Below are 115,343 nucleotides of genomic sequence, written 5' to 3' on the forward strand. Positions count from 1 at the left end.
AAGTATGAATTTGCCTTACGCGGAGGAGCAACTGCGGTGAAGCAGCCCCCAGAAAGATGGTTTCAGGCGTAGACGCAAAGTGGCTTACCGTAAGGGTAAGGGAACTGTTGTAGCTCGAAGGGCTTCCCACAGGGTACCCGGAGGGTGGACGGTGAGTGCAGCCGCGTGCGGGGGTCTCCCCCCAACCCCAACGCCAGTCGCCACCCTCCGGGAAGCCGCTCTCCGAGCGTCTACAAGTCGGGAAACCCGCCCACGGCGCTGGCTCCTCCGTGGGGGGCCAAAGCCCCCCGTTGAGCGGACTGCCGTAGGGCGAAGCCCTTCTCGCAGAGTACCCGAAGGGGTTTCCCAGCATAAAGGAGCCAGCACGTTGTAGCGATCGGCGTCAAATGGCGTCCGCTCCAGTCGCAGAGAGTAAGAGTTTTAAATGCTTGATTTTTAAATTTCACACCTCAATTCAGCAACGCCCATTTTTGAAATATACGTAGGGAATGCAAAAAGCGAGGACATAGCGTTACAAATAGAAGTCAGAGCAAAAGAAACCGCCACTATGAGTTCTCGCTTTATTACCGTTATGTTAGCAAAGCGTAACTCACCAAAGCCTTAAGGTACGTTATTCTATCCCAACACAAACTCTTACTAAATGACCATTGACTGATGACGAATGACGACCTTAACTAGTTAACTTTATTTGTACCAACCTACTTATTTACCCTTACTAACAAAGCTGCTCAATTGATTGCGAGCATTTTAAAGAGACTTTATATCAATTGAAAATAAAGCGATGCGTCTTTTTGACTTAATTCTGAGGTAAGGTCTTTTGACCATATAGTTTGACCATATAGTCTTAATAAGCTTGTTAACGCCCTTTATCTAGGATAACAAACAATTAGCTTCTAACAACCCTGGCTTTCGGTAGATATCTCGTCCTTGCTTTTGATAGATATTTTATAGACACACAAACAGGTATTATGTATAAGTGGAGCTTTTTTTACCAAAAAACCAAAAATATTGTACTTTTTTATTTCAAATACCTTCAACGCATATGAAAATAATAATTATAGATTATAGGTTTTAGATGTTTTATTTTAAAATTAAAATTAACGATTGAACTAACAATTTTTTTGTACGAGAGTTGAAATTGAGTTCTAAAGATAGATTTACAACATCTAAACCCAATTGATATCATTTCTAAGCAAAAAAGAATATCTTTTTTCTGTACTGAATCAAAATAAAAGCCTGGTTGAAAAATAAACCTGCTTGTTTAGGAGTGAACGTTCATGCGTAGTTTATTTAGTTTGTCATTGACAAGTACTGCCTTACTAGCTTTTGGAGCCAGTGCTACTCCAGTACTAATTTCTGCTCCAAGTTTGGCCCAAGTTCCCGCTCAAACTCCAGAGGAAGTTCCTGCTCCAGCTCCAGAGCAAGCTCCCGCACCAGCCCCAGAGCAAGCTCCCGCACCCGCAGCTATTAACTTTCCTGATGTGCAGGCAGATTACTGGGCGCTGCCATTTATTCAGGGTTTAGCTGCCAGAAATATAATTGCTGGTTTTCCTGATGGTACCTTTAGACCAGAGCAAGCTGTAACTAGGGCTGAGTTTGCAGCCATGATTCAAAAAGCTTTTAATCAAAGCTTGGTTCGGCAGCTACCCGCAGGTGGGTTTAGAGATGTTCCTGCTGGTTTTTGGGCTGCTTCTGCAATTCAAGAAGCCTATGAATCGGGCTTTATGGCAGGTTATCCCAATAACTTGTTTTTGCCAAATCAGCAAATTCCCAAAGTTCAGGCGATCGCTGCTTTAGCTAACGGACTAAATTTAACTCCCACCGACTCTCCACAAAATATTCTTGCTAGCAACTATACAGATGCCGGGCAGATCCCAGGCTACGCTATTAATCAAGTAGCAGCGGCAACTCAAGCAAATCTTGTCGTCAATTATCCCGATATCAGAACACTCAGCCCAGATAGAGCTCTCACCCGCGCAGAAGCGGCAGCACATTTGTACCAAGCTTTAGTCAGACTAGGACAAGTGCCAGCCCTACCTACCAACGTCGCAGCTGCTAACTATATTGTGGGTGGCCCTGGTAGTACACAACAAGCCACAACCGATATTCTTTCCTTGGCTGAGTCTAGCAATAACTTTACAACCTTGCTTTCTTTAGTCAGAGCCGCAGGTTTAGAAGAGACTCTCAAACAACAAGGCCCTTATACCCTTTTTGCTCCAACCGATCAAGCATTTGCAGCCTTGCCTCCAGAAACTCTGCAAAGATTGCAGCAGCCCGAAAACAAAGAAACACTGCTCAGAGTTTTGAGATACCACGTTGTTCCCAATCAGGTAGCTCCAAACGAAATTACCTCTGGTGAACTGCAAACCCTAGAGGAAAGAACTGTCAACGTTAAAGTCGATCCTGCCAGCAATCAAGTTGCAGTAAACGATGCAACAGTTCAAGCAAGCGTACAAGCAAGCAATGGCGTTGTTTACGCAGTTGACAGAGTACTCGTACCACCCAATGTTTCCCTAGCACCAGAAGATGATGAAGATGCTCGTCCTCGTGGCAGAAATTATGTCGCGGTTGGTGGCAACATTGGTTTTGGTGGTAATACGGCTCTTGGTAGCGGCAACTTTGCGGTAACCAGCAAATTTAGTGTATTCAACAACTTTTCTATTCGTCCAGGTGCAATTATCGGCGACGATACTGTCTTTTTAGTTCCCATCACTTACGACTTTGCCTTCCGAGGAGTAGACAATCCCGTTGGTGCTGGAAGTTTTCCTGTGTCTCCTTACATAGGTGCAGGTGTGTCAATTGGAACAGGTGATGATACTGATGTGGGTTTCCTACTCACTGGTGGCTTAGATTATCCTCTTAGCCGTCAATTTACAATCAACGCTGCTGTTAATGCCAGTTTTGTGGATGACACAGATGTAGGTCTTTTGCTAGGAATTGGCTATAACTTCTAATAGGGTACTGGGGATCGGGGACTAGGTACTAAGTACTGGGAAAAAGGGGATAGGGTATCGGGAAGAAGAGGACAAGGTGACACCCAGAAGGAGTGAGGGTATGAAAGAGGGAAGGTACGAGGGTATTTACTCTTATTCTCTCGCTCCCACGCTCCCTCGCTCCCTCACTCTCCCCTGTTGCTCCTGTGCTCCCCTGCTTTTTGTCCTCTTTCTAGTCCCTAGCCCCTAGCCCCTAGTCCCTATTCCTAACGCTTATTTGCGAGCTGGCAGGAGATTTTTATTAGCTAGATATTCGTAAATATCTTTGGGCTTAAGTTTGCACAAATCCTTTGCTAAGTCTTGAATTTGTAAATTTTTAGGTAGTAAAGGAGCAACTACTTCTCGCAGAACTCCTAAAATATGCGGTTCTGCTATCAATAGCAATCTCTGGATACGCTTACTCTTATTGATGTTCACAATTTCATTAGCGATCGCCCCAGCAAAGCGTCGTTCAAACTCATTTATATGCTCTTGACGCCCATCATCATAGGCGTGGGCTTGGCTACCTTGTCCTTGATTGCGTCCAGTTTTGACACTTGCCCAGAGTTCTTTACCCTGTAATTCTTTAACTGGATTGAATAAACTTTTATGTTCAACTAAATTGGGGCCAGATTCATATTCCGGTAATTCCGGCTGTTCTAAAGTCAAAAATCTTGCTCTGGTTCCATTGATGACAGCAACCAATACTTGATTCATGTATTTACCCCCTTATTGTTGGTGGGGAATTAACAGTCAATACAAGAATTAAGGATGAAAGGTTTTATCTTTGTACCTCATCCTGCATTACAGAAAGCTGCCCATAGACGCATAGCAGTTTCACATCAAGGTAGGGTGTCTACGCACTTTATACTTGCATTGACGGTTTTAACTCTACCTTATTAATAGCAGAAAAAGGTGAGAAAGATCTTAAGAGTAGAGATTCTGGGATTTAGATGCGTAGGTATCCTCGATAATTTGTGTTAGATCGTAAATCTGGCTATCTCCTAAATGTTGCTTGCACCAACAACGTTCTATAGATGCCGGAAAAACTAATTAGCGTAGATCAACTACAAGCATAATAGTTAGATATTTGTATTAATTAGCACTAAATATTTAAGGCACTTGTTTTTAGAAGCCAGCTATAAATTCAATAAAGATATGAGAATACTTAGTAGTAAAGCATCCGAATACACATTACTGCATTATTATGGTTTGTTAATCTCATACATATGAAAATTTAGCTTTTACAGAAGTTAAAAATTTGATAGAAATTAATACAAATTGTGTAAACAATTTTATCTTTAATTAATTTATATATATAGCATTGTTATTATAAGAAATTATACCATTTTTAAATAAAATCTATTTTCATATGAAAAATTCAAGTAATTCATGTCGTCCAATAACTCTTAACAAAAAAAATATAGATAGTATTGATTCTCTCTTATCATTCTATAAATTCAAGCAATGCATAGGAAATACTCCAGGCTATTTTGTAGTCAGTAATGCACCAAAAAATTTAGAGGATAGTAATAAAGAAATCTTAGAATTTAACCAGCAGACAAAAAAATTGCAGATAATTGGTTCAGAATTAGGCTTAAAAACAATTGCAGATGATATTCAAGAAAAAAATAAAGGAATTAGTAGTGAGGTAGAGCTTGTAATTGCTATTCATGGTTACAACACTACTGGCTCTGGTGTAATGAATTGGTATGAAAAAATTGTGGACTTTGCTAATGAAAATAAAATTGGTCAAAGTTCTGTCTTTTTAGGCTATCGCTGGCCGTCAGAAAGTTTCGCTCATAATTGGATTGATAACCTAAGGAATGCGCTCAGTGCTATGCCACTAGTGCTTTTATTAGTTTTAAGTACTGGTTTATTTGGTCTAGTCGGTATAGTTATTTCTTTCTTAATAAAATTTTCCTTTGAACCCCTTGTAATTTTTTTAGTTACTGTCTTAGCTACTGCTTTATTTTCACTTCCTTTGGCTTTAATTTTATTAAGAATATTAGTTTATCTTCGAGATTCTTATCGAGCCACTAACTTTGGTATTCCAGACTTAGTAGAACTCATCCGACAACTTGACGATCAGCTGCTTGCTAAAGCCGTAGAAAGATTTATGGCTGACTCTGAAAATATTAAGACTATTGAAGGAATACAAGATATAATCAAATATTTTCAAACGCGATTTCAGAACGGAGTGGATAAAAATAAGTGTGAGGATACTATCACACAGATTTTGAAGGATCATCTGAAAAGGGAAAATTATTGGACAGGTGGAACAATATACATTCCTAAATTACTTCTGGATATTGGAGTGAATAGTAAAAAAGTTGAAAAAGAAGCTTCAAACATACCAAAAGAAATTACTGAAAAATTAGAATCCATTTCCCTGGAAGTACAAGAAGGATTTAAGAGAATTTCAAATAATAGGGACGAATTTGGCTGGCTTGTAAATGAAGATAAGCGAATTAGACTAACGTTTCTTTGTCATAGTATGGGGGCGTTTGTAACTACAGGAGTAGTTAGAATTTTATCGGATGTGTTTGACTCAAGTTCAATTGGTTCCTTAGACCAAATTCAACCAAAAAATTTACCCACATCCAAGATTGGTCATGTTTTTCGATTGGGTCGTCTAATTCTAGTTTCACCTGATATTCCTCAGTGGGCAATTACATCGAACCGAGCTAATTTTTTGCGCTCATCTCTACGTCGCTTTGAAGAAGCTTATCTCTTCAGTAACGAAGGAGATATGGCTTTACTGGTTGCTTCAACTTCGGCTAACTATTCTATGCTGCCAACAAGAACTGGACAGAGGTCATTTAGACTTGGCAATCTTGCAATCAAGAGACAATATGATTACGGCATTATAAATCTTGAAAAATTGAAGAGATGTAATAACGGTGATTGTTTAGAAGACCTTCTCAATTATCTTGAAATTGGTGGTTTTTGCTTAACAGAAATTCGCGAGCGTACTCCCAGTAATTCTAAACATCAACAACCACTGGCTGACTTATTTACCTACTTTGATTGTACGGATTATACAGATTTTAAATTATTATTGAATAATAAAGAAGGCATAGAAAAGTTAACTTCAAAGAAAAACAAAATACTTAGCTATTCACTAAACTATCCATCCTATCTATTCGGTGGTCTCCTCAAATTTATAACACAATTTCGGCTTGTGCTAGATGGTCTGATTTGTCAACGTATTGATACACATGGGGGCTATTTCTCTGGAGTATTTTGTCGAAATGTTATTTATCAACTCGCTTTCGGAGGCTTTAAAGACTTACTTAAAACTTCCTTTCTTGAGGAGCAATTAAGGTCATTAAGTCATGAGAAGCGGTGTACTTTTAAGAAGTTAAATAATTCATTAAATCCTGAGAAAGATATTGATTTGCTTAATGAGATATTTAAAGATAAGCAAATTCGAGTAGTTCTTTCACCAGAAAGGTATTTAGTGGATGTGAAAGATTCTAATCACAATCAGATCAGAAAAAAGGTTTTGTCTGAATCAAAGTATTGAAATAATTTGCTTTGCTGCATTAATTCCCGAAATAGCAGCACCTTCCATAAAACCTTGCCACTCGTAAAAAGAGTTAGCGTGTTCCCCTGCGAAGTAGATGTTATCAATTGGCTTCCCCTCATTACCAGCGATGGTAGTAAAGTAGCCTGGTTGGTTGCTGGTGTAACTTCCCTTAGTTAATGGGTTGAGAAGCCAGTTTTCCAAATAAGCTAGAAAGCGATCGCCATTAGTTTGTACTGTCGATTTATATGCGCCAGGAAAAACTTGTACTAGATTATTAAGAAAATTATTGGTCTCTTGTTGAAGATTTTTAGGGTTGAGTTGGGCACCTAAGTTTCCACCTGTGTAATCTGTTAAAACAGCCGAGTTATCGGTTGCCTTTGCGGGGTTAGTTTCCCAAGTGCCTTGGAGAAAAGGTAGGTTAGCGTAGGAAGAACCATTACTGCCAACAGTAGCCCAAGGACGACTGTTGAAGCCAACCATCAATTTCGAGTTGGTTCCGTAAACTAAGTTGTCGATCGCATTGAGTTTCCACTGGGGCAGTTGCAGTTTCTTTAAATCAACTTCACGCAAAACTGAAAAAGGGATAGCAAAGACAACAGCATCAAATTTCTGGCTAGTGCCTCGATTGAAAATCAGTTCAATTTTGCCTGCACTATCCTTGCTGGCTGCTATAAGCTTCTTTCCGTACTCAATCTGCTCTTGCAGGCGGGTTTGTAAGGCTGTAGTAATCTGCTGATTGCCGCCCACAACGTGATAGCGTTCATCACTAAATACACCAAAAGGACGAAATTTCGATCGCCTGTCTGCGTGGATGAAAAACAGGAAGCTCAAGCAGCTTTGTTGCTCAATTTCTACACCATATTCGCCAATATAAGCAGCGGCGATCGCATTTTTAATCAAATTTCCGGCTCCGCGATTGTTCAAGTAATCTTGGAGATTGGTATAGTCAAGTATGCGATCGCTAGCAGTGAAAGCATCTGCTGTGGGTTGCCCTAGCGTGCGTAAGTCATCACGCATTGCATCAACAAATTGCCGAAATTCATCAACTACTGCTGCTTCTGGATAACGTTGATTGTCAAAGTAGTAAAAGACTTCTCCGGGTGCTTTTGACAAATCTTCTAACTCCAGCTTAAACTCTTGCACATATCCCAACATGGTTTTGTGCAAATTATCTATAAATTCTCCTCCTCTTTCAGCAACTTGTCCGGGAAAGACATCACCCAAAGAGTAACAACGTCCCCCGGTGCGGTTACTAGCTTCGTAGAGAATAGCCTTAATTCCTCGGCGTTGAAGTTCGTAACCACAAGCAAGCCCCGCCAATCCAGCCCCGACTATAGCTATCTTTGCATCTTTAGATGGTGGTGCAGCCAGCGCACTACTACAGCTAGAACCAATACCAATTGTTCCACTTGCTAAAGCAACCTTCCCCATACTTGCAAGAAACTCTCGCCGCCTTATTCTTTGGGCTGACATCATATCTTCAAAGGCACAAATGCGTTCAATACCTTCACTAGTACAAATGTGATGTTTTTGACAATATTTGGCTATCTGAACTGTCAGCGCCAGTTTTCTAAAAAGTTCTGAACGACTCATAAATTAGTATAATTTTGGTTGAATCTATAGCAAGTTTTGCTTTTTGCTTACAGTATAGTATTAGTATATATAATTACTAAATTAGCAATTGTACTTAATTGCAGTGATTTTTAATAAAACTTAAATGGGTGGGCATCGTTTAATTTGACACTAGCCCACGTAGGCGAGCTTTGCCTGTGTAGTAGCGAATTATGTCGAAAAATATGTAAATTTATATACATCGTATTCAAGATTGAAATAATGTAAACATCTGGAAATTAACAACATGAACTTGTAGATTAGTGTATTCTGGCAAATCTAAAATTTAATCAAAGAGCTCAGTCGCTTTTATGAATCTCGATTCTCTCCTTGAGGTTATTAACAGCAAGCTAGTTGAAAGCCAAAACCGCCCGCTCAATGCCACTGAAGTACTAGTTCTGCAAGGTATCTGGCAGTATCAAACCTATAACCAAATTGCCCAAAAAGAAGGTTATAGCCCTGGCTACTTCACCAATGTTGTTGCTCCGGAGTTATGGCAACGTCTTTCTAAGCTGATTGGCAAGCGCGTAACTAAAAAAAACTGTCGAGCATTACTAGAGTCTTATGCTGCACAAAGCACATCAGAAAAAAATGTCTTGTTTCCTGCCGATCGCCAACAGATGTCGCCAAGTTATCCAAGTGGTTCAGTTCCACTCAACTCGCCTTTTTACATTAAGCACTCCACCATTGAGGCTCAAGCGTATGCAGAAATTAGAAAACCAGGAGCCTTGGTGCGGATTAAAGCTCCTAGAGAAAGGGGCAAAACGTCACTGCTGCTGAGGATGCTTGACTATGCAAACTCACAAGGTTACCACACCGTAAGCTTAAATTTGGAGCAAATTGATTGCACAATTTTGAGCGATTTAAATCGATTTTTACGTTGGTTATGTGCAAACGTTTCCCATCAGTTGCAGTTACAGCCTAAACTCAACGATTATTGGGATGATGATATTGGCAGCAAAGTCAGCTGTACCCTCTACTTTCGCAGTTATTTACTGGAGCAACTTAACTCTCCTGTGGTGTTAGCGTTGGATGAAGTAAACAAAATTTTTGAGCATCCGCAGGTAGCGAAAGATTTTTTCCCCATGTTGCGTTCGTGGTACGAAGAAGCTAAAAGAATACCCCTGTGGCAAAAGCTACGCTTAATTGTAGTGCATTCAACAGAAGTTTATGTTCCTCTCCACCTAAACCAGTCTCCTTTTAATGTAGGGCTACCGATTCAGTTAACCAAATTCAGTTTAGATCAGGTGCAGCAGTTAGCCCAATGCTATGGACTTGAGTGGAATGCTCAAGAAGCCGATCAGCTCATGGCTCTAGTTGGGGGACATCCAGCACTCATACATACAGCGCTCTATCACCTTAGTCATGGGGATGTAAGTATGGCACAACTGCTGCAATTTGCACCTACATCTACTGGAATTTATTCCCATCACTTACAGCGCCATTGGGCAGTTTTGGAACAACAACCAGAATTAGCAAGAGCTTTTTATGCAGTTATCAATGCTGCGGAACCCTTACAAATAGAACCTATTCTCGGTTACAAATTATCCAGTATGGGGCTAATTGAGTTATATGGTAACAAAGCAAAACTTAGTTGCCAGCTATATCGACAGTATTTTGAAAAGCAACAATCCAATTTCAGGTGTGCTTAGGGCATATCTACAATGTGGAGCTAAAATTTAAATCGCTTTAGTAGTAGGTGAGCTTGCTGCTATAAGTAAATTTAATATTTTTTAGTTAGGGGAAATATTTAATAAACTCAATCGCGCTTAACTAATAGCAAAATCCTCTATAGTCAGATCGTAACCACTGTATTCATCTAAATAGCGGAGAATGGAAATGCTAAATTCATCGTGGGATGATTGATTTTTGAGTAAAAGGTTTGCCATTCCACAAGGGCCACGCAAGTGTGCAGCTGCGAGAATGCCAGAAAGGGTAATAGTAATTGTTTTTAACTTACCTCCATCATTAAAAGTCTTTGCCTGTCCCAGGTAACTTTCCAGCGATTTTCCTTGTTTTTTCAGCGTCTTGTCAATCAGCTTCCAGTTTAGAGTAAAAGCTTCACGAATCGCGAGTTCTTGAACGTCGGGAGAATGCAGAAATTTTGCTTTGCTATCAATGCCCTGCTTTCCTGTCCACTTATCTTGCCAGTAATTCTTCTCAGCTCCATGTCCGTAATAAATATTGGTTTTGTAGTAGCCTAACTCAATCAATATAGGTTCTCCAAACTGATACTTGCCGATAAAACCCAATATATTTTCAACCTGATATTGCTTGGGTTCTCCCATTGGCAGCCCTGATTGAAATGCCCCAAGAGCTTCTAGCAGATCTAAAAAATTGCCTTTGCTTTGATGACTTTTCAAGAGTTCAGGGAAGATTTTTTGACTTTCCTGCACACGTTTAGTCTCTTCTGAAACTCGGTTGCTATCTCGATTCATAATCTCAATCAAATAGTTGCGATCGCTTGATTTTTTACTCTTACAATGTCATCCAACATACTTCTCGCTCTGATGCTTTTTCAATTACCTCTATGGCTAACAATGATATTTACACTTCTTTGATGGCGATGTTTACACTTAATGAGCGATCGGCTATTACATATTTACATTGCAAATTTGAGAGCTAGTAGACAATAAGTAGATGACAGTTGGTACTAATATAACTACTATTCCAGCTATTGTTTTAGAGAAATCTCATCTAAATTCTCATCTAAATTTTCAGTTGAATACATTTTGAGCAAGCACCCTACAAATTTTCACATCTTGAATAGGATTGCTATAGCAACTCTCATTAAACACCGTGAGACTTATGTGAGATTGATATGAGATTTGTATGAGATTTATGAGTTAACGGGTGCTGAAATTAATTTTAAGATTTAGATGTCTGCTCAAACGCTTCAGAAGGGTATTTTGACGGAGTGGCAGTGTCATTATTTGCCCTATCTTGCCTCAAATGTCAAATATTTTTCTAATTGCTTGGTCGAGCTGCAATAAAAGTTGACAGTTTTTCCATATTTAAGGAGGAATCTATGGTTCAGGAATCTCCTAAAGTCCCGCAGTCGATCATGGATGCAAATCGAGATGAACTACCTGACCTGACAATGCAGATTGTGGAAGGAAATCTACCTCACGATCTACAAGGTTATGTTTTTCTTGTTGCACCAGCTGGTACTGTCGATTCTCAAGGTCTTCCCTACAAAAACGGAAACACCTGCTTGAATGGTGACGGCATGATTTATCGACTTGACTTCAATCAAACTGGTGAAGTGAGATTGAAGCGACGACTTGCCAAACCACCAGACTATGCAGCTGACGAGAACACTCAAAACATACCTATGCCCTTGTTGCGAGAGTTGTTGCGATTCCGCAACCACGGACTGATTAGATTTTCTGTGTTACTTGGCTCGCGCAATGAGCTAAATACAGGCTTCTTGCCAATGAAATTTCTTGGGGAATCAAACGAGCGTTTACTAATTACCTATGATGCAGGGCGTCCCTACGAAATTGATACACAAACCCTGGATTTAGTGACTCCAGTTGGAAAAATGGATGAATGGGAAGCAGCAATTGACTGGCCCAACTATCCCTTTAAGCCAATTTTAAGTACTGCCCATCCCGTCTTTGACACTTACAAACACCAGATGTTTACAGTCAATTACGCCAGATCAGTACTTAAATATTTAGGAGATGTTATTACGAAGTTAAATGAGGAAAAAGAAAAAGAGCAAGAGCTAGAAAAAAATAAACGGTTATCAGTAATTTGTGAATTGCTGGAGAAAGTATTGAACCGTAATTCATGGAATGATGATTTTGTCTATTTGATGCGCTGGGATGGTGCAGGCTCCTTGGAACGATGGCAGCTGATCGATGACACCGATGGCTCGCCAGTTACAATTAGGCAAAGTATGCATCAAATTGGGGTAACAGAAGATTATGTCGTGCTGATGGATACAGCCTTTGGCACTGGAATTGAGCAAATCATTAATAACATTCCAGATTTTCCTTTATTAGACGAAAGAAAATTAAGAGAATTATTGCGTGTTAAGCCGTCGCCAGACTCCACTATATACATTATCCGCCGCGACGATCTAAAAGAGGGCGAAGAAAAGGTTGTGGCACGCAAGTTAGATATCCCGCGCGAAGCAGCTCACTTCTTGGTCGATTATGAAAATCCTGGTAACAAAATTACACTTCATGCCGCTCATATCTGTGCTTGGGATGTTGCCGAATGGCTGCGTAAAAGCGATTATTCTCCCTACGATAGTAAACCTGTTTCGCCTGATTTGAGTGGAACCCAACAGAGTCCGATGGATATCAGCCGCATGGGACGTTATGTCATAGATGTTAATAACTTAAGTATTGAAGAAAAAGTAGTTATTCACCATCCTGTTTGTACTTGGGGAGCCGGCTTATTCACTTATCTTGACAGACTACCATCGTCGGGTATGACTCCAAAGAAACTAGAAAATATTTACTGGGTATCTTTTGGACTTTGGCAACAACTGACAACTGAATTTATGCACGATCAATACAAGGACTATCCTTATAGAGAAGTGCCTCTAGACGAAGTTCTGCAACTTGCTAAAGAGGGCAAACCGTCATGCTTATTTCGATTAAACACTGCATCAAACGAATCAATGAAAATCGATGAAGATGATTATTACCAATTCCCTGCAGATCACATCGCACTTTCGCCCCAGTTTATTCCTCGCAGTGTCGGTGAAGAAAGTTCAACTAACGGTTATATCATGTGTACCGTTTTTACTCCAGAGCGTGACGAAATTTGGATTTTTGATGCAGAAAATCTAAATGTGAACAAACCCTTATGTAAGCTGTATCATCCTAAGCTGAACTTTGGGCTATCATTGCATACAGCATGGTTGCAGAAAGTCGGCCCTGCTCAGGGTAAATATCGGGTTGCAGTTGAGGAAGATTATCCACGCTGGAGATTAGACCAGTTGCTTGAGTTTGTAGACAGCTTGTCCTCTCTTTCAGCCTCTTTTACAACAAGAGGTGGTTCCCCTCTTTCAGCCTCTTTTAGAACAGCAGGTGGTAAAGATCTCAAAACAGAGGTTAAGGAGGAAATTCAAAATTTATTTGATCAACAGATTTATCAATAGTTTGACTTGCACGCCTATGCAAGCCCGGAGGCAGCAGCCTACTACCCTCGTTACCAGGTTCAACCTGGTAACGAGAACAAGAGCCTCTGGCTCTTAATCACAACGTACCCTACAAGGGGTGATATATCAGTTTTCTTTTTCTGTACGTCTACTGCTTAGAAAAATAATTATGTTCGTGCTACCAGGATACGACGTAAAAGAAACTATTTACGAAAAATTAAAAACAACTATTTATCGGGGTATAGACGAGCAAGGAAAACTTCCAGTTTTAATTAAAATCATCAAAACAGAATATCCCAACCTTGAAGAAATTACTGGCTTGAAACAAGAGTATCAAATTACTCACAATTTAAATTGTCAAGGAGTTTTGAAATCTTATAAGCTGGAAAAATATCAAAATAACTTAGCTCTGATTTTAGAAGACTTTGACGGTCAGCTTCTGTCTGAGTTACTCAAAACAAATCAACTGTCGCTCACTGAGTTTCTGACTATTGCAATTTCTCTCACTCAAACCTTAGTTCAACTTCATAGCTTTTCAATTATTCATAAAGATATAAAACCTGACAATATTCTTATAAATCTGCAAACAAAGCAGGTAAAGCTGACTGGTTTTAATAGTGCTATTACCCTACGCAAAGAGCAACAAACAATTAATATTCCTAACTTAATAGCAGGCTCGCTAACTTATATCTCACCGGAACAAACCGGGAGAATGAATCGTTCCCTTGACTACCGTACTGACTTTTACAGTTTAGGCGTTACTTTTTATGAAATGCTGACTGGAATGGTTCCTTTTTCTACCTCCGATCCAATGGAGTTAGTTTACTGCCACCTAGCAAAACAACCAGTAGCACCCTCAGAAAAAAGGAAAATTCCCTCAGCAGTTTCACAGATTGTGATGAAACTTTTAGCCAAAAATGCTGACGACAGATACCAAAATGCTGCTGGACTAAAGTTTGACCTAGAAAACTGCCTAATTCAACTACAAACTACGGGAAAAATTGACACCTTTCCACTAGCTAGACGCGATCGCGGCAGTCAACTTTTCATGCCGCAAAAACTTTATGGACGTGAAAAAGAAGTGCAGTTGCTGTTGGATACTTTTGCCAGAGTAGCTCAAGGGGCAACTGAGATTGTGCTGGTTTCTGGTTACTCAGGTATTGGCAAAACTTCTATTGTTCATGAGGTAAACAAACCGATTGTAGAAGCGCGGGGATATTTTATTGCTGGTAAATTTGACCAGTTTAAGCGCAATATTCCCTACGACGCTTTAATTCAGGCTTTTCGAGAATTGATTCGTCAGCTGCTAACCGAAAGTGAAGCACAAATTGCTGCTTGGAAAGAGAAGCTTTTAGATGCTTTAGCAGCCAACGGACAGATTATTATTGATGTGATTCCAGAAGTGGAACTAATTATCGGAGCGCAACCAGAGGTAGCACAACTAGGACTATCTGAGTCCCAAAATAGGTTTAATCGAGTATTTCAGCAGTTTATTAATGCGTTTTGCCAACCAGAACATCCGCTCGTAATTTTCCTCGATGATTTACAGTGGGCAGATGCGGCATCTCTAAAATTAATTCAACTGTTGAGTGCTGATGATAACAGCCAATATTTGTTTGTGATTGGAGCATATCGAGATAACGAAGTCGATATTACTCACCCACTAGTTCAGGCGATCGAGAAAATTAAGACAAATGGGACAGCGATCGCTAATTTAAATATTACACCTTTATCTTACATTCATGTAACTCAATTAATAGAAGATATCTTAGGGGAAAATTCTCAAACGGAGCAGGTGAAGCAGTTATCAGAGTTAATTTTTAATAAAACCCAAGGCAATCCCTTTTTTATCACCCAGTTCATCCAAACACTATACGCTGAACAATTACTAACTTACCGAGTAGATTTAGATTGCTGGCATTGGGACATAGAGCAGATCCAAGCCATTGGTATACTTGATTGCAATATTGTTGAACTGATCGCTAGAAATATTCGCCAACTACCACCAGAAACTCAGAAAGTTTTAAAACTTGCTGCTTGCATTGGTAGCTATTTTAATTTAAAAGTACTGGCAATTGTGAATGAAGAATCGGGCTTATCTACAGCTAGAACACTTTGGTCAGCTCTTCAAGCTGGTTTGATTTTACCTAAATCCGATACATATAAAATTCCTCTTGTTTTTTCTGAGGTGGAAGCACTAGAATTGCCATTACATGATGTCCAAGTTGACTACAAATTTTTGCATGACCGAGTGCAACAAGCTGCTTATTCTCTGATTCCCGCAGCTGAACAAAAATCAACTCATTATAAAATTGGTCAATTATTACTAAATAATATGCCTCTCCAAGAGCAAAATGATAATATTTTTGCTCTTGTCAATCAGTTAAATTTCGGTGTCGAGCTACTTACTACTCCAGCGCAAAAAGATGAATTGGCTAAGTTAAATCTTATTGCTGGGCGGAAAGCGAAGGCAGCTATGGCATACGAAGCTGCTGTAAATTACTTGAATATAGGTTTAAACCTTTTAGGAACAAATAGTTGGAAATATCAATATAATTTGACTTATTGTCTCTATTTAGAAACCTCAGAAGCGCAATATCTTAACACTAATTTAGAACAGGCGGCAACATTATGTGATGTTGCTTTTAAACACATAGAAACAGTACTGGAAAAAGTCAAAATATACAAGATAAAAATTAAGCTGGCACTCGCTCAAAGTCAGATTGAACTAGCAATAGAGACAGGATTGCACGTTTTGGAAATGCTGGGAGTGACTTTAGTGCGATCGCTACCACAAGAACTAGATATTAGGGAGATAGCTCAATTACCGAGCATGAGCGATCCCTATAAGCTTGCAGCCATGGAAATTTTAATGCTTATACACGCACCTGCTTGTTTTGGAGAAAGCGGGTTAGCGCTACCTATAATATATACAATGGTGGAACTCTCCAGACAATATGGAAATTCGCCGCCATCTATTTATGCCTACGCTGTTTATGGCAACATTAGGATTTGGCTAGTACCAAATATAGATTTTGCGTATCAACTTGGTCAATTATCTCAGCTATTATTAGAGCAGTTGAATGCTAGAGAGTTTCAATCTAAATCATTAATCTCAATTTCCATTAACATCGCTCATTGGAAGAAGCACACAAGAGAAACTATAGAACCCTTGCTTCGAGCAATTCAAGACGGGTTAGAAGTTGGCGATATAGAATTTGCTTGCCATGCTGCTAATTTCTACTGCGCTCACTTATTCTTCAACGGCGATAACTTAGAATACGTGCAAGACAAGCAGAAACAATATATTAAGTTTATCCAAAAATTTAGGCAGGAACATCAGCTTTACTTAGCAAAGATTGATGGGCAGTTAGTAGATAACTTAAGAGAGCGTTCTCCAGATAAATTAGTTTTAACTGGCGAGTATTTGAATGAGGAAGAAACCATAGCATATTTACAAAAACACAATAACTTAATCTCCTTGTTCAACATCTACTTTGCTAAATGTATACTTTGTTATTTATTTAAAGATTATGAAAAATCTCTAGAGTTTGCCAAAATAGGAGCAAAGTATTCAGGATATGTCCAGAGTGAAATTATTTTTGTTCAACATAATTTTTACTATTCTCTGGCGCTATTAGCTCATTATTTCTCTACAGGTTGTCAGGTAGATTTAGGCAGTATAAACGAGAAACACCAGTACTTAAGCCAGGTATTGCAGAATCAAGAAAAAATGCAATATTGGGCGCAACATTGCCCGATGAATTATCAGCACAAGTACGAGTTGGTGGAGGCAGAGAAAGCTCGTGTTTTGGGACAACCTCTGGTAGCGATGGAGTATTACGATCGCGCAATTGGTGGAGCTAGACAACAAGGCTATATTCAAGAAGAAGCGCTTGCTTACGAGCTAGCAGCAGAATTCTATCTGTCTTTAGGAAGAAAAGAAATTGCCCAAACCTACATGGCGAAAGCTCACTATTGCTATGTTCGTTGGGGAGCAACATCTAAAGTCAAAGATTTAGAGTCAAGATATCCCCAATTCATTTTTAAGGAATTTACATCAGAAACAAGCAATGTTGGCGCTTTAGACTTGGCTACTACAATCAAAGCTTCGCAAGCATTGGCTAGTGAAATCGTTACCGAAAAGCTCCTCAACAAGCTAATGAAAATTGTGATGGAGAATGCTGGTGCTCAAGCCAGTTGTTTGATTTTAGAAAGAAATGGCGAACTGGTAGTAGAAGCTAGAGGATCTGTAGAAAAAGATGAATTTATTGTCTGTCGGTCGTTGCCAGTTAAAATTGGTGATTGTCTACCCTTATCTTTAATCAATTATGTCAAAAGAACAAAAGAATATATCGTTTTAGATGATTCAACCCATGAGGGAAGATTTATTAACGATTCTTATATTCAAAGATATAAACCCAAATCTATATTGTGCATCCCTATAATTCACCAAGGGCAGCTAATCGGGGTGCTGTATTTGGAAAATAATCTCACTAATAATGCTTTTACCTCCGAGAGATTGGAAATTTTAAGAATTCTTTCCTCTCAGGCAGCAATCTCCCTCAAAAATGCTCAACTTTACGAAGAAATGACAGCCTTAAATCTAAACTTGAAGCAAGAAATTGGGAAACGCCAACAAGCAGAAGAGGCACTGCGTGAAAGTGAAAGAAGACTAGCTCAATTTCTGGAAGCTGTCCCCGTGGGTATATTTGTTGTTGATGCTAATGGCAAACCCTACTATACCAATCAAACCGCACAAGAGATACTTGGCAAAGGTATCGTCACCGAAGCTACAACTGAGCAATTGAACGAGATATATCAAGTCTACGTGAGTGGAACTGAGGAGTTGTACCCTACCGAACAGCAACCTGTTGTCAGAGCATTGAGAGGCGATTGCATCACCATCGATAATATGGAGGTTCGCCAAGCAGATCAAATTGTGCCTCTAGAGGTATCAGCTACCCCTATTTTTGATGAAAAGAACCAAATTGTCTATGCCATAGCTGCTTTTACCGACATCAGCCAACGCAAACGGGCAGAAGCCGAGCGGATTCAGTTTACTCAAGAGCTTGCCCTCAAAAATGTTGCCTTGGAAAAAGCGACAAAAGCATTAGCCGAGTCTAACTCTTCTTTAGAACAAAAAGTTAAGGAGCGCACTCAAGAACTATTACAAACGCTAGAAATTCTCAAAGTCACCCAAGCCAAACTGGTATTTGAAAATGCTCTGTTACAAAGTGCAGCACAGCCCTCAACCTACGATTATCAAGTTGGGGGTAGTTTGCCTATGGATGCTCTGACTTATGTAGTACGCTCTGCCGATCGCCAACTCTACAAGGCATTAAAACGTGGAGAGTTTTGTTACATTCTCAATGCCCGGCAGATGGGCAAGTCAAGCCTGATGGTACGCATGATGCACCATCTTCAGCAAGAGGGGTTTAGCTGTGCCGCGATCGATATGACTCGCCTCGGTAGTGAAAATATTACTGCTGTTCAATGGTACAAGGGTTTAGCGGTGGAGTTATGGCAGAGTTTTAACTTGCAAGGATTGGTAAATCTAAAAGCTTGGTGGAATGAGCACAAAGATTTATCGCCAATTCAGTGCTTGAGTCATTTTATAGAAGATATCCTGCTGGGGCAAGTTGAGAGTGAAAAGATTTTTATTTTTGTCGATGAAATTGATAGCATCTTGGGTTTAAATTTCCCCGTTAATGACTTTTTTGCTTTGATTCGCTTCTGCTATAACCAGCGCAGTATTAATCCAAAGTATCAGCGTTTAACTTTTGCTTTGTTTGGGGTAGCCACACCTTCAGATTTAATTACTGATTATAAGAGAACGCCCTTTAATATTGGTCAAGCCATTCACCTAGAGGGCTTTAAAGAACATGAAGCTCAACCATTGCTGCAAGGATTGGTAGAAAAAGCTAGCAATCCTCAAGTAGTGCTTAAAGAAATATTAGCTTGGACAAATGGTCAACCTTTTCTCACTCAAAAACTTTGCCAGCTCATCCGCAATTCTTCGTCTCCTATTCCAACAAAAGGTGAAGCAGAATGGATTGAGAACTTGGTGCAGACTCAGGTAATAGACAATTGGGAATCTCAAGACGAGCCAGAACATTTGCGAACTATTCGCGATCGCATTCTCAAGAGCGAACAACAACCCGCTCGATTATTAGAAATCTACAGACAAATTTTGCAACAAGGAGAAGTTCCCGCAGTTGATACTCCACAAGCAAGGGAGTTGCTTTTATCAGGGCTGGTGGTTAAGCAACAAGGTTCTCTAAAAGTTCACAACCGAATTTATCAATTGATTTTTGACAGCATTTGGATGGAGCAGCACGTTTGAACTAAATAGTTATTCTTTTACAGGTTCTTGTTCAGTAGCTATTTCTGCTCTTTGCCTTTGCAGTTTGTATTCCACTTCAAGTTCTTTGCCCAGAAAATAATTGAGGAAAGTTCGGATCACAGCAATCAGTGCCAACTTGGCTAATTCTTCTAAGGTTGGAGCGATTGTAGTTGCTAGAACGTCAGCCCCAAGCTGGAATTCTAGAGCTAGAGCTAACCAAATGCCGAAGCGGAGCCTAAGGAGATTATAGGGAAAGGGGCGATTATGGTGACGATTACTGAGAGCGATCGCTAGTTGTATTGTTTTGAGTAATCCCACCACCACACAAATTACGGAAATGGTTTCTAAACAAAACTGAGCTAGCGTTGCAAAGTTGTCCAAGTTTCTTTCAAAATGTTTAAACCATTCCATTCATAATTTCCTCGTTTCTATCAATCCATTGCCATCTATCCTTTTGTCACTCACTGTTTTTGCAAGATATACGATTAAAAACACTTAGTCTTTAAATATAGAATCAAAGCATAAAAACTAAGTAAGAAATTTGTAAGACATTTACTATCTGCGGCGACGACGATGCAAAATCCAACCTTCTGTTCTCAGTAAGGTTTATTTAACTACTTTGTAAATGCACCCTAAATCTATACCCAAATATACTTTATTAGTCTGTAAATTTTATCACGCTTTATATCTGCCTCTTTTCCCAAAGGATTCCTCCAAAGCAGAAGCTTGCTCAACTTGTTTTTCTATTCTTAAATTCCACTCTCTTTGTTGTCGCTGTAATAATGGCAATTTGACTGTAAATGTTGCCCCTTTACCTTCTCCTAGACTGTGTGCAGATATGGAACCACCGTGTAATTCCGTAAAATAGCGAGCAAGAGCTAGCCCTAATCCCAAGCCTTCAAATTCACGAGTTGTGCTGCTATTTTCTTGCCGGAAGTATTCAAATACATGGGGTAGAAATTTAGGAGTAATGCCTTTTCCCGTATCTTTAACTTGGATCTGCGCCATTGCACCTATTGTGTCAAACATGACTTCTACTTTTCCCCCACTTGGCGTGAACTTCACTGCATTGGAGAGTAAATGCCAAAACACTTGCTGCAAATAATTAGTATCTGCTGAAACTACACCTGCATTTGAGTCAAACTGTGTTGTAATAGTAACATTTTTGGCTTGTGCCGTCGCTCGGATGCTTTCGATTGCTGTATTAATTACAGTGACTACATTAACTGGAGCAAGTTTTAGTCTCATGTTGCCACGCAAGGTATGTGAGACATTTAACAAGTCTTCAATGATTTGCGCTTGTAACACAGCATTGCGTTCAATAGTGTCTAGGGCACGAGCAGTGGTTTTCTCATCAAACTTGCGTGATTTGAGAAGTTGTGCCCAGCCAATTATGGGGTTTAGGGGTGAGCGCAACTCATGAGAAACGATAGTGAGAAATTCTTCCTTCACACGAATTGCGGCTTCAGCTTGGGCACGGGCTGTTTGTTTTTGCTGTAATAGTTGCTCGCGCTCTTGTTGTGCATCCTTGCACTCGCTAATATCTAGAAAAACGCAAATTCCTCCTCTGGTTTGACCATTTTTATGAAATAGAGGTGCTGCGTAGCAAAGTAAAGTGATTAATGTTCCATCCTCATGCACCAAATTAAGTTCTACGTCTTTAACTTTCACACCTTGGGTAATGGCATATTGCAAAGGCTGTTCGTGAGTGAGTACTTCTCGATTTTGATGATATAGCTTGTATGGGAAAGCTTGTAGACCTTGGCTTGAGATTTTACAACCATCAGCATCAAAAGCTAACTTAAACAACTTTGCAGCAGTCGAGTTGAAATGAATGTAATTACAATTTGGATCTTCAGCGATCGCTATACCAACGGGAATAAAATCAAATAATGTTTTTAACTCGTTAACTTGTTGCTCAAGTGCTTCTGCTATGTCATTAAAAGCGCGAGCAATTAAACCTAGTTCGCTGGTTTGATTGGTTAATTCACTACAGGTACTAAGGTTACCGTTTTTGAGTTGTTGTGCTGAATGTATAAGAGAATTTAATTGTCGTAAAAAGAATATATCCCCTCCTACCCAAGCAGCAATTAAACCTAAGACAGTAACAATTCCCAGCGCTGTAAGGTTCCAAGTTAAACGCTCATTGACTTGAGAATAGACAACTGACTGGGGAAAACCGATGCCAACGTAAGCATTTGTCTGTGGTAATACATCATTGATTGCTGCTAACGCGAAGATACGTGGAACACCGTCAAGGCTAATTATCTCAGTGCCTTTCCCCTCAGCTTGAATCAACCTGTCAAAAATTTCCTTAGGCAAGGTTTTTCCTACCCATTTTTCAGGTTCCGGATAGCGAACTAACAGCGTACCTTGGCGATCAAATACACTAAGCACTGAATTTTCAGGTAACTTAACTTGTCTAGCTAGCTGGTTTAACCAAGCTAAATTTGTAGCTGCGATCGCAACAAGTTGAACTTTACCTGTTTTGTCGAGAATAGGATAAGCATAGTTAATAGTCCCTTTTTTGCTAACTCGATCAATTTGGTACTCACTGACTGCAAACTTACGAGTTTTTAAGGCACTTTGGAAACTACTCTCTTTGACTATGTTGATAGATTTGCGAGCAGAATCGGAACTACAAATAGTCTTTCCTTGAGGATTTAGCACACTCAAACTGTCATAGGCAGGATATATTTTCAGCAAGTTTGTTAGCAGGCGATCGCACTCTGCTGTATTACCCTCACGTATTTCTGGAAGTTGGGATAATAGAATCAGCAGTTGTTTTGTTCCTTCACTGACTTGTGTGTGATTGCTAGCAACTAAGTGCACAAGCTGTACTGCCTGTTTTTGCATCTCTGCTATTGCCGAACGTTGTTGTTCTAAAGTCGTGTAAACAATCAATCCCACAGCGGGGAATAAGGATAACAAAACCAGCAGCAACAAACGGGCGCGAAAACCAGAGATGAAATTAAGCTTGCTAGTCTTCAGCCACTTCAACTTGATTTGTTTGTTTAGCATTCTAGCTTTTTGAGAATACTTCTGTATTCACATCTGCATTCACAGAGTTCCATATCACAGTAGTACCTTACGAGAACCAATTGGAATCTACTTTTGGATAGGTTTATTTTAGTAAGTGTGTAGCTTATCAAACTGGCACATCAGCTAGGTAGATGTGGCAAGGCTATTAACAGAAGCTTTTTATGTTTCAACTGGATAAAAGCTTGCTTGTTAGTGTTATTGTGCCAGTCATCATGCGATCGCATTTCTTCGGCAAGATTAATTTAACATTTGCGCTTGCGGTTTTTACGGGGAATGCTGGTATTTGAAAAAAACCCTACAACTTAGAAGGGTGTGGCTATACAAACAATGGCTGCCTGTGCAGCCTAGAAAATTTTCAGCCCACGCTGGTGGGCTTTGTACGTGTAACTCCAGACTTCCAGCCTGCGGGCGAATTTGGAGTTAAAAGCAGTTTCAGCGATCGCACTTGCAAACTAAACTTTCATTACCAACATCAACCCATCCATAGAGAACACTAACCCATTTGTGACAAACGCGTTAACGTTTCTTATTAACGTTAACCCATCCATAGAGAACATTAACCCATTCGTGACAAACGCGTTAACGTTTCTTATTAACGTTAACCCATTCATAGAGAACATTAACCCATTTGCGACAAACGCGTTAACGTTCCTTATTAACGTTAACCCATTCATAGAGAACATTAACCCATTTGCGACAAACGCGTTAACGTTCCTTCGTTAATTTACTACGTCAGGACTTACGCAAAATACCTCTCTAACTTTTATTCCTCCGTGCCCTCTGTGCCTGGAGTGGTTTTATTCTTCCGTGACTGGTGCGTAAGTTCTATAAGTATAAATAGACAATTTAAGCATAATCACTTGACTTTATCAAAAATTTTCTTCTAAAAAATATAAATATTTGTGATTTATTCTGAGCCAAAAAACAGCTTCTTTGAGGCAAGCTAACACCATAACACCTTATAGGAGTGCATTTATGCCTCGTCTCAAACGTGCATCCCGCATTTTAGAAAAAGCTCAACTAAGAGCCTCTGGACTCAAAGCCATTGATCCAAACATAGATTTTGGCGATACTAACAACTTGCAAAACCTGACACAACAAATTGAGCAGTTACGCACCAAGATTGATACTTATAACACCGCTCTATCTGTAATTGATGCTTCTAGAACTGATATTGAACAGTTAGAAAAAAGCTTGAGTACCCTGTGTGAAAAGTTGCTGTTAGCAGTTGCCGTAAAATACGGTAAAGACAGCCAAGAATATGTGATGGCGGGTGGTGTTCGCAAAAGCGATCGCATCCGCAAAAGTACAATCACCCGCTTAAAAACGGTTGCGGAGGAAGTATCTGCTACTGCGTAGGTGAGAGGGGGGAAGAGGATGGAAAGAGAGGGAGAGTGGGAGAAGAATTCGTCTCCTTCCATCCCCCCGTTCTCTTTTGTAACGCTAACGTATCAATAGCCACCACTTTGCCTTAAGTTTTGGTATTTTCAAAGAGGCAAAGGGAGGCAGCCCTATGCAGAGGTATCCTTCGTGAAGGGGACTGCCGTGGAGAAGAGAAATCAATATGAATCAAAACCAATTTCCAGAAGATTTTTGCTGGGGCGTTGCTACTGCTTCTTATCAAATCGAAGGAGCGATCGCCGAGGGAGGGCGTAAACCTAGCGTTTGGGACACTTTTAGCGCGACACCCGGACGAGTTGTAAATGGTGATACTGGTGAGTTTGCTTGCGATCATTACCATCAGTACGAAAATGACGTACAGTTAATGGTTAAACTAGGTATTAAACACTACCGTTTTAGCATCGCTTGGCCCCGTGTAATTCCGGATGGTCGCGGCAAGGTAAATGAAGAGGGTATTGATTTTTACAAACGCTTAGTAGATTGTCTTCTGGAAGCAGGCATTACACCCCACGCTACCTTGTTTCATTGGGATAGCCCCCAAGCCCTAGAAGATTTGTATGGCTCTTGGCAAAGTCGACAAATGGCTTTTGATTTTGCTGATTATGTGAGTGCGGTTGTGAGTCGGTTGGGCGATCGCATTACTCACTGGATGACAATCAACGAAATCCTGTGCTTTACCCACATGGGCTATGGAGTAGAAGCCGATCCTCCTCACGCTCCAGGCAAACGTGTCAACACTCAAAAGGAAGTTTGGCAGACTTCTCACCACGCCTTACTTGCCCATGGTTTAGGTTGCCAAGCCATCCGTGCGGCTTCACCTACCCCTTGCCACGTGGCTTTGGTAGATAATTTTGGCGTTACAGTGCCAATAAACGAGTCTATCGCCCATATTGCGGCGGCAAAAAAAGCCCTCCATACCTGTTTTCAAAATGGAGGTATTATTTTTCCCGTTCTCACAGGTAGCTACAGTTCAGCCATGCTTGAAGAATTAGGAAAAGATGCCCCTGAAATCAAGCCTGGCGACTTGGAAATTATTCACCAGCCCCTTGATGCTCTTGGTTTAAATATTTACACAGGTACTTACGTTCGTGCTGTTGACAATGAAAGAGGATACGAACTACTTGATTTGCCCAAAGGCTATCCACGTATGCATATGCCCTGGCTCAACATCTTACCTGAGAGTATTTACTGGGGTATCCGTCATGTCAGCGAAACTTTAGGACAAAAAGACTTACCTGTATTTATTACTGAAAATGGCTGTGCAGCAGAAGATGAAGTGAATGCAAAAGGTGAAGTTATTGATACCGATCGCATTATGTATTTACGACAATATTTGAAGTCAGCTAGCCGAGCAATTAGTGAAGGGTATCCTTTGAAAGGGTATTTTGTTTGGACTTTGATGGATAACTTTGAGTGGGCGTGGGGCTACTCCCGGCGTTTTGGAATTATATATACAGACTACAGCACGCAAAACCGTATCCCCAAAGCTAGTTTTGATTGGTATGCAGAGTGTATCCGCCAGCGCAGAGTTGTTTGAAGTGGGGATCGGAGATTAGTGATTGGGAACTGGATAGTAGGTGTTCCCCCATACCTAGCACCCAATACCTAATCCTTTGGAAGTGAGGGGTAGAAAAATTTGAAAAGTAGAACCTTGCCCAACTGCACTTTTGACGCGAATTTCACCACCATGAGATTGGATGATTTGTTGAGTAATCGCTAACCCTAAACCAAATCCCCCAGTTTTGCGAGAACGTTTCTTATCCACCCGATAAAACCGCTCAAAAATGTATGGCAAATCAGTTTCGGGAATACCGATGCCATTATCTGTAACTTGAATTACTGCCCAGCGTGACTGAGTATATAGCTGCAACTGAACTTGACCACTATTAGGAGTATACTTGCAAGCGTTGCTAAGTATATTCACGACAGCTTGATGTAGTAATAATTTATCACCAAGCACATTTACACTATTGGCAGGCAACTTGAAAATTAAGTTAATATGTTGTGCCTCCGTTTGTGTGACATATTCATCAATTACTTGCTTAAGTAAGCTAGTGAGATCGACTTCTTGCAAAGATTCAGTGGGTAATCGCCCTTGATAACGGGCAAGAAACAGCAGATTATTTACCAAAGAACTCATTGACTTGGCAATATCAAAAATCTTTTGGAAACGCTGACGCTGTGCTTCAGGATCGCTAGATTTAGACAGTAAGCCGTACTGGGAATTGCTAATAATAGCTGACAGAGGCGATCGCAATTCATGAGAAGCATCAGCTGTAAATCGCTGTAGGTGATCGTAACTATGACGAATTGGTTGCATCGCCATACCTCCCAACCACCAACCAGTCACAGCAATAACACTTAAGGTAATTGGTACTGAGATTGCTAGTATTAGACGGAAGCTAGCCAAGGCATTTTCAGTAGAATCCATTGGCATCGCCACCTGCAAATAACCAATTAACAAATTATCTTGGTAAACAGGTAATGTGACTTGACGCAACCATATTCGCTGATTGTTAGTCTTGATAGTATCAAATCCGCCCGGCACTAAAAGGCGATCGTCACTAGGAGTTACACCAAAAAATTGCACCAGTTGCTTTTGAGCATCATACCAACGCGCATACATCAGTTGGCTATCTGGCAGTGGTTGTACCTTACTCCCCAACAGCGGTACGTGTTCCAAGTCTACCTGTTGCTCACCTTTGTACAGTTCTGACTTCACATTCGCCGCCATCACGCTGGTTTTTTTATAGAGTAATCGATCCAGTTCCTCCAACTGATCTATGACTTCTAGGTAGTAAACTACCGCCGCAAATACAATTAAGATACTCCCCATTGCCAGAGTAAACCAACTTGCAAGATTACGGCGGCTGCGATTAAACATAAGTTAGTTATTAGTCAATAGTTATTTGTCATTTGTCATTTGTTAATGGTTAGTAGGGGAGGCAGCGCGCCCTTGGAGGTTAAGCGGAGCTAACGGAAACGTCTCCGGCTCCACGCCACATGCTTTATGCCGGGAAACCCGTCCACCGCAGTGGCTCCGCTCCGTTGTAGCGACTGCCGTGTGGGGTTTTGTTGATCATCTTGCCATTCAAACAGATAATTTATCTTCTAAACCCGCCCGTACAGTAGTTAGTGGTTGATTGTTCTCCCCCTCTCCTCTGCCCCTCTGCTCCCCTGCTCTTTGTCCCCTTGTCCCCTTGTCCTTTTCTATCCCCTGTTCCCTTCTCAACATTCCGGTGGGCTGAAACGATAACCCATACCATAGACTGTTTTAATCCAATCTGCCGCACCTACTACCTGCAAGCGGTGGCGCAACTTACGTACTAACACGGTTAAGGCATTGCTTTCTGGTTCCATACCCCACTCCCACAAAGCTTCTTCCATCTGATTGCGAGTTAAAACTTGATTGGGGTGACGCATTAAGTATTCTAGCAGTTGTGCTTCACGAGGGGATAATTCTACTTTGATTTGAGCGCGTTCTACACTTAAATCTGCTAAATGCAATTGTAAATCTGCTATACGTAGACTATTTCCTTGCCAATTGGGAGATCTGCGCCCCAAAGCACGCACCCGTGCCAATAATTCAATTAAATCAGCGGGTTTAACCAAATAGTCATCTGCTCCCGCATCTAAACCCATAACTTTATCCGGCGTGGTATCTTTAGCAGTTAGCATTAACACCGGTGCAGTTTTACCAGAGAGACGATATTGACGGCAAAGACTCAACCCACTAATTGTCGGTAACATCCAGTCCAAAATCAACAGGTCATATTCTTTTTGAGAAATCAGCCACTGTGCAATTTCTCCGTCTTCTGCTGCATCTACAATATATCCAGCTTCAGACAGGATACCCTGTAATGGCTCTAATTGTTCTAAATCATCTTCTACTAGTAAGATCCGCATAAAACTTTAGAGGTAAAGCCTTTGCAGTAGAATTGCTACTCTTCCATGTCATAGTATAAAAGTCAAACTATCATAAAATGTCTTCCACGAGTAATATCTTTTTTTGATATTTGGATGAATTAACGTGACGAGTATTCTCTATCCACAGACAGTTTTAAAGGCTGCTAAATTTGTAAGTAAAAGACTAATTGATATTGTTAATAAATTTAAAGATTAAAAATTATGTTTTACTTACGCTTACCACTTGTATTATTTTTATTACCTTTACTTCTAGTAGGGCTTATGTTTTGGGTGACTGGTGATTTAGTCACAAAACAATTATTGAGTCTCTCTTATAGAACATTAGATAAGTTACAAGCTGATACACTTCCCCAAGCACAAATCAAATTAAATTTGACAATTGTTGCCACCGAAATTGAGAAAGAGGAAAAATTTACTCAAGTTGAGATTAAAACAGCGAATTCCCTAATTAAAAAGTTAGAGTTTGAATTTCCTAACTCAAATTCAGACTTTCAGGAATTAGCGATCGCTCAAAAACTGGGATTATATCCTAAAATCAAAAAGCTTGAGCCTAATACACAATTACAGATAGAATTACCAATCACTTTAAAAGTCATTAAAGCTGAACTTCAAAAAGAGCAAGGTAATAGCTTTGTTGAGATTAGAACTGCCAACGATCCTTTGAGAATGTTAGAAATAGTGCTTCCAAGCGCTGAGGTAAATATAGTGGAAGAAATGATTGCTCAAATCATGAATTTACCTCTCGAAGAGGTCAGAAAGCTCATCCGTTATCAAGTTAAAAAATAAATATAAATATAAATAAATCTTGTATTCAACCAATCCCCAATACCTAATCACCAGTCCCTTTTACCCACAACCCAAACAACGCATACAAACAAAAAAAGTTGCTAAAACCGAGACAATCTCAATAAACAATTGTAATTGCAAAGGAGCTAGAGTAAATCCCCAAATCAGAGAAATAGTACCAGCTACCACAGCTGCAACTCGATTAATTTCATCTTTAGTACTTAAAGCCAGCCAAAAAGTTCCTAAACCAATTAATAATAAGACTAAGCTACTCATCAGCATATTCATTACTTAAAAACTAAAAGTAATACCAATTATCTCAAATCCGGCAACACATTCAAACCTCACAACCCACACCATATCTGACTTTCTTAATTACGTAGACGTACTTTGCACAGCTTCCCGTAGGGTATTACGAATTACGGATTAGTATAATATTTTCAGTCAGTTTTAACTGACTTTAGCTTTTAGCCAAGAAATTTATTTCTTGGCGTACAAAGTCACAAAAGTGATTACACAAAATAAGGCGTTGCTGATTTAGGCTATGAAAATAATTTTTCGTAATGCCAAAACCTCTGCCCAGACGCGATATATCGCGTCTCTACACATCAAATTCATACCGCGATTCAGCAACGCCCAAAATGATTATGCTTCCGAACTAACATTATTTCTTACGAATAGCCTATGCACCTCTGTTTCCCCAACTCCATTGCCTCTTGCAAGGTACTCAATTTTCACAAGGAGCTATTTCACTCCATTTATACCCCATATAACTAGCAAGCCCAGCTAAACAGGGGTACCATTTTCGGCGCAAACAGATGTACAAAGAAGCACCTGCCTCTAAATCTGTGGCTGTCTCTATTCCCTCGGCTCTAAACTTTTCTACAGCGTGATAATAGCGCTTTTGCCATACCTGCTCTAAAGAGTCATTAATATTTGAACGATGCTCTCCCACAAAAAAGCCAGATAACTCAACCAGCAATTGTTGGCTACCACCCCACAATTCTGCTGTTGCTGTGGAATTTACTAATGAACGATACTTTTGGGTGTTCAATGCACTTTTCATCAAGGTAGCTGTATCCATTGCTAACAGTAGTATACGTGGCAAGGCATAATAAGTTTGGCGAAAGCGGAAAAACAGTAGTGCTGGGTAAGAGTGCTGCGATTCAAGTAAGTTAATTAAGTCTCTTGCTATATCAGAAATATCCTGCTGCACGCCACTAAGCTCGCCACTAGCTCCCAGCCTTGCTAGTATTTCCGCTGCATCTGCCGTACCACCAGAGCGGTGGTGCAAGCTTAAAGCAAAAGTATTGCGTCTAATGAGTGCGCTGTAAATTGACAGCAGATAGGTAATTGTCAAAGTAAAAGTTGAGAAGCCGAGTGCTGCTTCTAATATCATCAGCAGTCGTTGAAAGTCTGTTTCTGGTGTTAAATCGCCTGTTCCAAGAGTTGTCAGTGAAAAGCCACTGTAGTAAAGCGCGGTGGTAAAATCAGTGTCAGTCCATTCACGAGTAGATTTGATAGCTGAACCTAAATCAGGCCAGACAATCAAAGCGAACCCACAGATTAGCAAGCATACCCATACTACCACTGTTGCAATTATCAATACAGGGCCGCTGTGGGAGAGTACTTTTTTATCTTTGCAGGGAACAAGACGCGCCGCTAATCGAAATAGCCACCAAATTCCTTTACCCAATCGCAAACTGAGTAAACTACTGCCAAGACGAGGAAATAACACCGTTAGGTAAATGTCTACAAGCGAGATGATGACAAGCGCTGCACCTATAATTTGCACCAACAACTTCATTTAAATTTGCTGCTCTGATTAACGATCGCATTACAAATGTTAATCAAAAATCTTTTGGAAAAATCGGCTTTGAGTAGCAAATCAGTCTTGAGATAGGTAAATCACTAAAGTATTTTCTAGCGATCGCCTCTTTCAAGCAGACTATTTGATGTGGTGTTTCAATGTGCTGTGTTGTTGCTATTCCTGTAAAGTAGGAGTCAAAGAGGATTAGAAAGCAACTATGTACGTGCTAATTGGTGGCGCAGGCTTAGTAGGCTTAAGTTTAGCGCAGAAACTAGTAGAACTGGGGCATACTGTTGCCGTCATTGACGTTAACCCTAACGCTTGTCGTTATGCCCGCGAACAAGTGGGAGCGATGGCTTTTGAAGGCAGTGCAGTTAGTACAGAAGTATTGTTAGAAGCTGGGATTCGTAAAGCCAATGCTTTGGCAGCAGTGTTGAGAAGCGATGCTTTGAACTTAGCAATGGTAACTCTTGCCAAACACTATGGTGTTCCCCATATTTTGACTCGGATGCGCCACTCTGATTTTGCTGAACCCCTACGTTTAGCAGGTGCCAATCATATTATTAGTACTGTGGATCTAGCAGTTACAACGATGGTGAATGCTATTGAGTATCCGCAAATAGAATCAATCATGCATTTTGAGCAAGGACAAATTGAAGTGTTGAAACTTTCGATTCCAAATAATTGCTATGTTGTTGGGCGTCGCCTTGCCGAAATTGCTCAGGATTCCCGTTTTCCTACTGGTTCTCTAATTATTGGCTATCAAGCCCACCCCCACGAAGATTTAACGATTCCTAACGGAAGTACAATACTAGAACCAGATTCAACTGTGCTGATTGTGACAAAACCAGGTTCGTTACATCAAGTTATTGATTTTATTGAAGGCTGTAAGTAAGTTTAATGAAGTTGAATCCACATTTGTATTTAGCCATTGCTTTTATTTTTCTTGCATCTTGTACATCATCGGAGATGTCACCAAAGTCACAATCTGCTCCTACTCAGGCAAAATCATCTCCAAAGGTGGTGACTCTAGATAAAAATTTTAAGACCGCAATGGGACAAACTATTTATGTCCCTGTCTATTCTTATATTTATCATGACGAGCAGCAAAGGATTTTAAATTTAGCAGCTACACTTAGTATTCGTAATACAGATTTGAATAAACCTATCATCATTACTTCTGTACGTTACTATGACTCAGATGGGAAATTAGTCAAGCAGTATTTAGAGCAACCTATTCAACTTAATGCGCTGGCTTCTAGTGATTTTTTTATAAGTAGAACTGATAACAGTGGCGGTTTAGGAGCTAATTTTATTGTGGAGTGGGTAGCCCAAACAGAGGTTTCAGAGCCGATAGTGGAAGCAGTTATGATTGCTACTGAATTCCAACAAGGAGTTTCTTTTATTAGTCCTGGTAAGGTAATAAAAAGTCAAAAAAATTGAAAATCTTATCTTCAAATTAGAGATTTTCAAAACTTATTTCCCTGTCCCCTGTCCCCTTTTATTAATCATCTTCTAATTTCAGCAATAGCTCATCAATTTTTTTTAGCCGCCCACGCACAATTTCTTCTGAGAGAATTCGCTTACGTATTGCTTCGTTTAGTGCAACTTTCTCCGCTAGTAGCAATCGACGACGAATCGCATCAAGTTTTTTGTGTTCGCCACTTTTAGCATCAAACTCATCCGGGCGGCGATTGTAGAATTCTCTTAATGCCTTTTCTGCGGTTGCTACTTGTACTTGATAAGCTGAACGCATCTCTTCATAAACAGCTTTTGGCAAAACCCCTGACTTCAACAAGCTCTCTAATTCATCCTGGGCTGCCTTAGCTGTAATTAACTGAGCTTGCAATTCTTCAACCTGCTGCTGTGCCTCTGAAAATTGAGATAACTTTAAGCGTTTTACCAACCAGGGCAAGCTTAACCCCTGCCCTACTAATGACACTAAGACACTGCCGAAGACTAAAGCAATCAAACTTTCTCGCCCTGGCAGTGTGGTGGGTAAACTTAACGCCAGAGCCATTGAAAGTGAACCTTTGATATTGCCTAAAAAGAGTAAATGTTGCCAGCGCAGTGGAATGGGGCGATCAAACCAACGAACTATAGCTAGCAGCGGATAGACTGTAAAAATTCGTCCGACTTGATAAGCCAAAACTGCAAGTAGAATAGCAGGCAAAGTTCTCCACAGTGTTAGCAAATCTATTTCTACACCAATCAGCAGAAAAATAAAGGTATTGGCAGTAAAACTTGCGTATTCCCAGAAACTTAGTAAAGTGATGCGACTAGAAGCGGGAGTATTGCGAGAAAGCCCAAAATTCCCAAAAATTAATCCAGCCACAACAACAGCCACAGCACCTGATACACCTAGAAATTGCCCAGCCTGAAAAGTTCCTAATGCAACTGCGACAGTTAACAGGAGACTGCTAAGGGGATCGTCTAAACGGGCAAATATAGGTATGCTCAAGTAGCCCAAGACTAACCCGACAAGACAGCCTCCTAGAGCAATAAATAGCAGTTGTTGGATTCCCTCTAGTAAAGTGAGCGAACCTGTTGAATATACTTGCAAAATTAAGTTAAATGAAACAAGGGCGGCGGCATCATTGAATAAAGTTTCTCCTTCAACAATAGTGGAAAGCCGCGAAGGTACTGGTATCTCCTTAAAAACGGCAATCATTGAAACCGTATCAGTGTTTGCTAAAATGACTCCTACAAATAGAGCAGGTATCCAACTCAGCCCCAGCCCAAATTTCAATACAACGGCAATAATAGCACTGGACAACACCGCTCCTGGGCCAGCCAACAGGGCAATTGGTTTAAACGTGCTGCGTAGGCGGCTGATATCTGTATTGATACCAGCATCAAATATTAAAATTGGTAGAAAAAGATTCAAAACCAGGGAAGGCTCTAAACCAATAGGACGAGACAATAGCTCAGTAATCGGCAAACCTGCCAATACTAAACCTGTAACGTAGGGAACACGAAGCCGTCGCGTTAGCAGGGCAACACCTGTAGCTAGGAGCAGGAGAATAGTTGAAACAGTGACTAAGGAAGCAACATCCACTTTGATTTGGGAAAGTTGTTTGAACTACTCTGATAAACATTGCCAAAAAGGTAGTACAAATGTCAAAAATTTTTCTGTAAATTTATGACATCAAGACTTTCAGCAGTAAACATAACAATACACAACAGAGTCTAGGAGTATACTACACACTCATGCATAGGCGATCGCCCAGATCTCTCAACTTGCACTTGCACACATCCGGGCGGATACCCTTATACAGCAAAGATTTTTCTTTTTTACATATTTCGCCTTAATACATTAACAATGTATCCCGATACAATCGCATTGCAAGTCGATGCATTAACAACGCTACCGGATACAATCGCATTGCAAGCCGATGCATTAAGTAATTAAAACACAAATCCCCGACTTTTCTAAAAAGTCGGGGATTTTACAGGGCGCATTTTACATTTAAATCTTTCCTGAGCGCAATCTAGACGGAACTTCCTGCCAAAATAATGGAATTGCGATCAAACCAGTAATTAACTGAATGCCGCCAAAAATGGCAAGAGACAGTCCAAATCCAAAGTGCAGTAGTTCTCCAAATATGAGACTGCCTACGCCAAATCCAGTAAACAGGGTAAACACTTTGAGTCCCATGGTTTGACCTAAATTATTGCCATCCCCCAAGTCGGTGACGATACCCACAAACAAAGGTTGTGTAAGGTCATACCCCAAAGACAAAACGAGAACTGCAATCGTTGTTACATAGGGAGGAATCTCAAAAATCATAACAATCCCAGCTAGGGCTGCCATAACTAGTCCTGACGGAATTAGCCAACGACGTCCCCAACGATCCACGGCTTTACCAATCAGGGAACTCAGTAATAATCCAGGAATGCCATAGCCGAGAATAGTCAAACCAATGCTCAATGCATCCATGTTATAACGTTGCGACAAGTACAGCCCCAGCCATGTATATACGCCAGAGTGGTAGATGCCGTTCCACAAAACATAGGCATAAGTTCGTTGTCCTCTAAAACTGGTTAAGATCTGGCTGTATCCCCTAAATATCTCGCGAATGGTGGGCAGTCTTTCTACCATGGGTGTATCAAATAGAGCACCGTAAAGATGTAGCCGCCAAAGTACCAAAGCAGCAAGAACAGCCGTACCAAGAAACAGCGATCGCCAACCCACAAACGGTTCCAGAATTGCACCACCCGCAGAACCCGCCGCCATTCCCCCTTCCATGGCTGCAAACACCAGTCCTAACTTGCTGCCTCGCTGATCGAACGGAAATAAATCGCCAATCAAGGCAAAGGTGAGTGGAATGACTCCACTGGCTCCAATTCCTGTCAACAAACGCCAAGTCGCCATTTGCGAAGCCGTCTGAGCCGTTGCAGTCAACGCCGTGCAAATCACAAAAATGAAGAGCGAGATGCGAATTACAGACCATCGTCCAAATCTATCTGACAGCACACCGTAGAATAATGCCATCAGCGCGTAGGACAACATATAGGCTGGAACGATAAATCCGATTTCCTGAACTGGTACATTGAACACTTCAGCCAAACGCGGAATCAGGGGCGCAATCATGTAGCCCTGAAGAAAAATTAAACCGGCAGCAATAGACAGTAAAGCAAACAAGTTTCTATGCTGCCTGAGACGAATCGTGCGATCGGCTGCTTCCGCATGAGGTAGGTGCTCAAAATTTTCTTTGCGCTTTGGCATGGATTTTGGATCTCCCAACTCAATTGCCACTCTACAGGTCTAAATGCAAAAAACTTAGCAATTAGCCATCAAGAGCCAACGCCAAAAACCAGCAGAGCAATCACTTTATAAAAGTTAAAGTTTGATGACAATTATATTAACATTGATTGCTTTCGTAAAAAACTTGTTACAGGTTGAAATCCCCAGTTCCCAATCACCAATCCCCGATCCCCTATCCCCGCTCCTGTTGACGTTCCCTAAGTTTCAGCAAGATTTCGGCGTGCATTTCGCGAGTAATAGGATAGAAAAATGTCAAAAATAGCCCAGCAATCAAAAAAATTGCAGGTAAAGGCCCAGTAGCGATGCGGATAGCAAATAATGCTGAATCTGGTTGTGTCGGTAATGCACTTTGCCCTGGAGTTGCCTCTATAAAACCAGATGCTTCTAATGCTATTCCGACTATAAATAATCCAAATGCTAAACCGAATTTTTGCAGCAACACCATAAATCCATAAAAAATTCCTTCACGGCGTTGTCCAGTTTGAAGTTCATCCAATTCAATCACATCTGGCATCATTGACCAAGGAACTAGATAAGCAGTGGAAACACCAAAACCTGCCATCACTGCCAAAGTGTACATGAAAGCAATTTGACCTGGTTGTAAAAAAAATAGTCCCGCTTGTGCTAATATCCACAAGCTCATGCCCATAAAATATACAACTTTCTTCCCTACCCGTTGACTAAGAGCGCTCCAGACAAATAGCATCAACAAAGCAGTACCTTGTACTGCAATCAACACCGTAGGAACATCTGATTCTCTGAGGCGCATATAGTTAACTGCAAAGTAAGGAATGATACTTGCTGTTACCTGCACAGCCAACCAGGAAAAAAGATAGATACCAATAACGAATAAAAAAGCTCGATTGCTAAAGACTATTTTGAACTGTTCTTTATAGGGAATGGATGCAGGTTCCTCGGTTTGAGTGCGTTTTGCTTCAAAAGCTAATATGCGATCGCGTACACCCCAAACGCACCAATACAATGCCAAGACGGAAATTACCCCGCAAATTGCTGCCAATACAATATATTGTTGCTCTCGGTTAGGAATTTGCTCAAAAACAATTTTTGCCAAAATTAGTGACAAAATACTGCCACCAATAGAAAAAGCAAAGCGAAAGCTATTGAGGCTAGTACGTTCGTCATAATCTTGAGTGAGTTCTGGAGTCATTGCCGTATAAGGCAAATTGACAACAGTATAAAAAACCTGAGATATTACCCCGATCGCCACATAATACCAAAACAACCACCAAACGTTTGCGCTCTCGTTAGCACTAAATCGGGGTACAATCCACTGTAAAAAGAAGAAAATTCCAAACGGAACCGCTCCATACAACAACCAAGGTAGGCGGCGTCCCCAACGAGATTTAGTTTTGTCGGTTAATACTCCTACAATTGGGTCGTTTACAGCATCCCAAATCTTACCTATCATTAAAATACTGCCAGCCAATCCTGCCGGAATCCCAGCTACATTTGTAAAGAAAATCATCAGAAAAAATATAGCAATATTGGCAGTAATCGCCGGGCCTAAATCACCCGCACCATAAGCAAGTTTCGTTTTAAAATCTAGTTTGTCACTATCAGTACTTTGTTGCGGATCATCTGAAGGGGCAGAATTGCTCATATTGCCTCGCGCTCATATTAAAATAAAAAGCTTGGTTGCCATCCAGTATTAGCTATAAATATTTTCCTATGCCAGACCTTTACATTTCTTGGTCAGATTACCACCATAAGATTGAACTACTAGCAGCGCAAATATATAAATCCGGTTGGAAATTTAACCAAATAGTTTGTCTTGCCAGAGGAGGGTTGCGAGTAGGAGATATTCTTTCCCGTATTTACAAGCAACCACTAGCAATATTAGCAACATCATCTTACAGTGGGTCTGGTAAGCAAGAAAGAGGAAAACTAATCTTTTCAGAGCATATGACAATGACTACTGAAAAGTTAGGTTCGCGTATTCTCTTAGTAGATGACTTGGTAGACTCTGGAGTAACGCTCAAAGAGACTATACCTTGGCTTCAGACTTATTCTGATTTTCCCATCGAGGAAATTCGCACGGCTGTACTTTGGTACAAAGCTTGTTCAGTAATAAAACCTGATTACTACGTCGATTATTTACCTGACAATCCTTGGATTCATCAACCTTTTGAACCATACGAGTTAATGAATCCAGCCGAACTTGTAGAGAAAGTGAGTCAACCATGCTAATGGAGATGTAGCGTTTTAGCTCATGGTTGTAGTGTGAGGAATGTATGCTTAATACTTATTTGCTGAAAATTATCAGCCAGCCTATTGTGGGTATGGCATTATTAACTGCTTTCTCTATAGCTTGTCCCAGCAATAGTTTTGCTCAACAAGCACAACCAATACTCGCGCCATCTACACAAGTAGATAAGAACTATATATTAGGTGAAGGCGATCGCATCCGTGTCAACATCTTTGAAGTCCCTAAAAATACAAGCGAGTACATAATTCCTTCTAGTGGAGCAATTAACCTACCGTTGATTGGTAACGTTCTAGTACAAGGGCTAACACCAAAACAAGCCGCTGACAAAATTTCTCAAAAATATTCTCGCTTTCTCAAGCGTCCCATGATTTCCGTCAATCTTCTAGCACCTCCAATCAATATTACTGTTGCAGGAGAGGTGACAAGTCCAGGAGTTTACACTCTAAATTCACTAACAGATGCGGGTAATCATCGTGAACTAACTTTGTCAAAAGTAATTCAACTTGCCGGAGGAATTAAACCAGAAGCTAATATTCGTAATATTGTAGTTCGTCGCCCGACAAGAAGTGGCACAGAACAAACAATTAACATTGATCTGTGGAAACTTCTGTGGAACCTATTGCGAAACGGTGACACAAATCAAGAGATCATTGTAGAAGATGGAGATAGGATTGTCATTCCCACTGCCACAGCACAGAATTCAGCAGAAGTTACTCAATTAGCTACTACTTTATCTCCTCCACGAGTATCAGTTGGTGTGATAGGTGAAGTAAAAAAACCGGGACAAGTAGAGCTTTTACATAATAGCTCTTTGAATCAAGCAATACTTGCAGCTGGTGGATTTAATGATGTTAGAGCTAGTAGTTCTACTGTAGATTTGATTCGCCTCAATTCTAATAGCTCTGTCACCAAACATACAATCAAAATAGATTTTGCTGCTGGTATTAACGACCAAACTAACCCCATCCTCCGCAATAATGATGTTGTGGTAGTTTACCGTCGCCCTACTAGAACTCCTGATTCGATAGGCGCTCTCTGCAATTCTATATGTAAAGTCTTAGGTATGCTCAGAAGTGTATTCACAAGATTTTAGACGCTTGTCAAGATTAAGAGTCTCCAAGCGTAAGGTGGAGAGAAGTCCTGCAGGCGGGTTTCCCGCCGTAGGGAACTTCGGAGCACTGTTCATCACGTAAAAAGAAGGGTTTGAGGAAATTGAGACAGTGCCCACCCTACAAAAATTGCTAATTTCCTACCTACGGAAGCCGTACCTTCGGAAGCCGCTTCGCGTCTACCGCGTCTACTGCCTACTGCCGTCTGCCTTCTTTTTAAAACAACCATAACCACAAAGGCAGAGTAACTAATAACACCATCGCTCCCACAGCCAAGGCAGTTACTGCGAGGTTGCGATCAAGATTAAAAGTCTCGGCAATTATCAGCGTAGCGAAAGCAGGAGGCATGGCCATTTGTAAAACTATTACTCGTGCTGCCGCCCCTGTTATACCAAAAAGTGGTAAAGTGCTACCTAATATCAGGGGAACTACTAGCATTTTAATTCCCAAGCCGAATCCCGCCTGTGGTAGACTGTGCCAAGAATTAAGCTTGCTCAACCGCATTCCAATTAACAGCAATGATGATGCTACAGCAGTCCATGCCAATATTTCCAAAAATAGCCCAATACTAGCAGGAATTGTTACTTGCCTTAACAGCAAACCAAAACCAAAACTCCATAAAGCTGGATTGATTAAAATTACCTTAAAAATTTCTCTAGAGTTTTGGACGGTGGTGCTAAAACGCGCTGCTAGTACTACACCTAAGCCATAAGCGCCCAATGTTGTACCCAGCAGATCGTAGAATAATGCCCAAGCAAAGTACTGGGTATCAACCACTGTTAAAATCACGGGATAACCTAAATAGCCAGTGTTACCTACCATTGCCGCCAAAATCGTACTAGCTTGAGTTGCTTGCTGGGGAATTGTTTTTGCAAAGAGGGCTTGCCATTTCACCCCAATCCAAGCTAAAAAAGCCCCTAGTAAAATAGCTAAATGAGCAATCAGAGGTGCAATCCAAATCTGTCCGGATAAGTCAGCTTTTTGTAAGAAAGTGACAATACTTAACGGTACTCCTACCCAGAATAGGAACTGCCCTAAACGGGTGGGAACAGTGGCAGGTAGTTTGAGTCCCAGAAAAAACCCCACCGATACTAAGCCCACCAGTTTGACGTATAGTTCTATGAGGTTTGTCAAAAGTACACCCTGAACTAATTATGTAAAATGATACTTACTAGCTTTATTTCCCTCCAGTTTACAATCTGTTATAAATCTTTTGACAAAGCAGGAGTTAACCATTGAATAACGCTGAGTTTTCTGGAAAACCGCGAAACTCATTGCCTGCCTCTGGAGAAGAGATTCCGGTAGCTGTACGCGAAACTCCGGATGCAGAATCCAGGAAAGGTTTTCGTCTGTTGGTTTTAGCGATCGCCGCCGTAGGAGGATTTATTCTATTAGCTGTCATTAGCGGTTTGTTCTTTGCCCTGACTACACCAAAAAAAGATTTAGATTCTCTATCCTCCACAAATTCAACTCCTGCTAGTCCACAGTCTGGAAGTTCTTCTCAAAACCAAGTTTTAGGACATTTGGCATACCCCGAAGCACCTGAGTCAGAACTTGTACCAATTTCCGCTAATAGACGGATCAGGATGCGAAAAACCGCCGCCCAAAAATTTCAAGAGATGGTAGTAGCAGCACAAAGTCAGGGTGTAAATTTAGTTGCAATTTCTGGTTTTCGCTCTATTAAAGAGCAGGAGCAGTTATTTTTTAGGATTGGTGCTCAACGCAATCAAACGCCAGCACAAAGAGCTGCCCTGAGTGCTCCTCCCGGACATAGCGAGCATCATACAGGCTATGCAATAGATATTGGGGATGGCGCAACACCAGCGACTCATCTAGTGCCTAGTTTTGAAAATACCAGAGCTTTTCAGTGGCTACAAGCAAATGCTGCTCGTTTCGGCTTTGAAATGTCCTTTCCCAAAGATAACGTGCAGGGTGTGAGTTATGAACCTTGGCACTGGCGTTTTGTAGGCGATCGCGAAAGCTTGGAAACTTTCTACAAAGCCAAAAATATTAAGCCTCAGCAAAATCCGTAGTAATTAGAAGGCAGATGGCAGAGGGCAGAAGGGAATTGGGACACGGGGACACGGGGACACGAGGACACGCAACCTATTAACTGCTGTACGGGCGGGTTTAGAAGATAAATTGTCTGTTTCAACCGAAAAATCATCAGCAAAACCCGCACCTACTAACCACTAACTAAATGACAAATGACCTAATGACTAATGACCAATGATAAATGACTAATGACCAGTACCCTATGTTTTCTTCTGTTTAGGTAGATAATCAGGGCAGTCAATTGCCTCTGGATTGAGAACTTTAGTAGGGTGTACTGCACATTGAAGATAGCGGTTATTTTTAAAATACTTACATTTATTGCAGGGAATTTGGGAATTATGTTTAACAGTAAAAATGCGATCAATTACAGCCTTTCTTAAGTTGGGATGCCAAAAAATTGTCACTAAAGCAATGAAGACAAAACTTAAGTAAGCTGACAACATACCTCCTACTGGTATGTTTGGCTGATTCACGAAGGTTGTATCACCAGGGGCTTGGTTCGAGGGTTGCTCGATGAAAACTTCTTGCTGCTGCATTTTAACTTCAAACATTAACTAAAGTATCTGCACACCCTGCAGAAAATTGCTATTTTGTTATAACTTTCCCTGGACAAGCAGATTTATTCGCTGCAAACGAGGAATATTCCCTACTTGCATTTGGTCTGTATGAAATCGACTTAAAGTATCTTTTTTAACTATTTAAAAATATTTAGCTAAGGTGAATAAAAGACAAGCAATACTAAATCGAAACAGGGCTAATATAAATAACTAACTCTTCAGCAACTGACAATTTATCTATCTGGAGTCGTGTTTCTTGTTGAAAAAATAAATCTTTTAGATAGATGAAATTGTGATAAAAAAATCGCGGAGTATTCTCTGCCGCGATGATACAAAATCAATCTCTAACTAATTTGAAGTTTTAACTGCGCCTGTTTACCAGAGTTGTGCTAGCTTGGTCAACTGGCATCAGGATGACTTGATTAATATTCACGTGTGCTGGCCGAGTAACGCAGAAAAATACAACATCAGCTACATCATCAGCAGTTAGAGGAGTTACTCCTTGGTAAACTGTTGTGGCACGTTGTGTATCGCCATGAAAGCGTACTTCGCTAAATTCTGTTTCCACCATACCAGGATCAACCGAAGTTACCCTGATAGGTGTTCCCAACAAATCTTGTTTTAATCCTTCAGAGATAGCTTTGACTGCTGCTTTCGTGCCGCAGTAGACATTACCACCCGGATAAGTTTGATGACCGGCTATCGAACCAATGTTTACCACATGACCGCGATCGCGCTCAACCATTCCAGGAACAATATGGCGGGTAAGATAGAGCAAACCCTTAATATTGGTATCAATCATTTCTTCCCAATCCTGGAAACTGCCTTGATGGAGTTTGTCTAAACCCCGACTTAAACCTGCATTATTGATGAGAATATCAATGTTAGCCCAAGCGGAAGGCAGGTTAGAAATAGCGGATTCTACAGCCTTAGCATCGCGTACATCCAACTGTAACAAATGGATATCAGTAGCGAATTCTTTGTTGAGTGAATCTGCCAAATTTTGCAAACGTTCCCAACGTCGCGCCGCTAAAATTAATTTTGCACCAGCACCAGCGAAAATTTTGGCGCAAGCAGCACCAATTCCACTGCTGGCACCAGTAATGAAAACAATTTGGTCTTGCACAGAAAGCATTTTAAATTCTTAGTCATTGGCCATTTGTCATTGGTCATTTGTTACTTGTCACAACCCGATGACAAAAAACAAAGGACATAATGAATAAGAGCTAATAACTACTTATTCACTACTTGCATACGCTGAGTAATCATTGTCATACCATCTCCACGCATAATCACCGCAGAAACCCATTGACTGCCAGGTTTAGCAGGTGCGTTGCCAACTTTAAAAAGTCCACCAGTTGTGAGTAATTCTAAATTTACGGGTGTAGGGTTAAGATATTTGGTTGCTTGAATGGGTTCTTCCAAAGCTGCACCTAAAAGATAATCATCTCCCAGAGGTTCTTGGACGATCGCATCAAAATTATACTTTTGACCAACTTTTACCTGTTGTGGCAATTTGATATCAACTTGGGGTGGTTTGGCACCAGAAGTAATTTGAGTGCGTTCTGACAAAATGTCTTGACGGATAATTTTTCCGCCTGCAATGCGCTGACGAGATGTGATGGTAGTTGAGAGAGCTAAATTCTCATTGTTAGCGGCAGGTAAGCCAGTAATTTTGGTAACGGTGGTAGCAACGATCTGGTTGCCTTGAGGCTGCCAAGATTGCAGTTGGGTGGTGTATTGCAGCTTGGGATATCTCTTCCAAAAACCAGTTAAAGCTTGTTCCATCGTTTGGCGATTTAAGCCATCTCCATGCACGAAATTGGGACTGTAGAACTGCATTACTGCTTTGACATCACCCCGACTCGCTGCTGCATCGATTTGTGTTAGGAGATTTTTTAGTTGAGCAGGTGCATTGCTGGGTGAGTTGCTGGGTACATTGCTAGGTGAGTTTCTAGGTGGGTTAGCTTGAGCAGATTTCCAACTAGTTGTTAAACCAAATGCGAGCATTAACAAAATTAGCCAACGAGAGGGCGAAAAGCGTGATTGGCGTTTCAATAGCAAGGCGATTAGTTTACTCATAGGTGATTAGTTAGCTTGGTTTACAAAAAATATTCCCTGTTCTCAAGTAAAACGCATACAGTAGAAACCGTAGTAAATTAATTTCTCAAACAGCCTGCAAGAAAACAGGGAAATTGCTTTATCTTAATTAAGCTAAGGGCTGACATGGTAAGCTGTTCCACATTTAACTTACATAACATGGGCGGACAAGATGTCTACCCCACAAGAGTTTAGCCTCATTTCAATAGCAAACTAGATGTTTTTCAGCTTAATAGGTAGATGACAAACACACCAATACGATTATTAATAGCTGCAAGCGGAACTGGTGGGCACTTATTTCCAGCGATCGCACTGGCACAGCAGTTGCCAGATTATCAAATTGAATGGCTGGGCGTTCCCAACCGCCTGGAAACTCAACTAGTTCCCCAACAGTATAAATTGAATGTTATTTCTGTTGAAGGGTTTCAAAAAGGTTTAGGAATTTCATCGCTGTTGACTTTAGGTAAACTGATTGGTTCGGTTCTCCAAGTCAGGAAAATATTAAAACAAGGTAAATTTAAAGGAGTATTCACCACGGGAGGTTATATTGCCGGGCCTAGTGTAATTGCAGCGCGATCGCTTGGTATACCAGTAATTCTTCACGAATCGAATGCTTTACCAGGAAAGGTAACACGCTTTTTTGGCCCTTGGTGTAGTGCAGTGGCACTAGGATTTGAAGTCGCAGCTAAGTATTTACCGCGTGCCAAAACTATTTATACAAGTACTCCAGTACGTTCTCAATTTTTAGAACCGGGTATTGAAGCTACATTGGATTTGCCTATTCCGGAGAATGTGCCTTTAATCGTCGTTTTTGGTGGCAGCCAAGGTGCAGTCGGAATTAATAAATTAGTGCGCCAGTGTGCAACAGCTTGGTTTGATGCTGGTGCTTGGATTGTGCATTTAACTGGTGACAACGATCCCGAAGCGGTTAGTTTGCAGCATCCCCAGTATATTTCTTTGCAATTTTACAACAATATGGCAGCATTGCTGCGGCGAGCAAATTTAGCTATTAGTCGTTCTGGTGCCGGCAGTTTAACAGAATTGGCAGTGTGCGGTACACCTGCGATTTTGATTCCTTACCCGTTTGCTGCTGAAGACCATCAAACTTATAATGCCAAGGTCTTTACTTCAGTTGATGCGGCATTGATGTTTCAACAATCAGAATTAACTGCCGAGGTATTGCAAACAGAAGTTTTGCGGTTGTTGAAGTCACCCCAACAGTTGAAGGCGATGGGGGAAAAAGCAAAGGCGATCGCTATTCCTGATAGTGCCGAAAAATTAGCACAGTTGGTGCGTGAGGTAATTGAGAGGTAAAGTTATATTACAAACTAAAATTCAGAACTCTCGATCGCAAGCAAACAACTATGCTGATGACTAGTACTGTCAAAAAATTGGTAACTTATCCATTCATGGCTGTTTCGCTCATGGGATTAGTCAATTATTCAGCCATTGCTCAGACTCATAAACCTCAAGTTCCGAGAGTTCTATCTTCCTCTACAATTTCTCAACCTACTCAAGTAATTGATGAGAAAACTGCCTTGAATTTGGTATGGAAATTGCCACAAGTGCAACGCAAAGCAAAAACTATTGAACGACTTTCTAAAGGAGCAATACGTGTCGCTGCAGCCGTCGATAGACATCCTACTCTAGAGGAACCTTACTACACAGTGCAAGTATTTGAAAATCATGTAGAGTACACTGACACAATTTACTGGTTTCGTGTCTTGAGTCCAAGCGGTGATATCCAAGTTCTAGATATTTTGCAGGGCGAATATGTATCACTAGAAAAGTGGAAACCTAATTAAATCAATAAACAGTGAGTAACACTGCTTTGATAACCGATAACTGATAACTGATAACTGAAGCAAATGTCAGAACAAAAGTCTGTAAGCCCGTGGAAATATAAACCCTGGTGGTGTCAACCTTGGTCTATCTTGCTCACGGGTTTGACGCTAATTGGTGGTAGCTGGATATTATTTAAAATTATTTGGCTTACAATTCTTGTCTCCATCCCTGTACTCACATGGATGGTTTTTTTCTTGTTAATCTGGCCGCAATTAATAATTCGCAGTGGTCTTTTGGAATCGTATCAATTATCAGAAAATGAGTCGGAAACTAGATCCCCGACTTCTAGAAGTCGGGGATCTAACCCAAACTAATCATCAAGTAGCAAACTTTTGAAACCAGTGCTATCAGGTAGGTTATAGTCAGTCAAAAATTGTTGATAAGCTGATTCTTCCTGAATTAATGTTTTGATATATTCTGTTTTGGGCAGGGTTCCTCTTCGCATTCCTACATATTCCAAATAGCTGGACAATTCCCATTCTTCAGGTTGCTGTACCAGTCCTGCTTTTACCGGATTTAGATGAATATAACGTGAGAGGTTGATTAGATAATCGGTTTGTTGAACATGAATACTTTGAAATCGTCCCTGAAATAATACCCCAGAACGATTAAAACGCTTATTAATAGCCTTCGTGTAGGAAAGTGAAAGGGATTTCATTGCATCAGACAAGGTTTCATCTCTCAAGTAGACCAAAAAATGATAATGATTGGGCATTAAACAGTAAACAATAATATCTATTGCTTTGGTAATTAAATGTTCTTTTACCAAGCGAAGAAAATAAATATAACTTTCACGCTCAAAGAAAATTATTTGACGATTATTACCCCGATTGTAAATATGGTAAAAGTTCCTAATTTCCAGGGAACTCTTTCTTCGCGGCATAGGCAAAAATATAAGATATTGCCTTTAGTATTCCCTTTTTGACGTCCGGGCATATCAGATCCCCGACTTTTTAGAAAAGTCGGGATCTCAGCTTCTAGATTATGCTTAAAAACGAAACTCATCCCATTGGGTGAACCGAGGAGGCGATCGCACTCTTATCAGCCGATTCCATAGCAATATTAGGTTCATATATTCCTATCCTCAATATTTTGAATTTGGTATAGAGTTACATCAATACTTTGCCATTGAAAATGAGATACAAGTTACAAGAAACAGGTGCAGAAAGAGGCGAAAATACTTATTGGTAGCGACTTTTACTTCTGCTTCACACATAAGTAACCAATACTTAGCCAACACGTAGTTACCGTGTTGAAGCGTGCGGATTTTTCGGTTTGCTCTTGAAAATAACCTCACACCATGAGTACTATTACAATCGCCTGGATTGGACTACCGTTTTTTTTCGGATTCGTAATCTATCTGTTTCCAAAACTTGCCAAATACTTAGCACTGGGAATAAGCTTAGTTTCTACTGGATATGCGTTACAGCTACTTTTCAACCAGTCATCACTAACACTAACATTACTAGATAGTTTTGGTGTCACATTAGTCATTGATCAGTTGAGCGGCTATTTTATATTGACAAATGCGCTAGTAACAGCCGCTGTCATTCTCTACTGTTGGCATACTGATAAGACAGCTTTCTTTTATACGCAGACTGTCATTTTGCATGGTAGCGTTAATGCCGCCTTTGTGTGTGCGGATTTCATCAGCTTATATGTGGCGCTAGAGGTGATTAGTATTGCCGCATTTCTCTTGATTGCCTATCCCCGGAGCGATCGCTCCATTTGGGTTGGCTTGCGTTATCTGTTTGTCAGCAACACGGCAATGCTATTTTATTTGGTAGGTGCGGTGTTGGTCTATCAAGTGAATAACTCCTTTGCGTTTGCAGGTTTACACAAAGCACCGACTGAAGCGATTGCTCTCATCTTTTTAGGACTCTTGACAAAAGGTGGAATTTTTGTATCAGGATTATGGTTACCGTTGACTCATTCCGAATCGGATACGCCGGTGTCAGCTTTACTATCGGGAATCGTGGTTAAAACTGGTGTTTTTCCCTTGTTGCGCTGCGCTTTGATTGTGGAAGAGGTTGATCCTATCGTTAGGATATTTGCAGTTGGAACAGTGTTTTTGGGAATAAGCTATGCTGTCTTGGAAAAAGATACCAAGCGGACGCTGGCCTTGAGTACAATTTCACAATTAGGTTGGATTCTGGCTGCACCAATCGCGGGAGGTTTTTATGCGTTGGCGCATGGATTGGCAAAATCGGCACTCTTTATGATAGCGGGGAACTTACCCAGCCGAGACTTCAAGGAATTGCGAAATACGCCAATCAATACTGCACTCTGGGTTGCCCTGGTTATAGCTAGCCTCTCAATTTCCGGCTTTCCCATATTGATTGGCTTTGGAGCGAAGATGTTAACGCTGAAGAATGTACTATCCTGGCAAGCGATCGCCATGAATGTTGGGGCGGTAGGTACAGCAATAGTGTATGCCAAATTCATATTTCTGCCGCATGGGGGGAGAGAAATTGTACGTTCCGGTTTCTGGCAACCGATAATACTATTAATTGGTGCGCTGATTATCACAAGTGGGTTATATTACCAGGCGTATACGATGGCAAACATCACAAAAGCAGTCGCAATCATTGCTGTTGGTTGGTTAGCGCATTTTTTAATTTTTCAACGCTCATTACTCAGTCTGCCGCGTATGCTTGAACAGTTTGAGCATCTCATCGGTTTTATGAGTCTGATGTTGATTTTGCTGTTCTGGATGGTATTTACATGATTGTGTTCTAAATCTGCCACGGAATAATGCGATCAGCTATATGGCGTGGAACTAGCCAAGACATTGTCGGCGACTTCGTAAAATATCGAATTTACTCACAAGAACTCTAGACTGCGAAGGCAGGCTTTGTTCTTTTAGCCCCAAGCTTTCAGCCTGTGGGGCTTTGATGTAACTCAAACATCAAAAAGCTCGCATTTGCGAGCTTTTTGAGCCAATTATTCGCTATTTCGCCTTACTTATCGTTTTGCTAACTTCTTCGCCATCTTCCGCAGACGAATAGACTGGGGAGTTACTTCCACCAATTCATCAGGGCCGATGTATTCCAAAGCACGCTCCAAGCTCATTTCTACTGGTGCTTGTAACTGCACTAGTTCATCACCACTCGCTGCACGGTGGTTGGTGAGCTGCTTGGTTTTGCAGACATTTAATTCCAAGTCTTGGGGACGATTGTGTTCGCCAACAATCATGCCTTTGTAGACCTTAGTACCAGGAGTGATAAAAAATACCCCTCTATCTTCGGCATTCTTCATGGCGTAGAAGGTAGAAACACCCTCTTCAAAAGCGATTAATACGCCTTTATTACGGGCTTCGATGTCACCTGTAATCGGACGGTAATCTAGGAAGCTGTGGTTCATTATACCTTCGCCACGTGTCATCCGCATGAATTCACCCCGGAAACCAATTAATCCACGGGCGGGGATAACAAATTCTAACTGGGTGCGTCCGTTACCACCAACTTGCATATCTTGCATTTCGCCGCGACGTTGTCCCAAGCGTTCGATGCAACTGCCAACTGCTTCTTCGGGTATGTCTAACACTAGAAGTTCATAAGGTTCGCAGGGTTGTCCGTTAACTTCCCGGTAAATCACTTGAGGCTGAGATACTTGGAATTCGTAGCCCTCCCGGCGCATGGTTTCGATTAAAATACCTAAGTGTAGTTCGCCACGACCGGAAACTAGGAATTTGTCTGGAGAGTCGGTTTCTTCGACACGCAAGGCAACGTTAGTTTCTAGCTCGCGCAAAAGGCGATCGCGCACTTGTCTGGATGTTACCAATTTACCTTCTTGACCAGCAAAGGGCGAATCGTTCACCCAAAAGGTCATTTGTAATGTTGGTTCATCCACTTTAATTAGTGGTAAAGCTTGAGGTTCATTCGGATCGGTGATTGTTTCACCGATATTTGCATCAGCGAAACCAGCTACAGCCACAATATAACCGGCAGAAGCTTCCTCCATATCCACGCGCTTCAAGCCTTCAAAGCCCATTAACTTGGTAATTTTGGCTTTGACAATGTCACCCTTTTCTGTCACCAAAGCCGCTTGTTGTCCCATGCGGATGATGCCGTTGTGAATTCTGCCAATCACAATCCGCCCCAGATATTCAGAATAATCTAGGGTTGTAACTTGCAGTTGCAGTGGTTTGTTGGGATCGCCCACTGGTGGCGGTACATGACGCAAAATGGCATCAAATAATGGCTGCATATCCTTGGGTTCATCATCCAAGTCTACTTTGGCGTAACCTGACAACCCGGAGGCGAACAAATAGGGGAAATCACACTGATCCTCATCAGCGCCTAGTTCGAGGAATAAGTCTAATACTTTGTCTATTGCACCGTAGGGTTCTGCTTGCGGGCGATCGATTTTATTGACTACAACAATGGGGCGCAATCCTTTTTCCAGTGCCTTTTTTAACACAAAACGAGTTTGGGGCATAGGGCCTTCATTGGCATCAACAATGAGGATGCAACCATCCACCATGCCTAGCACCCGTTCTACTTCACCGCCAAAGTCAGCGTGTCCGGGAGTATCAACAATATTGATCAGCGTCTCTTTATACTTAACCGCTGTATTTTTAGAAAGAATAGTAATTCCCCGCTCCCGTTCAAGGGCGTTGGAGTCCATAACGCAATCCGGAACGTCTTCCCCTTCACGGAAAATGCCGGATTGTTTGAGGAGAGCATCAACGAGGGTTGTTTTGCCGTGATCTACGTGGGCGATAATAGCGACGTTACGGATTGGGAGCGTCATAATAAGCGCGTTCCAGTACTCTAGTGGGGATTTTATATATAGTGGTGAACTGCTCTAACAGAATTTGGGGGGAACTGCAAATTCTGTAAATAAGCCTTAACAATTCTATCTTAATGTAAATTGACTTAGGAAAACTTCAAAACGCCAGAAATACCCACGAAGGGGTTTTTATTCAATATAAACGTCAAGAGTTGAGTAAGTCCGGAATGAATGCTGGGCTGAGAGAGATTCATTCCGCAATAACTCTAGCATTTTTTGGTAAAGAGTCAATTTAATTACATTTATATAGATTTGGATAAAAACAGTTTGTCAGAACATAACTCTTGATTATGAATGGGCTTTTGTCTATATCCGCTATTATTGCATCAGTACATACCCTAATTTTAATTTATATATATTGTGCCAAAATTAACGCAAAAATTATTGATTAATGAGCAATGACTTGGGCAGCTGGACATAAGTTACAGGATAGCAAGTACATAATTGAAAAAGAACTAGGCGAAGGCGGCTTTGGTATTACCTATCGCGCTAGAGATAATAATGGACGCTACGTTGTTATTAAAACTCTAAATGATAATCTGCAAATTCGTCCTGACTTTGCCAAATTTTAGCAAGATTTTTTGAATGAAGCGATAAAATTAGCTAAATGCACTCACCCTCATATTGTCCAAATTCATGAACTAATTCAAGAGGGAGAACTATGGTGCATGGTAATGGAATATATCGATGGGGAAGATTTAGGCAGCCTAGTTGAAAATCGGGGCTTTTTAGCTGAAGCAGAAGCATTACATTATATTCAACAAATTGGAGAAGCACTAACTATAGTTCACAATAATGGCTTACTGCATAGGGATATTAAGCCACACAATATTATGGTGCGTTCTGGTAAGTTGGAAGCTGTGTTAATTGATTTTGGCATTGCACGCGAGTTCACCCAAAATTTAACTCAGACGCATACACAAATTTTAACTTTTTAAAAGAGTAGATTAGAACAGAGTAGTATTCTGACAGTATATAAAATACTATAAACTCATATACAAATACTCAGTTTTAAAAAAAAGATTGAGCAATGGCTACCAATCAACGAGAATTATACATCTATAATCAAGTCATGCAGGCACAAACGAGAGTAATTAAATTACGTTAAAATGACAGAAAAAGGTGAGGTAGCGTGCGAAAAATAGAAGTTCAACTTGACACCCAAACCCTTGAGCTTGCTGAACAGTTGGCAAAGTCTCGCCGATGTACATTATCAGAACTTATTACAGAAGTAATCAGACTTTTAGCAGCGACAAAAGTGACACAATATCCTTGGGTAGGACTATTTGCAGACGAGCCTGAGTTAGTAGATGAGATAATTGAAGAAGCTATCAAAAATCGGGCTTCCTACTCATTCAATCAAAAAATTGAACAAGGCATTACTTGACACAGACATTTTGTCTGAAATTTTCAAATGTATAAATCAACAAGTTATATTTAAAGCTACTGTTTATCGCGCAGTTTTTGGCTGCTATACAACTTCGGTAATCACAGTTATGGAAGTTGTCCAAGGTTGGCACAAGCGTCAACGAGAAGATAAAGTTCAAGCATTTTTAGCTACACTTGCCACTGAAGATATTTTGATACTGAAACTGCCAGATGCAGAATTGGCAGGGCGCATTTATGCTGATTTGGAACGAACAGGGCAACCTATTGGTTATCCGGATTCAATGATTGCTGCCATAGCTTTACGACGTAATTTAACCTTGGTAACTGGTAATTTGGCTCACTATAGTCGTATACAAGCATTGGGTTACCCTTTAAGACTGGATAACTGGCGAACCTAAATGACTGGAAAATATTATTTGAGGCTACCATAGCCAAGACAAAACTATTGTTGAGCTAGCGATCGCACTCATGGCAACAAGTGATAGCTACCATCCCTACTTAATTTCACATCTAAAAGATCCCAGTCATGCTGCTTTATATATTGAGGCTATTTTAGAAGAAGAAGATCCTGAGCCGGAGTTACTGCAAATAGCACTAGGTAATGTAGCTGAGGCTCTTTGTGAACACAGGATGACATCAGAGCAGGCTAAATATCATCAAGAAAAACTCAAAGAAATTTTATCTCAGCGCGGGAGTGAAGCAATTTATCATCTGGGAACCTGGCTCGATGCTTTGGGATTGAAACTTACTGTGGCTGTTGCAGAAAAGGCAGATGAAAGTAGTATAAATCTTGCTGATGAATCGGAAATTACTGTTTCGCAATGACGGATCGCTGGTACAATTTTTTTGTCAACAAAGAAAATAAACTAGGAGCACATTGGAAAAGGGAGCTTCCAAGGCTGCAATTAAAATATTTATCACCAGCGTGTACAGTCATAACTTAATCTCAAAAATGCTCTCACAACGCTTTACCGAAGCCCTTAACTACGCTACGCAACTCCACGCGAACCAAGTTCGCAAAGGTTCGGGGGTTCCCTACGTCGCTCACTTGTTAGGTGTCGCCAGTATCGCCCTAGAATACGGAGCGAATGAAGATGAAGCCATAGCAGCTCTGTTGCACGACGCCATAGAAGATCAGGGCGGTGCTGCTACACGGGAAGAAATTCGCCGTCGCTTTGGAGAAAATGTAACTGCAATTGTGGATGGCTGTACCGATGCTGATACTACACCCAAACCACCTTGGCGATCGCGCAAAGAAATATATATTGCCCACCTCGCCACTGCTTCACCTTCGATACTACTTGTGAGTGCAGCCGATAAACTCTACAACGCCCAATCTATTCTCCGAGATTACCGGATTTTAGGCGAATCAGTTTGGCAGCGCTTTCAAGGAGGTAAAGAAGGTACGCTTTGGTATTATCGAGCGTTAGTAATTGCCTTCCAAAAAACAGGATCTAATCCGCTTTTTGACGAATTAGAACGGGTAGTAGCAGAACTAGAAGTGTTGACTTCTTTATATGCTTAAATTTGGGCAGACAAGTGTATTTTGTAATAAATAAATTGGGTGGCGCAGGCTATTTTTGCCTGCGACATTGTGCATAAAAGTAGCGGTGATGACAGTATTTCCTGGGTTTAGCGGAACATACTACTTACAGAGCTATCTTCATGAATCCGCCAGATTGTTTCCCCCAAGAGGTTAGCCACCGAAAGCACCTGCAATTGTGGGAAGCGATCGCTTTCTTTGATTGGAATTGTATTAGTGACAATCACTTCCTCAAATAAACCGCTTGACAACCGTTCTACTGCGGGTGGAGAAAATACTGCATGGGTAGCGCAGGCATATACCTGACGCGCTCCTTCTTCGCGCAGCAATCTTGCTCCTTCAGAAATTGTGCCTCCAGTGTCAATCATGTCATCTACTAACACCGCTGTTTTACCTTTGACATCACCGATGACATTTAAAACTTCGGCAACGTTGTGAGCCTGACGGCGTTTATCAATAATCGCTAAGGGAGCATCATTAAGCTTTTTCGCAAATGCTCTAGCTCGCGCTACACCACCAACATCTGGCGAGACAACCACAATGTCAGACAGTTGTTTACTTACTAAATAATCTAGTATTACTGGCGAACCATATACATGATCTAGAGGTATATCGAAATATCCTTGTATTTGCGCTGAATGCAAATCCATTGCCAGAATTCTGTTGGCACCTGCTTGAGTAATTAGGTTAGCAACTAATTTGGCAGTTATTGATTCCCGCCCTGCCGTTTTGCGATCGGCGCGGGCATAACCATAATAAGGAATTACTGCTGTTACCTGTCGGGCTGACGCTCGACGACAGGCATCAATCATAATTAGTAACTCCATTAAATGATCGTTGACGGGTTGACAACAAGGCTGGATTAAATAGACATCACAACCTCGAATTGATTCCTGGATTTGAATATAAAGTTCCCCATCCGCAAATCGCTTGCGGATCATTGGCCCCAAGTCCATACCCAGGTAACGAGCTACTTCTTGAGACAGCGATAAATTGGCAGAGCCAGAGAAAAGCCGCAAGCGGTGATTTTCAGTTAGTCCTGTTGCAGCTGGCAGTTTGAAAGTTGCAGTACTGAGCACAGCAGTTCCTCGATGTGCATTCATGGCAATCTTATCATCAGATATTTAGATTATTTAAGAGAAATAGCCCTAAAAAAACTCTGTGAGTTTTGTTGAAGCTTTCATAAAAACTTTAAACATACCTCCATGAAACTACAACTTCCTTATTTTCTTGTTTCTGTAGCAAATACACTCGTAATAGTTTAACTGGCATTTAAATCGTTAACTACACTTATAGTTGAGATTTTTGCTTTGAGATAAAATACCTACACTGAGTGAGTTGCTTGATTACTTGCCCATTGGCAAGTAATTCATAATAGAGAACAGACCAGTTTAAATTTTCAGTGATACTCAAATTGGTAACTCGTGAAAGTAAAAACCGATGAAGTAATTAATCAGCAGTAGCTCAATATTTTATGATACTAGTGACAAAATAATACTTTAGCAGACTTGCTTTCTATTTTTCCATCAGACAAGAAAGCAGAAGGAAATTAGGACAAGGAGGAAGAGCACGGGGAAGGTGACTTGCAAGGGGAAGGATCGCGACTCACGTCTTCTCCCCTTGTCTTTCCCTCTCCCCTGCCCCTTGTCCTCTTCTGTACCCTGTTCCCTACTGTGCTTGAGGTGAGATTAGGAAACGACAGTGATCTGTTTTCCTTAGCTAGCAAAGAAGCAGAGTTTTATTGGAACCTTGATTTGTAAGTTGCCGTCTCAAGGCTGATGCCCACTTTCATCTGGTATATCTGTGGTCAGTGCGAGAGAATGTGTATCTTACCTAAATAAGTGATATTTCATCTTTTTTTACTTCTCTGTACTGAGAGAAAGGTGTAAGAATTAAAGTGGTCTAAGTCTGTAAAGGTTTGCTTTGACTATGTACTAGTATGGTGATTGTCCATATGCCGCCAGAAGTATTGTTTGTGGGTGAATTCCTTCGAGTCATGCTATTACACTCAATTAATTAAAAGATGCAACCACCAATTTCAGTTGGCACTGTTCTGCAAAATCGTTATCGGCTGATTCAAATTCTCGGTCAGGGGGGGTTTGGTAGAACTTATCTGGCAGAAGATCAAAGGCGTTTTAATGAACTGTGTGCCATCAAAGAATTGATTCCCAACACCACAGATCCTGCCGCTTGGCAGAAGGCACAAGAACTTTTTCTGCGAGAAGCGACAACTTTATATCAAATCCAACATCCACAAGTACCGCAATTCCGAGAAAGGTTTGAACAAGAGCAGCGCTTATTTTTGGTGCAAGATTACGTTGCCGGGAAAACTTACCGCGATTTGTTAGAAGAACGCAAATCCTCTGGAGGTATATTCACAGAACAAGAAGTATGGCAATTATTATGTTCGCTGTTACCAGTATTAGAATATATTCACAATCAAGGCATTATTCATCGGGACATTTCACCAGATAATATTATTTTGCGAGAGCTTGATAATAAGCCAGTTTTGATTGACTTTGGAGTAGTCAAAGAACTAGCAACGCGATTGCAATCCCCTAACTCGACAGCGTCGGCAACTTATGTAGGAAAATTAGGTTATTCCCCTAGCGAACAAATGCAAACGGGGCAAGCGTATCCTAGTAGTGACTTGTATGCGCTGGCAGTCACGGCGATCGTTTTGCTTACTGGTAAAGAACCCCAAGAATTATTTGATGAAAATCAGCTGAGTTGGAATTGGCAACAATGGGTGAGAGTGAGTCCGCGATTTACTCAAATTTTAAATCGGATGTTGAGTTATAGACCGGGCGATCGCTTCCAAAGTGCCAGGGAAGTATTACAAGCTTTAGAATCTCCAGAACAAGCCACACTACCAGTTCAACTTCCACTATTATCTAACGTCCAAACAGTTCCTGTTGCTCGCCGTCCCGATCAAGGATTACAGCCTACACCCAAAAGAACTACTCGTGTAATTCCAGAACCTACTACTAGATCGGTTTTAGATAATCCGTGGGCGATCGCAGCAATTAGCATCGCTGTAATTATTCTGGCAGGTTTTGGTTCTTGGGCATTAGTGCGTTCTCTGCGCAGCCAATCATCGGCACCAGAGGCACCACCGCAAACTTTCCCTTCACCAGTTGTGACTGGTGGCACAACAGAATCACCCACTCCCACTCCCACCGATACACCTACTACTGCACCACCTGCAACACCTGTCATCAAAATTAAGCGCCTCAATTTTGATACATCTAACACATTCAAAGTTGACGATACAATCAAAGCTAATGAGATTGTCCGGTATACTTTTAGAGGACAAAAGGGTCAGCAATTAACAGTCTTACTAGCACAAGAAAGCGGCGTTTTACTTACAGTCTCCGGTGCCAATGGAGAACCGCTTGACAATAGTGCTAAGGCAGTTACCTTCTATCAAGGGACATTGCCACTCACTGATACATACACTATTGAGCTAACTGTAAGCGAAGGAATTGCCGAAAGTGATTATAGTCTCAATGCTAAATTAGAAAACCCAATTCAACCCATACCTACACAAACTCCCACAGAAGCTCCCACAGAAATTCCTTCCCCAATTCCCACAGAATCTCCTCTAGAAGTTCCGACAGAAACTCCTCTCCCAATTCCCACAGAATCTCCCCAAGAAACTCCGATTCAAATCCCAACAGATCTGCCCACAACAACACCACCAATATCTCCCCAGCCAAATCAAAACAACCCTTCTGTTGATGACACAAGCTCCACAGGCAAGGTAAACCCGGCCAACTTAGTAGACAATCAGGTATGAGGCAGATGGCAGAAGGAAACATAATCCACAGTCCAACCTGTCGCCCCTCTTTTTAGGTGATTTGTGGGCAAACGATGTATTACATTGGTTAGTAGTTGGTTGCTAATTGTTAGTTGTTCATTGCTATTAGCTATTAGCTATTAACCATTAACCATTAACCATTAACTACTACTATTGAACGCATTACTGATTACTGGAACAGATACAGAAGCTGGCAAAACTGTTTTGACAACAGCGTTGGCAGCCTATTGGCAAAGATATTGCTCTGCCCGCAGTTTAGGAATCATGAAACCACTGCAATCGGGAATTGGCGATCGCGAGTGGTATCAAAAGCTTTTTTCTCTGGAACAATCTCCAGAAGAAATTACGCCTTTATACTTTCAAGCACCCTTAGCGCCTCCCATAGCTGCAGCTAAAGAAAATCGTCAAGTAGACTTAGCTGTTGTCTGGCAAGCTTTGACAAGTTTGCGCCAACGCCGAGATTTTATTCTCGTAGAAGCCCTGGGAGGACTAGGTTCACCCGTGACAGATGAATTGACAGTGGCAGATTTAGCAGGCGAATGGCGCTTACCCACAGTTTTGGTAGTACCAGTAAGATTAGGTGCGATCGCTCAAGCTGTAGCGAATGTGGCATTAGCGAGGCTAGCACGGGTGCAACTAGTGGGAATCGTTCTTAACTGCGTACAACCCCGTACTGATACTGAAATTACTGACTGGGCACCAGCAGATTTAATTCAATCTTTAACAAATATTCCTGTTTTAGGCTGCTTGCCTTATTTAGAAAATCCCACAGATTTAAACAAACTTGCAGAATTAGCATCCAATTTGGATCTAGAGCGCTTAACTAGTAGTTAAGAGGTAGTGGATAGTGGTTTAGTGGTAAACAACCAACTACTAACTACTGTACGGGAGGCAGCGCGCCCTTGCGGGTTAAGCGCGTCGAGTGCGACTGCCGTGCGGGTTTAGAAGATAAATCATCGGTTTTAGCCGAAAGATAATCAACGAAATCCGCCCCTACTACCTACTAACTACTAACTACCAACAATAATGTGAGCAATGGTTTCGACATTTCCCAACTCAACTAATGTTGATTTATCTCGCGTGCGCCTCTCGATTCGCTTATTGCAACCGTTTCTTGTGGAGTGGCGGCGACGATTTCACCAAAAACCCGAACTGAGTTTTCAAGAAAACCTGACTGCTGAGTTTGTCTCCCAGAAATTGCAAGAATGGGGCATTGAGCATCAAACTGGTATTGCCAAAACTGGTATTGTTGCCACAATTGAAGGTAAAAAACCCGGTTCAGAAAAAGTTCTGGCAATTCGGGCAGATATGGATGCTTTGCCAATTCAGGAACTCAACGAAGTACCGTACCGCTCCCAGCATGATGGAGTAATGCACGCTTGCGGACATGATGGACATACTGCGATCGCTCTTGGTACAGCTTATTATCTCCAGCAACATCGCGAAGATTTCCCTGGTACTGTAAAAATTATCTTCCAACCAGCCGAAGAAGGGCCGGGAGGCGCAAAGCCAATGATTGATGCTGGCGCACTCAAAAACCCTGATGTTGATGCGATTATCGGTTTGCATTTGTGGAATAATTTGCCTTTAGGAACGGTGGGTGTGCGTGCAGGTGCATTAATGGCAGCTGTAGAGTTATTTGACTGCACAATTTTTGGTAAAGGCGGACATGGGGCAATACCCCATCAAACTATAGATTCTGTTGTAGTTGCTGCTCAAATAGTCAATGCCTTACAAACTATTGTTGCTCGTAATGTTAACCCCATTGATTCGGCAGTGGTGACTGTTGGCGCACTTCATGCTGGCACAACACACAACGTGATTGCTGATACAGCAACTATGAAAGGCACTGTTCGGTATTTTAATCCTTCCTACCAAGGCTTTTTTCAGCAGCGGATCGAGCAGATTATTGCTGGTATTTGTCAGAGTTATGGTGCAAATTATGACTTTAAATACTGCGAGCTTTACCCAGCTACAATTAATGATGCAGGGATGGCAGAATTAGTGCGATCGGTAGCCGAAGAAGTGGTAGAAACGCCTGTGGGTATTGTACCAGAGTGTCAAACGATGGGCGGTGAGGATATGTCCTACTTTTTGCAAGAGGTGCCTGGTTGCTATTTCTTCCTTGGTTCTGCTAACCAGGCGAAAAATTTGGCGTATCCCCATCATCATCCTCGGTTTGATTTTGATGAGACTGTGTTGGCGATGGGTGTGGAGATGTTTGTTCGGTGTGTGGAGAGATTTTTGAGCAATAGCCTTGGCGAATAGAATTCGCGGCTAGACAAACAAAACCCACCTGGTGTAATTAAAGGCAATCTGTCCCAGGTTGCCCAAACACAATGAAGATATAATTGCGTGAAATTTGATCTCATTTTCTTAAACCCGCGTAGACGGGTTTTGTCTCGTGTAGCTGCGATTTCCAATTGCCAGGTATGTGATTTAAGTATTGATTAAACCGTGTGGCTTATAGCCTCTCTGGGTTAAGCACAAAGCGATCGCATTCTTTTTGAGTCAAGACACCCATGTGATTTAATCACAAGGCAATGAAAAGTATTTTTCCTTCTGCCTACTGCCTCCTGCCTTATTTTCTAGTTGCACTAGTTAACAAAGGCGTTGCTGATTTAGGCTATGAAAATAATTTTTCGTAATGCCAAAACCCCTGCCCAGACGCGATATATCGCGTCTCTACACATCAAATTCATACTGCGATTCAGCAACGCCTTAACAAAAGCTCTTACTCTTCTGCCGTAAACTACATTTACGACAGTTCAAGAGGTAATAGGTGCATTGGAGAGATTACTAAAACTATCAAGAATTATTGATGCTTGCAATGAATGCATTGGTCGATATACCAGTTGGTTGGTGCTAGTAATGGTGACACTCGGCGTGTGGAATGTTGTCGGGCGATGGCTGGGACGTTTTAGCGGCAGCAACCTTACTTCTAATGCCTACATAGAAGCGCAATGGTATATTTTTGATTTAGTTTTCTTGTTGGGAGCAGCTTACGCGCTAAAACACAATGAACACGTTCGAGTCGATATTTTCTATAGTAATTGGCAGCGCAAGCGCAAAGCACTAGCAGACCTTGTAGGTACAGTATTTTTTCTGATACCTTTCTGCATCATGGTTATAATTTTTTCTTGGGATGCAATCATTGCTTCGTGGCGAATTTGGGAAGCATCACCCGATCCTGGTGGTTTGCCGCGCTATCCGATTAAAGCGATGATTATTGTCGGTTTTGTGTTGCTGATTTTTCAAGGAATTTCTGAGGCAATTAAAAACTTAGCGATTCTCACAGGCAAACTCGAATCCCAGGAGGAACGCCATGACGTTTGATTATGAGTGGCTTGGCCCTACAATGTTTGTGGGTGCTTTGGTATTGCTGTCATTGGGTTATCCAGTAGCCTTCTCGCTGGGTGGGGTGGCGATTTTATTTGCTGCCATTGGTATTGCACTGGATGTATTCGATCCATTATTTCTCACTGCCATGCCCCAGCGGATTTTTGGCATCATGGCAAACTACACCCTACTTGCTATCCCTTACTTTATCTTCATGGGCGCAATGCTGGAGAAGTCTGGGATTGCAGAAAGTTTGTTAGAAACGATGGGGATTTTATTAGGGCGCTTGCGTGGCGGGCTGGCGCTTGCTGTGGTATTGGTAGGGGCACTTTTGGCAGCAACTACAGGTGTAGTAGCGGCAACAGTGGTAGCGATGGGTTTGATTTCTTTACCGATCATGCTGCGCTATGGTTACAACAAAGAATTAGCTACTGGTGTAATTGCCGCATCGGGAACTCTAGGACAAATTATCCCGCCGAGTGTGGTGTTGGTTGTACTAGGGGATCAGTTGGGTATATCGGTGGGCGATTTATTCATTGGTTCGGTGATTCCCGGTTTGATGATGGCGGGTGCTTATGCTGTTCATGTCTTAGTTATAGCTTTCTTGAAGCCAGAGGTAGCACCTGCTTTGCCTGCTAATGTGCGAGATATTGGTGGTAAAGCTTTGGCAGGACGAGTAATTCAGGTAATGCTGCCGCCTTTAGTGTTGATTTTACTGGTATTAGGCAGTATATTTTTTGGCTTTGCCACGCCAACAGAAGCAGGTGCTGTGGGTTGTGCAGGGGCGATCGCACTAGCTGCTGTTTACCGTGAACTAACTTTGGAATCGTTACGCCAAGTCTGCGATTCTACTCTTCGCATCACCAGTATGGTGGTTTTTATCTTGCTTGGTTCCACAGCTTTCAGTTTAGTCTTTCGGGGATTAAATGGCGATCAATTTATGTTCGATGTGCTTGCCAATCTTCCCGGCGGCGAAATTGGCTTTTTGATTGTCAGCATGACAGTGGTATTTATTCTTGGCTTTTTCATCGACTTTTTTGAGATTGCCTTCATAGTCGTGCCTTTATTTGTGCCAGTTGCTCAGAAGTTAGGCATTGACTTAGTTTGGTTTGGTGTAGTCTTAGGAGCAAATCTGCAAACTTCTTTCCTTACACCTCCCTTTGGTTTTGCCCTGTTCTATTTGCGGGGTGTCGCACCTAAAGAAGTTACTACAACTGATATCTACCGCGGTGCCGTACCGTTTGTTCTGCTTCAGTTATTAGTACTGGTGCTAGTTATTGCTTTTCCGGGGATTGTTGGTTTTTTGCCTTCTTTGGCACGCTAAGAGTTCGCCACAGATAACCTTGAGGCTACTCGTTTACTAGCTGCATACGATGCATTTATCAATGATGCTCCAACTTGTTTCACGCTTTGTACCAGTTCGACACCTGCTTTTTCTGGTGAACCTACCCCAAATGGAGGTGAAGGATTATACTCAAGCATCAATTCAATGAATTTACCAGTCTCCTCACCACAAAGTATTCCTGCGATCGCCAGAGCAAAATCAATCCCCGCCGTTACACCCCCACCAGTAATTCGGTTGCCATCTACAACTACTCTTTCTGTACTGACTTGTACCCCCATTAACTCTAGTTGCTCTCGAAATGCCCAATGAGAAGCTGCTCGATATCCTTGTAACAATCCAGCTGCTGCCAAGATTAAGGAACCCGTACAAACGGCAGTCACATACTTAGCTGTCTTGCCATGTGCTTGCAAAAATGCCAGTACTTCCTCATCTTCCATGATTTGGACGGTGCCAAAAACTCCACCCGGTACACATAACACATCCAGTTGAGGACATTCAGCAAAAGTGGTGGTGGGTAAAATTGTTAAACCGCCATTGCTCACCACAGGTTCGAGGGACTTCCACAATAATAAAACACGAGTATTGGGCATTGAACAAAAGACTTGGTGCGGCCCTGTAATATCTAATTGGGTCATGTCTGGGTAAATGACTAAACCAATAGTGTGTTGGCGCTGATTATTCATACAGGTAATTGCAAATGCTTTGATTCACACAGTTATCCTAAAGCTAATTACCTGAACTGCAAATTACCCAGTTGAGTACTTTTTCACCATGTCTGAAAGCTTTCATGCATTAATTCACAAGATAGCGATCGCTCGCGATGAATTCCAACTACGCCTGCATTACATGGATGCAGTGGGAGAGTTGTTTAATTGCCAACACTGGAGTATTTATTTGCATGACAGCCAAGGACAACGTACTACTATTGATATCAAAGGCTTACCAGATAGCTTTATCGATTACTACCAAAGTGTTGGTGCGGCTATCGATCCAGTGATGCAGTATGTGATTGAAAACCATGCACCTGCTCACGAGCAAGTAATTTTTACTGAGGCAGCTTGGAAACAGAGCCGATTATATCAAAGCGGTTGTGGTAAAAAATATGACCACGAACATATTATGACAGGGCCGATCGTTGGGCAAGGAAAACTAATTGGCACAGTTCATTTTGCCCGAACCAGTGGAATAACAGCCTTCAATACAGTGGATTTATTGCATTTGAGCGCGCTTTGTGCCCATTTTTCAGCACAACTAGCATTTTTGAGAACACAACAAGAGTTCAGGCGATCGCAACAAGCGACTTGTCTAACTCCGCGAGAGTTACAGATTGCCTCCTTAGTTGCAAACGGCTTAACTAATGCAGAAATTGCTGCCGAACTTTGGATTAGCCAAAATACGGTAAAGCAGACTTTGAAACGAATTTTTCAGAAGTTGGATGTATCAGCACGAGCAGAGATGGTAGCAAAATTGCAATTGTTTTGCTGATTTCACCAGATTTTAACTGTTTCATACGCAGATAAATTTTCCAGTTGCTCTCGGAATACTTAAGAGAAGTTGCTCAATACCCTTGTAAAAATTCAGCTCCGCCAAGACTAAAGAATTTGTAAAAACAAGTGTTGTATTGTGAGCGCCACAGAAGAGTATTTTGTTAATTGCTGTATATAAACACACAAACAGAATAGTTGTATTTTCCCTAATAAATTGGTAATATTACGGATATAAAGTTTCCAATTTAAGCTTGGCAAGAAAATAAAAACACTCTTTCCCACGATATCGAAGATTTATTCCTTTTTATAGCGGATTGATAGAGATTATATAAGCTTCCGCGAACTAAGAGGTGGTAGTGACTTATACGTTGGTGAAGGTTGAGTGCGGGTTGTTTGGATAGGCTGGAGCTTTGCTGAAAAGGCAAGGTAAAAATTCTATCTGTGATGTGGAGTTGCTAAGTAAGGAAAAATACAAAACCAAAGGATTTGAGAATGCGTCTGAGAAAGCTAGTCAGCTATGGGATTCTTGTAGTGGTATTCGTTATCGGGTTCGGTTTCACGACAATTGCTCGTGGTTCTGGGAATCCACCCGCAAGTGAAAAGATTGAGTTTGCCCAACAAACGAGCGATCTGATGCTCAACACTTTATTCGCGGCGCTGACGCAGGAGTTCGATGAGACTACGCCGGATAACGTAGAGCAGGGCAAGGAGTCCATATCGCTGATATTTAACGATAAGAACAGGGATATGCGGCTAGTCGGCACCCTCGATCCGCTCCGGGAAAGCGATCGCCCCCGTGACAACTTCGAGCGTCAAGCAAACGAACTAGCGCTGGCAGGGCAGGCATATACATCCGTCCAGCGCGTGGACGATCAATGGTACTATCGACGCTCAATTCCCCTCAGCAACTTCAGGGCGGAGTGTGCGCTCTGCCATGCCAATTTCCCAGCTGGCCCCACCTCAGATTGGGTAGGTGCACTCATGCTCAGGGTGCCAATCAGGGAGTAAGAAACTTCCAAAAAAAGCTAAGAGTCAATGTTGTCATCGGCAGCATTGACTTTCTGTTTTGGGTACTTTTGCGAAAAGTAGCGATCGCCCATCGTAAGTAGAAATTTATCTATACCTAACGAAGTAAATATTTATTCACAACTCTTTACAAACTCTAGTAGAATGATTCTATTAACAAAAGTAAGTATTTATTCTCATTGACATGATAGCGGAGCGATTTCCCTGGCTTACCGCGATTGTCCTACTGCCCTTAGTTGCTTCCCTGCTCATCCCTGTGCTGCCTGATAAAAATGGCAAGCGCGTGCGGTGGTATGCCTTAGGTGTAGGTATCGCAGACTTTGTCTTAATGTGCTATGCCTTTTGGAAGCATTACGATACGAGCAGTGCTAGTTTTCAACTCGTGGAAAATTATGCCTGGATACCTCAGTTAGGTCTAAACTGGGCATTATCGGTCGATGGGCTGTCAGTTCCACTTGTACTGCTAGCAGGATTTGTGACGACACTCTCGATGTTTTCAGCATGGCAAGTTGATCGTAGACCTCGCCTATTTTACTTTCTGATGCTGGTGCTTTATGCCGCACAGATAGGGGTATTCGTCGCCAAAGACTTGCTGCTGTTTTTCATCATGTGGGAAGTCGAACTGATTCCTGTCTACCTACTCGTTTGTATTTGGGGCGGGCAGAAGCGCCGCTACGCGGCAACAAAGTTTTTACTATATACAGCAGCAGCTTCTATATTTATTCTGGTAGCAGCGCTAGCTATGGCGCTCTACGGTGGCGGCATCATGACCTTTGATATGGTTGCCCTTGGCATGAAGGATTACCCACTAGGTCTAGAACTGCTGCTTTATGCGGGATTGCTGATTGCGTTTGGCGTTAAGCTTGCTGTGTTCCCCATGCATACCTGGTTGCCTGATGCCCACGGTGAAGCATCGGCTCCCGTATCAATGATTTTGGCAGGTGTGCTTTTAAAAATGGGCGGTTACGGACTGATACGCCTCAACCTTGAGCTTCTTAGCGATGCACACATTTACTTTGCACCTGTTTTAGCAATTCTGGGTGTTGTTAACATTATCTATGGTGCGTTGAACTCCTTTGCCCAGTCGAATATGAAGCGCCGCCTAGCCTATTCGTCGATTTCCCACATGGGGTTTGTATTGCTGGGTATAGCGTCGTTTACCGATTTGGGAATCAACGGTGCGATGTTACAGATGATTTCCCACGGCTTAATTGCATCGGTGCTATTCTTCTTAGCAGGGGTGACTTACGATCGCACCCACACGATGGCAATGGAAAATATGGGTGGTATCGGGCAAGCCATGCCCAAAGTATTTGCCCTGTTTACCATTGGTTCAATGGCTTCTTTGGCTCTCCCCGGCATGAGCGGCTTTGCTGGCGAACTCTCGGTTTTTCTTGGTGTGACAACCAGTGATATCTACAGTTCAACCTTCTGCACTGTGACAGTTTTCCTTGCTGCCGTAGGAGTTATCCTCACACCGATTTATTTACTGTCCATGCTGCGACAAGTATTTTATGGCACTGGTGCAGAACTGAAATGTAACCTTACAGATGGAGGCTTGCAGAATCAGGAAGCTGAAGAAGCGGTTTGTTTCGGCACAGATTGTATATTGCCTAATGAGGCAATATACAGAGATGCTAGCCCACGTGAAGTGTTTATCGCTGCCTGCTTCTTGGTGATAATTATTGGTATTGGATTATATCCTAAGATGGCAATGCAGATGTACGATGTTAAGACAGTTGCGGTGAACGCTCAAGTTCGTCAATCATACACCATCATTTCGCAAGAGAATCCTGGTGTCTATGCTCATGGAGTGTTGATTCCTGAAATCGCAAAGCCTGAGGTAACGCCTGTTTTGGCAAATTTGAAGTAAGCTTTTTGACCTCCATTATTCACATCTTGCATCGGTTATGCGATCGCAATTTTTGTAAGGTGGGCAATGCTTAGGATTGGTTCAAAATCTGATTTTTACATTCTAGGTAATGCCCACCCTACTACTGGTAATGAGGGTGAGTAACAAAAAGGGGTAAAATGCAAGCTATTACCAAAAAATTTTGCCTAACTGCAAAACCAATATCAAGGAGTGCCACTTGTGCGTAGCGGAAGAATGCAGATGTTAATGGATAGGACAGCGATCGCACTTTCTACGGCGTGTGCAATTCATTGTTTATTCCTACTAGTTTTCATCGTTATGCTTCCCGCACTAGCTACGACTTCTCTTGGTAACGAAAGCTTTCACCGTTTTCTGCTCTGGTTTGTCTTTCCCATCAGTGCATTGGCTCTGACGCAGGGGTGCCGTCGTCACAAAGATAGAATAGTACTCGCCTTTGGCATCTTGGGGTTGGGGCTTTTAATGGCAACCGCAATTGTCGGGCATGAAGTCGTAGGTGAAGAAGGCGAGCGCTTGGCTACAGTTTCAGGAGCAATGCTCTTGGCATTTGGGCATATTCGTAACTATAGGCTATGCCGCAAGAATAAGTGCAGATTCTAACAAAAACCACAGCTGATTGATATGGAGAAGTGATCGCTCAAACCTAATTACGAATTAAATGCAAAATTTCCTCCGGGTACTCTTCGACTTTCAAATAAATGAAACCCGTTCGCGGGATTGAAACTATCTTTATCTTATGTATCAGTGCTTGAGATACAGCTTTCAAATAAATGAAACCCGTTCGCGGGATTGAAACTATCTTCCAGTTTTATGTAAAAGCGGAATATTTGCCTTTTAAATAAATGAAATCGTTTCCGCTTACATCGAAATTACTCAATATATGAGTCCAAAAGCTCTGCGTTCCTCCGCGCTCACCTTTGCGTTCCTCTGCGTTAAAAAATATTAGGAATTAGGTAGCAGTAATGAAAAACGAACCACAAAGAACACATAGACGCGAAGCGGCTACTTTCAGAAGCCACTTCGTGTCTACCCGCAGGGTAGAGCACAAAGAAATAAGAGTTTTAGAGAGTTTTTGCGTAAGTCCTGAATATATTATTTCGATGCCAACAGATTTGATATCAATCCTGTTTGCGGGATAGAAACTAAAACAACAAGCGATGAGCAATTTTTCATTATCTTTGACTAGATGTCACAAAATTAGCAAAGCTCAATTCATTCACACGATTCCAGTTGTAAATCTGCTCTCTAAAACCTTTCCACTGTTCGTAAACTTGTTTAAAATTCGCATCTTTACTGGCATTTTCTGCAAATATCTCAAAAGAGATTTTCTCAGCCGCTTGCAGAATATCTTGACTGTAGGGAACCAACTTTGTACCGCTAGCAACTAAATTTGAAAGTACTTGCCCATTCAAGGCATCGTACTGAGTGAGCATATTGACGTTAGCTTCATAAGTTGCCGCTTTCAATACTTCTTGATATTCTTTGGGCAAGCGGTTCCAGGCATTCAAATTAACTAATACATCTAAGGTGGGGCCGGGTTCCCACCAACCGGGATAATAGTAGAACTGCGCGGCTTTATTCAAACCCAGCTTTTCATCATCATAAGGGCCAACCCACTCAGCTGCATCAATAGCACCCCGATCCAATGCCAAGAAAATTTCGCCCCCTGGTAAAACTTGTACATTCACTCCCAAGCGAGACATCACTTGTCCTCCCAATCCAGGAATCCGCATTTTTAGTCCCTTGAGATCCGCAACAGACTTGATTTCTCTTTTGAACCATCCCCCCATCTGCGCCCCAGTACTACCCGCAGGAAAGTTAATGACATTAAAGCTGGTATAAATTTTCTGTATAGCTTCTAAGCCACCACCGTGATAAAGCCACGCATTCTGCTGTTGGGCATTTAAACCGAAGGGCACGGATGTAGCAAAAGCTAATGCTGGGCTTTTGCCAATGTAATAATAGCTGGATGTGTGTCCGCATTCCACTGTTCCTCCTTGCACGGCATCTAATACTTGCAATCCTGGCACTAACTCGCCAGCAGCAAAGGGTGTAATTCGGAAACGTCCATTAGTCATTTCCTTAACTCGTTGGGATACAGTTTCTGCACCAATAAAAGTACCTAGAGATTTCGGCCAACTTGTCGCCATCCGCCACCGGACATTTGGCAGCCCAGTTGTCACACCAGGAGATTTACCAGGTCTGCTACAAGATGCTAGGGTAGCAGTAGTGACTGTAGCGATCGCGGCATTTTGAATAACTTGTCTACGTTTCATAAAGTTTTGTAAATTAAAATATAGTCAATTCTCAGGCTAGTGGAATTGAACAATAGTAATGTCTAGCAGTAAAAAGTTAGACTCATATATTGCAATTGTTAACTTTTAACCTCATGACTGGAGAGCAAAACCTTGGGAATAGAACTACGTAGTTTCGTATTTCTCGACAGCTTGCAACCTCAACACGCAGCATATATAGGAACAGTAGCTCAAGGTTTCTTGCCATTGCCAGGGGATACATCGCTGTGGATTGAAATTTCTCCAGGGATCGAAATTAATAAAATTACAGATGTAGCACTCAAAGCTGCTTCTGTACGTCCCGGAGTACAGGTAGTAGAAAGACTGTACGGCTTACTAGAAGTCCATTCTAGCTCTCAAGGTGAAACGCGAGCTGCTGGTCAAGCTATTTTGGCAATGCTAGGAGTCAAAAAAAACGAATGTATCAAACCGCGTGTCGTTTCTAGCCAAATTATCCGCAATATTGATGCTTACCAAGCACAATTAATCAATCGCACAAGAAGGGGACAGCTACTACTGGCAGGACAAACACTGTATGTGTTAGAAGTTGAGCCTGCTGCTTACGCTGCACTAGCTGCAAACGAAGCAGAGAAAGCGGCAGCGATTAACATCCTTGAGGTGCAAGCTGTGGGCAGTTTTGGAAGACTATACTTAGGTGGGCAAGAACGGGATATTCTTGCAGGTGCAGCGGGAGCACGAACAGCAATTGAAAGTGTAGCAGGTAGGACAAATCCCCAGGGTGGGCGTCAGGAATAAAGGAGAGAAGATGGCAAATTTTGAGCATCTGGCTTTACTCAAAGCAGGTGCAGTCACCTGGATTGACTGGAGAAAGCAAAATCCCCTAATTAAACCAGACTTAAGTGCTGCTAACCTCTCTGGAGATAACCTCAGGGGTGCAAACCTCGAAGGAGCAAACTTGAGCAAAGTAGATTTAGATCATGCTTTACTGGTGCGAGCCAACCTCAGTGGTGCAGATCTCAGTAGTGCGAACCTCCACAGAGCAATTTTGATTGAAGCTGACTTGAGTGCGGCTAACTTGAGCGTTGCTAAATTGAGCGGTGCTACACTTACACAAGCAAATCTGACTCATGCCAATCTAATTGGTTCTGATTTGAGTGAGGCGAATCTCAAAGGTGCTTGGCTTGGTAATGCTAATTTAATCGGAACTGAGTTAAAGGGCGCTAACTTCAAAGAAGCAGATTTGGGTGCAGCAAAGCTAATCCGGGCTAATCTCTGTTTTGCCAACTTGATTGCAGCTAACTTAATTGCAGCCGATCTGGGCGAGGCAAATCTGTATGAGGCGGAATTAATAGAGGCGTACCTTTACAAAACTAACTTGTACAAAGCTAATCTCAATAAGGCTCACCTGAGTGGTGCATACTTGTTACGGGCTAATTTAAATGAAGCTGATTTGAGTAAAGCTGACTTGAGATGGACTAACCTCAAAGGAGCAAATTTGGCGGGAGCAAATCTCACAGGAGCAAACCTCACGGGAGCAAATCTTACAGGAGCTAACTTGAGCGGCGTGAATTTTGACGAAACTATTATGCCTGAGTGAGGAGCGATTTAATAAAAGGCGATCGCTCCATAACAAGTGCATGAACAATTCTCTTTCCCCATCCCTTTTGCGTTTAATATGAATTAGCCGAACTCACCTTGAGTCGCACCAAATAATAGATTGATTGCAAAAACCAATGTTTAAATGATAACGAACACAGATAAACACAGATGCACACGGATAATTTATCTGTGTTTATCTGTGTCCATCTGCGGAAAGTTTGTAGACGCCGAAGGCGGCTTCCCGAAGGGTGCGGAGGTTTCCTCCGTTAGCGTAGCTCCTCGCGGAGCGAGGCTCAAAGCTTTCCAAGACAGTGTTCGATTTCTAAAACATGATTTTTGCTTGCCGTTTTAATTCACATCAAACGTTATTTACAAGTCTTAAAATCCTGGCGTTTCTCGGCTATGTCTATTACGCTGTAAAAGCACAAAGCCTTGTACTTATAAAATCTCTATGTTTAACCAAATCTAAAACCGTTATAATCTTGATTTTCTTACCGCTTGATATCTTTATTGGTACACTTGAACTCATTAGCCCAGAAAAACAGCGCCTATGGTGCATATAAAGCGCGTTGAACTCACCAATTTCAAATCCTTCGGCGGTACTACCTCTGTGCCACTACTGCCGGGGTTTACTGTCGTCTCTGGGCCAAATGGTTCGGGCAAATCGAATATTCTAGACTCGTTACTATTTTGTTTGGGGCTTGCTAGCTCTAAGGGAATGCGAGCCGATCGCCTGCCCGATTTGGTTAACACTACTCAAACCAGTAAATCCCGTGCCACTGTTGAAGCTAGTGTGACGGTGACGTTTGATTTATCAGATCATGAGCCTGATGAACTCTTAGACAGCGAGCCAATTATCTCTACTGTAGAGATTGATACCCCTGAAGAAGAAACTGAGTCAGAACAGCAACAGACGGAAGACGAAAAAAATCGCCGCGAGAAAATCCGCGCCACACCTGGTAATGACTGGTGTGTTACCAGGAAGCTGCGAGTAACTCCCCAAGGAACTTACACATCAAATTATTCTATTAACGGTATTTCTTGTACACTGGGTGAGTTACATGAAGAACTAGAACGCCTGCGTGTTTACCCTGAGGGTTACAACGTTGTTCTCCAAGGGGATGTTACTAGTATTATTTCGATGAATCAGCGTGAGAGGCGAGAAATTATTGATGAATTGGCAGGAGTAGCAGCATTTGACCGTAAAATTAACCAAGCCAAAGAAACTTTAGAAGAAGTTAAAGAAAAAGAAGATAGCTGTCGGATTATTGAGACAGAATTAACCGCTCAGTGCGATCGCCTCTCTCAAGACAAAACTAAAGCCGAAAAATACCAAAAACTCCGCACTGAATTTCTGGAAAAACAAAAGTGGGAAGCTGTTTTGTCGTGGCGTACCCTGCAAAATCAACAAGAAAATTTAGCAACTCAAATTCAAACAGGCGATCGCACTTCCACAGAACTTACAGAACAACTCACTTCCCTAAATACAGAAATTACTCAAAAAACTGCTGAACTAGATCAACTTAATGCCCGTGTCAAAGCATTGGGAGAAGATGAACTTTTAGCGGTACAATCTACCCTCGCTAACCAAGAAGCAGAACGCAAACAACTCCAGCGTCAGCAATCGGAACTAGAAACTACTTCTCAAGAAACAGTCAAGCGTCTGGCTCAAACTCAGCAAGAAATCCAACAGTATCAGCAAACTATAGAACAACTGGCGCAACAACAACAGCAGCAAACGCAAAATGTGGCGTCTTACCAACAACAACGGGATGAAGCACAACAAGTATTAGAAAGTTCTCGCCAAGCAGCGGCGGAAATTGCTTCTGCTTCCGAGGCTTGGGTACAGCAACAAACAGCACTCAACCGCCAAATTGAAGCTTTACTACAAACCGTCGAACCCCAACGCACTGAACAAGCCCAACTACGGGAACGCGATCGCCAGCTACAGGAGCAAATTCAAGAACAAACTCAACTCATACAAACTTTAGAACCGCAGTTAGCCCAAAAACAAGCTGAGTGTACTCACCTGGAAACGGAATTTAATAGTGCTACCGAACCCATCCAGAATTTAGCGCAAGATTTAGCTGCCACAGAACAAGAATTGCAAATCCAACAGGATACTCAAAAACGTCTGTTGCAAGAACAGCGAGAAAAACAACGCCAGTTGGATAAATTAGAAGCACAAGCACAAGCACAGCAAGAAGTGCAAGGAACTGGTGCTAGCAAAGTCATCTTGCAAGCGGGAATGCCTGGTATTTGCGGGTTAGTTGTTCAATTGGGAAGGGTGGAACCCCGCTATCAATTGGCGTTGGAAATTGCTGCTGGTGCGCGGTTGGGGCATATTGTTGTGGAAGATGATTCAATTGCTGCTGCCGGAATTGAATTGCTCAAACAAAAACGGGCGGGGAGAGCAACTTTTTTACCGTTAAATAAGATTCACGCCCCGAAAATTACTCAAGATTTTACGCTGCGTTATGCTAACGGTTTCGTTGATTATGCTGTTAACTTAGTTGATTGCGATCGCCGCTATAAAGACGTATTCAATTACGTTTTTGGTAACACAGTAGTATTTGCCAATCTGGAGCAAGCACGTAGCAATCTGGGCTTGTATCGGATCGTGACTTTGGATGGAGAATTGCTAGAAACTAGCGGCGCAATGACTGGTGGTAGCATTACCCAACGTTCGGCGTTGCGGTTTGGCAGTGTGGAAGCGGCAGAATCTGAAGAAGTAGCGGCGCTGAAAAAGCGTTTGGTAGATATTGAGAGAGTTTTAGAGCGTTGTACTGAAGCGATCGCATCTCTTTCGACTAGAGCGAAAGAATTATCGCAACAGGTGACAGAAGCGCGGGGCAAACGACGGGAACAGCAACTGCTGCTAGAACAGTTGCAAAAAGAAGTTAAAACTTTGACATCTCAATTAGAAACAACGCGATCGCAACTGGCTCAAAACACCAAAAAATTTGCCACTGCCCAATCTCGTCTCGAAGTTTTAGACCGGGAATTACCGAGCCAAGAGCAACAATTACAACAGGTACGTCAATCCTTGGCAGAATTGGAAGCTTCCCAAACTCCCCAAGAATGGCAACAAATCCAAGCAACAATTAAAATTCAAGAGCAACAATTGCAACAGCAAGAGCAAAGATTACGAGAAGCAGAGCAACACCTCAAAAACCTGGAAAATCAACAACAAAGACTGCAAGAGAAAATCCAAGAAGCCGAACAGCGAATTGCAGAATATCAAACACAGCAAACAACTTGTAGAGAGGCGATAAATCGCGTCTGTGGTGAAATAAATAAAATTGACGAGCAAATTATCCATACTCGCGCTGCCTTGGCGCAGATGGAACAGAATTTAGGAGAAGAAAAACAAAAACGCGATCGCACAGAAGCTGAATTACGCTCCAACTTGCTGCGTCAGCAGCAATTAGAGTGGGAACTGCAAAAACTACAAGAAACTCAGATTACAAGACGAGAAGAACTAGCAAACGTACAAGCACAACTGCAAACAGTCGCGGCAGATTTGCCATCTCCCTTGCCAGAAGTGCCAGATAAAGTCGATTTAGAAGAATTGCAAAAAGAATTGCGATCGCTTTCCAAACGCTTGCAAGCGATGGAACCAGTTAATATGTTGGCGTTAGAACAATACGAACGCACTCAAAAGCGGTTAGAAGAACTCAGTCAAAAATTACAGACATTAGAAGCAGAAAGAACAGAATTATTACTGCGAATTGAGAATTTTACCACTTTACGGCAACGCGCTTTTCAAGAAGCCTTTGACGCTGTTAATGAAAACTTTAAATCAATTTTTGCGACTCTTTCTGAAGGCGACGGTTATTTACAACTTGATAATCCAGAAGATCCGTTTAATAGCGGACTTAACTTAGTAGCACACCCTAAAGGCAAACCAGTACAGCGCCTGGCTTCCATGTCTGGAGGAGAAAAATCTTTAACAGCTTTAAGCTTTATTTTTGCCCTCCAAAGATATCGCCCATCGCCATTTTATGCGTTTGACGAAGTAGATATGTTTCTAGATGGGGCAAATGTGGAACGATTAGCTAAAATGATTAAACAACAGGCGCAACAAGCACAATTTATAGTTGTGAGTTTGCGCCGCCCGATGATAGAATCAGCCGAACGCACAATAGGCGTCACTCAAGCGAGAGGAGCTTTTACTCAAGTTTTGGGTATCAAGTTACAATCCTCCAATACATCTGCTTGAGTTTTTGTTAATAATAGTGTATAGATAAACCGGATTCGAGATCAGGACTCCGTATAGAATGACCTCTGAACAAGTAATTAGGCGTTCCGATATTTTAAATACTCAGGTAATCACCCGTGACAATGGCAAGCGACTGGGAATAGTCAGTCAAGTCTGGGTTGATGTAGATCAGCGAGAGGTTGTGGCTCTTGGCTTGCGAGACAGCCTGATCTCCGTCTCTGGCATACCGCGTTATATGTACCTGAGTAACATCAACCAGATCGGGGATGTAATTCTGGTTGATAACGAGGATGTCATCGAAGACATAGAAGTTGAAGCCTACAGCAACCTGATTAACTGGGAAGTTATTACCGAAACAGGTGAAGTATTAGGTAGAGTCCGGGGTTTCAAATTTAATGGAGAAACAGGTAAGATTTACTCCATTGTCGTTGCATCTTTGGGAGTGCCGCAAATTCCTGACTCTTTCTTGAGTACCTACGAGTTATCAGTAGATGAGATTGTCAGTACAGGCCCCAACAGGTTAATTGTATTTGAAGGAGCCGAAGAGCGTGTCATCCAATTGACTGTTGGTATACTAGAGCGTCTTGGGATCGGCAGAGCGCCATGGGATCGAGAAGAAGTCGAAGGTTACGACTACGCTCCACGTACAATTGCACCACCAAATCAACTCCCAAGTGGAGTGCCAATCGAGCCAATTAAGCCGAAAGTTCGCGCACCCGAACCTGTTGCTCAAGAATGGGACGAAGATTATTATGAAGAAGAACGCCCTCCTCAACGGCGAGTAATGGAAGCGAGAGCCTACGAGTCGATTCGCTACGAAGAGGAAGAAGAAGACAATTGGAGTGAGGCAACAGGTAAAGACAGATATCAGGCACAACCCTACGAACCTCCGGTTTCCAAGAAGTCATACGCCGAAGATTACGACGACTACGACGACGATCTCAATCGCGACGCTTGGGATGATGAACCGCCAAAACCGATAAACATTCCTAAGAAAGTTAAAGAGAGACAGCCAGAGTACGAAGAAGAAGGCGGCTATTAAAATTATTTCTTAAGATAATTGCCACGTTCTTTTTGTCCACCAATGCTTTCCATCACTGCCACGATCGCCTGAGCTAATTCCTCTGGTTCGACGGGTTTTGCTAAATGTTGTTGAAATCCTGCTTGCAGAGCTTGCTTTTGATCGTATTCTGCGGCGTAGGCAGTCAGAGCGATCGCCCCCATTAATCCTCCTTGTTTGGGCGATCGCTTCCTAATTTCTTGCATCAGCATATAGCCGTCGATATCAGGCATTCCAATATCGCTAATCAATATGTCGGGCTGGAAGCGATCCAGCAGAGTCAATGCTTCAGTTGCTGATGCTGCAACACTCACCCGCGCTCCATACTGTTCCAAAATGGTGAGTACCAAGTCTCGCATATCAGCTTCATCATCAACTATAAGAATTTGCAGTTGACTAAAATCAAAGGTGCGAATAGAGGGTAGATTATCCTGGTTTTTCTCCTCAACAACCTTCATTAACGGTAATCTCACCTTAAATGTCGCGCCCATTCCCTCACCCCGACTCTCTACATCAACCGTTCCGCCATGCAATTCTGTCAGGTGACGGACTATTGCTAATCCCAATCCCAAACCGCCAAATTTCCGAGTAGTTTTACCGTCTTCCTGGCGAAAATATTCAAAGACGTAAGGCAAAAATTCTGAACTAATGCCTTTGCCGGTATCTTTGATAGTAATTTGAGCAGATGAATCAATGCACTCTAGGCAAATCTCCACTTTTCCCCCGGAGGGAGTAAACTTGATGGCATTTGAGAGTAAATTCCAAACAACTTGTTGGAGACGAGCAGAATCCCCAGACACAATTACTACATCGGTACCAAGGTTTTTGTAAATGTGAATGCCTTTGGCTTGGGCTGCCAACCTTACCGTTTCTAAAGCAGCGTCAATAGTAGTTGCCAAGTTTACTGGAGAAATATTCAATACCATCTTGCCCCGGAGAATACGGGAGACATCGAGTAAATCTTCAATCAGTTGGGTTTGTAATTTAGCGTTACGTACAATCGTCTCTAAAGCACGACGGGTTGCTACCTCATCGAGCTTGCCAGCTTGGAGTAGTTTTGCCCAGCCCAAAATCGGATTTAGGGGCGATCGCAACTCATGGGACAATACTGCCAAAAATTCATCCTTGATCCGATTCGCTGCCTCCGCTTCCTCCCGTGCAGCTTGTTCTCTTTGCAGAATGCGATCGCGCTGCTGTTCCAATTGTTTTTGTTCTTCAATATCAGTTGCGGTGCCGAACCATTTGATAATCTTACCTTGTTCATTTTTCAGCGGCACTGCTTGGTGTAAATGCCATCGATACACGCCATCTACCCGCCGTATCCGCCCTTCGGCTTGATAGTTTGTACCTGCTTGTTGCGCTGCTGCCCAATTTTGGCTGAGAGTTGGTATATCATCAGGATGGACGATCGCTTGCCAACCTTCGGTTTGTGCTTGGGCAAGCGTTAAACCTGTGAAATTTAACCAGCGTTGATTGACATCTAACAGCACTCCCTCTGGATTGGCTGTCCACACTAATTGCGGAATTAATTCAGCCAAATATCGATAGCGCTCTTCACTTGCCTTTAGATCTGCTTCTGCTTGTTTGCGATCGTCTATATCGGTTAATGTGCCATACCACTGCACAACCTGTCCTTGGCGATCGCGAATTGGCACTGCCCGACACAAAAACCAACGATAAGCATTGTCTGATACACGTTTTAAGCGAAATTCTGTTTGATAAAGCGCTCCTGTCGTTAGACAAGAATTCCAAACTTCATAGGTTGGCTCAAAATCGTCTGGATGAACCACCTGTTTAATAAAATCTCGCTTGCGTGTTTGCTCTAGCGTTAACCTTGTATACTCAATCCAGCGTTGGCTAACATATTCTGGTTCACCATTGGCTCTGGCAATCCAAACAATTTGTGGCATGGCATCAGCCAGCTGACGAAATTGGGCTTCGCTTTCTCGCAATGCCTCCTCTATTTGCTTGCGCTCAGTAATATCACGAAAATACACCGCAACTCCATCCGCAGACGGGTAAGCGTTGACTTCCAACCAGCGCCCGATGGGTTCACCAAACTCCTCCCACCAGACAGGAATTTGTTCTGCCACGGCTCGGTGGAGTTCCCGATATGCTACTTTCCCAACTTCTGTAGGAAATACTTCCTGCCACACTTGTTTGCCAATCAATTCTTGTGGCGATCGCCCTAACAATTGGACAGCAGCCTGATTCACATAGGTATAACGCCACTGGCGATCAAACGCCACAAACGCATCAGTAATGCTCTCTAAGATATTGTGAACTTGATCGCGAGCCGTCTCAGCTTCTGTGCGTAACACCTGCTCTCGCTGTGCTGCTTCCTGACGCAGCCGAGCCATTTCTAGATGAGTACGAACACGAGCCAACAATTCTTTAGCACTAAAAGGCTTAATCAAATAATCGTCCGCACCTGCTTCTAATCCTTCAATTTGTGCCTCTTCCCCGGCTCTCGCGGAAAGTAGAATAATCGGCAACTCGCGAGTGCGAGCGTCACTCCGCAGTGCCTGAAGCAAGCCAAAGCCATCCAAGCGAGGCATCATCACATCACTGAGAACTAAATCTGGCAGGTGATCGCTTATTGCCTGTAACGCTGCCATACCATCGCCTACTGCCTCAACCTGATAACGACTACTCAACAACCGCTTGACATAATCCCGCATATCGGCGTTATCGTCAGCGAGGAGAATACGGGCACTTGAAGAGGACACGAAGACGCGGGGAGCGGGGGACACGGAGTTCAATTGTGATTCACGTTCTTGCCCCTTGTCTCCTTGTCTCCTTGTCTCCTTGTCCTCTTTTCTCCCCTTGTCTCCCCCTCTCCCCTGCTCCCCCTCCTCTTCTGGCAACCATCTCAAGGCTTCCTCCACGTAGGGAGCAAAACCAAGTGCGGTTGAAACTTGAGTTGAGTTGGTTTGGACACGATTGGCTGCCTTCGACTCATCCAAAACAGAATCTGGTGGAAGATGAGCAGTACCAGTGGGAATTGTCACCGTAAAGGTAGATCCTTCACCTTCAATGCTTTCAACCTGCACGCTACCACCGTGTAAGCGGACTAGTTCTTGTACTAAAGCCAGCCCAATTCCTGAACCCTCGTATGTTCTGGCTCTTGCCCCTTGAACGCGATGAAAGCGCTCAAATAGATGCGGCAATTCGGCAGCAGGAATTCCCGTACCCGTATCTCGCACAACTAGTTCAACATTGTTTTCTGAGTTACACAAGCTCACCGTAATTTCACCCTCAAAGGTGAACTTGAAGGCGTTCGAGAGCAAATTGAGTACAATTTTCTCCCACATATCGCAATCGACATAAACAGGTTCACGGAGCGGTTCACACTCCATAGTTAGACGCAAACCTGCCCGCTCGATCGCAGAACGAAACACGCTCGATAGCTCCGCAGTCAATGTAGCTAAATCAGTAGGTTGATAAATCGCCTGAATGCGCCCTGCTTCGATCCGCGAAAAGTCTAACAGGGTGTTTACGAGCTTGAGCAAACGGAGACTATTGCGATGCACAAGCTCTAGCTGTTGTCGGTTTTGGTTCGATAATCCTTCATTCGCAGCTAAAATATCCTCCAAGGGGCCTAGCATTAAGGTGAGCGGGGTACGAAATTCGTGAGAAACGTTGCTGAAGAAGACAGTTTTCGCCCGGTCAATTTCTGCCAGTGCTTCCGCCCGTTTACGTTCTTCCTCGTAGGCTTGAGCGTTGGCAATGCTAGCCGCGATCTGAGCCGAAACCAAATCGATGAATCTTTGATAATTGTCGTCAAAAAGCCTGAACGGGTTTAGCCCGACAATTAATATTCCCATCCGTCCCGTCTGTCCTGATGGTGCGATTGGTACGGCTACTGCCTGATGGGGTGGCTGCTTCCAAGCACCCGTCGGTAGGTTGCCAAAAGACGATCCTAAATCAGAAATCAAGCATGGTTGATGGGTTTTGAGTACTTCTGCAAAGGGCCAAACTGCATCGGTGTCGAGAGCGGCAGTTTCAGGGACTGCTGAGTGTTCCCGTCCGATCCCGCAAGTTGCAGCTAGCTCGACACGCTGCTGCTCTGGATTTGCCAGATAAATCATCGCGAAGGGGAGATCGTAGGGGTTAGTTTCCAGACAACTCGCACTTAGTATACAAGCTTGCTCAAATGTGCGCGCATCTGCTGTCCTAGCAGCCAATTCCCGCAGCATTGCCAACTGGCGATCGCCGATGATCTGTTGTGTGTCATCTGTATTAGCGCAAATTATACCGCCTGTGCCACCTTGATCGTTGGGAACCGGGCTATAGGAGAACGTGTAATAAGTTTCCTCCGGATAGCCGTTGCGCTCCATGATCAGTAGCAGCGATTCGTCGTAAGTGCCTTCATTGGTGAGCATAGCCGATTCGGCGCGAGGCCCGACCTGATCCCAAATTTCACGCCACACGTAGGAAGCAGGTTGCCCAAGCACTTGTGGATGTTTGCCGCCAAGAATCGCTTTGTAGGCGTCGTTGTAAAGGTTAATCAATTCCTCGCCCCACCAGACAAACATAGCTTGGCGAGAAGTTAACATAATGCGTACAGCAGTTTTGAGACTTTGCGGCCAGTTCTCGACACAACCAAGGGGCGTTTGCGACCAATCGTGCGATCGCATTAACGCTCCCATCTCTCCGCCACCTACAAATAAATCTTCAGGTACAGTTGCCTTCACATCAGGGTTCACAGTCTTTAACTCCTCATCCCTGAAAATATTTTTCTAGTAAATCTTTGCCGTGATCGCCCATTTGATGTAGTAGCACTTTAGTTTGTTTGAAAGCCAGTGGTAAAGGTCTTGCTCGCTCGTTTTCCCATCGGTTAACGCTGTGAAACGAAACTCCTAACTTCGATGCAAATTTTATTTGCGAGAGTTCAATACGCGCTCTTGTTTGTTGAACCAACTCTGCAAACTTTGGCTGTTCTATTGCAGGCATGGTGCCGATACCTTTTAATTTCTACTGGCGGTTGGACTATACTGCGTAAGACCCTCTTAATCTCTTGAATATATCATTTGGTATATTCCTTACGACCTCTACCCCAAGATGCAAAAGTAGGGGCTAGGAAGAGGACATGGGTAGGTGGGGACACGGAGTTGAGGGAGTTGGGGAAGTGATAAAAGTAAATTCTTCCCCATCTTTCCTATCTCCCTCATCTGTTCCTCTCCCCCTCTCCTCTTTTATACCCAGCACCCTTTGAAGCAAGAGCTACTTCAGAAGCGATCACTGTCGCTGGAGGTAAAGCTTGTGCTCCTGAGCTTTGGTGTCATGCCAAGGAAACTGTCTACGGTGGAGCTTTGCTCAAGCTAATAATTGGCGGCGAAATCATTTGAGCTTGGCTTCATCGAGATACACGAAAGATGAACCGGTAATAGTAGGCGATCGCACTATAGCTTCAAATCTTATTTAGCTGCTGAACAATGTTTGGTAAATAAGCCTGCCTGAGATCTTGCACCATTCTCAATAACCGTAAGGTGGAGAGAAGTCCTGCAGGCGGGTTTCCCACGCCCAGGGAACTTCGGAGCACTGTCTAGAACATAAAAATAAGGGTTTGAGGAAAGTTAGGCAGTGCCCACCCTACAAAAATTGCAATAAAGCTTGTCTTCCTACTTACTAATCACCATCTTTATAAGAGTTTCCGTAATTTTACTCTCTCGGCAAAAAAATAGCAGTTTGTATGCTGGTGATAACAATCAAGAATATATTATGTTATTACTAAAGACTTTGGACGAGTTTAAACAGTTTTGTCAGCAAAATTTATTGCATGAATTACAAGTATTTGAAGCACGAAGACAGCAAGTCCGAGTATCAGTTTTTGTATCGATTTCTGTATTTTTGATTTTAGTATATTTTTTAATCCAATTTTACAAATATAATTTAAATGACATCTTGTCGGGTTTATTTTTATTTAATTCATTACCAGAAAAAATTGTTATTCTATTATTATTTACCTGGATGTATATTGTTGCATTTTTCATGATTTTGTTAGCTTTTACACTATTCTATAATGCAGCATTTGAAACTTTTGTTAGTAGTTTTGATACCAAAATAATAGAAAAAATATTTGATTTTATTAATACAAATCGCAGTTTTAATATCTCAATCACACCATCTGAAGAAGATAAAGAGTATACTCTCTCTACTTTATGTAATAGTCAAATTTTTAATGTATTATTTAAGCCTAGTTATATTAAGCACGACAATTTAATTTCTGGTCAGATCAATGATATTGATATTATGTTCGTAACAATAGATGCAAGCATCGGTGTTAACCACTATTGGACTTATATATTTGATATAAATTATTTGATTAAAGAAGCAAAATCAAAAGTATCAGAAACTTTTACAGAAGCTCAATTTATAGTTTTAATTCCTATGCTTTTTATGCTGCTATGTTTTAGATTAATTAAAGGTATCCCGTTTGTATTTAATCGAGTTATCCGAGGTCAAAATATAGATTATCAGCGTTTTCAAGTTGAAATATTAAGAAATGAAGCCTACAATACTCATGTTTTTAAAGGCTTATTTTTCACTGCAAAGTTTAATAAGTTTGCTAAAGCAGTAACAATTATCAAACCTAAGTTTTTCAAAGCTAATATTCATTCATTTCTTGACGAAAAAAAACAACTAGTGAAACTAGAAGATCCAGAGTTTACAAAATATTTTACAGTTTACAGTGAAGACCAAGTAGAAGCACGATATGTATTATCTACAAACTTAATGGCAAAGCTGGTTGAGTTTCGCAAAAAAGCGCGTAGAAATATTTATGTTTCGTTTGTTGATGACATCATCTACATTGCTATAGAATACCCAGAAGGCATTTTTGAGCCGAATTTATTCCGAAGTATGCTAAGTTTTGCGCCCTTGCGCGAGTATTTTGAGACTATCCAGTTGATGTTTAAGATTGTAGAAGATTTAAATTTAAACAGGCGCATTTGGAAAAGTTAAGCACCGGGCGATTTATAATCGCTAGGGCGATAGTACTGTGACGTGATCGCTTGTCTCAAATTTTTTAAAGAGACTGCCATACTATAAATGACACTACTGATGTCGTCTTATTTACGCACCCCAAGTAAACTGCACGCTTCGCTGCCGAATCACCTCTTTATAAAGCATTTCTAATTCAGCCACATTATTACTGAGGGTATAACGTTCTAATACTCGTTTTCTTGCTTTTTGTCCTAGCAGGGTTGTTAACTCAGGATGATCTTGGAATAGCGGCAGGAGGGTTCTAAGTTGAGGCCGCACCGTTTTAGGATTAAGAATTACACCTGCTCCCTTTTCTAATACTTCTCCATCTGCACCCACATCTGTAGCTATACAGGCTATTCCACAAGCCATTGCTTCTAAAAGGGAGAGGGATAAACCTTCTACCAATGAAGGTAAAATAAACACATCTGCGCCCCTCAAAATATCGATGCGTCGGTTTTCATTGGCGACAAATCCCAACCAAATAATTCCGTATTCAGGGCCATAAAACGGTTCTAAAGAAGATTTTAAAGGCCCGTCGCCAACTACGAGTAACTTGCTTTCTGGAGCCATTTCCGCTTGTTTCCAAGCACGGAGGAGGGCTTCAACGTTCTTTTCTGGAGCTAATCGCCCTTGGTAGACAAATAAGCGATCGGCGTCAAAGTCGGCTTTAATGTCAGATGAACCAGGGGAATATTTAATGACATCTACCCCGTTGGGTATAACGGCAATATTCTCTGGGGGGACACCCATACGCGCCAATAATTCGCGTTGAATTTGGGAAAATACAATCACGCGATCGTAATTACCCAAAAAAGGCGCATAAAGCTGATAAGCCAAAAGTTGAGTTCCCGATACCAGTTTTGCTCCTTTACCTGCAAAAGGTGTGTGGAAAGTAGCAATTAAGGGTATGTTAAGTTCTTCACAAATTTCCGGTAAAACAAAGTCTAAAGGAGATAGGGTGAGGGAAGCGTGGACTATGTCTGGTTTGATGCTTCGTAGAGACTGAGTTAAAACTTTAGTCGCTTTGAAAGTCGGAATGGTGTAAACCTGGGACTTGTAAATGAAAGGTAGGGGAACTTCTTGAAAATTTGGCCAGTTGTCTGGTTCAGATTCTTCTTGGGCAAAATGCAGAAAGCTAACTTGGTGTCCCAGTTCTAGTAAGGCATTTGTAATTTCTCGACTGTAAGTTACATTACCGCAAAAGGGTGATTTTTTTCCAATCCAAGCTATATGCATTCTTTGATTAACTATTTACAAAAGCGGGTTTAATGTATCAGTTTTTGTTTTTCTGTACTGTTTTGCTTTTTGTACTTTGTGGCTTATTGCTAATCATAAAATACAGCCAGTACCCACTTCAAACAAATTTCTTTATGTTGTGTTCTCCAGAGCTATTCTCGGTTTATTTGTTTTATTTATAAGTTGTTAATGAACTATGTCATTCTCAAAAAACAATGATTGAGCCAGAAATAATTTCTAGCTAAACGTAAGATTTATCCCTAACATAAATGATATGGGATTTTTTATTTTTTTTAAGTTTACCATGAAAGCAAATGCTTTTGATAATAATTGATTGTGCAAAGGGAATGCATAAAATCCCTTTGAACAGTTATTTAGTCTTGTGATGTACACAAGGATAATAAACCACCTAAAAAGACGAACGCTGCCAATCCCAAAAAGACTGCTTGCAATCCAATAAAGGTTTCTGCTACACCTGCTAATGCCAATGGTAAGGTGAGAGCAATATTAATCACATTATTTTGCAAACCAAATACTTTACCACGCATTTGTGGAGGTGTTTCTGTTTGGATCGCAGTTTGCATGGGTATACCAACTAATGCACCAAAGATACCCACCAGCATCACTAACACCAGGATAATAAATAGTTGTTGGGTGAATACTGATAAACCAATCAAAGATGCAACCATGCCCACACTGCCACATAAACTCAATTGAGTATAAGAGAAGCGTTGTCCAAATTGTCCTAGCATCGTTGCTCCTACAGCGATACCAACTCCACCAGCTGCTAGTAAAAATCCGAACTGCTCGGCTTTTAAATTAGGAATTACTTCTGCCATGCGAACAGCAAGAACGGTTAGTGCCGCAAACACGGAAAATAAGACAATGAGTTGGATCAGGGCATTACGAAGCCGAGGATTGTCTTTGAGATAACGCAAACCATCCTGCACGTCAGCAAATATATGTGGAGATTCTGTTTTGGGTGCGTGAGGCTTTTCGTGAGTTGCCAGCAGCAACAAAATTAGTCCGGCGATCGCATAACTGCCACCAACAATAATTTCTTTACCTAATCCCTCACTACCACCAACTAAAAACCAAAGGCGATCGGCAGTTGCTAAGAGTGGTTCGCCGATGGCAAACCCTATAATTACCGATGCCATCATCGTTGTGGTGTAAAGAGAGTTAGCTGAAAGTAGATGCTGTTCTTGTACGACTAAAGGAATTGCTGCCTGTTCTGCTGGTGCAAAAAACTGTGTCAGAGTGGAAACTAAAAAAGTTACTCCCAAAATGATGGCAAAACCTACAGGTAAAACTCCGATTGGTTGCCAATCATGGGTGAGCCAGAGTAAGAAGGGGATTGCTAAAACCAGGATACCCCGCCAAATGTTTGTTCCTACCAGTACCATTTTTTTCGACCAACGGTCTACAAATACACCAGCTAGGGAACCAAATAAGACGGCGGGAATGGTAAAAGCCATCATCAATGCTGACACCCAAGCACTAATGGTGCGATCGCCGATTTGAAAATGAGTGTTAATCAGGGCGATCATCAACACCAAATACACTTTATCTGCCAACTGACAGAAAACTTGCCCTCCCCACAGTGCCAAAAAGTTGGGATTTTTCAAAACAGGCCAAAACCCATTTTCTTTACTATCATCTGCTACTGCTTTGCCATTAGAATCAGTCTTTTGTGGCTCTGATTTTCCAGGTACAGCACCATTTGTTAATGGCAAAATTTGACCATCGGTTTCATCTTTAGTATCTACTTCAGCATTACCCGATTGGTGATTTGAATTTTTTTCAGATTCGGTTTTAAAATCACTCTTTAGTGGTTGAGAAAGGTCTTTTGCAGATTTTTCTTCAGCATAAACTGGATCGGGTGTAGTTTTTGGAACTGCACTCAGGTGATTGGGTACTTTAGCCACTGATGCCCTATTCTGCTTTTTAATATGACTTGGTGACAGTGGCAGGATTTTGTGATCCAAATCAGAGGGATGCATCATGGTTGGCATTAAAGTAAGAATCAATCAAGGTAGCGGAGCGAATAGGGTGACCAAAGTGATACTGGGCATACTGACGCAAAACTTGCTCTACAGATAACCAGCTACGATCTTTGGTCGTATCTTGCATTATCTCTGATTGCGACAGCTGTTGGAGTATAGTTAATTCCCTTGCATTCAAACGTTTGGAAAGTGCTGGCATTTCTTGCCTGTGGAATATAGTTTCGTAATCGAGGCTTTGAGTAGATGCGGTTTGAGAAGACGCGGAGAATCCATCAAAAACATTCCCCCCCTCCCCTTGTCTCCCCACGCCAGTCGTCTCAACGGGGGAAACCCTCCGAAGTTCTGATCGGCGGAAGCCGCCGCTCAGACTTCTCTCCGCAACGCGCTGGCTCCTCCCCTTGTCCTCTTTCCTCAAGTCTTCCCAAGCTGTCAAGCAAACAGTTCCACCAGCACTAATACTAAATCCTACTTGCCAATTAGGGTCTGTAAAATCTGGTATGAGAGGGCGTTGAGTTAAACAACACATATGTACTTCTGGTGTAAACCCTGCCAAAGCTAAAAGTTGAAACAATCCATGAGTTAAAAGAGCCATAACACTGGGTGTTTTTTGGCTGGATAATTCTTCTAATCGCTTCAAATGTTCGTTAATTAACTCATATAGTTCTTCTTGAGGTTGTTCGCTTAAACCTTGACATAGCACTACCTCTGCTAAATACTGGCTGGCTGCTAGCCTTCCCAAATCTTTTGCAAGTCCTGAGTAAGATTTTACAGTTTGGGCTTGCGTAATTTTATCTAGCGATCGCCCTTTAGCAATCAGTAAATCATTAACCACAAACATTGCACTCCTGCCACCTAAGCTGGAATTATGCTTGCGTGCTCCTGGGGCGATCGCTCGAATCAGTCCATATTCTTTTGTCAAAATCGTAACTATTTTATCTGACTCGCCAAAAACTTGGGTTCTAAGATTAATTCCAGTTGCTTTATAAGTTTTACTCATTAGTTATTAGTCATTGGTCATTAGTCATTAGTCATTGATCGTTAGTCCTTACAGAGGACAAAGGACAAGTGACAAATCACAAATGACTACTCTCTTTTCTCCAGCGTATCGCGCTGTCGCAACAAATCGACACCACGAGATGTGCCTAATCGTGTGGCACCCGCCAAAATTAAGTCAAGAGCTTGGTCAATACTGCGAATACCACCTGATGCTTTAATTCCCACCGCTTCTTTAGCAACTTCCTTCAAAAGTCGCACATCTGCCACTGTTGCACCCCCATTCCAACCTGTACTAGTTTTGAGAAAAGCTGCCCCTGCATCCATACATATTTCCGCAGCCAGTCGTTTCTCAGCATCCGTCAGTAGGTTGGTTTCTAAAATTACCTTTACTGTTTGCCCAGTTTCTTCACAAATTTCTGCGATTTCCCTGTGCACCTCATCAGTTTTACCAGCTTTTAACCAACCCAAATTAATTACCACATCCAACTCAGTAGCGCCATTTTCCACTGCTTCTTGAGCTTCATACAATTTCACTGCTGAAGTTGTGGCTCCAGTAGGAAAGCCAATCACCGTACAGACTTTTGGCTTTTTACCGTAGAGGTATTCCGCTGCAAAGCGCACGTGAGCAGGATACACGCAAACCGCCGCAAAGTGAAATCTATCTGCTTGTTCACACCATTGTTCCACCTGCTCGGTTGTAGCTGTTGGAATCAGTAAGGAGTGATCTATATATGGCGCAATATCAATATCTGGATAATCTGCTGCCATTGCTTCTTCTATATAGTGATTGATTATTTATCTTTATATAAACTTAAGACTATTTTAATAAATAACTCCACTATATATTTAAGATTTTTCCTGAAAGTTGTCTGATTTGCTTAGTTTTAGTTGTAATTGCTATCCATACCAACATTGTTACCATTATGTATTTTGCCTAGACATCTTCTAGGATTCAAGTATTAATTATAACTTTTTTCTCTTACTACCTACTAGAAAATCCAAGATAGTGTGGGCTAATCCTTTAGATGCTAAATAAGGCACACCATTACCGATGGTTTTAAACATATTAGTTAGTGACATATTCTCTGGAAAAACGAATTTTGCAGGTAAAGATTGTATTGCTAAGGCTTCAGCTACAGAAATTCGTCGTGCTTTGTAGGGATGTAAATGTACTTCGTTATTGCCATAGCAAGCGGTAGGAGAGTAACGCCATCTGTGCAGACGTTTGTAGGATTTTCTGGAATCATCTCCTTCATCAATGCTACCGAATTTTGTAATACCTGCCCTTGGTTGAAAATAGTGTTTGGCATTGGGGTGGTGGAGCACATCATTTTTTCTAAACCAGTATTCAACGGTTAGCTCCACAGGAATATCTTGAGGGCAAGGCAAAATAGAATCTTCTTGAAAAGGTGAACTTTTACTCCAAGGATAAGTAAATACTTTTTCTTTGTTAAATAATACGTATTTTTCCCAAGGGAAAATTTCTCTAGTAAATTGATTATAATTTAATATTTTTATCCCTAAATCTTTAATTAAAGATATTTTGAATCCCAATAAGATAATTCTATCTCTATCTTGAGGCACGCCGTACTCAATAGCATTAATTAAACGCTCTGTTAATAAATAACCAGCTTGAATTAACTGCCGTTTTTTTGCTTCAAAAAACAATTGATGTTTTTTTGTCTTCCACAAACCTTTAACATTCTCAAATAAAAAGAAATCTGGTTGTTGTTGACAAATTAATTCAATGTAAGCATTTGATAGTTTGCCATTATCTCCCAAGTATCCTCTATTTTTACCACCAATTGAAAAGTCAGGGCAGGGAGGCCCGCCAATAAATCCAATAATATTATTAAATTGGCGGCAGTCTTGTACTAATTCTTGTAAGTAGATTGCTTGTAATTTTTCAGTGAGTTTAGTAACATCTGCTTCTTCTCCGAAATGGTATCCGTATGCTGGTAACGGTAGATTTAAATTAGCTCGACAATAGCGGTATGCTTCCATAAATGAGGAAGAAATTTCATTCACATAAACAATATTAAAACCACTGGTTTCAAAGCCTAAATCTAGAAATCCCGAACCAGCAAAAAAGGAGAAAATACTGGGGCGATCGCTCATTGTTAAATTCGACAAGCGGCAAGCAGAATTGTGTGTTTTAAACTAATGTATATTAGCGCCTTTTTCCGCTGCTTGTAGTTGCATGATGCCAAAAAACGATAAAAGCAATCTATCAAAAGCTCGTGCCTCTGATATTCTTGGTTATGACGACTTTAGCTGAAGTTACCAGATGAACGCTTTGGTACGCACAACAAGCCATACAACATGGCTGGAGTCGCAATGTGTTAGTCCATCAAATTGAAAGCCAAATTCTCTCTATACCTCTTCTCTTTGCGTTCTACCCTGCGGGTAGACACGTAGACGCAGAGCGGCTTCCGTAGGTAGTGGCTTCTGAAAGTAGCCGCTTCGCGTCTATGTGTTCTTTGTGGTTTGTTTTTATTTCTTGTGCGTTAGCGCATTTTCATACAGAATTGGTATCATTTTATTTTCAAATAAATCAACCACAGATGAACACCGATGAACACAGATTTTATCGGTATCCATCTGTGTGCATATGTGGTTGTAATTAACCTAAATCCTGATTTTTGCAAGAAGTATAGTATTTAAATGTTATTAAAGGGAATGAGCAATAACCCTGAAAGTTAAATTAATTCTTGGTTGAACTTTCTTTGATGTTTTTGGAATTTGATGCTGCCAAAAATGCTGTGTTGTGCCAGCCATAAGCAGGAAGCTGCCATGTGTTAACTCAATTTCTGCTTTCAAGTCTTTATTGTCTTTATGTCTAAACATAAACCTTCTTGTTCCACCAAAGCTAACAGAACCAATTACAGGATTTTTACCTAATTCTGCTTCAGCATCAGTATGCCAGGAAATTCCATCATTTCCATCTCGGTAAAGATTTAGCAAGACGCTATTAAACCTAAATTTTGCTATTTCCTCTACTTTCTCTTTTACTTGTAGTAATGTAGGTGTCCAAGGCTCTGGTTGAAGATGAATACCTGAGAATGTGTATGACTTGTCTCTATCTCCATACCAAGCAGTTTTTCTCGGTAAGTTTACTTCCTTACCATAAATTTTCATCCTATCTTGTCGCCATTTGATTTCGTTAAATAAGGTTTGAAAAAGCTCATCGCTCTCTTGCTGATTGAAAAAATTGCGATAGAAAATCACATCAGCGTCTGACATAGATAGAACTTCTTTCTCATCACTCTTTAGTGACTCATCTATCACAGAGTCAAACCCAGAGAGTAAGTTTCCCTGAATTGCATTCATAGCCTAGCTATTTTTCATACAAATGATACTCAGTTAATAGATGTAGCAAATAAGTTATCTGTGGAAAAAGATTACCCATCTGCTACATCTATATACCAAATATCATTAACAAATTTTTCGTTATCCCACCGCCTTCTCTGCACCAATAAGTTCACCCTCAGCAACTTCTGGCAACAAACGCTTCACGCCTTGCTTGACAAAGCCTTGCAGGAATGAAATCTGCTGGTTCTGTTGAAATACCTTTTGTAGAGTTTGCCCCAATTTCTCCACATTAAATCCAGTGGTAGAATTTACAGTTACTTCCTGCTGTTGGAAATATTCTACTAAGCTAAGTCCAGCCAAGCGCGTCAGATAAGCTGCACTTACACCCTGCACTGCACCACCAGCAACAAAGGTGATAGCGTGACTCTTGAGAACTGTACCGATCGCCTTACTAGAAAGTTCAACTAAACCCAGCTTGAGCATTAAACCTCCCATTTCGCCAGCTACGGTTTTCGCCTGTTCTATGGAAAATTTCTGCTGGTAAATATTCCCCAAATCCATTACCATCTGGGCGTTGATTGCCGCAGTTGCCAAAATATCTAGTGCTGGTACTGGGTTGGCGAAGGCAGCAGCAGCAGCTATCCACTGATATTGTTCAATCACTGGGTTGGCGCGATCGCGTCTGATTTCATTCAAGTAATTTTTCGCCTCGGCTTTGAGCGACAGTGTCTTTCTCATCACAGTTGCCCACACCAGTTGCTGCCCTTGCTGTGCCAAAGTCTCACCTAACTGCTGTGTTAACTGCTGGATGTCTGGTGCTGGTTGTTCCATCCATTCTTGCACCGAACCATCTTCACCATGCTTGCGAACTTTGACAGGCAGGGGAGAAACAGCAGTTGCCACTACGTTTCCCAGCATCCGCTGTTTTAATGACAGCAAGACATTAGCGCGTTCATCTGGCAAATATTGGTCTTTTTTGTTGAAAACCAGCATTAATTGCTGATATTCTGCTTTTAGCTGCTGTATGGCTTGAAATTCTGTATCTGTCAAATCGCCGTTTGTCAGGAACAAGACAAAGTCAGCTGTCTTTGCTTGTGCTAGTGCAGCAGCATCTGAGTTTTCTTCGGCTTGTGCAAACAAAGGCGGTGTCTCTTGCAAGCTGACTGTTTGCCGGATCTGTGGATGCCAGTTAGACTCTAAAACCTGAATCAAAGTGGTTTTACCTACTGACTTGCCGCCAGTAACAGCTACAAGAATATCTTCTCTGTCTAACTCCAAGTACAGCTGGGGTATTCTTTCTCGCAATGTTACTAAAGCTTGGTGATTTTCTGCTTCGCTTGTTAGTTGGCTCACCACAACTTCGGCTTTAGCGATCGCATTTTCAACTGTTGCCCGATCTACAGGCATTTCTAGCATTTGCGAACCGCTTTTAGGGCGATTTTGCTTTAATAACCACAAACCGCCACCAACTAGCAACAAACTCATCACACTAAATTCACCTAGCTGCACCATAGAATGATGCAAACTTTGTAACATCCAGAGAGTAAATGTTAGTCCCAGTCCTCCCACTAAGATCGGTCGTTGCAACTTCACAACCATGACTCACCGCGCTTTTTGGATTATTTCTACTTTAGAATAGATCAAAAGCTTGCTTTTAGTGGCTTATACAAGCGATACAGCATAACTTTCTTTATATAAATTTGCTTTGCCTTACTAGAGGACTTGCGATCGCAAGCCTAATTATGGACGGTTATTACTACAAAGTTAGTAAAAAACAAAAGACATACAACTGAAAGTAAGTAGGTAGACATAATTAAACTTAAACTACTAACCTTAGAAATACATTCAGCAAGAGGATTTTTCCATCTGCCCTCTGCCTCTCCGCAGTCGCTACAACGGAGGGAACCTCCGCAACGCGCTGCCCTCTGCCATCTGCCTTCTACCTCCATCCTCAAGTTCGATAATTACACCTTATTATTTCCTGTATACGTCTGTCAGAATAGAGCTGTAATCTAGAGTAATCATCCTTTCAGTATTGGTGTATTGCCTTAGATTTCAAAATCAGGTTCGTCTGGTTTATAGATTAAGTGATAGGAATGCAGTATGGACAGTAACAACTGGATGCAGCAGTTATTGATGCTCGGTATTGGTACAACTTCTATGGTGGCAGACAAACTACGAGAAGCAAGCGAGCAGATGGTGAAAGATGGCAAGCTCGATCCTGAGCAAGCCAAAGCAGTGATGGATGATATGGTAAAGCAGCTAAAATCGGAACAGGGCAACTGGGAAGGCAATATGCAACGGCAGATGCGAAATATGCTGCAAGATTTAGGGGTTGCACGCCAGTCGGAGGTTGACGAACTGCGGGGTAGAATTGACAGGTTGGAGCGTCAAGTGCGTGATTTAGAAAATAAGCTTTGGCGCTAACAATTTATAATCAGTCGAAGGCAGATGGCAAATGGCAGGAGGCAGTAGACGTGTTGCCATAAGGCGTTGCGTTAGCTAGCGGCGTATCCATTGGTAGGGAAGAAAGTTTTTCATCCGTTCTGGTGTACGCAGTTCATCAATGCTACTTAGAATCTAAAATCTAAAATTCAAATTTTCCATCAGGATACGCTTTCTGATTTAAACTAATTTTTGTCCTACAGGTCATCCTATATATATCTAGACAACCTAAGTAGGGAGGACTGATTTTGAAAGCGATTTTACTCAGCGTGGGTTTCATGCTGGTTTGTGTTGTGGTTTTGGTGTTAGCGCAAGTTGGCGGTGGCAAACAAGAATCTGCGATCGCTGCCCAGATTACCGAAACGACACAAGCCCCCACTGCTACAACTGAAAACAAAACTCTCATTACAAATATTGCCATGTTCGCATCAGATGAAAATGTCGTGACTACCCCCTCTGGGTTGAAGTATATCGATTTAGTTGAGGGAACTGGGGCGACACCTAAGCCAGGGCAGAAGATTACGGTTCACTACACTGGTACTTTAGAAGATGGTACTAAGTTTGATAGTTCACGCGATCGCAATCGTCCCTTCGACTTTAAAGTGGGCGTTGGGCAAGTGATCAAAGGCTGGGATGAGGGACTTAGTACTATGAAAGTAGGCGGGCGTCGTCAGTTAATCATCCCCCCAGAGTTAGGTTACGGCTCTCGTGGTGCTGGTGGTGTGATTCCCCCCAACGCGACGCTGATTTTTGATGTGGAGTTGTTGAAGGTTAGCTAATAGCTAATAGCTAATGGCTAATAGAAAAAAGCAATTAGCCATTAGCTATTAACTATTAGCATTAATAATTACTTGGTTTAGCTAAATTTTTAAACTTCGTAAATTGGGGATCGAATAAGAGTTTAACAGTTCCGGTTGGGCCATTACGATGTTTAGCAATGACGATTTCTGCAATACCTCTTTCAGGAGTATCAGGATTATAATATTCGTCCCTGTAGAGCATAATTACTAAATCCGCATCTTGTTCAATCGAACCCGACTCTCTCAAATCAGATAACATTGGACGCTTGTTAGTACGTGCTTCCACACCTCTACTCAACTGAGATAAAGCAATCACCGGCACAGATAATTCACGGGCTAAACCTTTGATTTTGCGAGTAATTCTAGATAATTCTTGCACGCGGTTGTCACCTGCTCCCTCCATTAATTGCAGGTAATCAATCACAATGAGTCCCAAGTTCGTTCCTACTTCTGCTTGCAAGCGTCGTGCTTGACTCCGCATTTCTGTAACTGTAATATTCGGTGTATCGTCAATAAAAATTGGCATTTCTGAGAGCATACCAATCGCACGACTTAAAGGTTCCCACTGAGATTGACTAATACGTCCACTGCGCAAATAACCAGATTCAATTTCTGCTTCGCTTGCTAATAAACGCTGTACCAATTGTTCTTTGGACATTTCCAAACTAAAAATCGCAACTGGTAATTTATATAAAGCGGCAACATTATAAGCTAGGTTTAGGCAGAATGCAGTTTTTCCCATTGACGGCCTGCCAGCAACAATAATTAAATCTGAAGGCTGGAAGCCACTTGTCATCGCATCTAAATCGTAAAATCCACAAGGGATACCCGGTAAAGCTACACCTTGATGGCGTGTCTCTATGTCTTGGAAAGTATTTACTAAGGTGTCAGCAATGTGAACTAAACCTGACTGGGGGCGCTCTTGGGCGATCGCAAAAACTTTCTGTTCTGCCTGATCGAGGATTTGTGGTAACTCGTCTTCTGTTTGGTAGCCGAGCTGAACAATTTCATTCCCAGTTTTGATTAACTGACGCCGCAGGTATTTTTCCATCACCAGCGTTGCCAAAGCGTCGATGTTAACTGCTGAAACTGTTCTGTCTACAAGGGAGGCTAGTTTATTTCTACCACCAACACGAGCTAGCAGATCGTGGTCATTTAACCAACTTGTCACCGCAAGCAAGTCTGTGGGCTTACTTTGACTGTGGAGACGCAGTGCTGCTTGATAGATATCTTTATGAGCGCTAATGTAAAAAGCTTCTGGTACTAGGCGATCGCTGACTCTACCGATCGCTTCTGGATCGAGCAATATACCTCCGAGTATTGCTTCTTCTGCTTCAATATTTTGGGGAGGTAGGCGATCGCTGCCTAGCCCTTGAAAATTTAGTTCTTCAGACATATAAAAATTTTAGACTAGGATAATGAACTATTACCCCTATAGTGCATAACTTTCACTTCCAATATATAAAGACGTTGCACTGCAACGTCTCTACACATCAAAGATATTGTTTGCAAAAATTTAATAGTTGAAAAAACACAGACGCAAGATTTATCTGTGTTCTCTATTCTAGAAAATTAGATTTTTAGCTGGCAACGACTTGAATGTTGACTTTAGCCGTTACTTCTGAATGCAGCTTAATCTCTGCTTCGTATGTTCCCAAAATACCAATATCAGGTATGGTGATGCCGCGCCGATCCACTTCAATCCCAGTGGTTTGTTGAATCACATCAGCTACGTCTTGGGTGGTGACAGTACCAAATATAGCTTCTTTTTCACCAGCTTGCTTGGCAATATTGAAGGTGCCAGCTTTCTCTAAAGCTGCTTTTTGTTCTTGCGCTTGTTGTTTGAGTTCTAGTTGCCGCTGGCGCTCTAACTCCCGGCGGCGTTCTACTTGCTTGAGAATACCAGGAGTAGCAAAAGTTGCCATACTCTTGGGAAGTAAATAATTACGAGCATAGCCGGGTGCTACTTCTACTAAGTCGCCTGATCTACCCAACTTTTTGACATCCTGAGTTAAAACTAACTGCACGCGTTTCGCCATTGTTTTTCTTTTTTCTTTGTTGCTTGTAAAATCTCAATATCTTGGGGTTCAGCAAGATAGTTTACAACAAGTGTAGCTTTATCCCCAGGAGCGTTTGCTTATAGCCAATCAACCTAGAGATCCTAGCGAAATATAGGGTGCGATCGCAACCCATAGCTGCAAGAAAATTCAATTCTTAACTAATGACTAATGACTAATGACTAAAATCTATCTTTCATTCCTCGCAGGCGGGCAAAAGTTTGCACCGGATCTTTACTCTTAGTTGCTGATTGTAATGCTGGCTGCTCCCAACGTAAGAAGGGATTTGTACGTTTCTCAATTCCTATCAATGAAGGAACAGTCGCTTCTCCTCGGCTGCGATACGCCTTCACTTCATCGTATCTTTTCTGTAAGTCGGCGTTATCACCGTCTACTGTGAGAGCGAACTGTAAATTTTTTAATGTATATTCGTGAGCACACCAAACTCGTGTATTCTCAGGCAGATAACGAAGTTTGCTTAAAGATTCTACCATTTGCGTTGGTGTACCTTCAAATAAACGACCGCAACCACCAGCAAAAAGTGTATCACCACAGAATAGCTCTCCTGTTTCTGTTGGATTCTGGGGAGGGAAGTAGTAAGCGATATGAGCGCGGGTATGCCCTGGTACAAAGATTACTTCTGCGACTCTATCTGCAAACTCGACGCGATCGCCTTCTTGTAAAAATACTTTTTGTCCCGGTATTCTCCCTCGATCCTCTGCTCCACCGTATACTTTCACATCCGGAAACAGTTGTATCAATTCTTTATTGGCACCCACGTGATCTGCATGATGATGTGTGTTAAATATTGCTACTAAGCTTAACTTTAGTTCATGAAGTTTTTTTAAGACTGGCTGTGCTTGTGCTGGATCGACAACGGCAGCAATATTTTTTTGGCGATCGCACAACAGAAAAATGTAATTGTCTGAAAGTGCTTCTAGGCGAAATACTTGCATTTGCTATGCCTCCCTGATCAAAAAACGAAAGATTTATATTCTTGAGACTACAGCTCGCATAATTGTTACAAAAAATTAACCTATAACTGTAATTTTACTGAAGGTTTGTCCTATTCAGTAAAACTGTATTAATTTATCCGTAAAACTTCTGTGGGTGTAAAAGTAAATACAAAGATAAATTTATGATGTTATGAGTACCTTAAATCTACTCATAGATTTTCATTAAACAGCTTCAATAATTTGCTATTGGATGTTGATGTCCATAATTTTTATTATGACAATAACTTTCTCTTTCAAGCAAAAGTTGAGCAAATATTTGCATGATTTTTTTTACATACATCATGAAACATATGAATAATCAAAATTTAATGTATAAAACTATCGAAGACCAAGCAGAGTTAGCTGTTGAAAAAATTGTAAATCGAATTCTTGCGTCAGGCAAAATGAGTCGTAAAGACCATATTTTGCTGACATCAAGCGCACTTGCTAATGGTGAACTGAGTGATGAAAGCCGTCGCCAAATTAATCGTGTATTTGACTATCTGCAAACGAGTCGTTTGAAATTAGTTGATTGGTAAACCATAGAAGATAAAATCGCACCATTGCTCAGTTTTTTTATCAAAGTATTACAGCCTTTTTGTAAGTTATAAGTATGTTGGTAATATCTGCAAAATCTGGGCAGTTGGGAAATAGGCTGTTACTATTTGCTAATTTTATAGCATTTGCTTTGGAAAATAATTTAATAGTTATAAATCCAGCTTTTGAGGATTACGCTGCTTTTTTTGAAGGTACATCTAGAGATGTATTGTGTTGCTATCCAACTCCGCAGTTTTCTGTATTTGGTAATAAACTACTGCGCAATTTATACTATAAAGTTAACCGTTATTTAGTTGATAGCAAATATTTTAGAGTTATCGATGTTAAGCGGGATAAACCATTTAATTGGAGTACTTTCAATTTAGTAGAAAAATTGCAACCAGGAAAGCTCACTTTTTTCCAAGGATGGTTATTTCGTGATGGTTGGTTTGTAGCTGAAGTAGACAAACTTCGCAAGCATAAAGAAGCAATTCGTACATATTTCCAACCTTTAAAAAAATATCAAGTTAACATATCAAAACTAATATCTGTTGTTCGTCAGGAAACTGATATTGTAATTGGCATTCATATCCGCCATGGAGATTATCGCCAGCATCAAGATAGTAGATATTTTTTTGAAGTGGAACAGTATGTAAAGGTGATGGAATCAGCGCAAGCCCTATTTCCCAATCAAAAAGTCACATTTTTGATTTGTTCTAATGAACAACAACCACATCATCACTTTCAGAAGTTATCTTACGTATTTGGCAATAATCATATAATAGAGGATTTGTATTCATTAGCTGAATGTGATTATATTATTGGCCCTCCTAGTAGTTATACTATGTGGGCATCTTTTTATGGGGAGCGTCCACTCTACATGATTAGGGATGTCAACAAAAATATAGACATTAAAGATTTTGTTCAATTTTATGAATGGCAGGGTATTTTTCACTATCACGAAGACTGGAGTAAGAGTTACTGGGAATGGACACATTAGCAATTAAGAATTAAAAAATATATGACAGTAAAAAGCAGAGGATTTATTACTATATTGACAGGTCTTTACTCTTTTCAAGATTGCATTCATTTTTTAGCATCGGTGAGAAAATTTCATCAAGAACCAATAATTATTTTAATTGACCGTGTTCCCAAGATTTTATACCCTTTGCTTACCGTTTTCAAAAATGTAATTCTCAAACCTGCTCCTGCAAATGAAAATACAGTTTTAGCATCGCGCTTGGCAAAGCTAGCTTTGTATGAAGCGTCTAGTGAATTTGAGAAAACAATCTATTTAGATGCCGATATATGCTTACTTTCTGATATTAACGATGTGTTCGATTCTTTAGATAAATACGATTTTTTATTAACCGAAGATGTACAACCTAAAATTGTTAAAGCTACAAATTTAGTGCGAGGCAAACAAGAAGATACTTTACCGAATGTTCTATCAATTCTACAATCTGTAGGTTTACCACTACAAGAAGATAGCATTCAGTATAATGGTGGTTTTATGGCTTTTAAAAAAACCGAGTCAACTAAAGTATTTTTTGAAAAATTTAAATACTACTTTGAAATTGTTAAAAACAATCAAGATAAATTGCTGTTGAAGGATCAAGGGGCTTTTGCTTCTGCGATCGCTACCGTTAGACCAAAAATTAAAATATTATCACCTGCCTATAATTATCTTAATAAATGGAAGGATTGCTATCAAAAAATTGATGAGCCTATTAAAGTGCTGCATTGTACTTACCCTTATAGACCTCAATCTGCCAAAGATATTACTAACTCAATCTATACCAGAGTAATTGACAAACTTGCTAAAGTGATTTTACCAAATCAAATTACTAATCCCTGGCGTAAAAAATAATGAATTATGTATGGTAAAAAACAAAGAAAAATCAAAAATATCATTGCTTGTCTGGAATTTATCAACCAATGACGGTTTTATTCGTGCTTCTTTGCTACAAACAGCCTTGAAAAAGCTGGGACATGAAACAGAAATTCTGGGTTTTTTATTTGGTAAAAACTTATATGAAGCTATTCCTCGAAATACTGGTATCTATGCCGTAGAAGGTACAAATTATCCCAATTTTTTTAAATCAGTTGGAAAATTATTCAAACATATTCAAGGAGATATTATTTATGCAATTAAGCCTCAACCAGCCAGTTTTGGAGTTGCACTTTTAAATAGATTCTATACTCATCGACCAGTAATTGTAGATATAGATGACTGGGAAATGAGTTGGCATGGTGGCGATAATTGGTATTATCGTCCTACACTCAAACAGTTGGCGAGAGATGTATTAAAACAAGATGGTGCTTTGAGAAATCCCAATCATCCTTTGTATCTAAAATGGATGGATAATTTGGTAAAAAAAGCTGATGCGGTGACGGTAAATACAAAATTTTTACAGCAGCGTTTTGGAGGCACGTTTATCCCTAATGGTAAGGATACCTCATTATTTCATCCTGCTCAATACGATAGTAATGCTAGTAAAAATCGCTATGGTTTATCTGGATATCGAATTTTAATGTTTCCTGGTGCGCCAAGACCATATAAAGGTTTAGAAGATGTTCTGATAGCGCTAGATAAAATTAATCAGCCTGATTTAAAACTAGCGATCGTGGGTGGTAGTCCCTATGATGACTACGACAAAGAACTTCAACAGCAGTGGGGGCGGTGGATCGTCAAATTACCAAAGTATCCTGTTGATGTCATGCCTGATGTGGTAGCTGCTGCTGATGTCATTGTTGTTCCACAGCGAGATACCCCCGAAACTCGTGCCCAATTTCCTCTCAAGCTCACAGATGGAATGGCAATGGCTAAACCGATATTATCAACAAAGGTAGGAGACATTCCAGATATTTTAGGTGAAAGTGGCTATTTAGTTGAACCTAGTTCTCCCGAACAAATTGCCGAGCAAATTCAGTTAATATTTCAAAATTTAGATGCCGCAAACGAACTTGGCAGAAAAGCCAGAGAAAGATGTGTTGAAAAATATAGCATAGAGGCAATGGCATCTAGCCTAAAGTCGGTAATTTCTCGGTTGTGAACATACATATAAAGTATTGAAAATTAAAGATTAGTTAGATGTAATTCACTTGGTTTTTATAATCAAGCTGAATAGATATTTATACATATTATCACGGCTCACTAGTATGATAATTTTTTAGTTTGATTTTGAATGGAGCCTAACAAAGATGAATATTTTTAAGAATAACTAAACTGTCATAATTGTCCCCAATGTTTACCAAAAAGCTACTACTAAGATTTGCTAAACCCTATCCAGGCTTAATTTTTCTCACGATAATATTGGGATTTTCTGGAGCTTTATTTAATGGGGTTGGTACAGCTTTAATTGTGCCAGTGATTTTAAAAATTGTCGGACAAGAAGTAGATTTTAGCAGTGCCCCTTCCATTCTCAAAGCGATTATGTCTCCCTTTGAGAAACTGCCGGAAAATAATCAATTATGGGTAATGGCTGGGGCAATTATCCTGATAATTTTTTTAAAAAATTTAGCGATTTACTCTAGTACTTTGTCATCTAGTTATTTAACACGCCGATTAACTTCTGATATGCGGGAAACAGGTGTACAACTGTTACTGAGAGTTGATTTAGATTATTACACCAAAATGAAAGTTGGTGATTTAATCAATCGCCTGGGGGGAGAAATAGGACGTGCTGCCAGTACTATTGGCAATAGTGTAAAATTAATTATTTTAGGAATTACGATTTTAGTTTTTGTAGGCTTGCTATTATCTATTTCCTGGCAGTTGACAATAGCGACGACGGTTTTGCTATTTTTTGTAACTTTAGTTAATCAATATGCGATTGGGCGTTCTCGAAGATTTGGCAAACAACTCAGCGAAATGTCAAAAGCATATTCAATCGCTGTATTAGAGATTCTGAGTGGAATTAGGCTGGTAAAGGCAACAGCTAATGAAGAGAAAGAATTCCTAAAGATTAAGCAGCTGATTCGCGATCGCGAAAAAGCAGATTTCCAATCACAAATGAATTCAGAGGCGATCGCACCAATCAGTGAAGTAATGGGAATTACTGCTTTACTGTTGATTGTCTTTTTAAGTCGCACATTTTTTAAAGAGCAAATTGCTTCGCTATCAACTGTACTCTTAACGTATTTATTACTTTTACTAAGATTACTACCCCTAATTTCTCAGTTAAATACTCTTCGTAATAACTTTGCCAATACATCTACCAGCATGGAGTTAGTTGTTGATTTTTTATGCTGGGATAATAAACCTCGGATGAATGAGGGTAATATCCCTTATACCCAATTAAATCAAGGTATCCATTTCAACAATATATCTTTTGCCTATCCAGAGCGGGAAAAGTTGGTACTCAAGGATGTGGATTTATATTTGCCACGGGGAACGACTTTAGCTTTAGTAGGTAGCTCTGGTGCAGGTAAATCGACAATAGCAGATCTCTTACCCAGATTTTACGATCCGATTTCTGGTTCGATTACCATTGACGGCATCGATCTACGCGAATTTACTCTGACATCTGTGCGCAAAGCAATGGGAATTGTCAGTCAAGATACCTTTCTTTTCAATGATTCGGTGCGGAATAACATTGCTTATGGAAAACCAGATGCTAGCCAAGATGAAATAATTACCGCAGCCAAAAGAGCAAATGCTTACGAGTTTATCAGCAAGTTACCGCAAGGATTTGATACTCTAATAGGCGATCGCGGCGTTATGTTATCTGGGGGGCAAAGACAGCGTCTGGCAATAGCGCGGGCACTGCTACAAGATCCAGAAATACTTATTCTCGATGAAGCTACCAGCGCATTGGATACCGTTTCTGAACGTTTAGTGCAAGCAGCGATTGACGATTTAAGTCGCGATCGCACTACCTTAGTCATTGCCCACCGTCTCTCCACAGTACAAAAAGCCGATCGAATAGCCGTATTAGATCAAGGAAGTGTGGTAGAGGTAGGAACCCATGAGGAACTTTTACAAAAAGGTGGTTATTACTCGCGTTTGTACTCAATCCAATTTGGTGAACAAGAAGAAACAGCCAGCAAACGCCAGCAAAGTTTAATTCGTATTTCTCACGAAATTCGTACGCGGCTAAACTCAATGATTGGCTTCCTACTATTATTAATTGATAACTTTAAAGATAATCCCCAAGAACGGCAGGAATTAATTACAGATGCTTATAAATCTGCTTTAGGTATTATTAATATTCTTGATATTTTTGAAGACATCGTTAACTTGCAAATTAAATGGCAGCCCTCTCTTACGGGAGAGCTAGATTCCGATGCTACTGTTAATTATCCAAGTTATAGCAGTATATCGAGTGAATTTCGTACAGACACCAATGAAATAGTAAATTTAATGCGTTTAATTTCTGACAATTATACAGAAAGCCTTGAGCAAGAAAATCAATTTATTCAAAGTGCTTTTAAATCTGCCATACATTTACTCAATAGTCTAGAAAATTTTGAAGATAAAATTAAATATTTAAAATTATGAAATATACTAAATTTAAAAAGCACTACATTTTTTTTATCCAAGAAGATTTACCAAAGCCAGAAGCCCATTTAGTACAATCTACAAATGCAGCTAATGCAGCCGCAAACTTAGGTTATTCAACAGTTTTGGTATATCCTTACAAAGGATTTAAAGCACTTAATCCAATTAATTTAGCTCGTCCTTTTTATCCTCATAAATTACCAGAAACACTCATTAAATATTATAACCTCCATGACAAGCTAAAAGTTTCTCCTCTACCAATGCCTTGGCCTATTAATTATTTTCCTAATAAATTTACTAATTCAAATACTATCGCCACAAAATATTATTTTCCGTTTTATATACTTCCTACTACTAAACTTGTTCATAGTCGCAACTGGAATTTTATCAAAGCTGCTATTAAAAATGGCGTACCAGCCATTTACGAACATCATCACCACGAACAGAAGCCATTTGAACAAGAAATAGTTAAACATCCGCTATTTCAAATTGCTGTCACAGTTGCCGATACCATTCGCGACACCATGATTCAACATGGAATGCCACCAGAAAAAGTAATTAAACTCCATAATGGTTACAATCGTTTATTTATGGAAAGACAACCAGAAAAAGCAGCGGCATGGCGTCAAAAACTACTCAAATATGGGAGAGACAAACTAGTCGTCTATGCAGGGGCGCTACGAAAGTTTAAAGGTATTGATGTTCTAATTGATGTGGCTTGGGAAATGCCAAATATTCAATTTGTCTGTGCAGGCGGTAATGAAACAGAGGTAAAAAACTATCAACAGTTAGCTCAAGAAAAGCAAGTTAGCAACATTACATTTCTCGGCTACATCTTACATGAAGATTTACCATCTCTGCTCCAAGCAGCTGATATTTTAGCTCATCCTCATTGTTTGGGAGAGGCAGCAACTTTTACATCTCCCTTGAAATTATTCGATTACTTTGCCTCTGGCACTCCAATTGTGGCTACAGAAATCCCCTCTTTAATAGAGTTTAAAAATACTCAGGCGATCGCTGCTTGGTGTGAACCTAATCACCCCAGTAAATTTGCCGAATCCGTGAGGCAAGTTTTAGAAACTCATCCCCACAAAATCGAAGGTTATGCTAACAGTATTGAATTTGTCAAACAGTTTTCTTGGGAAAATAGAGCAGCAAAAATTCTCAGCTATGTTGATGAGTCTTTTCACCCTCAACTTGTTATTTAATCTATAAAAAAATGACTATTAAAACTATTGGCATGATTAGCAGCTATCGCAGTTTAGAAAACAGAACCGATTGGCTGTGGCAACAAACCCCTTATGCATTTGGGATTTGGAACAATATACAATTACAAGCTTTGGCAGAAAAGCCAGATTACTTAGTAATGTATCAATTTGATTTTCCCAAACATCAAAAACAACATCAATCCTGGTTCAAAAGATTTGGCAAACAAAAACAATCAGAAGTAAATATTAGCTCTCTCTTACGTAGTGTTCCCAAAGAAAGAGTTATTTATCTTTTGCGAGAACCACCTTTAGAAGAAATTATTGAGATAAATAAATACAATTATCAGCAAGCACAGCAGTATTGTGGCTACATTTCAGGCGCAGATGATTTTGCTCCCAATCCTGATTATATGCCTGCAATTTGGTATCATTCTAATTCATTTCAAGAATTAAATGAAATGCCTCCACCCAAAAAAGTTGCTCCTTGCAGCTGGATTACTTCTGGAATTAATCGTACTGCCAATCATCGCCAGCGGTTAGATTTTTTGTATGCATTGCAAGCTAGCGAAATTCAATTTGATTTGTATGGGCGTGGCTTACCTGCACGAGCAAAAACATTGGGGGAATTAGGTAATAAATGGTATGGCATGGCACCCTACTATTACAATCTGGCAATTGAAAACTACAGCAGTAATAATTGGTATGTCAGTGAAAAATTATGGGATGCACTCTTGGCATGGTGTCTACCAATTTATTATGGCGGATCAGCAGCTGATAAATTGTTGCCTGCTGGTAGTTTTTTACGATTGCCTAGCTTGGATGAAAAAGGCATTGCCTATATCAAAGAAGTCACAGCTTCTCCTGATGCTTGGTATGCAGCAAAAGAAGCAATTCAAGAAGCCCGTCAAATTATCTTACACGAACTCAATCTCATTAACTGGCTGTCAAAATTTATTGCTAATAACTCATAAATTATGGATGGTATTTGTACCCTTGGTAATGACTGCGTTTACGACCAACTGATTGCTTTACTCAACAGTATTGATGTCATATTAGGTCGAAATACTCCTGTCTGTATCTATCCTTTTGATGAACAAATAGAGCGTATTACTGAAGAAATAAACAAGCGTCCTAATGTATTTATTTACGATAATCAAGAATCAATGAATCGTTGGGATGAGTTTATGCTAGAGGCTAGCCCTGCTAGCATGAACAGAGATAAGTATAGAATATATGGCGGACATCGGCGATTCTGTGCTTTTGACGGCCCTTTTGATAAATTTGTTTATATGGATGCTGATACTCTAGTGATGAATTCACTAGATTTTGTCTTTGAGAAATTAGATAAATACGACTGTATTGTTTATGATTTTCAATTTCTCTATCCAGAAAAAGTATATAACACAAATTCAAGTAAGCTACTAGAAACTTTTGACGAACAACGACTCAAAAATGAAATCTTCTGTTCTGGATTCTATGCTTCAAAAAAAGGCTTATTTAATCCAGAAAAAATTGCAGAATTATTATCTTATCTCAGAGCAGGTGAGAGGGAAATCCTTTATTCTACAGGCGATCAGCCAGTTCTTAACTATATGTTTATGAAGTCTGGCTTATCTATTTATAACTTTTCCCATCACCTGTCGGATAGCCAGAAAACAGGGTGTTGTGTGACTTCCAATCATTTTGAAGAAAAAAATCGAATTCTTTATGACAAAGGCAACCAACTCACCTACCTGCATTATATTGGTATTCCTCCTCGGATTATGGCAGCAGTGTGTGCTGGCGAAAATATCGAATTTCCCTATCGAGATTTATTCCTTTATTATCGCTATCTTCACGAACCGGAGAAATGTCCAGTATTTACAAAACCTGCCAAAAAATATAATGCTCCTCCACCAAGTTTGTTACAAAGAGCATTGAAAAAGTTGAAATTAGTTAATCAAGGATAATTTATTTATGCAAAGAGGAATTTATATTGTTGCTAATGACCGTGTTATCGATAATGCGATCGCCTTACTTAATAGTATTCGTTTTTATGACGAAAAAGTTCTTGTTTATCTCATCCCATTTAATGAAAATTACCAAAATGTAGCTAATATACTCACTCGTTTCCATCAAGTACAAGTTTTCCCCTATCTAGAATTTTTAGAGCAATTTACCCAAACTATAGGAGAAATTTTTCCGAAAGATTTTTTAGCTCTACCCAACAAAATGCGAAAATTGGCAGTTTGGTTTGGCCCTCTAGATGAATTTATTTATATTGATACTGATATTATTGTTTTTGAAAAAATAGCTGATAGCTTAAATCAACTTGCAGAAGTAGATTTCTTTTGTTGCGATTACCATCATCGTAGTGAGGGTTTGCAGAATATCTTTTCATCACTTGTGAAAGAACAGCAAATCTTTACTGAAGAACAACTTCAAGACGTTTTCAATAGTGGCTTTTGGGCTTCTAGAAAAGGAGTCATTACACAACAGATGATGGAAGAGACATTGCGCGAATGTGCAATGCATAAAGAGTATTTTGATTTTTCTTGTGGAGTCACAGATCAGCCTATTCTTAACTATTTAGTTCTCAAACACATTACCAAACGTCGTAATCTTGTCAAAACTCCGGAGGGAGAACCCGGTAGTTGGGCAGGCTCCCCTCATTTTCAAGAGAAAGACTACGTTCTTTATGATAGCGATCGCAGGCTAAAGTATCTGCATTGGGCTGGCACGCCAATCAAACCTGGCGGCTCCTATTGGAAATTATGGGAACACTATCGCTATCTCCACGAAGTTAGGGAAGATAAAGTTCCCTTACTGCAAAGACTGTTTCGCCGTTAATTTCCTCAAATGGAGGGGCAATATGACAGATGGCATTTACACGCTAGCCAATGATGTAGTCTACGATCAGCTAGTTGCCTTGCTCAATAGCATAGAAGTTAATGCTGGCAGAGAAATTCCTGTTTGCGTTATTCCCTATGACAATCGCCTAGACAAAATCCGTGCGGAAGTTGCAACTAGAAGTAATGTAACCCTGCTAGAAGATTTAGCAGTAATAAATTACTGGGAAAACTTTGCCACTCAAGCCTGGAAAGCTCATCATCGAGCGCAAAGAGTTTGGCGAGAACGAGGTTTGCCGGAAGTCTATCGTCTAGCTATGCACCGGAAGCTGTGTGCGCTGCATGGTATTTTTGACAAGTTTATTTACTTTGATGCCGATACCTTATTAATGGGGCCTCTAGATTATATATATCAAAAGTTAGATGATTATGATTGGGTGACCAATGATTTTCAATATAAGTCTGACTTGAAATATATTTTTGATGGTAATTACGAACTTCAAAAACAAGCTTTTAATGACGATAATTTGCAGCTTAAAGTATTTTGTGCTGGTTGGTTTGCAGCTAAAAAGAATATTTTTTCTGAACCTATATTAGCAGATTTACTAGATAAATTAAAAGCTGGTGAAGCTGATATTATGGCATTGGGAGGCCCCGATCAATCGTTATTCAATTATATGGTTTGTCGCAGTGAAATTGCTTATTATAACTTTGCTGTTCGTGAAGTAGAACAGGTAACTGGCAACCACTGGAGTTCTAAATTTGATGTCATAGACAACGTTTTATACGATAAAGGGCGTCGGTTGACTTATCTGCATTATATGAGCATACCAGCATCGCAGTTTACACGTTTATGTGCTGGTGAAGATGTTGATATACCATACAGAGATACATTTTTACATTATCGATATCTGAAGTCTCCAGAATCTAAACCTCAAAGCTTTACTAGTCCTAGTCTACCAGTACGCTTGCAAAGATATACTAATAGTTTTTTCAGTCAAAAAGCTAGGAATATTACACTTAAGTATCGCAATTTCAGGGATAAAATTTTCCACTGATAGCGCTTCTTAATTGGTGAGGGAAAAAGGGGCGATCGCACTGAAATATATTTTATTTGACATAATTTCATATTTCACCTTGACCCTGCTTGAGGAGACAATACAACGGCTTCAGTTGATGATAGTTGATTTAGAAGTGCGCTCTCTGATTCAATATCTGCAACAGGTTCTAAGCTACATCCTTCTTCTTTTGCAACTGCTAAAAGAAGAAAATGGATCAACCGAAGTTTATCTTGATGAGAAAGTTGACTGACGGTTGGTAAAATTTCGCTTAGAAGCATATAGAAAAACAAGAGGGACTGAAAGCTTCTCTAATTTTAGCTTACCTAATTATGACAGCTATGAAGAATATACACTACTACCAGTATTAATTTTTTCAATCTGAAATCAGAATCCAGAGTAATTTATTCTGAATTCTGAATTCTTTAATTTGCTACAACTCTATCTCCAAGAATCTAAATCTAAAGATTCGATTCCTCTTTCTTCCGCATAAACCAACATACTTCTCAACTGCAACCACACAAACAAGCAAGTCACAATCGCCAATGGTATGCCAATTCCGTAGGAAAGCAAGGGTGGGAAACCAAATATTTCAAACCCTGAACAGAGAAAACAACCCACACCACCAGTTATGCCTAAAAAAGGCAAAGTTAATTGTCTTTTAGACAACTGATAATCGGAGGTTTCTGCACCCTTATTTTGCCATTTTGCTGCGATTAATTTTAGTGTTCCAGCTAGTGCTAAACCAGATGTTAAGGCAACAAACAAACCGAAAACTAGAAGCAAATACGGTGGTTGTAGCTGATAGTAGTACATGAATCTCCTGATTAAGTTAGCTAATTGCTAACTGCTCGTTGCCTTTTTATTTAACCATTAGCTGTTATCTATTAGCTAGTTTTACTATGAAAAGAAGTCAAAGCAGTAACTGATGGCAAGATTGCCGCTACCCCTTCTCTAGATAATTCTGTCAAAACTCCGATCGCTACATTCAACAATCGATCTGGTGTTAAGTCGTCTTTCACCAAATTCCACAAACGTTGCACTTCTTCGGTATGCAAGCGATCGTCTTCAGTTAGAGCTAATATTAACTGACGGCGCAAAAACTTACCTTCATCAGATAAAAGATATTGCAACCCCAACTTAGCTGTCGGCAATACATCAAAGTCTCCATCAGTGCGAGCGATCGCAATCATATTCTCTAACCGCTGCCACTGGAATTTACCATCTTTGAATAGCACATTTAGCAAGCGTCGGCGCAATTGAGGAGATTCGCCTGTCAGTAATCGCCGCGCTACGTAGGGATAGGCTACTTCTACAATTTTGAATTGTGGGTTGAGGCTAAGGGCAATACCTTCTTGCGTTACCAAAGAACGAATAATTAAGGCAAATTTGGCGGGAACTCGGAAAGGATAATCATACATCAATTCCGAGAATTTATCTGTAATCGTTTTGAAGTTAAAATCTCCCACGTTTTTACCAATGGCATCTCCCCATACCGCTTCTAGGGCTGGCACAATTGGACGAATATCCGTATCTGGTGTCAAGAAACCCAGATTCACAAAATCTACTGCTAAATCGTTATAGTCTTTATTGATCAGATGCACCAGCGCATCCACCAGTGTTTCTTTGGTGGTTTCGTCCAACTGATCCATCATGCCAAAATCGATGTAGCCCATCCTACCATCAGGCATGGCAAACAAATTGCCCGGATGAGGATCGGCATGGAAGAAACCGTGTTCTAATAATTGCTGTAAACCCGAAGTCACTCCAATTTCGATAATAGACTCCGGATCTAAACCAGCTTCGCGCACTCTTTTCGTATCAGTTAGCTTAAAGCCATTCAGCCACTCTAGTGTCAAAACACGGGTGGAAGTGTAACGCCAGTAAATCGCTGGAACTTTGACACGTGGATCGTTACGGAAGTTAGTGGCGAATTTTTCGGCATTGCGCCCTTCGTTGAGGTAATCTATCTCCTCAAATAATTTGATGCCAAATTCGTCCACAATCAAGCTTAGATCGTGACCGAGATTGAGAGGTAACCAAGGAGATAGCCAACTCGCTGCCCAGCGCATCAAATAGAGATCGAGGCTGAGAAGTGGGCGTAAATTGGGGCGTTGCACCTTCACCGCCACTTCTTCGCCACTGTGCAAGCGACCGCGGTATACTTGACCCAAGCTCGCAGCAGCAACAGGAGATTCAGACAACTCGCTATATATTTCCCGTATTGAACGCCCTAGTTCGGTTTCAATTAATTGATAGGCGATCGCATTATCGAAGGGCGGTAATTGATCTTGTAGTTTTACTAGTTCCTCTAAGAAATCTTTACGTACCAAATCCGGGCGCGTAGATAAAGCTTGACCAACTTTAATAAAGGTAGGGCCAAGACGCGTCAGCATCTGTCGCAGCTGAACAGCTCGTTTTAACTTGTTCTGTTCGACTTGATTTAGCCACTCATCCCACTTGAGACCGAAAATAAATCCGGTAAAATTCCAGATAATTACCAGTGCTCGTGCAAAAGCAAGCCAAGGACGATAGCGGTAGTAGCGAGCGATCGCATCCGGATCGTAGCGTCGATTATTTTGTGTAAGGGTTTGCGAAGTCACTCCCTTATTTACCTCTGTTCATTATAAAATTAAAAATTTGCTGTCCAGAACTGCCGTCAGGCATTCTTTCAGCTCAACAAATCCAAGCTCGACTATTTCCATACTGCTTTGTGGAATTTAGTCAAACTTTACTTAAAGTTACTTTTTATCTTTTATTTTATATTACTATACAAAAGTATATATACCTAATCTAACTTAAGGAAGGTATATCTTAACTAAACAAAAAGTTTATAGTATTCATTTTATCTTTTAATTACAGCCAGTAAATAAACCAAAAATAGATAGATCAAGATTTGCTGAGGCTTTTATAGAGGCTTTATAGAAAACTTTGCCACTGGTAAACAAAAGTATTACAAAATACCAAGATATTTATCAAGAAAGCAACAATAGCTTAATAAAACTTTTTATTTTGGGAAATTCTAACTAGGAAAAAATATGGCGTGGACAGAATTGAGCCTTGATACAACACACGAGGCGGTTGATTGGGTTTGTACGCTACTTGCTGAAACTGTTGATATTGATGATATTCACATTACACAATATGTTGAGCAGGATGTAGAACACCCCCAGTGGACATTTACGATTTACATATATCTACCCCACAATGTCACTTCCAGAACACGTGTAGAAAAAATCGTGAATTTACTGTCACCTCTGCACCGCACTGAGTTAACAACACAGGTGCAGATGAGTGTAGTTGAGAAAAAACTTACAGACGCAAATAATCCCCTTGTGAATCGAATTGGCAAACGATTTGTTGTCCTTGCTCCTGATACTCCTTATCAATCCGAGGTAGCAGGCGAAGTCATCTTGAGATTGAAGAAAACTCTGTCTTTTGGTAGCGGTTTACATCCAGCCACGATTGTCTCTCTCCGAGTGCTTGAGCGGTATGTTTTCCCCGGCATGAATGTCCTCGATCTGGGTTCAGGTTCAGGTATTTTGAGTGTAGCGATCGCAAAGCTAGGAGCTAACGTCTTGGCGCTAGACAACGACAGTACTGCTGTGGATGCAACTCAAGATGCTGTACGTCGTAATGGAGTAGAACAACAGGTAACAGTCATGGAAGGTAGCCTGGGGTGTGGAAGCGACTTTGGGCATTGGATGGGGGGAGATAGCATCGGCAATGTAGAAAAAATCAAAGCTACAGAGACATTTGACTTGATTGTTGCCAATATTCTGGCACGAATGCATATTGCCCTCGCTAGTGACTTTCAGCGTGCGCTACGTAATTCTCATCCACACCAAGGACTATTAATTACCGCAGGGTTTACAAGCGATCGCGAGGATGATGTTGTCACAGCTTTAACAGAAGCAGGATTTGAAGTGATTGATTGTGAACGAATCAACGAGTGGGTAGCACTTGCTCATCGCTTGAAAGCAAAATAACGGGCGATCGCTCTCTGGTTTTAGATTCTCAGTCAAATCTCTACCTTTAGTCTGATGTCAAGAAGCTATATATCTCCAAAATAGTATAGGAGATTACAAATAACTGGCTGATTTCGTACTCCCTTTAGTAGTACACAGCGTCGTACCCTAAGGAGAAAAATCATGACAGACTTGAACCTGGTGCAACTACAGAAAAACTTGAATGAAGTTGCCTACCCAATCAGCAAAAAAGACTTGATTATGCGTGCCGAAGAAAAAGGTTTTGATGAGAAAGTTCTTCGGGTTTTGAAGCAGATACCGATCAAAGACTATGAAACACCAGCGGCGGTAAACCAAGCGATCAACAATATCGCATAGTATAGAGATGCTTCAAACGGCTTGTCTCCGCTAACGGATGGTGAAAGCTGGGATTGAGTCTCGTCCAAATTTTTTTGTTTCACGTACAGCCGCACAGACGCAGAGAGTAAGAGTTTCATAGCTCAATCAGCAACGCCAAAATCTTTACGTCACGCTTTCGCATTTTTGCAGACTAATTTCATAATCATCCTTGAGTTTCTTGAGCGGAAACTGCACAAAAGTTGCTTCTTGTGTCAGTTGCCAATCAAATAAATGCAGAATATGAGCGGCAAAGATTTTAGTTACCACCATCGCCATCTGCGCTCCCAAACAGGCGTGTACACCTCCACCAAAGGGGATGAACTCGTACATTTTGCCTTCATTACGCGGAGCTAAAAAGCGTTCTGGAACAAACCTATCCGGTTCGGGAAAGTGTTCTGCCATAATATGCGCTAGTCGCGGTTCAGCCATAACACTACAGCCCTTGGCATAGAGTACTCCATCCAGAACCACCGATTTGGTGAGGCGGCGTTTAGCAGTAGAGCTAGGTGGTAGAGTCCGTAAAGTCTCTTTAATAGTTGCTTCCAAAAAAACCATCTGCTTTAACTGCTCTACTGAAAAGCTCCTGAAATTACCCTGCTCACTCTTGATCTCTACCTGCTCTTTTCGTAGCTTCTTTAATACCTCTGGATATCGTCCTAATTGATAGATTAAGGAAGATATTAATCCGGAAATTTCATAATCAGAAGCCCATAGTTGTAGAAGACATTGATTTTCAATCAAGGCATCACTAAAAACCCCATTGGGGTTTTCTTTTTGGCTTGCCAGCATCATCGCCAGAAAGTCTGTTGTAGGATTGATTTTTTCTTCTGCGGATTTTCTGTGTTGGATCGCTGCTCGCATAAACTCCAACAACTTTGTCCGTGCTTTCATTCCTCTACCGTAGGCAGTCAAGGGAGAATTCCATCTCCACAAGCCATAAAAACCATCAAAGTAGGTTTTGTACAAAGCTTTTAGTTCTGCTTTGCTAGATAAAGATAATCCCTCAAAAGTTTGGCGATCGCTATCATCTAGCTTCACACCCAAAAGTAGAGGAGTAAGTAAATCAAAGCAAATTTTCTCGACTTCCGGGTATAATTTTATTCTTGCAGGAACATTCCAATTCTGAAGCCCATGCGCGATCGCTTGATTGATATAAGGTATATATCCTTCTAAAAAACGACCAGTCAGTCCGAGACGCAAGGCACTTTTGCGCTGGCGGTGCAAGTCAGGGCGTTGAAACAAACTATACTCACCAAACATATCCATGGTGGTATTAGGTAAGGCAATCTCGGTATATTGCAGATCGCCGTTAAATACCATCTGATTTGCCCTAGCAGAGCCAACAAAAATAGTCGTACCGCCAAAAACTCCTGTATTAAAAATCGGCCCGTATTTTCTTAAGTTGTCACGACAGAAGCGATCGGGATTCGCTATGTAACTAAATGTGTCATCCCATCGAGATTGTCTCGGTGGCATAGTTGTTCCCGGCGGTGGCGTTTGTCCCTCCTCTAAAACTAAAACTTCGCTGATATTTTGTTCCATAAAAAACTATGTCATAAACTTTCATAAGTTAATTCTGGATTTGCCCAATTAGTTTCTGCCAAAAATTCACTGAATCTGGTTAAAAGTCCAGGAAACTCTTCCCGCAACTCTTGAACATCAGCTTGATAACCCTTTTGGCGATACCACTGAATCAAATCAAACAATTGTTTTCGCCCCAGTAGCAAGAAAATCCAGGCGGGAATCTCTTTGTGAACAACATTAATTCCCTGCACCTTGGAAAATTCCTCCGCTATCTGCTTGGGAGTTAGTACATCACCAGCAAGTTCTATGTCTTTACCAATGTACTGAGAGGGATTTTTAATAATGTGGGCAGCTATTCGACCCATATCTTTTGTTGTAATTAAATGTATGGGCTTGTCCGACTGAATGGAAAATGGAAAAACTCCTTTTAGAATAGATGGTCGCGTATGTTTCTTCCAAAATTCTTCCATAAACAAGCACGCCCTTAACATGGTTGTTGGTAAACCATGTGCTTTTAATACCTGCTCTACTTTGTACTTTTGCTCAATGTGGCTAACCCCGGAATTTCTATCTGCTCCACCCGCAGAATTATATACAAAATGCTTGATCTGTGACTTCTTGGCAACTTGAGCAACTAGCTTGGCTCTCTCAACCTCTTGTGGATCTGGCTTGGCAGAATCTGGTGCAGTGGCATGGCAATAAACAGTAGAAATTCCTGCGAAGGCTCTTGCGAGTGAGTCTTCATCATCTAGATTCGCCTCTACTAGCTCCACCCCTGCATCGTTCATCTTTGCTAATAAAGGTCGATTCAAGTCTATTTTCCTAGTAATAACCCGCAAGTTAGTAACTTTTTGTTCGAGAAAGCCCTTGACTACATTTTTACCCGTGCCACCGGTAACTCCAATCAGTAAAACTTTACCAATGTCCCCATGATTGCTGGCAGGATTAGAAAGCATATTCTCTACTTGTAGACCATTTGGTCATGGTAACGCAATCTATCCTGCGGCGCTAAAGTACACCCTGAGAATCAACTTCATACAGAATTGCCAAGTGAAAGAAACTCAGCGTCCCTCTGCGTTTTCACTGATATCATGCCCGCTCAAAGACTTATTGTTTAACCTAACTTTTACCAATGACTAATGACAAAGGACTAATGACAACTGTTAAAGTATCGTACTAACTTTATTTATTACCGACATTTCGCGGATACGCCACCCATTCGCTTGGCGAATCAAACTATACCTAACTCTTACTGTTTCGTTGTAAGACTTGCGTTGATTAATTTGACCATTTTCATAAAACTGGGCTGCTTCAGTCACTGAAGCTTGAACAGCAGCATAATTCTTGTCGATGGGACTAGTCTCTAAAGATTCTACCTTCAGTCGATGTTCATACTTGCGATAGCGATTTTCTGCTTGCTCCTTTTGAGCAACTTGTAGCCACTGAGACAGAGCCGAACCCACTAAAATTTCTTTCAAACTATCAATTTCATGATTTGGCCCCAAAGCAGCGGCTTTGGTTGATAGCCAAGTTTGAATCACTTCCGCTGCCGTTGCTTCTGTCAAAGGCCCTTCTGGAAATTGTGCCTTACTATTACGATCTGGAATAGCAAAAGGAGGCTCATTCAGGGTTATCACCAATTGTTCACCTTGTAAAGCAGGTGCTGGTGAGAATAAATTATGCAGCCATCCCACAGCCGTTGAAATCAACAGCCACAAAACTAATATTCCTGTAACACCAATCAAAACCATCCACATCAAACGTGTTTTTGCTTTTGCGCCGACAGCTAAATATCGCCGCCGACGCCCAGCTATAGGACGTTGATCTGAAGTACGTCCTCCTGAGTTAACATATGGACTGCGTCTGCGCCTGACTTGAGGTTGCGATCGCCGATATGCCACAGATGGTTCTGCACCATTGACGTAGTAGTTAGCGCCTCTGAGGTTGCGATCGCCATTTTCAGAGGGTATTGCAGGCATTTCTACATTTGCACCCTCAGGCATAGAATGAGTGGGCGACGCAGAAAATTGGGATGACGCATATTGTGAATAGTTTGGTCTATTGTAGTTTGGTGTTTGTGGAACTCTTTGTTCGGTATTTCCATCACGAGGGAATCGGCGAGAAACCACATTAGGATGAGTGCGGTAACTTTGACGAGTTGCCTGTGTCTGGGAAGATGGGGGATTAATGCCAACTTCTTCACTATTCGTTTGTGCTTCTGTTGGTAGTTGCTCTAAATATGCTTGAACCTGGCGATCGGCAAAATAATCTTTTAGAGAAGCTTGTTCTTGTACTAAATCGCAGAAGTGGGGAAACACTTCATTTTGCAACCAACGCTCGCTGTATAAACACAACCCTGGTAATAGATCGGGAGAGTTGAGAGAATGTTCTCGAATAAAAGCTAAGGCTTCGTACTCCTGACTAAGTTCTAGAGCACGGGTTGCTTCTTCAGTTTGTCCTAATAAAAGGGCACATAGTGACTGTTCTAAATGCACATCTTGGCG

General features: G+C 41.2%; 92 protein-coding genes and 1 pseudogene (2 of these 93 cut by a window edge). 53 read left to right on the top strand and 40 right to left on the bottom strand.

The window, feature by feature from the left end; genetic code table 11:
* Together UYC_RS39850 and UYC_RS0106940 are read left to right on the top strand one after the other, a co-directional pair.
* Positions 1 to 72 carry the 3' portion of a hypothetical protein gene (locus tag UYC_RS39850; RefSeq protein ID WP_016873885.1) on the top strand. The gene continues 60 nt to the left of window position 1, outside the view, so the window shows 72 of its 132 coding nt (coding positions 61-132); the start codon falls outside the window, past its left edge; the stop codon is at positions 70 to 72.
* A 1,205-nt stretch (positions 73 to 1,277) separates the two neighbouring features.
* Positions 1,278 to 2,954: a fasciclin domain-containing protein gene (locus UYC_RS0106940; protein WP_016873884.1), complete on the top strand. Its 1,677-nt coding sequence runs from the start codon at positions 1,278 to 1,280 to the stop codon at positions 2,952 to 2,954.
* Between the two features lie 252 nt (positions 2,955 to 3,206).
* On the opposite strand, the gene UYC_RS0106945 is transcribed toward UYC_RS0106940, so the two are convergent.
* Positions 3,207 to 3,689 (bottom strand): host attachment protein, encoded by a 483-nt coding sequence (locus UYC_RS0106945; RefSeq protein WP_016873883.1) that lies wholly within the window; start codon positions 3,687 to 3,689, stop codon positions 3,207 to 3,209.
* Positions 3,690 to 4,344: 655 nt separating this feature from the next.
* Between UYC_RS0106945 and UYC_RS0106950 the strand changes: the two genes are divergently transcribed.
* Positions 4,345 to 6,501, top strand: a complete 2,157-nt coding sequence (locus tag UYC_RS0106950; RefSeq protein WP_016873882.1) for an alpha/beta hydrolase — start codon at positions 4,345 to 4,347, stop codon at positions 6,499 to 6,501.
* Here UYC_RS0106950 and UYC_RS0106955 read toward each other — a convergent pair.
* Positions 6,490 to 8,097, bottom strand: coding sequence for a flavin monoamine oxidase family protein (locus tag UYC_RS0106955; RefSeq protein WP_016873881.1), 1,608 nt, complete (start codon positions 8,095 to 8,097; stop codon positions 6,490 to 6,492). The two genes, UYC_RS0106950 and UYC_RS0106955, sit on opposite strands and share 12 nt — an antisense overlap.
* 329 nt (positions 8,098 to 8,426) lie before the next feature.
* On the opposite strand from UYC_RS0106955, the gene UYC_RS0106960 reads away from it, so the two are divergent.
* Positions 8,427 to 9,767, top strand: coding sequence for an AAA-like domain-containing protein (locus tag UYC_RS0106960; RefSeq protein WP_016873880.1), 1,341 nt, complete (start codon positions 8,427 to 8,429; stop codon positions 9,765 to 9,767).
* 117 nt (positions 9,768 to 9,884) lie between these two features.
* Here the strand turns inward: UYC_RS0106960 and UYC_RS0106965 are convergent, their stop codons facing one another.
* A complete protein-coding gene (locus UYC_RS0106965) occupies positions 9,885 to 10,553 on the bottom strand; it encodes a hypothetical protein (RefSeq protein WP_016873879.1) in 669 nt (222 codons plus the stop codon).
* 590 nt (positions 10,554 to 11,143) lie between these two features.
* Here UYC_RS0106965 and UYC_RS0106970 point away from each other — a divergent pair.
* Entirely contained in the window at positions 11,144 to 13,234 is a 2,091-nt protein-coding gene (locus UYC_RS0106970) for a carotenoid oxygenase family protein (protein WP_016873878.1), read from the top strand.
* Positions 13,235 to 13,403: 169 nt separating this feature from the next.
* Positions 13,404 to 19,580, top strand: a complete 6,177-nt coding sequence (locus tag UYC_RS0106975) for an AAA family ATPase (RefSeq protein ID WP_016873877.1) — start codon at positions 13,404 to 13,406, stop codon at positions 19,578 to 19,580.
* A 9-nt stretch (positions 19,581 to 19,589) separates the two neighbouring features.
* Here the strand turns inward: UYC_RS0106975 and UYC_RS0106980 are convergent, their stop codons facing one another.
* Both UYC_RS0106980 and UYC_RS0106985 read right to left on the bottom strand, forming a co-directional pair.
* A complete protein-coding gene (locus UYC_RS0106980; RefSeq protein ID WP_016873876.1) occupies positions 19,590 to 19,991 on the bottom strand; it encodes a DUF1622 domain-containing protein in 402 nt (133 codons plus the stop codon).
* Between the two features lie 264 nt (positions 19,992 to 20,255).
* The gene (locus tag UYC_RS0106985) at positions 20,256 to 22,601 is read right to left on the bottom strand and encodes an ATP-binding protein (protein WP_016873875.1); all 2,346 of its coding nucleotides are present in this window, start codon (positions 22,599 to 22,601) and stop codon (positions 20,256 to 20,258) included.
* A gap of 182 nt (positions 22,602 to 22,783) precedes the next feature.
* Between UYC_RS0106985 and UYC_RS39855 the strand changes: the two genes are divergently transcribed.
* From UYC_RS39855 to UYC_RS0107000, 3 genes are all read left to right on the top strand, one after another.
* Positions 22,784 to 22,909, top strand: coding sequence for a hypothetical protein (locus UYC_RS39855; protein ID WP_268743986.1), 126 nt, complete (start codon positions 22,784 to 22,786; stop codon positions 22,907 to 22,909).
* Between the two features lie 688 nt (positions 22,910 to 23,597).
* Positions 23,598 to 23,981, top strand: coding sequence for a hypothetical protein (locus tag UYC_RS0106995; RefSeq protein WP_016873873.1), 384 nt, complete (start codon positions 23,598 to 23,600; stop codon positions 23,979 to 23,981).
* A 205-nt stretch (positions 23,982 to 24,186) separates the two neighbouring features.
* Positions 24,187 to 25,560, top strand: coding sequence for a GH1 family beta-glucosidase (locus UYC_RS0107000; protein ID WP_016873872.1), 1,374 nt, complete (start codon positions 24,187 to 24,189; stop codon positions 25,558 to 25,560).
* 54 nt (positions 25,561 to 25,614) lie between these two features.
* On the opposite strand, the gene UYC_RS0107005 is transcribed toward UYC_RS0107000, so the two are convergent.
* Complete coding sequence (locus UYC_RS0107005; RefSeq protein WP_016873871.1) at positions 25,615 to 26,907, bottom strand: sensor histidine kinase; 1,293 nt, start codon at positions 26,905 to 26,907, stop codon at positions 25,615 to 25,617.
* A 344-nt stretch (positions 26,908 to 27,251) separates the two neighbouring features.
* Positions 27,252 to 27,929: a two-component system response regulator RppA gene (gene rppA, locus UYC_RS0107015; RefSeq protein WP_016873869.1), complete on the bottom strand. Its 678-nt coding sequence runs from the start codon at positions 27,927 to 27,929 to the stop codon at positions 27,252 to 27,254.
* A 222-nt stretch (positions 27,930 to 28,151) separates the two neighbouring features.
* Here rppA and UYC_RS0107020 point away from each other — a divergent pair, with 222 nt between their 5' ends.
* Positions 28,152 to 28,736 carry a hypothetical protein gene (locus tag UYC_RS0107020; protein WP_016873868.1) on the top strand — a complete coding sequence of 195 codons (585 nt, stop codon included), beginning with the start codon at positions 28,152 to 28,154 and terminating at the stop codon, positions 28,734 to 28,736.
* 60 nt (positions 28,737 to 28,796) lie between these two features.
* Here the strand turns inward: UYC_RS0107020 and UYC_RS0107025 are convergent, their stop codons facing one another.
* Positions 28,797 to 29,018, bottom strand: a complete 222-nt coding sequence (locus UYC_RS0107025) for a hypothetical protein (protein WP_016873867.1) — start codon at positions 29,016 to 29,018, stop codon at positions 28,797 to 28,799.
* 445 nt (positions 29,019 to 29,463) lie between these two features.
* The gene (locus UYC_RS0107030; RefSeq protein WP_016873866.1) at positions 29,464 to 30,543 is read right to left on the bottom strand and encodes a potassium channel family protein; all 1,080 of its coding nucleotides are present in this window, start codon (positions 30,541 to 30,543) and stop codon (positions 29,464 to 29,466) included.
* A gap of 220 nt (positions 30,544 to 30,763) precedes the next feature.
* On the opposite strand from UYC_RS0107030, the gene UYC_RS0107035 reads away from it, so the two are divergent.
* Positions 30,764 to 31,441: a potassium channel family protein gene (locus UYC_RS0107035; RefSeq protein ID WP_016873865.1), complete on the top strand. Its 678-nt coding sequence runs from the start codon at positions 30,764 to 30,766 to the stop codon at positions 31,439 to 31,441.
* 5 nt (positions 31,442 to 31,446) lie between these two features.
* A complete protein-coding gene (locus UYC_RS0107040) occupies positions 31,447 to 31,989 on the top strand; it encodes a DUF3124 domain-containing protein (protein WP_016873864.1) in 543 nt (180 codons plus the stop codon).
* 61 nt (positions 31,990 to 32,050) lie between these two features.
* Here UYC_RS0107040 and UYC_RS0107045 read toward each other — a convergent pair whose 3' ends face one another.
* From UYC_RS0107045 to UYC_RS0107055, 3 genes are all read right to left on the bottom strand, one after another.
* Positions 32,051 to 33,604 (bottom strand): cation:proton antiporter, encoded by a 1,554-nt coding sequence (locus UYC_RS0107045; RefSeq protein WP_016873863.1) that lies wholly within the window; start codon positions 33,602 to 33,604, stop codon positions 32,051 to 32,053.
* 411 nt (positions 33,605 to 34,015) lie between these two features.
* The gene (locus UYC_RS0107050; protein WP_026087400.1) at positions 34,016 to 35,275 is read right to left on the bottom strand and encodes an MFS transporter; all 1,260 of its coding nucleotides are present in this window, start codon (positions 35,273 to 35,275) and stop codon (positions 34,016 to 34,018) included.
* A gap of 211 nt (positions 35,276 to 35,486) precedes the next feature.
* Positions 35,487 to 36,935 (bottom strand): MFS transporter, encoded by a 1,449-nt coding sequence (locus UYC_RS0107055; protein WP_016873861.1) that lies wholly within the window; start codon positions 36,933 to 36,935, stop codon positions 35,487 to 35,489.
* A 68-nt stretch (positions 36,936 to 37,003) separates the two neighbouring features.
* On the opposite strand from UYC_RS0107055, the gene UYC_RS0107060 reads away from it, so the two are divergent.
* Together UYC_RS0107060 and UYC_RS0107065 are read left to right on the top strand one after the other, a co-directional pair.
* Positions 37,004 to 37,522, top strand: a complete 519-nt coding sequence (locus UYC_RS0107060; RefSeq protein WP_016873860.1) for a phosphoribosyltransferase — start codon at positions 37,004 to 37,006, stop codon at positions 37,520 to 37,522.
* 44 nt (positions 37,523 to 37,566) lie between these two features.
* Positions 37,567 to 38,634 (top strand): polysaccharide biosynthesis/export family protein, encoded by a 1,068-nt coding sequence (locus UYC_RS0107065; protein WP_016873859.1) that lies wholly within the window; start codon positions 37,567 to 37,569, stop codon positions 38,632 to 38,634.
* A 232-nt stretch (positions 38,635 to 38,866) separates the two neighbouring features.
* On the opposite strand, the gene UYC_RS0107075 is transcribed toward UYC_RS0107065, so the two are convergent.
* Entirely contained in the window at positions 38,867 to 39,784 is a 918-nt protein-coding gene (locus tag UYC_RS0107075; protein ID WP_026087399.1) for an AEC family transporter, read from the bottom strand.
* A 101-nt stretch (positions 39,785 to 39,885) separates the two neighbouring features.
* Between UYC_RS0107075 and UYC_RS0107080 the strand changes: the two genes are divergently transcribed.
* The gene (locus UYC_RS0107080) at positions 39,886 to 40,683 is read left to right on the top strand and encodes a M15 family metallopeptidase (protein WP_016873856.1); all 798 of its coding nucleotides are present in this window, start codon (positions 39,886 to 39,888) and stop codon (positions 40,681 to 40,683) included.
* A 222-nt stretch (positions 40,684 to 40,905) separates the two neighbouring features.
* On the opposite strand, the gene UYC_RS0107085 is transcribed toward UYC_RS0107080, so the two are convergent.
* The 3 genes from UYC_RS0107085 to UYC_RS0107095 form a co-directional block, all read right to left on the bottom strand.
* Positions 40,906 to 41,256 carry a hypothetical protein gene (locus UYC_RS0107085; RefSeq protein WP_016873855.1) on the bottom strand — a complete coding sequence of 117 codons (351 nt, stop codon included), beginning with the start codon at positions 41,254 to 41,256 and terminating at the stop codon, positions 40,906 to 40,908.
* 367 nt (positions 41,257 to 41,623) lie between these two features.
* Positions 41,624 to 42,397 (bottom strand): SDR family oxidoreductase, encoded by a 774-nt coding sequence (locus tag UYC_RS0107090; RefSeq protein ID WP_016873854.1) that lies wholly within the window; start codon positions 42,395 to 42,397, stop codon positions 41,624 to 41,626.
* Between the two features lie 98 nt (positions 42,398 to 42,495).
* A complete protein-coding gene (locus tag UYC_RS0107095) occupies positions 42,496 to 43,344 on the bottom strand; it encodes a Cif family virulence factor (RefSeq protein WP_016873853.1) in 849 nt (282 codons plus the stop codon).
* Positions 43,345 to 43,602: 258 nt separating this feature from the next.
* On the opposite strand from UYC_RS0107095, the gene murG reads away from it, so the two are divergent.
* The 3 genes from murG (at position 43,603) to UYC_RS39385 (ending at position 45,521) form a co-directional block, all read left to right on the top strand.
* On the top strand, positions 43,603 to 44,676 hold the full coding sequence (gene murG / locus UYC_RS0107100; protein ID WP_016873852.1) for an undecaprenyldiphospho-muramoylpentapeptide beta-N-acetylglucosaminyltransferase: 1,074 nt from the start codon (positions 43,603 to 43,605) through the stop codon (positions 44,674 to 44,676).
* 56 nt (positions 44,677 to 44,732) lie between these two features.
* On the top strand, positions 44,733 to 45,167 hold the full coding sequence (locus UYC_RS0107105; protein WP_016873851.1) for a hypothetical protein: 435 nt from the start codon (positions 44,733 to 44,735) through the stop codon (positions 45,165 to 45,167).
* A gap of 63 nt (positions 45,168 to 45,230) precedes the next feature.
* Complete coding sequence (locus UYC_RS39385; RefSeq protein WP_071588426.1) at positions 45,231 to 45,521, top strand: DUF6737 family protein; 291 nt, start codon at positions 45,231 to 45,233, stop codon at positions 45,519 to 45,521.
* On the opposite strand, the gene UYC_RS0107110 is transcribed toward UYC_RS39385, so the two are convergent.
* Positions 45,518 to 46,090 (bottom strand): transposase, encoded by a 573-nt coding sequence (locus UYC_RS0107110; protein WP_016873850.1) that lies wholly within the window; start codon positions 46,088 to 46,090, stop codon positions 45,518 to 45,520. The genes UYC_RS39385 and UYC_RS0107110 overlap by 4 nt on opposite strands.
* A 417-nt stretch (positions 46,091 to 46,507) precedes the next feature.
* Between UYC_RS0107110 and UYC_RS0107115 the strand changes: the two genes are divergently transcribed.
* Positions 46,508 to 47,935: a cation:proton antiporter gene (locus tag UYC_RS0107115; RefSeq protein WP_016873849.1), complete on the top strand. Its 1,428-nt coding sequence runs from the start codon at positions 46,508 to 46,510 to the stop codon at positions 47,933 to 47,935.
* A 236-nt stretch (positions 47,936 to 48,171) separates the two neighbouring features.
* Here UYC_RS0107115 and typA read toward each other — a convergent pair whose 3' ends face one another.
* Positions 48,172 to 49,962, bottom strand: a complete 1,791-nt coding sequence (typA, locus tag UYC_RS0107120; protein ID WP_016873848.1) for a translational GTPase TypA — start codon at positions 49,960 to 49,962, stop codon at positions 48,172 to 48,174.
* 437 nt (positions 49,963 to 50,399) lie between these two features.
* On the opposite strand from typA, the gene UYC_RS39390 reads away from it, so the two are divergent.
* From UYC_RS39390 to UYC_RS0107150, 6 genes are all read left to right on the top strand, one after another.
* On the top strand, positions 50,400 to 50,573 hold the full coding sequence (locus UYC_RS39390) for a hypothetical protein (RefSeq protein ID WP_016873847.1): 174 nt from the start codon (positions 50,400 to 50,402) through the stop codon (positions 50,571 to 50,573).
* 9 nt (positions 50,574 to 50,582) lie between these two features.
* Positions 50,583 to 50,939: a serine/threonine protein kinase gene (locus UYC_RS0107130; protein WP_071588425.1), complete on the top strand. Its 357-nt coding sequence runs from the start codon at positions 50,583 to 50,585 to the stop codon at positions 50,937 to 50,939.
* A gap of 194 nt (positions 50,940 to 51,133) precedes the next feature.
* Positions 51,134 to 51,388, top strand: a complete 255-nt coding sequence (locus tag UYC_RS0107135) for a hypothetical protein (RefSeq protein ID WP_016873845.1) — start codon at positions 51,134 to 51,136, stop codon at positions 51,386 to 51,388.
* 10 nt (positions 51,389 to 51,398) lie between these two features.
* The gene (locus tag UYC_RS0107140) at positions 51,399 to 51,788 is read left to right on the top strand and encodes a PIN domain-containing protein (RefSeq protein ID WP_235082910.1); all 390 of its coding nucleotides are present in this window, start codon (positions 51,399 to 51,401) and stop codon (positions 51,786 to 51,788) included.
* Between the two features lie 70 nt (positions 51,789 to 51,858).
* Positions 51,859 to 52,215: a helix-turn-helix domain-containing transcriptional regulator gene (locus UYC_RS0107145; protein WP_016873843.1), complete on the top strand. Its 357-nt coding sequence runs from the start codon at positions 51,859 to 51,861 to the stop codon at positions 52,213 to 52,215.
* 127 nt (positions 52,216 to 52,342) lie between these two features.
* Positions 52,343 to 52,915 carry an HD domain-containing protein gene (locus tag UYC_RS0107150; protein WP_016873842.1) on the top strand — a complete coding sequence of 191 codons (573 nt, stop codon included), beginning with the start codon at positions 52,343 to 52,345 and terminating at the stop codon, positions 52,913 to 52,915.
* Between the two features lie 107 nt (positions 52,916 to 53,022).
* Here the strand turns inward: UYC_RS0107150 and UYC_RS0107155 are convergent, their stop codons facing one another.
* Positions 53,023 to 54,036: a ribose-phosphate pyrophosphokinase gene (locus UYC_RS0107155; protein WP_016873841.1), complete on the bottom strand. Its 1,014-nt coding sequence runs from the start codon at positions 54,034 to 54,036 to the stop codon at positions 53,023 to 53,025.
* Between the two features lie 920 nt (positions 54,037 to 54,956).
* Between UYC_RS0107155 and UYC_RS0107160 the strand changes: the two genes are divergently transcribed.
* The 3 genes from UYC_RS0107160 to UYC_RS0107170 all read left to right on the top strand — a co-directional run bounded on the left by UYC_RS0107160 (position 54,957) and on the right by UYC_RS0107170 (position 59,021).
* Positions 54,957 to 56,732 (top strand): serine/threonine-protein kinase, encoded by a 1,776-nt coding sequence (locus UYC_RS0107160; RefSeq protein ID WP_016873840.1) that lies wholly within the window; start codon positions 54,957 to 54,959, stop codon positions 56,730 to 56,732.
* Positions 56,733 to 56,906: 174 nt separating this feature from the next.
* Positions 56,907 to 57,587, top strand: a complete 681-nt coding sequence (gene bioD, locus UYC_RS0107165; protein WP_016873839.1) for a dethiobiotin synthase — start codon at positions 56,907 to 56,909, stop codon at positions 57,585 to 57,587.
* A 201-nt stretch (positions 57,588 to 57,788) separates the two neighbouring features.
* Positions 57,789 to 59,021 carry a M20 family metallopeptidase gene (locus tag UYC_RS0107170; protein ID WP_016873838.1) on the top strand — a complete coding sequence of 411 codons (1,233 nt, stop codon included), beginning with the start codon at positions 57,789 to 57,791 and terminating at the stop codon, positions 59,019 to 59,021.
* Positions 59,022 to 59,050: 29 nt separating this feature from the next.
* On the opposite strand, the pseudogene UYC_RS40300 reads toward UYC_RS0107170, so the two are convergent.
* Positions 59,051 to 59,125, bottom strand: a pseudogene (locus UYC_RS40300) (IS200/IS605 family transposase); the annotation flags it as partial.
* Between the two features lie 415 nt (positions 59,126 to 59,540).
* Here UYC_RS40300 and UYC_RS0107175 point away from each other — a divergent pair.
* Both UYC_RS0107175 and UYC_RS0107180 read left to right on the top strand, forming a co-directional pair.
* Positions 59,541 to 60,089 (top strand): TRAP transporter small permease subunit, encoded by a 549-nt coding sequence (locus UYC_RS0107175; RefSeq protein WP_026087398.1) that lies wholly within the window; start codon positions 59,541 to 59,543, stop codon positions 60,087 to 60,089.
* Positions 60,079 to 61,416 (top strand): TRAP transporter large permease, encoded by a 1,338-nt coding sequence (locus UYC_RS0107180; protein ID WP_016873836.1) that lies wholly within the window; start codon positions 60,079 to 60,081, stop codon positions 61,414 to 61,416. Before UYC_RS0107175 ends, UYC_RS0107180 begins: the two co-directional genes overlap by 11 nt.
* On the opposite strand, the gene UYC_RS0107185 is transcribed toward UYC_RS0107180, so the two are convergent.
* Positions 61,413 to 62,120 carry a DJ-1/PfpI family protein gene (locus UYC_RS0107185; protein WP_016873835.1) on the bottom strand — a complete coding sequence of 236 codons (708 nt, stop codon included), beginning with the start codon at positions 62,118 to 62,120 and terminating at the stop codon, positions 61,413 to 61,415. The two genes, UYC_RS0107180 and UYC_RS0107185, sit on opposite strands and share 4 nt — an antisense overlap.
* Before the next feature lie 88 nt (positions 62,121 to 62,208).
* On the opposite strand from UYC_RS0107185, the gene UYC_RS0107190 reads away from it, so the two are divergent.
* The 4 genes from UYC_RS0107190 to UYC_RS0107205 all read left to right on the top strand — a co-directional run bounded on the left by UYC_RS0107190 (position 62,209) and on the right by UYC_RS0107205 (position 66,441).
* Entirely contained in the window at positions 62,209 to 62,922 is a 714-nt protein-coding gene (locus UYC_RS0107190; RefSeq protein WP_016873834.1) for a LuxR C-terminal-related transcriptional regulator, read from the top strand.
* A gap of 749 nt (positions 62,923 to 63,671) precedes the next feature.
* Positions 63,672 to 63,932, top strand: a complete 261-nt coding sequence (locus UYC_RS39395; RefSeq protein ID WP_235082897.1) for a hypothetical protein — start codon at positions 63,672 to 63,674, stop codon at positions 63,930 to 63,932.
* 202 nt (positions 63,933 to 64,134) lie between these two features.
* On the top strand, positions 64,135 to 65,823 hold the full coding sequence (locus UYC_RS0107200) for an NAD(P)H-quinone oxidoreductase subunit 4 (RefSeq protein WP_016873832.1): 1,689 nt from the start codon (positions 64,135 to 64,137) through the stop codon (positions 65,821 to 65,823).
* Between the two features lie 219 nt (positions 65,824 to 66,042).
* Positions 66,043 to 66,441, top strand: coding sequence for a MerC domain-containing protein (locus UYC_RS0107205; RefSeq protein WP_268743985.1), 399 nt, complete (start codon positions 66,043 to 66,045; stop codon positions 66,439 to 66,441).
* A gap of 572 nt (positions 66,442 to 67,013) precedes the next feature.
* Here UYC_RS0107205 and UYC_RS0107210 read toward each other — a convergent pair.
* The gene (locus UYC_RS0107210) at positions 67,014 to 68,117 is read right to left on the bottom strand and encodes a TRAP transporter substrate-binding protein (protein WP_016873830.1); all 1,104 of its coding nucleotides are present in this window, start codon (positions 68,115 to 68,117) and stop codon (positions 67,014 to 67,016) included.
* Between the two features lie 132 nt (positions 68,118 to 68,249).
* Here UYC_RS0107210 and UYC_RS0107215 point away from each other — a divergent pair, with 132 nt between their 5' ends.
* From UYC_RS0107215 to UYC_RS0107230, 4 genes are all read left to right on the top strand, one after another.
* Positions 68,250 to 68,891: a beta-carboxysome protein CcmP gene (locus tag UYC_RS0107215; RefSeq protein ID WP_016873829.1), complete on the top strand. Its 642-nt coding sequence runs from the start codon at positions 68,250 to 68,252 to the stop codon at positions 68,889 to 68,891.
* A 10-nt stretch (positions 68,892 to 68,901) separates the two neighbouring features.
* A complete protein-coding gene (locus tag UYC_RS0107220) occupies positions 68,902 to 69,693 on the top strand; it encodes a pentapeptide repeat-containing protein (protein WP_016873828.1) in 792 nt (263 codons plus the stop codon).
* 552 nt (positions 69,694 to 70,245) lie between these two features.
* Positions 70,246 to 73,917 carry a chromosome segregation protein SMC gene (gene smc, locus UYC_RS0107225; RefSeq protein WP_016873827.1) on the top strand — a complete coding sequence of 1,224 codons (3,672 nt, stop codon included), beginning with the start codon at positions 70,246 to 70,248 and terminating at the stop codon, positions 73,915 to 73,917.
* A 58-nt stretch (positions 73,918 to 73,975) separates the two neighbouring features.
* On the top strand, positions 73,976 to 74,959 hold the full coding sequence (locus tag UYC_RS0107230) for a PRC-barrel domain-containing protein (RefSeq protein WP_016873826.1): 984 nt from the start codon (positions 73,976 to 73,978) through the stop codon (positions 74,957 to 74,959).
* Between the two features lie 2 nt (positions 74,960 to 74,961).
* Here UYC_RS0107230 and UYC_RS0107235 read toward each other — a convergent pair whose 3' ends face one another.
* Positions 74,962 to 79,686, bottom strand: coding sequence for an ATP-binding protein (locus UYC_RS0107235; protein ID WP_016873825.1), 4,725 nt, complete (start codon positions 79,684 to 79,686; stop codon positions 74,962 to 74,964).
* A gap of 13 nt (positions 79,687 to 79,699) precedes the next feature.
* Positions 79,700 to 79,933 (bottom strand): helix-turn-helix domain-containing protein, encoded by a 234-nt coding sequence (locus UYC_RS0107240; protein WP_016873824.1) that lies wholly within the window; start codon positions 79,931 to 79,933, stop codon positions 79,700 to 79,702.
* A 660-nt stretch (positions 79,934 to 80,593) separates the two neighbouring features.
* Here UYC_RS0107240 and UYC_RS0107245 point away from each other — a divergent pair.
* The gene (locus UYC_RS0107245) at positions 80,594 to 81,943 is read left to right on the top strand and encodes a DUF3137 domain-containing protein (RefSeq protein WP_235082896.1); all 1,350 of its coding nucleotides are present in this window, start codon (positions 80,594 to 80,596) and stop codon (positions 81,941 to 81,943) included.
* Positions 81,944 to 82,054: 111 nt separating this feature from the next.
* Here UYC_RS0107245 and UYC_RS0107250 read toward each other — a convergent pair whose 3' ends face one another.
* From UYC_RS0107250 to UYC_RS0107280, 7 genes are all read right to left on the bottom strand, one after another.
* On the bottom strand, positions 82,055 to 83,203 hold the full coding sequence (locus UYC_RS0107250; protein ID WP_016873822.1) for a glycosyltransferase family 4 protein: 1,149 nt from the start codon (positions 83,201 to 83,203) through the stop codon (positions 82,055 to 82,057).
* Positions 83,204 to 83,577: 374 nt separating this feature from the next.
* Positions 83,578 to 85,206 (bottom strand): MFS transporter, encoded by a 1,629-nt coding sequence (locus UYC_RS0107255; protein ID WP_026087397.1) that lies wholly within the window; start codon positions 85,204 to 85,206, stop codon positions 83,578 to 83,580.
* Positions 85,193 to 86,206, bottom strand: coding sequence for a DNA repair protein RecO (recO, locus tag UYC_RS0107260; protein ID WP_016873820.1), 1,014 nt, complete (start codon positions 86,204 to 86,206; stop codon positions 85,193 to 85,195). The genes UYC_RS0107255 and recO overlap by 14 nt, the downstream gene beginning before the upstream one ends.
* A gap of 86 nt (positions 86,207 to 86,292) precedes the next feature.
* Entirely contained in the window at positions 86,293 to 86,973 is a 681-nt protein-coding gene (deoC, locus tag UYC_RS0107265) for a deoxyribose-phosphate aldolase (RefSeq protein WP_016873819.1), read from the bottom strand.
* 195 nt (positions 86,974 to 87,168) lie between these two features.
* Entirely contained in the window at positions 87,169 to 88,323 is a 1,155-nt protein-coding gene (locus UYC_RS0107270; RefSeq protein ID WP_016873818.1) for a DNA cytosine methyltransferase, read from the bottom strand.
* Positions 88,324 to 88,875: 552 nt separating this feature from the next.
* The gene (locus UYC_RS0107275) at positions 88,876 to 89,535 is read right to left on the bottom strand and encodes an alpha-ketoglutarate-dependent dioxygenase AlkB family protein (protein WP_016873817.1); all 660 of its coding nucleotides are present in this window, start codon (positions 89,533 to 89,535) and stop codon (positions 88,876 to 88,878) included.
* A 120-nt stretch (positions 89,536 to 89,655) separates the two neighbouring features.
* Positions 89,656 to 91,116 (bottom strand): YcjF family protein, encoded by a 1,461-nt coding sequence (locus tag UYC_RS0107280; RefSeq protein ID WP_016873816.1) that lies wholly within the window; start codon positions 91,114 to 91,116, stop codon positions 89,656 to 89,658.
* Positions 91,117 to 91,620: 504 nt separating this feature from the next.
* On the opposite strand from UYC_RS0107280, the gene UYC_RS0107285 reads away from it, so the two are divergent.
* Positions 91,621 to 91,944: a phasin family protein gene (locus tag UYC_RS0107285; RefSeq protein ID WP_016873815.1), complete on the top strand. Its 324-nt coding sequence runs from the start codon at positions 91,621 to 91,623 to the stop codon at positions 91,942 to 91,944.
* A gap of 266 nt (positions 91,945 to 92,210) precedes the next feature.
* Positions 92,211 to 92,741: an FKBP-type peptidyl-prolyl cis-trans isomerase gene (locus UYC_RS0107290; RefSeq protein ID WP_016873814.1), complete on the top strand. Its 531-nt coding sequence runs from the start codon at positions 92,211 to 92,213 to the stop codon at positions 92,739 to 92,741.
* 61 nt (positions 92,742 to 92,802) lie between these two features.
* Here the strand turns inward: UYC_RS0107290 and dnaB are convergent, their stop codons facing one another.
* The 3 genes from dnaB to gloB form a co-directional block, all read right to left on the bottom strand.
* On the bottom strand, positions 92,803 to 94,158 hold the full coding sequence (gene dnaB / locus UYC_RS0107295; protein WP_016873813.1) for a replicative DNA helicase: 1,356 nt from the start codon (positions 94,156 to 94,158) through the stop codon (positions 92,803 to 92,805).
* 184 nt (positions 94,159 to 94,342) lie between these two features.
* Complete coding sequence (gene rplI / locus UYC_RS0107300; RefSeq protein ID WP_016873812.1) at positions 94,343 to 94,801, bottom strand: 50S ribosomal protein L9; 459 nt, start codon at positions 94,799 to 94,801, stop codon at positions 94,343 to 94,345.
* Positions 94,802 to 95,001: 200 nt separating this feature from the next.
* Positions 95,002 to 95,775, bottom strand: a complete 774-nt coding sequence (gloB, locus tag UYC_RS0107305; protein WP_016873811.1) for a hydroxyacylglutathione hydrolase — start codon at positions 95,773 to 95,775, stop codon at positions 95,002 to 95,004.
* A 320-nt stretch (positions 95,776 to 96,095) separates the two neighbouring features.
* Between gloB and UYC_RS0107310 the strand changes: the two genes are divergently transcribed.
* The 10 genes from UYC_RS0107310 to UYC_RS0107355 all read left to right on the top strand — a co-directional run bounded on the left by UYC_RS0107310 (position 96,096) and on the right by UYC_RS0107355 (position 106,948).
* The gene (locus tag UYC_RS0107310; RefSeq protein ID WP_016873810.1) at positions 96,096 to 96,353 is read left to right on the top strand and encodes a hypothetical protein; all 258 of its coding nucleotides are present in this window, start codon (positions 96,096 to 96,098) and stop codon (positions 96,351 to 96,353) included.
* A 149-nt stretch (positions 96,354 to 96,502) separates the two neighbouring features.
* The gene (locus tag UYC_RS0107315) at positions 96,503 to 97,351 is read left to right on the top strand and encodes an alpha-1,2-fucosyltransferase (protein WP_235181604.1); all 849 of its coding nucleotides are present in this window, start codon (positions 96,503 to 96,505) and stop codon (positions 97,349 to 97,351) included.
* A 21-nt stretch (positions 97,352 to 97,372) separates the two neighbouring features.
* Complete coding sequence (locus UYC_RS0107320) at positions 97,373 to 98,221, top strand: glycosyltransferase (RefSeq protein WP_016873808.1); 849 nt, start codon at positions 97,373 to 97,375, stop codon at positions 98,219 to 98,221.
* A 10-nt stretch (positions 98,222 to 98,231) separates the two neighbouring features.
* Positions 98,232 to 99,407 carry a glycosyltransferase family 4 protein gene (locus UYC_RS0107325; protein WP_016873807.1) on the top strand — a complete coding sequence of 392 codons (1,176 nt, stop codon included), beginning with the start codon at positions 98,232 to 98,234 and terminating at the stop codon, positions 99,405 to 99,407.
* A 191-nt stretch (positions 99,408 to 99,598) separates the two neighbouring features.
* Positions 99,599 to 101,854 (top strand): ABC transporter ATP-binding protein, encoded by a 2,256-nt coding sequence (locus UYC_RS0107330; protein ID WP_016873806.1) that lies wholly within the window; start codon positions 99,599 to 99,601, stop codon positions 101,852 to 101,854.
* A complete protein-coding gene (locus UYC_RS0107335; protein ID WP_016873805.1) occupies positions 101,851 to 103,062 on the top strand; it encodes a glycosyltransferase family 4 protein in 1,212 nt (403 codons plus the stop codon). The genes UYC_RS0107330 and UYC_RS0107335 overlap by 4 nt, the downstream gene beginning before the upstream one ends.
* 11 nt (positions 103,063 to 103,073) lie before the next feature.
* Positions 103,074 to 104,033, top strand: coding sequence for a glycosyltransferase family 10 domain-containing protein (locus tag UYC_RS0107340; RefSeq protein WP_016873804.1), 960 nt, complete (start codon positions 103,074 to 103,076; stop codon positions 104,031 to 104,033).
* Positions 104,034 to 104,036: 3 nt separating this feature from the next.
* Positions 104,037 to 105,011 carry an Npun_R2821/Npun_R2822 family protein gene (locus tag UYC_RS0107345; protein WP_016873803.1) on the top strand — a complete coding sequence of 325 codons (975 nt, stop codon included), beginning with the start codon at positions 104,037 to 104,039 and terminating at the stop codon, positions 105,009 to 105,011.
* Positions 105,012 to 105,018: 7 nt separating this feature from the next.
* Entirely contained in the window at positions 105,019 to 105,891 is an 873-nt protein-coding gene (locus UYC_RS0107350) for an Npun_R2821/Npun_R2822 family protein (RefSeq protein ID WP_016873802.1), read from the top strand.
* 22 nt (positions 105,892 to 105,913) lie between these two features.
* Positions 105,914 to 106,948 (top strand): Npun_R2821/Npun_R2822 family protein, encoded by a 1,035-nt coding sequence (locus UYC_RS0107355; protein WP_016873801.1) that lies wholly within the window; start codon positions 105,914 to 105,916, stop codon positions 106,946 to 106,948.
* Positions 106,949 to 107,022: 74 nt separating this feature from the next.
* Here UYC_RS0107355 and UYC_RS36450 read toward each other — a convergent pair whose 3' ends face one another.
* The 3 genes from UYC_RS36450 to UYC_RS0107370 all read right to left on the bottom strand — a co-directional run bounded on the left by UYC_RS36450 (position 107,023) and on the right by UYC_RS0107370 (position 109,551).
* Positions 107,023 to 107,229 carry a hypothetical protein gene (locus tag UYC_RS36450; RefSeq protein ID WP_016879320.1) on the bottom strand — a complete coding sequence of 69 codons (207 nt, stop codon included), beginning with the start codon at positions 107,227 to 107,229 and terminating at the stop codon, positions 107,023 to 107,025.
* Between the two features lie 160 nt (positions 107,230 to 107,389).
* Positions 107,390 to 107,764 carry a hypothetical protein gene (locus tag UYC_RS0107365; RefSeq protein ID WP_016873799.1) on the bottom strand — a complete coding sequence of 125 codons (375 nt, stop codon included), beginning with the start codon at positions 107,762 to 107,764 and terminating at the stop codon, positions 107,390 to 107,392.
* A 71-nt stretch (positions 107,765 to 107,835) separates the two neighbouring features.
* Positions 107,836 to 109,551 carry an ABC1 kinase family protein gene (locus UYC_RS0107370; RefSeq protein WP_016873798.1) on the bottom strand — a complete coding sequence of 572 codons (1,716 nt, stop codon included), beginning with the start codon at positions 109,549 to 109,551 and terminating at the stop codon, positions 107,836 to 107,838.
* Between the two features lie 435 nt (positions 109,552 to 109,986).
* On the opposite strand from UYC_RS0107370, the gene UYC_RS0107375 reads away from it, so the two are divergent.
* Together UYC_RS0107375 and UYC_RS0107380 are read left to right on the top strand one after the other, a co-directional pair.
* Positions 109,987 to 110,937: a 50S ribosomal protein L11 methyltransferase gene (locus UYC_RS0107375; protein ID WP_016873797.1), complete on the top strand. Its 951-nt coding sequence runs from the start codon at positions 109,987 to 109,989 to the stop codon at positions 110,935 to 110,937.
* A 162-nt stretch (positions 110,938 to 111,099) separates the two neighbouring features.
* The gene (locus UYC_RS0107380; RefSeq protein WP_016873796.1) at positions 111,100 to 111,294 is read left to right on the top strand and encodes a DUF2795 domain-containing protein; all 195 of its coding nucleotides are present in this window, start codon (positions 111,100 to 111,102) and stop codon (positions 111,292 to 111,294) included.
* 144 nt (positions 111,295 to 111,438) lie between these two features.
* Here UYC_RS0107380 and UYC_RS0107385 read toward each other — a convergent pair whose 3' ends face one another.
* From UYC_RS0107385 to UYC_RS0107395, 3 genes are all read right to left on the bottom strand, one after another.
* Entirely contained in the window at positions 111,439 to 112,857 is a 1,419-nt protein-coding gene (locus UYC_RS0107385; protein ID WP_016873795.1) for a cytochrome P450, read from the bottom strand.
* 11 nt (positions 112,858 to 112,868) lie between these two features.
* Positions 112,869 to 113,795 (bottom strand): NmrA family NAD(P)-binding protein, encoded by a 927-nt coding sequence (locus UYC_RS0107390; protein ID WP_016873794.1) that lies wholly within the window; start codon positions 113,793 to 113,795, stop codon positions 112,869 to 112,871.
* Positions 113,796 to 114,002: 207 nt separating this feature from the next.
* A protein-coding gene (locus tag UYC_RS0107395; protein ID WP_016873793.1) for an IMS domain-containing protein crosses the window boundary here: on the bottom strand, positions 114,003 to 115,343 show its 3' portion. It continues 1,005 nt past the right edge of the window; only the last 1,341 of its 2,346 coding nucleotides appear in the window; its start codon lies beyond the right edge, outside the window — the gene reads right to left on this strand; its stop codon occupies positions 114,003 to 114,005.

Origin of the sequence: Chlorogloeopsis fritschii PCC 6912, assembly GCF_000317285.1 — a bacterium.
Classification (GTDB): domain Bacteria; phylum Cyanobacteriota; class Cyanobacteriia; order Cyanobacteriales; family Nostocaceae; genus Chlorogloeopsis; species Chlorogloeopsis fritschii.

Excerpts from the sequence above, each read along its gene's own strand:
- UYC_RS0106940 (WP_016873884.1), top strand. The coding sequence starts at position 1,278 with ATGCGTAGTTTATTTAGTTTGTCATTGACAAGTACTGCCTTACTAGCT.
- UYC_RS0106945 (WP_016873883.1), bottom strand. The coding sequence starts at position 3,689 with ATGAATCAAGTATTGGTTGCTGTCATCAATGGAACCAGAGCAAGATTT.
- UYC_RS0106950 (WP_016873882.1), top strand. The coding sequence starts at position 4,345 with ATGAAAAATTCAAGTAATTCATGTCGTCCAATAACTCTTAACAAAAAA.
- UYC_RS0106955 (WP_016873881.1), bottom strand. The coding sequence starts at position 8,097 with ATGAGTCGTTCAGAACTTTTTAGAAAACTGGCGCTGACAGTTCAGATA.
- UYC_RS0106960 (WP_016873880.1), top strand. The coding sequence starts at position 8,427 with ATGAATCTCGATTCTCTCCTTGAGGTTATTAACAGCAAGCTAGTTGAA.
- UYC_RS0106965 (WP_016873879.1), bottom strand. The coding sequence starts at position 10,553 with ATGAATCGAGATAGCAACCGAGTTTCAGAAGAGACTAAACGTGTGCAG.
- UYC_RS0106970 (WP_016873878.1), top strand. The coding sequence starts at position 11,144 with ATGGTTCAGGAATCTCCTAAAGTCCCGCAGTCGATCATGGATGCAAAT.
- UYC_RS0106975 (WP_016873877.1), top strand. The coding sequence starts at position 13,404 with ATGTTCGTGCTACCAGGATACGACGTAAAAGAAACTATTTACGAAAAA.
- UYC_RS0106980 (WP_016873876.1), bottom strand. The coding sequence starts at position 19,991 with ATGGAATGGTTTAAACATTTTGAAAGAAACTTGGACAACTTTGCAACG.
- UYC_RS0106985 (WP_016873875.1), bottom strand. The coding sequence starts at position 22,601 with ATGCTAAACAAACAAATCAAGTTGAAGTGGCTGAAGACTAGCAAGCTT.
- UYC_RS39855 (WP_268743986.1), top strand. The coding sequence starts at position 22,784 with ATGTTTCAACTGGATAAAAGCTTGCTTGTTAGTGTTATTGTGCCAGTC.
- UYC_RS0106995 (WP_016873873.1), top strand. The coding sequence starts at position 23,598 with ATGCCTCGTCTCAAACGTGCATCCCGCATTTTAGAAAAAGCTCAACTA.
- UYC_RS0107000 (WP_016873872.1), top strand. The coding sequence starts at position 24,187 with ATGAATCAAAACCAATTTCCAGAAGATTTTTGCTGGGGCGTTGCTACT.
- UYC_RS0107005 (WP_016873871.1), bottom strand. The coding sequence starts at position 26,907 with ATGTTTAATCGCAGCCGCCGTAATCTTGCAAGTTGGTTTACTCTGGCA.
- rppA (WP_016873869.1), bottom strand. The coding sequence starts at position 27,929 with ATGCGGATCTTACTAGTAGAAGATGATTTAGAACAATTAGAGCCATTA.
- UYC_RS0107020 (WP_016873868.1), top strand. The coding sequence starts at position 28,152 with ATGTTTTACTTACGCTTACCACTTGTATTATTTTTATTACCTTTACTT.
- UYC_RS0107025 (WP_016873867.1), bottom strand. The coding sequence starts at position 29,018 with ATGCTGATGAGTAGCTTAGTCTTATTATTAATTGGTTTAGGAACTTTT.
- UYC_RS0107030 (WP_016873866.1), bottom strand. The coding sequence starts at position 30,543 with ATGAAGTTGTTGGTGCAAATTATAGGTGCAGCGCTTGTCATCATCTCG.
- UYC_RS0107035 (WP_016873865.1), top strand. The coding sequence starts at position 30,764 with ATGTACGTGCTAATTGGTGGCGCAGGCTTAGTAGGCTTAAGTTTAGCG.
- UYC_RS0107040 (WP_016873864.1), top strand. The coding sequence starts at position 31,447 with ATGAAGTTGAATCCACATTTGTATTTAGCCATTGCTTTTATTTTTCTT.
- UYC_RS0107050 (WP_026087400.1), bottom strand. The coding sequence starts at position 35,275 with ATGCCAAAGCGCAAAGAAAATTTTGAGCACCTACCTCATGCGGAAGCA.
- UYC_RS0107055 (WP_016873861.1), bottom strand. The coding sequence starts at position 36,935 with ATGAGCAATTCTGCCCCTTCAGATGATCCGCAACAAAGTACTGATAGT.
- UYC_RS0107060 (WP_016873860.1), top strand. The coding sequence starts at position 37,004 with ATGCCAGACCTTTACATTTCTTGGTCAGATTACCACCATAAGATTGAA.
- UYC_RS0107065 (WP_016873859.1), top strand. The coding sequence starts at position 37,567 with ATGCTTAATACTTATTTGCTGAAAATTATCAGCCAGCCTATTGTGGGT.
- UYC_RS0107085 (WP_016873855.1), bottom strand. The coding sequence starts at position 41,256 with ATGTTTGAAGTTAAAATGCAGCAGCAAGAAGTTTTCATCGAGCAACCC.
- UYC_RS0107090 (WP_016873854.1), bottom strand. The coding sequence starts at position 42,397 with ATGCTTTCTGTGCAAGACCAAATTGTTTTCATTACTGGTGCCAGCAGT.
- UYC_RS0107095 (WP_016873853.1), bottom strand. The coding sequence starts at position 43,344 with ATGAGTAAACTAATCGCCTTGCTATTGAAACGCCAATCACGCTTTTCG.
- murG (WP_016873852.1), top strand. The coding sequence starts at position 43,603 with ATGACAAACACACCAATACGATTATTAATAGCTGCAAGCGGAACTGGT.
- UYC_RS0107105 (WP_016873851.1), top strand. The coding sequence starts at position 44,733 with ATGACTAGTACTGTCAAAAAATTGGTAACTTATCCATTCATGGCTGTT.
- UYC_RS39385 (WP_071588426.1), top strand. The coding sequence starts at position 45,231 with ATGTCAGAACAAAAGTCTGTAAGCCCGTGGAAATATAAACCCTGGTGG.
- UYC_RS0107110 (WP_016873850.1), bottom strand. The coding sequence starts at position 46,090 with ATGCCGCGAAGAAAGAGTTCCCTGGAAATTAGGAACTTTTACCATATT.
- UYC_RS0107115 (WP_016873849.1), top strand. The coding sequence starts at position 46,508 with ATGAGTACTATTACAATCGCCTGGATTGGACTACCGTTTTTTTTCGGA.
- typA (WP_016873848.1), bottom strand. The coding sequence starts at position 49,962 with ATGACGCTCCCAATCCGTAACGTCGCTATTATCGCCCACGTAGATCAC.
- UYC_RS39390 (WP_016873847.1), top strand. The coding sequence starts at position 50,400 with ATGACTTGGGCAGCTGGACATAAGTTACAGGATAGCAAGTACATAATT.
- UYC_RS0107145 (WP_016873843.1), top strand. The coding sequence starts at position 51,859 with ATGGCAACAAGTGATAGCTACCATCCCTACTTAATTTCACATCTAAAA.
- UYC_RS0107150 (WP_016873842.1), top strand. The coding sequence starts at position 52,343 with ATGCTCTCACAACGCTTTACCGAAGCCCTTAACTACGCTACGCAACTC.
- UYC_RS0107155 (WP_016873841.1), bottom strand. The coding sequence starts at position 54,036 with ATGAATGCACATCGAGGAACTGCTGTGCTCAGTACTGCAACTTTCAAA.
- UYC_RS0107160 (WP_016873840.1), top strand. The coding sequence starts at position 54,957 with ATGCAACCACCAATTTCAGTTGGCACTGTTCTGCAAAATCGTTATCGG.
- UYC_RS0107170 (WP_016873838.1), top strand. The coding sequence starts at position 57,789 with ATGGTTTCGACATTTCCCAACTCAACTAATGTTGATTTATCTCGCGTG.
- UYC_RS0107180 (WP_016873836.1), top strand. The coding sequence starts at position 60,079 with ATGACGTTTGATTATGAGTGGCTTGGCCCTACAATGTTTGTGGGTGCT.
- UYC_RS0107185 (WP_016873835.1), bottom strand. The coding sequence starts at position 62,120 with ATGAATAATCAGCGCCAACACACTATTGGTTTAGTCATTTACCCAGAC.
- UYC_RS0107190 (WP_016873834.1), top strand. The coding sequence starts at position 62,209 with ATGTCTGAAAGCTTTCATGCATTAATTCACAAGATAGCGATCGCTCGC.
- UYC_RS39395 (WP_235082897.1), top strand. The coding sequence starts at position 63,672 with ATGCGGCTAGTCGGCACCCTCGATCCGCTCCGGGAAAGCGATCGCCCC.
- UYC_RS0107200 (WP_016873832.1), top strand. The coding sequence starts at position 64,135 with ATGATAGCGGAGCGATTTCCCTGGCTTACCGCGATTGTCCTACTGCCC.
- UYC_RS0107210 (WP_016873830.1), bottom strand. The coding sequence starts at position 68,117 with ATGAAACGTAGACAAGTTATTCAAAATGCCGCGATCGCTACAGTCACT.
- UYC_RS0107220 (WP_016873828.1), top strand. The coding sequence starts at position 68,902 with ATGGCAAATTTTGAGCATCTGGCTTTACTCAAAGCAGGTGCAGTCACC.
- smc (WP_016873827.1), top strand. The coding sequence starts at position 70,246 with ATGGTGCATATAAAGCGCGTTGAACTCACCAATTTCAAATCCTTCGGC.
- UYC_RS0107230 (WP_016873826.1), top strand. The coding sequence starts at position 73,976 with ATGACCTCTGAACAAGTAATTAGGCGTTCCGATATTTTAAATACTCAG.
- UYC_RS0107240 (WP_016873824.1), bottom strand. The coding sequence starts at position 79,933 with ATGCCTGCAATAGAACAGCCAAAGTTTGCAGAGTTGGTTCAACAAACA.
- UYC_RS0107250 (WP_016873822.1), bottom strand. The coding sequence starts at position 83,203 with ATGCATATAGCTTGGATTGGAAAAAAATCACCCTTTTGCGGTAATGTA.
- UYC_RS0107255 (WP_026087397.1), bottom strand. The coding sequence starts at position 85,206 with ATGCATCCCTCTGATTTGGATCACAAAATCCTGCCACTGTCACCAAGT.
- recO (WP_016873820.1), bottom strand. The coding sequence starts at position 86,206 with ATGAGTAAAACTTATAAAGCAACTGGAATTAATCTTAGAACCCAAGTT.
- deoC (WP_016873819.1), bottom strand. The coding sequence starts at position 86,973 with ATGGCAGCAGATTATCCAGATATTGATATTGCGCCATATATAGATCAC.
- UYC_RS0107270 (WP_016873818.1), bottom strand. The coding sequence starts at position 88,323 with ATGAGCGATCGCCCCAGTATTTTCTCCTTTTTTGCTGGTTCGGGATTT.
- UYC_RS0107275 (WP_016873817.1), bottom strand. The coding sequence starts at position 89,535 with ATGAATGCAATTCAGGGAAACTTACTCTCTGGGTTTGACTCTGTGATA.
- UYC_RS0107280 (WP_016873816.1), bottom strand. The coding sequence starts at position 91,116 with ATGGTTGTGAAGTTGCAACGACCGATCTTAGTGGGAGGACTGGGACTA.
- UYC_RS0107285 (WP_016873815.1), top strand. The coding sequence starts at position 91,621 with ATGGACAGTAACAACTGGATGCAGCAGTTATTGATGCTCGGTATTGGT.
- dnaB (WP_016873813.1), bottom strand. The coding sequence starts at position 94,158 with ATGTCTGAAGAACTAAATTTTCAAGGGCTAGGCAGCGATCGCCTACCT.
- rplI (WP_016873812.1), bottom strand. The coding sequence starts at position 94,801 with ATGGCGAAACGCGTGCAGTTAGTTTTAACTCAGGATGTCAAAAAGTTG.
- gloB (WP_016873811.1), bottom strand. The coding sequence starts at position 95,775 with ATGCAAGTATTTCGCCTAGAAGCACTTTCAGACAATTACATTTTTCTG.
- UYC_RS0107310 (WP_016873810.1), top strand. The coding sequence starts at position 96,096 with ATGATTTTTTTTACATACATCATGAAACATATGAATAATCAAAATTTA.
- UYC_RS0107320 (WP_016873808.1), top strand. The coding sequence starts at position 97,373 with ATGACAGTAAAAAGCAGAGGATTTATTACTATATTGACAGGTCTTTAC.
- UYC_RS0107325 (WP_016873807.1), top strand. The coding sequence starts at position 98,232 with ATGGTAAAAAACAAAGAAAAATCAAAAATATCATTGCTTGTCTGGAAT.
- UYC_RS0107330 (WP_016873806.1), top strand. The coding sequence starts at position 99,599 with ATGTTTACCAAAAAGCTACTACTAAGATTTGCTAAACCCTATCCAGGC.
- UYC_RS0107335 (WP_016873805.1), top strand. The coding sequence starts at position 101,851 with ATGAAATATACTAAATTTAAAAAGCACTACATTTTTTTTATCCAAGAA.
- UYC_RS0107340 (WP_016873804.1), top strand. The coding sequence starts at position 103,074 with ATGACTATTAAAACTATTGGCATGATTAGCAGCTATCGCAGTTTAGAA.
- UYC_RS0107345 (WP_016873803.1), top strand. The coding sequence starts at position 104,037 with ATGGATGGTATTTGTACCCTTGGTAATGACTGCGTTTACGACCAACTG.
- UYC_RS0107350 (WP_016873802.1), top strand. The coding sequence starts at position 105,019 with ATGCAAAGAGGAATTTATATTGTTGCTAATGACCGTGTTATCGATAAT.
- UYC_RS0107355 (WP_016873801.1), top strand. The coding sequence starts at position 105,914 with ATGACAGATGGCATTTACACGCTAGCCAATGATGTAGTCTACGATCAG.
- UYC_RS36450 (WP_016879320.1), bottom strand. The coding sequence starts at position 107,229 with ATGCTTCTAAGCGAAATTTTACCAACCGTCAGTCAACTTTCTCATCAA.
- UYC_RS0107365 (WP_016873799.1), bottom strand. The coding sequence starts at position 107,764 with ATGTACTACTATCAGCTACAACCACCGTATTTGCTTCTAGTTTTCGGT.
- UYC_RS0107375 (WP_016873797.1), top strand. The coding sequence starts at position 109,987 with ATGGCGTGGACAGAATTGAGCCTTGATACAACACACGAGGCGGTTGAT.
- UYC_RS0107380 (WP_016873796.1), top strand. The coding sequence starts at position 111,100 with ATGACAGACTTGAACCTGGTGCAACTACAGAAAAACTTGAATGAAGTT.
- UYC_RS0107385 (WP_016873795.1), bottom strand. The coding sequence starts at position 112,857 with ATGGAACAAAATATCAGCGAAGTTTTAGTTTTAGAGGAGGGACAAACG.
- UYC_RS0107390 (WP_016873794.1), bottom strand. The coding sequence starts at position 113,795 with ATGCTTTCTAATCCTGCCAGCAATCATGGGGACATTGGTAAAGTTTTA.